The sequence below is a fragment of the Bradyrhizobium sp. 153 genome, from assembly GCF_023073835.1.
GTDB lineage: Bacteria > Pseudomonadota > Alphaproteobacteria > Rhizobiales > Xanthobacteraceae > Bradyrhizobium.
This window is the reverse complement of sequence record NZ_JADPKH010000074.1, coordinates 341,795-427,218: the sequence shown is the minus strand read 5'-3', so window position 1 is coordinate 427,218 and position 85,424 is coordinate 341,795. Positions and strand designations below refer to the sequence as shown.

Annotated in this window: 69 protein-coding genes and 2 pseudogenes (1 of these 71 cut by a window edge); 43 read left to right on the top strand and 28 right to left on the bottom strand. The window is 64.5% G+C overall.

Annotated elements, in window-relative coordinates; all coding sequences use genetic code 11:
- The first annotated feature begins 943 nt into the window (after positions 1-943).
- From IVA91_RS18630 to IVA91_RS18605, 6 genes and pseudogenes are all read left to right on the top strand, one after another.
- Entirely contained in the window at positions 944-2,482 is a 1,539-nt protein-coding gene (locus IVA91_RS18630; RefSeq protein WP_247278280.1) for a porin, read from the top strand.
- 87 nt (positions 2,483-2,569) lie between these two features.
- Positions 2,570-3,061, top strand: coding sequence for a MarR family transcriptional regulator (locus IVA91_RS18625; RefSeq protein ID WP_247278281.1), 492 nt, complete (start codon positions 2,570-2,572; stop codon positions 3,059-3,061).
- A 197-nt stretch (positions 3,062-3,258) separates the two neighbouring features.
- Positions 3,259-3,471, top strand: a pseudogene (locus tag IVA91_RS18620) (porin); the annotation flags it as partial.
- 543 nt (positions 3,472-4,014) lie between these two features.
- Positions 4,015-4,176 (top strand): DUF2934 domain-containing protein, encoded by a 162-nt coding sequence (locus tag IVA91_RS18615; RefSeq protein ID WP_247278282.1) that lies wholly within the window; start codon positions 4,015-4,017, stop codon positions 4,174-4,176.
- 312 nt (positions 4,177-4,488) lie between these two features.
- The gene (locus IVA91_RS37160) at positions 4,489-4,776 is read left to right on the top strand and encodes a DUF2934 domain-containing protein (RefSeq protein ID WP_247278283.1); all 288 of its coding nucleotides are present in this window, start codon (positions 4,489-4,491) and stop codon (positions 4,774-4,776) included.
- Positions 4,777-5,422: 646 nt separating this feature from the next.
- On the top strand, positions 5,423-6,280 hold the full coding sequence (locus IVA91_RS18605) for an SDR family oxidoreductase (RefSeq protein ID WP_247278598.1): 858 nt from the start codon (positions 5,423-5,425) through the stop codon (positions 6,278-6,280).
- Between the two features lie 235 nt (positions 6,281-6,515).
- On the opposite strand, the gene IVA91_RS18600 is transcribed toward IVA91_RS18605, so the two are convergent.
- Entirely contained in the window at positions 6,516-8,303 is a 1,788-nt protein-coding gene (locus IVA91_RS18600) for a peptide ABC transporter substrate-binding protein (protein ID WP_247278284.1), read from the bottom strand.
- Positions 8,304-8,456: 153 nt separating this feature from the next.
- Positions 8,457-8,971, bottom strand: a pseudogene (locus IVA91_RS18595) (ferritin-like domain-containing protein).
- 235 nt (positions 8,972-9,206) lie between these two features.
- On the opposite strand from IVA91_RS18595, the gene IVA91_RS18590 reads away from it, so the two are divergent.
- The 9 genes from IVA91_RS18590 to IVA91_RS18550 all read left to right on the top strand — a co-directional run bounded on the left by IVA91_RS18590 (position 9,207) and on the right by IVA91_RS18550 (position 18,414).
- Positions 9,207-10,001: a MetQ/NlpA family ABC transporter substrate-binding protein gene (locus IVA91_RS18590; protein ID WP_247278286.1), complete on the top strand. Its 795-nt coding sequence runs from the start codon at positions 9,207-9,209 to the stop codon at positions 9,999-10,001.
- A gap of 128 nt (positions 10,002-10,129) precedes the next feature.
- Positions 10,130-11,164 carry a putative FMN-dependent luciferase-like monooxygenase gene (locus IVA91_RS18585; RefSeq protein ID WP_247449786.1) on the top strand — a complete coding sequence of 345 codons (1,035 nt, stop codon included), beginning with the start codon at positions 10,130-10,132 and terminating at the stop codon, positions 11,162-11,164.
- A 36-nt stretch (positions 11,165-11,200) separates the two neighbouring features.
- Positions 11,201-11,818: a CMD domain protein gene (locus IVA91_RS18580; RefSeq protein WP_247278599.1), complete on the top strand. Its 618-nt coding sequence runs from the start codon at positions 11,201-11,203 to the stop codon at positions 11,816-11,818.
- An 11-nt stretch (positions 11,819-11,829) separates the two neighbouring features.
- Positions 11,830-12,414 carry an alkylhydroperoxidase domain protein gene (locus tag IVA91_RS18575; RefSeq protein WP_247278288.1) on the top strand — a complete coding sequence of 195 codons (585 nt, stop codon included), beginning with the start codon at positions 11,830-11,832 and terminating at the stop codon, positions 12,412-12,414.
- A 61-nt stretch (positions 12,415-12,475) separates the two neighbouring features.
- Positions 12,476-13,633, top strand: coding sequence for an ABC transporter substrate-binding protein (locus IVA91_RS18570; protein WP_247278289.1), 1,158 nt, complete (start codon positions 12,476-12,478; stop codon positions 13,631-13,633).
- Between the two features lie 54 nt (positions 13,634-13,687).
- Complete coding sequence (locus IVA91_RS18565; protein WP_247278290.1) at positions 13,688-15,511, top strand: ABC transporter permease; 1,824 nt, start codon at positions 13,688-13,690, stop codon at positions 15,509-15,511.
- On the top strand, positions 15,511-16,359 hold the full coding sequence (locus tag IVA91_RS18560) for an ABC transporter ATP-binding protein (protein ID WP_247278291.1): 849 nt from the start codon (positions 15,511-15,513) through the stop codon (positions 16,357-16,359). Before IVA91_RS18565 ends, IVA91_RS18560 begins: the two co-directional genes overlap by 1 nt.
- On the top strand, positions 16,356-17,096 hold the full coding sequence (locus IVA91_RS18555; protein ID WP_247278292.1) for an ABC transporter ATP-binding protein: 741 nt from the start codon (positions 16,356-16,358) through the stop codon (positions 17,094-17,096). Before IVA91_RS18560 ends, IVA91_RS18555 begins: the two co-directional genes overlap by 4 nt.
- A gap of 235 nt (positions 17,097-17,331) precedes the next feature.
- Entirely contained in the window at positions 17,332-18,414 is a 1,083-nt protein-coding gene (locus IVA91_RS18550) for a HoxN/HupN/NixA family nickel/cobalt transporter (RefSeq protein ID WP_247278293.1), read from the top strand.
- 7 nt (positions 18,415-18,421) lie between these two features.
- Here IVA91_RS18550 and IVA91_RS18545 read toward each other — a convergent pair whose 3' ends face one another.
- A complete protein-coding gene (locus IVA91_RS18545) occupies positions 18,422-19,936 on the bottom strand; it encodes an ATP-binding protein (protein ID WP_247278294.1) in 1,515 nt (504 codons plus the stop codon).
- A 104-nt stretch (positions 19,937-20,040) separates the two neighbouring features.
- Positions 20,041-20,859: a YkgJ family cysteine cluster protein gene (locus tag IVA91_RS18540; RefSeq protein ID WP_247278295.1), complete on the bottom strand. Its 819-nt coding sequence runs from the start codon at positions 20,857-20,859 to the stop codon at positions 20,041-20,043.
- Between the two features lie 424 nt (positions 20,860-21,283).
- Between IVA91_RS18540 and IVA91_RS36835 the strand changes: the two genes are divergently transcribed.
- Entirely contained in the window at positions 21,284-21,415 is a 132-nt protein-coding gene (locus IVA91_RS36835; RefSeq protein ID WP_256464591.1) for a hypothetical protein, read from the top strand.
- Between the two features lie 27 nt (positions 21,416-21,442).
- Here the strand turns inward: IVA91_RS36835 and IVA91_RS18535 are convergent, their stop codons facing one another.
- The 3 genes from IVA91_RS18535 to IVA91_RS18525 form a co-directional block, all read right to left on the bottom strand.
- Positions 21,443-22,507 carry a 2-dehydropantoate 2-reductase gene (locus IVA91_RS18535; RefSeq protein WP_247278296.1) on the bottom strand — a complete coding sequence of 355 codons (1,065 nt, stop codon included), beginning with the start codon at positions 22,505-22,507 and terminating at the stop codon, positions 21,443-21,445.
- Positions 22,508-22,820: 313 nt separating this feature from the next.
- Positions 22,821-24,089 (bottom strand): serine hydrolase domain-containing protein, encoded by a 1,269-nt coding sequence (locus IVA91_RS18530; protein WP_247278297.1) that lies wholly within the window; start codon positions 24,087-24,089, stop codon positions 22,821-22,823.
- 124 nt (positions 24,090-24,213) lie between these two features.
- Entirely contained in the window at positions 24,214-25,062 is an 849-nt protein-coding gene (locus tag IVA91_RS18525; protein ID WP_247278298.1) for an SDR family oxidoreductase, read from the bottom strand.
- Between the two features lie 150 nt (positions 25,063-25,212).
- Here IVA91_RS18525 and IVA91_RS18520 point away from each other — a divergent pair, with 150 nt between their 5' ends.
- A complete protein-coding gene (locus tag IVA91_RS18520) occupies positions 25,213-25,932 on the top strand; it encodes an HAD family hydrolase (RefSeq protein WP_247278299.1) in 720 nt (239 codons plus the stop codon).
- Between the two features lie 67 nt (positions 25,933-25,999).
- Here the strand turns inward: IVA91_RS18520 and IVA91_RS18515 are convergent, their stop codons facing one another.
- Both IVA91_RS18515 and IVA91_RS18510 read right to left on the bottom strand, forming a co-directional pair.
- Positions 26,000-26,407, bottom strand: a complete 408-nt coding sequence (locus tag IVA91_RS18515; RefSeq protein WP_247278300.1) for a nuclear transport factor 2 family protein — start codon at positions 26,405-26,407, stop codon at positions 26,000-26,002.
- Positions 26,408-26,499: 92 nt separating this feature from the next.
- Positions 26,500-27,984: a mannitol dehydrogenase family protein gene (locus IVA91_RS18510; RefSeq protein WP_247278301.1), complete on the bottom strand. Its 1,485-nt coding sequence runs from the start codon at positions 27,982-27,984 to the stop codon at positions 26,500-26,502.
- Between the two features lie 142 nt (positions 27,985-28,126).
- Between IVA91_RS18510 and IVA91_RS18505 the strand changes: the two genes are divergently transcribed.
- From IVA91_RS18505 to uxuA, 6 genes are all read left to right on the top strand, one after another.
- Positions 28,127-28,939 (top strand): FadR/GntR family transcriptional regulator, encoded by an 813-nt coding sequence (locus IVA91_RS18505; RefSeq protein ID WP_247449792.1) that lies wholly within the window; start codon positions 28,127-28,129, stop codon positions 28,937-28,939.
- Between the two features lie 70 nt (positions 28,940-29,009).
- Complete coding sequence (locus IVA91_RS18500; RefSeq protein ID WP_247449794.1) at positions 29,010-29,987, top strand: sialic acid TRAP transporter substrate-binding protein SiaP; 978 nt, start codon at positions 29,010-29,012, stop codon at positions 29,985-29,987.
- A gap of 112 nt (positions 29,988-30,099) precedes the next feature.
- A complete protein-coding gene (locus tag IVA91_RS18495) occupies positions 30,100-30,678 on the top strand; it encodes a TRAP transporter small permease (protein ID WP_247278304.1) in 579 nt (192 codons plus the stop codon).
- 4 nt (positions 30,679-30,682) lie between these two features.
- Positions 30,683-32,089: a TRAP transporter large permease gene (locus tag IVA91_RS18490; RefSeq protein WP_247278305.1), complete on the top strand. Its 1,407-nt coding sequence runs from the start codon at positions 30,683-30,685 to the stop codon at positions 32,087-32,089.
- The gene (locus IVA91_RS18485) at positions 32,086-33,135 is read left to right on the top strand and encodes an L-idonate 5-dehydrogenase (protein WP_247278306.1); all 1,050 of its coding nucleotides are present in this window, start codon (positions 32,086-32,088) and stop codon (positions 33,133-33,135) included. Before IVA91_RS18490 ends, IVA91_RS18485 begins: the two co-directional genes overlap by 4 nt.
- Before the next feature lie 13 nt (positions 33,136-33,148).
- A complete protein-coding gene (gene uxuA / locus IVA91_RS18480) occupies positions 33,149-34,339 on the top strand; it encodes a mannonate dehydratase (protein ID WP_247278307.1) in 1,191 nt (396 codons plus the stop codon).
- 167 nt (positions 34,340-34,506) lie between these two features.
- On the opposite strand, the gene IVA91_RS18475 is transcribed toward uxuA, so the two are convergent.
- Positions 34,507-35,196 carry an aspartate/glutamate racemase family protein gene (locus tag IVA91_RS18475; RefSeq protein WP_247278308.1) on the bottom strand — a complete coding sequence of 230 codons (690 nt, stop codon included), beginning with the start codon at positions 35,194-35,196 and terminating at the stop codon, positions 34,507-34,509.
- 259 nt (positions 35,197-35,455) lie between these two features.
- Between IVA91_RS18475 and IVA91_RS18470 the strand changes: the two genes are divergently transcribed.
- From IVA91_RS18470 to IVA91_RS18455, 4 genes are read left to right on the top strand one after another with little or no spacing between them, the layout of a single operon-like run.
- Positions 35,456-37,117 carry a thiamine pyrophosphate-binding protein gene (locus tag IVA91_RS18470; protein WP_247278309.1) on the top strand — a complete coding sequence of 554 codons (1,662 nt, stop codon included), beginning with the start codon at positions 35,456-35,458 and terminating at the stop codon, positions 37,115-37,117.
- Between the two features lie 3 nt (positions 37,118-37,120).
- Positions 37,121-38,386 (top strand): FAD-dependent oxidoreductase, encoded by a 1,266-nt coding sequence (locus tag IVA91_RS18465; protein ID WP_247278310.1) that lies wholly within the window; start codon positions 37,121-37,123, stop codon positions 38,384-38,386.
- A gap of 9 nt (positions 38,387-38,395) precedes the next feature.
- On the top strand, positions 38,396-39,139 hold the full coding sequence (locus IVA91_RS18460) for an aspartate/glutamate racemase family protein (protein ID WP_247278311.1): 744 nt from the start codon (positions 38,396-38,398) through the stop codon (positions 39,137-39,139).
- 39 nt (positions 39,140-39,178) lie between these two features.
- Positions 39,179-39,958, top strand: a complete 780-nt coding sequence (locus IVA91_RS18455; protein WP_247278312.1) for an SDR family oxidoreductase — start codon at positions 39,179-39,181, stop codon at positions 39,956-39,958.
- A 222-nt stretch (positions 39,959-40,180) separates the two neighbouring features.
- Here the strand turns inward: IVA91_RS18455 and IVA91_RS18450 are convergent, their stop codons facing one another.
- The 4 genes from IVA91_RS18450 to IVA91_RS18435 all read right to left on the bottom strand — a co-directional run bounded on the left by IVA91_RS18450 (position 40,181) and on the right by IVA91_RS18435 (position 45,848).
- Positions 40,181-40,975, bottom strand: a complete 795-nt coding sequence (locus IVA91_RS18450) for an IclR family transcriptional regulator (protein ID WP_247278313.1) — start codon at positions 40,973-40,975, stop codon at positions 40,181-40,183.
- 22 nt (positions 40,976-40,997) lie between these two features.
- The gene (locus IVA91_RS18445; RefSeq protein WP_247278314.1) at positions 40,998-42,731 is read right to left on the bottom strand and encodes an FAD-dependent oxidoreductase; all 1,734 of its coding nucleotides are present in this window, start codon (positions 42,729-42,731) and stop codon (positions 40,998-41,000) included.
- 7 nt (positions 42,732-42,738) lie between these two features.
- Complete coding sequence (locus tag IVA91_RS18440; RefSeq protein WP_247278315.1) at positions 42,739-43,938, bottom strand: ABC transporter substrate-binding protein; 1,200 nt, start codon at positions 43,936-43,938, stop codon at positions 42,739-42,741.
- Between the two features lie 347 nt (positions 43,939-44,285).
- On the bottom strand, positions 44,286-45,848 hold the full coding sequence (locus IVA91_RS18435; protein ID WP_247278316.1) for a hypothetical protein: 1,563 nt from the start codon (positions 45,846-45,848) through the stop codon (positions 44,286-44,288).
- A 355-nt stretch (positions 45,849-46,203) separates the two neighbouring features.
- Here IVA91_RS18435 and IVA91_RS18430 point away from each other — a divergent pair, with 355 nt between their 5' ends.
- The 6 genes from IVA91_RS18430 (at position 46,204) to IVA91_RS18405 (ending at position 50,359) form a co-directional block, all read left to right on the top strand.
- Positions 46,204-46,665, top strand: coding sequence for an Hsp20 family protein (locus tag IVA91_RS18430; RefSeq protein ID WP_247278317.1), 462 nt, complete (start codon positions 46,204-46,206; stop codon positions 46,663-46,665).
- 75 nt (positions 46,666-46,740) lie between these two features.
- Positions 46,741-47,232 carry an Hsp20/alpha crystallin family protein gene (locus tag IVA91_RS18425; protein WP_247278318.1) on the top strand — a complete coding sequence of 164 codons (492 nt, stop codon included), beginning with the start codon at positions 46,741-46,743 and terminating at the stop codon, positions 47,230-47,232.
- A gap of 84 nt (positions 47,233-47,316) precedes the next feature.
- Positions 47,317-47,652 (top strand): hypothetical protein, encoded by a 336-nt coding sequence (locus IVA91_RS18420; protein WP_247449799.1) that lies wholly within the window; start codon positions 47,317-47,319, stop codon positions 47,650-47,652.
- 152 nt (positions 47,653-47,804) lie between these two features.
- Positions 47,805-48,908 (top strand): trypsin-like peptidase domain-containing protein, encoded by a 1,104-nt coding sequence (locus tag IVA91_RS18415; RefSeq protein WP_247278320.1) that lies wholly within the window; start codon positions 47,805-47,807, stop codon positions 48,906-48,908.
- 125 nt (positions 48,909-49,033) lie between these two features.
- On the top strand, positions 49,034-49,825 hold the full coding sequence (locus tag IVA91_RS18410) for a fumarylacetoacetate hydrolase family protein (RefSeq protein ID WP_247278321.1): 792 nt from the start codon (positions 49,034-49,036) through the stop codon (positions 49,823-49,825).
- 150 nt (positions 49,826-49,975) lie between these two features.
- Positions 49,976-50,359, top strand: a complete 384-nt coding sequence (locus IVA91_RS18405) for a hypothetical protein (protein WP_247278322.1) — start codon at positions 49,976-49,978, stop codon at positions 50,357-50,359.
- A 72-nt stretch (positions 50,360-50,431) separates the two neighbouring features.
- On the opposite strand, the gene IVA91_RS18400 is transcribed toward IVA91_RS18405, so the two are convergent.
- Together IVA91_RS18400 and IVA91_RS18395 are read right to left on the bottom strand one after the other, a co-directional pair.
- On the bottom strand, positions 50,432-51,283 hold the full coding sequence (locus tag IVA91_RS18400; protein ID WP_247420958.1) for a CoA ester lyase: 852 nt from the start codon (positions 51,281-51,283) through the stop codon (positions 50,432-50,434).
- Positions 51,283-51,735 (bottom strand): MaoC family dehydratase, encoded by a 453-nt coding sequence (locus IVA91_RS18395; protein ID WP_126255091.1) that lies wholly within the window; start codon positions 51,733-51,735, stop codon positions 51,283-51,285. Before IVA91_RS18395 ends, IVA91_RS18400 begins: the two co-directional genes overlap by 1 nt.
- A 228-nt stretch (positions 51,736-51,963) precedes the next feature.
- On the opposite strand from IVA91_RS18395, the gene IVA91_RS18390 reads away from it, so the two are divergent.
- Positions 51,964-53,130: an acyl-CoA dehydrogenase family protein gene (locus tag IVA91_RS18390; RefSeq protein ID WP_247278324.1), complete on the top strand. Its 1,167-nt coding sequence runs from the start codon at positions 51,964-51,966 to the stop codon at positions 53,128-53,130.
- Positions 53,131-53,163: 33 nt separating this feature from the next.
- On the opposite strand, the gene IVA91_RS18385 is transcribed toward IVA91_RS18390, so the two are convergent.
- The 4 genes from IVA91_RS18385 to IVA91_RS18375 all read right to left on the bottom strand — a co-directional run bounded on the left by IVA91_RS18385 (position 53,164) and on the right by IVA91_RS18375 (position 56,416).
- Entirely contained in the window at positions 53,164-54,735 is a 1,572-nt protein-coding gene (locus IVA91_RS18385) for an AMP-binding protein (RefSeq protein WP_247278325.1), read from the bottom strand.
- 32 nt (positions 54,736-54,767) lie between these two features.
- On the bottom strand, positions 54,768-55,403 hold the full coding sequence (gene upp / locus IVA91_RS18380) for a uracil phosphoribosyltransferase (protein WP_130216606.1): 636 nt from the start codon (positions 55,401-55,403) through the stop codon (positions 54,768-54,770).
- Between the two features lie 170 nt (positions 55,404-55,573).
- Entirely contained in the window at positions 55,574-55,702 is a 129-nt protein-coding gene (locus IVA91_RS36830) for a hypothetical protein (protein WP_256464592.1), read from the bottom strand.
- Between the two features lie 246 nt (positions 55,703-55,948).
- The gene (locus IVA91_RS18375) at positions 55,949-56,416 is read right to left on the bottom strand and encodes a hypothetical protein (RefSeq protein WP_247278326.1); all 468 of its coding nucleotides are present in this window, start codon (positions 56,414-56,416) and stop codon (positions 55,949-55,951) included.
- 592 nt (positions 56,417-57,008) lie between these two features.
- Here IVA91_RS18375 and IVA91_RS18370 point away from each other — a divergent pair.
- The 6 genes from IVA91_RS18370 (at position 57,009) to IVA91_RS18345 (ending at position 65,203) form a co-directional block, all read left to right on the top strand.
- On the top strand, positions 57,009-57,098 hold the full coding sequence (locus IVA91_RS18370) for a K(+)-transporting ATPase subunit F (protein ID WP_049823729.1): 90 nt from the start codon (positions 57,009-57,011) through the stop codon (positions 57,096-57,098).
- A gap of 111 nt (positions 57,099-57,209) precedes the next feature.
- Positions 57,210-58,913 carry a potassium-transporting ATPase subunit KdpA gene (gene kdpA, locus IVA91_RS18365; protein ID WP_247459044.1) on the top strand — a complete coding sequence of 568 codons (1,704 nt, stop codon included), beginning with the start codon at positions 57,210-57,212 and terminating at the stop codon, positions 58,911-58,913.
- A gap of 17 nt (positions 58,914-58,930) precedes the next feature.
- Positions 58,931-61,045, top strand: a complete 2,115-nt coding sequence (gene kdpB, locus IVA91_RS18360) for a potassium-transporting ATPase subunit KdpB (RefSeq protein WP_247278328.1) — start codon at positions 58,931-58,933, stop codon at positions 61,043-61,045.
- A gap of 108 nt (positions 61,046-61,153) precedes the next feature.
- Complete coding sequence (locus IVA91_RS18355; protein WP_247278329.1) at positions 61,154-61,756, top strand: K(+)-transporting ATPase subunit C; 603 nt, start codon at positions 61,154-61,156, stop codon at positions 61,754-61,756.
- Between the two features lie 37 nt (positions 61,757-61,793).
- On the top strand, positions 61,794-64,517 hold the full coding sequence (locus IVA91_RS18350; protein WP_247278330.1) for a sensor histidine kinase KdpD: 2,724 nt from the start codon (positions 61,794-61,796) through the stop codon (positions 64,515-64,517).
- Positions 64,514-65,203: a response regulator transcription factor gene (locus IVA91_RS18345; protein ID WP_247278331.1), complete on the top strand. Its 690-nt coding sequence runs from the start codon at positions 64,514-64,516 to the stop codon at positions 65,201-65,203. The genes IVA91_RS18350 and IVA91_RS18345 overlap by 4 nt, the downstream gene beginning before the upstream one ends.
- Before the next feature lie 49 nt (positions 65,204-65,252).
- Here IVA91_RS18345 and IVA91_RS18340 read toward each other — a convergent pair whose 3' ends face one another.
- On the bottom strand, positions 65,253-66,137 hold the full coding sequence (locus IVA91_RS18340; protein WP_247459043.1) for a Ku protein: 885 nt from the start codon (positions 66,135-66,137) through the stop codon (positions 65,253-65,255).
- Between the two features lie 116 nt (positions 66,138-66,253).
- Here IVA91_RS18340 and ligD point away from each other — a divergent pair, with 116 nt between their 5' ends.
- The gene (gene ligD / locus IVA91_RS18335) at positions 66,254-68,938 is read left to right on the top strand and encodes a DNA ligase D (RefSeq protein ID WP_247278333.1); all 2,685 of its coding nucleotides are present in this window, start codon (positions 66,254-66,256) and stop codon (positions 68,936-68,938) included.
- Positions 68,939-69,061: 123 nt separating this feature from the next.
- Here ligD and IVA91_RS18330 read toward each other — a convergent pair whose 3' ends face one another.
- Positions 69,062-69,226: a DUF3309 family protein gene (locus IVA91_RS18330; RefSeq protein WP_018318514.1), complete on the bottom strand. Its 165-nt coding sequence runs from the start codon at positions 69,224-69,226 to the stop codon at positions 69,062-69,064.
- Between the two features lie 178 nt (positions 69,227-69,404).
- Here IVA91_RS18330 and IVA91_RS18325 point away from each other — a divergent pair, with 178 nt between their 5' ends.
- Positions 69,405-69,719 carry a polyhydroxyalkanoic acid system family protein gene (locus IVA91_RS18325; protein WP_247278334.1) on the top strand — a complete coding sequence of 105 codons (315 nt, stop codon included), beginning with the start codon at positions 69,405-69,407 and terminating at the stop codon, positions 69,717-69,719.
- 2 nt (positions 69,720-69,721) lie between these two features.
- Here the strand turns inward: IVA91_RS18325 and treY are convergent, their stop codons facing one another.
- The 6 genes from treY to IVA91_RS18295 are packed head-to-tail and all read right to left on the bottom strand — an operon-like array spanning position 69,722 to position 83,725.
- Complete coding sequence (gene treY, locus IVA91_RS18320; RefSeq protein ID WP_247278335.1) at positions 69,722-72,508, bottom strand: malto-oligosyltrehalose synthase; 2,787 nt, start codon at positions 72,506-72,508, stop codon at positions 69,722-69,724.
- Between the two features lies 1 nt (position 72,509).
- Complete coding sequence (treZ, locus tag IVA91_RS18315) at positions 72,510-74,264, bottom strand: malto-oligosyltrehalose trehalohydrolase (protein ID WP_247278336.1); 1,755 nt, start codon at positions 74,262-74,264, stop codon at positions 72,510-72,512.
- A complete protein-coding gene (gene glgX, locus IVA91_RS18310; protein WP_247278337.1) occupies positions 74,261-76,339 on the bottom strand; it encodes a glycogen debranching protein GlgX in 2,079 nt (692 codons plus the stop codon). The genes treZ and glgX overlap by 4 nt, the downstream gene beginning before the upstream one ends.
- A 3-nt stretch (positions 76,340-76,342) precedes the next feature.
- Positions 76,343-78,481 (bottom strand): 1,4-alpha-glucan branching protein GlgB, encoded by a 2,139-nt coding sequence (glgB, locus tag IVA91_RS18305; protein WP_247278338.1) that lies wholly within the window; start codon positions 78,479-78,481, stop codon positions 76,343-76,345.
- Entirely contained in the window at positions 78,474-81,767 is a 3,294-nt protein-coding gene (gene treS, locus IVA91_RS18300; protein ID WP_247278339.1) for a maltose alpha-D-glucosyltransferase, read from the bottom strand. Before treS ends, glgB begins: the two co-directional genes overlap by 8 nt.
- Before the next feature lie 11 nt (positions 81,768-81,778).
- Positions 81,779-83,725 carry a maltotransferase domain-containing protein gene (locus tag IVA91_RS18295; RefSeq protein ID WP_247459042.1) on the bottom strand — a complete coding sequence of 649 codons (1,947 nt, stop codon included), beginning with the start codon at positions 83,723-83,725 and terminating at the stop codon, positions 81,779-81,781.
- 205 nt (positions 83,726-83,930) lie between these two features.
- Between IVA91_RS18295 and malQ the strand changes: the two genes are divergently transcribed.
- Positions 83,931-85,424: the 5' portion of a 4-alpha-glucanotransferase gene (gene malQ, locus IVA91_RS18290; protein WP_247278341.1), read on the top strand. 468 nt of this gene lie beyond the right edge of the window; 1,494 of the gene's 1,962 nt are visible here — the first part of the coding sequence; its start codon is at positions 83,931-83,933; the stop codon falls past the right edge of the window.

The following is an 85,424-nucleotide window of genomic DNA, read 5'->3' as shown; positions in this document are numbered from 1 at the left end:
GCTCCGCAAAGCTGCCGCCCGAACCGTCGATGCGGTCTGCGCCGCAATCGGCCACGCACTCGATGCCTTCACCGCCGACGAATGCGCCAATTACCTCAAAAATTCAGGCTATCGAACTTAATGCCATCACGCTTTAGCGCAAACCTAGCGCTCAGATCCGGGTCGCACACGCCCGGTTTGTCGCTGCGAGGCACTACATCTGGCAAATGGGGATCGTCGGAGCTTGCTGATCCTTTGGTGTTGGCAGACGGTGCGTGGCGATTCAGCGATCTAAGCAATATCACCGGTGTCGCCAGCGCATCCTGGCGCAAACTGTGCCGAAACATCGGCGTAGCCCCTCTTCGACCTGCCTTGAGGCAAGTGAGCGAGCCGCATCTCGATCCGCTCGGCGCCTTCATTGTGCGACCGAGCTGAGGGACGCAGCGGTTCCGTCCAAAGGGGGCGCCGCGGACGGCCTGCTCAAACGAGAATCGGGGCGGCGCAATGCATGAACAACGAACGAGAATCTCCGTAATACCCACGTCGTTTGAAGCGAGGGCCTGTGCACAGATGCCGACGCACCGCCTCAATCGACCCGTTGTGGCGTCACAACAGCCCCTTGGAGCTGCCGCGCAAACGTGCTCAGCCAAAGTCGGAATTTATAATCAAAATCAATAAGTTGCTTAGATACCATCGCCTCACGGTCGCGTGATATTTGTGCAACATCGGCGCGAAAACGCTCCACTTGAGGGCAAAACGGTGACGTCTTCCGTTGATTGATCAAGCCTCTTAGGCTCTTATCCAACCCGCGACGGAGGGGGGCATCCCGAGGTCGTCCCGTTTTAGGTGGTTCGCTTAAGTAGACCATCGTTACGAGGATGCGTTGATTTTCAACGTCTTTTCGCGGGTAGCTCAAATGGCTTTGTACGAAGATTTGTACGGGGCTTCAACTTGGAGGGTTAACATGAAGTTCAAGGGCCTTTTGCTCGGTTCCGCGGCAGCTCTGCTCGCCGTTGGGGGAGCACAAGCGGCTGATCTTCCCGTAAAGGCCAAGGCGGTCGAATACGTGAAGATCTGCTCGCTCTACGGTGCGGGTTTCTACTACATCCCCGGCACTGACACCTGCATCAAGCTGGGTGGTTATCTGCGCGCTGAAGTCGCGCTGGGCACCAATAGCGTCTTCGGGATTGCGAACGGCGCTCCCGGTGGTGCGCACAATCGCCTGAGCAACTACTACACGATGCGTGCTCGTGAGGACCTCAACATCGACACGCGCACCGCGACCGAGTACGGCGTCGTCCGCACCTTCTTCGATGGCGTCTTCTCGTGGACGACGGGTGGTTATGTCGGCACCGGCTCGGCCTTCGGCACGACGGGCTACACCGCCACCACCGCGGGTACGACCACGATCAACCCGACCGATGGCGGCACCTCGGGCGGTTCGCTCGGCGTGTACTACGCCTTCATCCAGTTCGCCGGCTTCACCATGGGTAAGGCCGTGTCGCAGTTCGACGCGCCCTGGACCAACTACCCGGGTAACAACATCGACAGCCTCGTCGGCGGCAGCGGAACGGTTACTGGTGTCAACCAGTTCACCTACACCGCTGACTTCGGTCAGGGCATCACGGCATCGTTCTCGGCGGAAGACGCGACTGCGTACTATCAGGCCGGCAACCTTAATCTGTTTGGCATCACTTCTGCCGGCGTCCTCGGTGGTTCCTATGGCGCTAACGCCATTGGCGGCTCGCGTTCGCCGAACCTCGTTGCTATGGTCCGTGTCGACCAGGCTTGGGGTCTCTTCCAGGCGTCGGTCGCTGCGCATGACAACCACGTTGCTTACTACGGCGCGGACGAAGCGACTGGCCATCCCGACGATAAGTGGGGTTGGGCGGTTCAGCTCGCTCTGTCGATCAAGAACATCCCGACCGGTGCGGGTGACGTGATCAACGTTTCGGGCGTCTACACCGACGGCGCAACCCGCTACAACTTCCAGAACCTCGCGGGTAGCTCGTACTCCATGTTCGGCGGTTCGGGCGTTGCGTACCAGAGCATCGGCTTTGCCAATGCGCCTGACACGGTGTTCGTCCCCGGTTCGAGCCAGGAGAGCGTCAAGACTTGGGGCTTCCGTGGTGCGTACACCCATAACTGGGACCCGTACTGGAACACCGCAATCTACGGTGCCTATGCACATGCATCGTTTGGATCGCTTGCCAAGAACTTCCTCTGCGGTGGTGGCGGCTTTGCCGGCTTCTTCGCGGTGCCAGGCGTTACCTCGTGTAACCCTGACTTCAACGTTGGCCAGGTGGGTGTGATCACTCGCTGGACCCCGGTGAAGAACCTGACGTTCTCAGCCGACTTCAACTGGACGCGTGTGGATCAGAAGTATGCCGGTGTGGTTGGTCCTGTTACGCCGACCGCTACCTTTGGCAAGCCCTTGGCTACCTACGAGCTGAAGGATCAGGACAGCTTCACGCTGCTGCTCCGCGCTCAGCGCAACTGGTAAGTTCGATCTATCGACCTGACCTCCAAAGGCCCTCGGCGGGAAACTGCCGGGGGTTCTTTCGTTGATGGTGACACGGCAAAGAAGCCAATGGCGCGCGTACTGACGAGCGAGGCACTAAGACCCGCTGCTTCCGAACAGATAAGCAGATTGGTCAGGTCTATCAGCGCTTCACTTGGCGAGGTTCAGGCCACGTGGGCTGGCAAGCTCCAACTGAGCGTCCCGCAATTGAACATGCTCCTCATCATCTCCGACGCGGATGACAAAGCTGGGATGTCCGTCAAAACGGTCGCGGAGTTGCTTGGGGTCGAAAGCACGTTTGTCACCGCCCAATCGAAAACCTTGGTCGCGCGAGGATTGCTAGAGAAGCGAAGCTCCCGCACTGACAAGCGGATGATCTATCTCTCACTTACACCCAAGGCCCGGAAGCAGCTCGATGACCTGACGGAGACGAGGAACGCATTTGACGCCTCCATCAAACGAGCATTCGGTGAGATCGGCACGTTGCGAACCATCGAATTACTCAAGGACCTCGACAACTGCATTTTGCGCTGCCGGTTGAGGCTGCAGCTTGAAGAGTAGGGACCGCTCCGAATGAGGGAAGGGCACATGGTTATCTTTCCATTTGGCTTCTATATTCTGGAAGGCGGACCATCTATGTGGGCAACCACCTAGACTAGAAGAGCAGAGGACCGGGCGCGCCTACGATGCCTACCGCGGGGGCAGTACGGCTCGCGGGCCGACCGCGCTCTGCGGACCGCTCGGAACGATATCGACACTTCGCCATCGGCCAGGTCGGCTTGATCACCCGCTGGACCCCGGTTAAGAACCTGACGTTCTCGGCTGACTTCAACTGGACCCACTTGGACCAGAAGATGGCGGGTACGTTCGCTTACGGGGGCGCTGGTGCAATCGCGAAGCCGGCCGCTGTGTACGAGCTGAAGGATCAGGACTCGCTGACCCTGCTGCTCCGCGCTCAGCGCAACTGGTAAGTTCGGTCTAACGACCTGACAGAGAGCCCCGGCGGGAAACCGCCGGTTTTTTTTGGTTTGCTTGCCGCGGAGCCTGCCTGCAATCAGACGCCGTGGGTGTTTGCTGGCCTCGGGACGTCCGACATTGAGCCGGCTGACGCAACAACGCGCAAACTCCGGAAGGTTCAGGGGAGCAATGATGTCCTTGTCCTCGCATGCGTCGCGGCCAAGGCTTTGGGCATCTTCCCCAAAGATGCACTCGAATTTGGGTCGCCCCGCGTAATGCTGACGCAATTCAGGCAAGTTTCTCGAATTACTGCTGATTTTCCGGTTTTGGAATGGGGCAGCGGATCCCGCTGCCGCGACCAATGACCTTCAAAGCGCATCGATCTCCGGCAGCGGCCGCATCGCGCAGCGAAGCTCGCGCGAGGAAAGGAACTCTTGCGCATGATCGCGGCTTGAATCCGCGGACCAGCGTCGCCGCCGATTGCTGGTCTGCACGGCCCCGCCTCCAAGCCCCCATACCCCCCAAGGATGGGGCCGTGCTTCATAGCAGGAGATCCCATGCCTGAGCCGACCGAGCAGGAGATCAGAGAGCGCGCGCACCGACTCTGGGAGCAAGCTGGCAAGCCCGAAGGCCGTGAGGACGAGTTTTGGCACGCGGCCGAGCAGGAGCTGCGCAACGAGGACAAGTCGAACACCACGCGGACGCCGGATACGCTGTGACCCGCAAGAAATGCCCATTCTGCTTCGGTCTGGGGTGGGTTTGCACAAACCATCCGCTCCGGGCCTGGAGTGACAAGCTGGGCGGCTGCCGGTGCGGTGAGGGGATGCCGTGCACCTGCAACACGGCCGAAGATCCCGAGATAAGAGTGGTGATCGTGGAAGCGGACACGACGTGGCACTAAAACAGCGACAGTCTCCTCAGCTCGAAGTGCTGGTCCTAGCTGCGTCTGAGCTGCGCGGAACGGAGCTCTCAAAAATGAATTGAGGCTCTGAGCAGCACGGGCTGCGCCGCAGACCGGTTCGCAGGGCGTGGTGGCCACCGTGGACGAGCAGCAAAAGATAGAGCACCAGATTGAGCTCGCAACGCGAGCCGCGGCGCTTGCCAAAGACGAAACCACTGTCGGGCGATTCCGGAGCTTTGCCGACGAGCTGACGCAAAAGCTCCTGCGCATGATGCGGCGCGGCAAGGTCCGGGCACGCGCCTACGAGCTCTGGGAGCAGGCCGGCCGTCCGGCCAACCGCGAACTGGACTTCTGGCTCGAAGCGGAGCGGCAGATCGAAGAAGAACGCGAACAGAGGAAGGGCTCGGGACCGTCATAGCGACGATCGCCGCTGGCGCTGGATGCCGATATTGCCAGCAAGGCGCTTGGCTCCGGCCGCTCGTCTCCTTGCGACAGAAAAAAGCCGCCGGGTTCTTCACCCTGGCGGCTTCAGAAGTCCGCAGCTGTTGATCGCCTCCCAGCTCGTGCGTACCGCCGTTACCTTGTTTGCGGCCATGCCTGGTCTTTGTAGGCGGACGCGGGTGATTCTGCTGTGACTTGAAGCACACAGTGGAAGGACGATGTCGGGGTTTCGCGAAGATGCGCGAGAGCTCGGGGCGGGTCGGATGGGGTGGAGCCCTTACAAATCCATCACGGCTCGTATCCAATGCAAGGCGGCAACGATGATCGTGAAGCCGAATTGCTGGGGGGCTGCTTCTCTGCCGTCGGGCAAAACACCCGCCCACCCGTCGAACCCCTTCCTACATAGATACTTCGCTTTATCGAAATTCGGGATCGGCGTATGTGTCGCCCCGCCTTGGGCCCTCTTGGCTTTGAGAGCGTGGAGCGACGAAGCAAAAGCTCGGCCTGAAAGGCGCCGCGAGATCGGCAAAAACGTGTCGGCGAACCGGGAGACGAGATCCCCGAGCGGCGAGGAACGCTTCCCACCGCTCTCCGTTAGCGGAGCAAACTTCCGGAGCCGTCGCATGACCGATTATCCAAAGCCGCCTTTTCCTGCGCAGCAGCAACCCATGCCCGGTTCGACCCGAGCGATGAATCCCAGGCCGGATCACGGCGAGGAGAGTTACAGGGGCGCCGGGCGCCTGGCTGGAAAGAAGGCGATCATCACCGGGGGTGACAGCGGCATCGGCCGCGCGGTCGCGATCGCCTATGCGAGGGAAGGCGCCGACATCGTCATCTCCTATCTGAATGAGGACGAGGATGCCGCCGAGGTCAAGGCGCTGGTGGAGCGGGAGGGACGCAAAGCCGTTCTGATCCCTGGTGACATCCGCAATCCCGAGCATTGTCGCACGATCGTTCGGCGGACCGTCGAGGAACTCGGCGGCCTGGACATCCTCGTCAACAATGCCGCTCATCAGGCCACGTTCAAGGACATCGCCGACATCAGCGACGAGGAATGGCAGCGGACCTTCGAGACCAACATCCACGCGATGTTCTATCTGACCAAGGCCGCTGTCCCGCATATGCGCCCGGGCGCCGCGATCGTGAACACGGCCTCGGTGAACTCCGACATGCCGAACCCCAGCCTGCTCGCCTATGCCACCACCAAGGGAGCCATCCAGAATTTCACCGGCGGACTTGCCCAGATGCTGGCGGAGAAGGGCATTCGGGTCAACGCCGTCGCCCCGGGTCCGATCTGGACGCCGCTCATTCCCTCGACGATGCCGGAGGATAGGGTCAAGAACTTCGGCAAGCAGGTTCCGATGCAGCGCGCCGGCCAGCCGGCCGAGCTCGCCACCGCCTACGTCATGCTCGCCGATCCGCTCTCGAGCTACACATCAGGGGCGACCCTGGCCGTCACGGGCGGCAAGCCGTTTATCTGACCGGCGACGTCAATGATCGCAATGACGAGGTTGAGAGAGCATGGCTGCTCTCCTCTCGTGCCCCGGACGCAGCCCCATTTCAGCGATGCGCTGCAGAGCCGGGGCCATCTTGCCGCATCGTATTGTCCGCCTTCTGGGTCCCGGCTCTGCGCTACAACGCTCAAAGCGTTGCAGCTTGTCCGGGACACGCGAGTGAGCGGCGACGATGTTGCTTTCGCGCTCACCCGTGCCCCCGTTAGCTGCGATACCACGCCCCCAGATTCCACGTTATGGTGTCCCACCCCGAGATGTCGACCATGAGGTTGTTGACGCCGGCGTTGACGATGTTGCGCGAGAGCAGCGGCAGGAACACGTTGGCTTCACAGAAGATCTCGTCGACCTTGATCAGCAGTGCGGCGCGCTTGACCGGATCGAGCTCGTTCTGCGCGGCCTTATAGGCCTTGTCGGCCTCGGGATCGGAGTAGCGCGAGTTGTTGCGGCCGAGCCATTTGTTGTCCTTGCTGGCGATCTCCCAGGAGACGCACTGGTTCAAGAACCGCTCCGGATCGGGCTGCGGCTGCGTCGTGTTGTACATCTCCATGTCGGCATAGAATTTCGAGTAGGTGTCGGGGTTGCCGACGTCGGAGGAAAAGAACACCGATGCGGTGACCGATTTGAGCTCGATCTCGATGCCGGCCTTCTGGCAGGCCTGCTTGATGATGGCCTGGGTCTTCTGGCGCGGGGCGTTGGTCGAGGTCTGGAAGACGTATTTGAGCTTCTTGCCGTCCTTCTCGCGGATGCCGTCCGCGCCCTTCTTCCAGCCGGCCTCGTCCAAGATCTTGTTCGCCTTGTCGACATCGAACTCGTATTTGAGCTTGCTGGACTTGAACTGCGGAGGCTGGTTGACGAAGCTCGCGGTCGCGATGCCGCCGCGGCCGTAGATGAATTTCTGGATCGACTCGCGGTCAATCAGCAAGTTGATCGCGCGGCGCACGGCCGGATCGGACAGCGTCGGGTGCTTGGTCTTGACGCTGGAGCGCTCGCCGTCGACCTCGGTCCACGGGTCGGTCGTGTTGAGGATGATGAACTCGACATTGCCCGACACGGTGACGTCGACCTTGCCTTTGCCGCTCGCCTCCATGCGCTTGAGCACCTCCTCCTCCACCTGCATGTTCCAGGCATAGTCGTATTCGCCGGTCTGCAGCACCGCGCGTGCCGCGGACACCGCGTCGCCGCCGCCCTTGACCTCGAGCGTGTCGAAATGCGGCTGGTTCTTGACGTGATAGTCGGGATTGCGTTCGGCGCGGATCATGTCGCCCGGCTTGAACTCCACGAATTTGTAGGGGCCGGTGCCGACCGGCTTCAGATTGCCGGGCGCTTCGCGCGACTTGGCGCCGGCATAGTCGCCGAAGTGATGCTTTGGCAGGATCTGACCGACCGAGCCGACGAACGGGTCGGCCCAGAACGGCGTCGGCGCCTTGAAGGTCACCTTGACCGCATGGTCGTCGATCTTCTCGACCTTGATGTCCTTGTAGGAGCCCGTGGTGTAGGCGGCGGTTGCGAGATCCGCGGCGTACTGCCAGGTGAAGACGACGTCGTCGGCGGTGAAGGGCTTGCCGTCATGCCATTTGACGCCCTGCTTGAGCTTCCAAATCACGCTCATGCCATCCGCCGCGAGGCCGCCGTTCGCCTTGGTCGGAACCTCGGCGGCAAGGCAGGGGATGAGATTGCCGTCCTTGTCCCAGCCGGCGAGCGGCTCAAAGAAGACGCGTGAGGCGATCTGGTCCTTGGTGCCGCTCGCGAAATGCGGATTGAGCAAAGTGGGAGCCTGCCAGAGCAGGAGCTTGAGCGGGCCGCCGCCGCCCGCCTTCGTTGGCTTGTACGGCAGCGTGGCATCCGCCATCGCCACATCGTGCCAGACCAGGATTTGGCTCGCGATCGGCGCTGTGATTCCGATCGCGGCTACCCTTTGGATGAACGAGCGTCGCGACAGCGTGCCTTGCTTCACCTCCGCGATCAGATTGCGGATTTCATTCTCGTTCATCGGATGCTCCCCACTCGTCCCAAGAAAAAAGTCGTCACCAGAAGTGACGCAGTCTAGCTCAGGAGGTGAGCGTGCGGGAGTCGAAGATGTCGCATTGGTTTGGTCCGAGCAACGCGACCTTGGCGGCTCCGAGGCGGAGCCGCCAACGCGTCGTCAAGCGGCGTTGGAGGCCTTGGCATTGACGCCCTTGCGCAGCGCCACCGTGTTGAGCTTGGTGTTCGCGGCCTTTTCCTCGTTCAGATTGGTGGTGAGGAAGCGCACGATCTCGTCGTGGCCGAGCTCTTCGGCCCATGCGATCAACGTGCCGTAGCGGCACATCTCGTAGTGCTCGACAGCTTGCGCGTTCGCGACGATGGCGGCGTCCAGCACGGCCTTGTCCTCGATCTCCCCGGCGGTCTCGTCGGCCTCCTTGATGAGACCGTCGATCCCCGGGCAGTGGGTTCCGCTCGGCTCCTTGCCGAGCTTCGCGAAGACCTTGTCGAGCCGCTCGACCTGCTTGCGCGTCTCTTCCAGATGGGCCTTCAGGCCGGCGACGAGGTCCCTGTTGGTGGCCTTCTCGATCATCGTCGGCAGCGATTTCAGGATCTGCTGCTCGGCCAATAGATATCCTGGAGACCATGGATCAGCAGGTCCTCCATCGATTTGATGTCCTTGGTGAAGAAACCCATAAAAGACTCCTCTTTCACAATGATGGCAGGGGAACGCCGCAGCGGGCCGGCTGTTCCCGCCTGGCTCACCAAGACGAGAGTCGGGATGAGCGGCGAAAGAGCGCGGGCGCATTCGTTCCCCACATCGGATGGAAAGGAGAAACCTTCTCCGCATCAGCCGGCCAAAAAGGATTTCAATTTCATTGATTTCGCGCGGCGGAGAAGCGAATACGGTTCCAATCGTTGCCGCAAGACCATGGAGACCAAGATGTCGTTTCGCCTGCCCCTGATTCTCTCGACCGTGCTCGCCGCCTGGTCGGCGGCGGCTGCCGCCGAGACCATCAAGATCGGCGTGACGCCGGGACCGCACGCGCAGATCTTGGAAGCGGTAAAGCCGATCGCCGCCAAGCAGGGCCTCGACATCCAATTGATCGAGTTCTCCGACTATGTCGTGCCGAACGCGGCGCTCGATGCCGGCGAGATCCAGGCCAATTCATTCCAGAACCAGCCTTACCTCGACAACCAGAAGGCCGACCGCGGCTACAAGATCGAGGCCGTCGCGCTCACCGTGAACTTCCCGATCGGCGTGTACTCGAAGAAGCACAAGGCCTTCTCCGATATTCCCGACAGCGGCAAGATCTCGATTCCGAACGATCCAACCAATGGTGGTCGCGTGCTGCTGCTGCTGCGCGACAAGGGCGTCATCAAGCTGAAAGAGGGCACCGGCTTCAAGCCGACCGTGCTCGATATCACCGAGAATCCCAAGAAGCTGAAATTCATCGAGGTCGATGCAGCGCAGGCGCCGCGCGCACTCGACGACGTCGACGCTGCCGCGATCAACACCAATTATGCAACTCAGGCGGGCCTCGATCCCGTCAAGGATCCGATCCTGCGCGAGGACCCGAAGGGGCCCTATGTCAACCTGATCGCCGTCCGCAGCGCGGACAAGGCCAAGCCTTGGGTCAAGACCCTCGTCGACAGCTACCACACGCCGGAGGTCAAGGAGTTCGTCCTGACCAAGTTCAAGGGCGCGGTGCTGCCGAGTTGGTAGGCAACCTGCTCAGCCATAGTCCGGCGCAGCGGTGATCCCGGCGGGCAGCCCTGCGCAATGCCCGCTTGTCTGGAGCTGCGGCAACCGACATCATCGGCTCGTGGCCATCCTCGCCCGACAGGGGTCGTATGAAACGCTTTGCAAACCTGAAACGACTGGGATTTTTCACGCGGCTGCTCGATGAGGCTCCGCCGGCCGAGCGATATCGCCATGCGGCCGAGCAGATCGTGCGCGCGGAAAAGGCGGGGCTCGATTCCGCCTGGATTGCCCAGCATCATTTTCACGAGCGCGAAGGCGGCCTGCCGTCGCCCTTCGCCTTCCTCGGCTACGTCGCCGCGCAGACCTCGCGCATCCGTCTCGGCACCGGGATCGTGACGCTGCCGCTGGAGAATGCGGTGCGGGTGGCGGAGGATGCCGCGGTGCTCGATCTCCTCTGCAATGGCCGTTTCGAGCTCGGCGTCGGCACCGGCGGCAACCCGTCGGCCTTCGCCGCCTTCGGTCTCGACAGTGCGCAGCGCAACGAGATCTTTGCCCGCAATCTGGAGGTCGTCCGCGCGGCGTTGGTCGGCAAACCTCTTGATGGCGGGGACACGCTCTATCCGCAACGGCCGGAATTGGACAAGCGCATCTGGCAGGCCACATTCTCGGTCGCGGGCGGCGCCCGGGCAGGCAAGGCGGGCGATGGCCTATTGCTGTCGCGCACCCAGCCGCGGACCAAGGAGGCGCCGAAGGCCACGCTGGCCGAGATCCAGAATCCGATCATTGATGCCTATCTCGAAGCGCTGCCGCCAGGATGCGAGCCGCGCATCATGGCCTCGCGCAGCGTCTTCGTCGCCGACGACCGGGCTGAGGCGATGCGCCTTGCCGATATCGGGCTGCGGCGCGCGCTGCCGCAATTTCTCAAGGGCGGCCACGCCAGGCCCGGCGAAACTCTGGAGGAGATGATCACCGCGTTCGACACTCATATCGGCGCAGCCGACGACGTCATCGCCTCGCTGCGCAGCGATGCCACGCTGGAACGAGTGACCGATCTGGTGTTCCAGGCGCATTCGGTCGATGCGCCGCATCCCTATATCCTGCGCTCGATCGAGCTGGTCGCGGAAAAGGTCGCGCCGGCACTGGGCTGGACCCGGGCGGCGCCCGCTGTGGCCATGGCGGGCTGATCGGAATCAACGGAAATCACGTCGCAAGGCTGAATGATGGGAACGCAAGATATCATCGACACGCTCGCCGGCATCGAACCGGAATCAGCTCTGGATGCCATCCGCGCACGCCGCCTTCAGGCCCGCGAGAACGCGCAGAAGAGCTATCTCGCCCTGTTCGAGCCGATCGATGCGAGCGCGTTCTCGCTTGCCGAGCGTGCCGCGGTCGCGGCCTTCGTGACCGGACTTCATGGCGAGTCCCCCGTCGCAGCGTTCTATCGCGAGAAGCTTGCGGCGAATGCGGATGGCGCGCCTTTGCTCGACGCGATCAAGGCCGAGATCGAACGCGGCAAGACCTCAGGCCCGTATGGGGCGTATCCAGCCGGACCATTGTCAGTCGAGAACACGGCCGGGTTGATCTACCGCGTGAGCGCCGAGGGCAAGCCCGTCCTTGGCGCCCGGCTCGTTGCGGCGCTCGAGCATGCGCATCTGTTGGTGTTCCGTCCGCGCGATGCCGCCTCGGCCGACATGAAGGCGCTGCTCGTCGCCGGCTGGTCGAACACCGGCATCGTCACCTTCTCTCAGCTTGTTGCGTTCCTGTCGTTCCAGGTGCGCGTCGTCACCGGCCTGCGCGTGCTCGGCGCTTCGCTCGGGCCTACCGCGGCCGGAGCGTAAGGAGACTGCATATGAGCGCTGCAAACAACGTCAATCCGCCCGTCGTCTTCACCCAGGACGAGCTCGGCTGGGTGTCGTGGATCGATCCGCTGCCCGAGGGCGAGCTGACCGAGCGGCATTTCGCTGGCCTCGTCGATCGCGCCCGCGCCAAGTCGGAATATTTTCGCCTGCTGGTGCGCGACCCTGAGGTGCTCGAAGCCCGCACCAAGACCGACAAGGACATTTTCTACAACGTCGCCGACGGCCTGCCGCGCGCCGAGCGCGAGCTCGCGGCGGCCGCGACGTCGCGCTACAACGGCTGCATCTATTGCGCCTCCGTGCATGCGCGGTTTGCCAGCACCTATTCCAAGCGCCGCGACGACGTGCAGCGCCTGCTTGAGGAAGGGGTTAAGGCCGACCTCGGCGAGCGCTGGAATGCCGTGGTCAAGGCGTCGGTGGCGCTGAGCGCAACGCCGATCGCGTTCGGCCCCGACAACGTTGAGGAGCTGCGCCGCGCCGGTCTCGACGATGCCGAGATCGTCGATGTCATCAACGGCGCGTCGTTCTTCAACTGGGCGAACCGGCTGATGCTGTCGCTCGGCGAGCCCACTAAATAAGCAGTGTCACTGGCACATAAATTGCCGCTTATTCGTAACACCTGAATGGATGGAGCCGTGCATGAGCAACATCGATCGTCGGTCCCTGGTCAAGGGCTCGCTTGCCGTCATGATGGCGGGAGCCGCCATCTCGCGCAGCGCATTCGCCCAGTCGTCCGAGCCGATCCTGCTCGGCGTCAGCGGTCCCCTGACTGGGCCTAACGCCCAATACGGCGCGCAGTGGAGGCAGGGCTTTGATCTCGCGCTCGACGAGATCCACGCCGCCGGCGGCATCAACGGCCGTAAGCTCGCCTACCAGTTCGAGGACAGCCAGAGCGATCCGCGCCAGTCGGTGGCGATCGCGCAGAAGTTCGTCTCCGATCCCCGCATCGTCATGGAGCTCGGCGATTTCTCGAGCCCGGCCTCGATGGCGGCCTCGCCGATCTATCAGCGCGGCGGCCTGGTGCAGTTCGGCTTCACCAACTCGCATCCCGATTTCACCAAGGGCGGCGACTTCATGTGGAGCACGTCCGTAAGCCAGGCCGACGAGCAGCCGCTGCTGGCATCCTATGCCGTGAAGCGGCTCGGCTTGAAGAAGCTGGCGGTGCTGCACCTCAACACCGATTGGGGCCGCACCAGCCGCGATCATTTCGTCAAGGCGGCCAAGGAATACGGCGCCGAAATCGCGGTCACCGAAGGCTATATCGCGGAGGAGCGCGATTTTCGCTCCACCCTGGTGCGCGTGCGCGACGCCAATCCCGACGGGCTGATCCTGATCTCCTATTATTCCGACGGCGCGCTGATCGCGCGCCAGGCGCGCCAGGTCGGCCTGAAGCAGACCATCTGCGCGGCGAGCTCGGTCTACTCGCCGAAATTCCTGGAGCTCGGCGGCGAGGCGGTCGAGGACGTCCATCTCGGCACACGCTATTTCCCGGAAGACCCGCGGCCCGAGGTGAAGAAATTCATCGCGGGCTTCAAGGCCAAGTACAACGGGCAGGAGCCCGACGCCTTCAACGCCTATTCCTATGACGCGATGAACATGGCCGCTGCCGTCCTCAGGATCGGCGGCACCGATCGCCGCGCCATCCGCGACGCTTTCGCCAAGGTGAGAGACGTCTCCAGCGTCATCTTCGGCTCGGCGACGTTCGACGTCGAGAGCCGCCGCGTCAAGGGCGCCATGAATGCCGAGCTCGTCGTGCGCAACGGCAAGTTCGCACTCTGGGACGGCAAGCCAACCTGATAATGATGGCCGGAGCGATCGCTCCGGCCCCCTTCCTCTGATTGGAAATGCTGCGTGGCTTCCTGGCTCGACTACACGATCAACGGCCTGATCGTCGGCAATGTCTACGCCCTCGTTGCGGTCGGGCTCGCGCTGATCTTCGGCGTCAGCCGGCTGATCAACTTTGCGCAAGGCTCGATCTATCTCGTCGGCGCCTATATCGGCTGGGTCGCGGTGGTGCAGCTGCATACTCCGCTGCCGCTCACCATCATCGTGGTCGCGGTCGCGGCCGCGATCGTCGGGTTGATCATCGAGCGGTTCGGCCTCCGTCCGCTGCAGAACTCGGTGCGTATCGCGCCGCTGTTGGCGACGATCGGCATCAGCTTCGTGCTCGACCAGCTGGTGATGCTGACCTTCTCGCCCAATCCGCGTGCGCTCCCGAGCCAGCTGCCGGACGTCCGCTTCCAGGTCGGCAACGGCACGATCGGACCGCTGGACTTACTCATCGCCGGAGTTGGCATCACCAGCGCGCTGCTGCTGTTCGTCTTCCTGCGCTACACCAAGCTCGGCTGGGCGGTGCGCGCCACCGCGCAGGACCGTGACGCCGCCATGCAGATGGGCGTCGACGTCAACCGCGTCAATCAGGCCGTATTCGGCATTGCAGCGGCGCTCGGCGGGGTCTCCGGCATGCTGGTCGGCATGTACTACAATCAGATCGACACCGCGATGAGCCTTCAGGCCACGCTCAAGGGCGTGGTCGCGGAAGTCGTCGGCGGCGCCGGCAACGTGCCAGGCGCGGTGGTCGGTAGCCTGCTGCTGGGACTGGTCGAGAGCTACGGCGTCGCCGTGTTCGGTACCAGCTATCGCAATCTGTTCGCGTTCCTGTTGTTGGTCGTCGTGCTCGTGCTGCGGCCGAACGGGCTGTTCGCGAGTGCGCGGCAGGCGCCGCCGGAGCCGCTCACCGGCACCTTCATCGCGCCGAGCCGTCCTGTGCGCATTCCGCGCTGGGCCTCGGTGCTTGCAGTCGGTGGGTTCGCGATCCTGCCGCTGTTGCCGGTGTCGTTCTACGTGCTCCAGACGCTGATCAATGCCTGGCTGCTCGGCATGCTCGCGCTCAGCCTGACGCTGGTCGCGGGAACGGTGGGTCAGGTCTCGCTCGGCCATGCCGCGCTGCTGGCGATCGGCGCCTACACCGCCGCGCTGCTGTCGCTGACCTTCTCTGTGCCGGTCGGCCTCGCCATCATCGGGGGTGGCCTGATGAGCGCTGCGCTCGGTACGCTCCTGATCTCGCCGTCGTTCCGCCTGCGCGGGCACTACGTGTCGATCGCAACGCTCGCCATCGGCGAGATCGTGTCGCTGGTGATCCTGAACTGGGAGAGCGTCACGCGGGGCCCGATCGGCATCTCCGGCATTCCGCCGCTATCGCTGTTCGGCTACGACCTGATCAGCCCATCGTCGGTCTATTGGTTCAGCCTTGCGGTGATGGTCGTGCTGGCGCTGCTGCAGGGTCGTCTGCTGACCTCGCATCTCGGCCGCAGTTTTCGTGCCATCCGCGACGACGACATCGCCGCGCGCGCCTATGGCCTCAGCCTCAACCGCTACAAATCGCTCGCCTTCATCTTTGGCGGCTTCGCTGCCGGTGTCAGCGGCGGCATCGCCGCGCATCTCTATTCCTACATCAACCACGAGACCTTCAACACGCAGCAATCTATTCTGGCGCTGACCGTCGTGATCCTCGGCGGCCTCGGCAATGTCGTCGGCGCAGTTCTCGGATCGGTGGCGCTGGTCGGGCTGCCCGAGGTCTTCCGGATCGCGGCGGAGTATCGAATCCTGATCTACGGCATCGTGCTGCTGCTGCTCGTGCGGTTCAGGCCGCAGGGCCTGCTGGGGACGATCTGATGGCGGAGCAGCACCTGCCCATGTTGTCCCTGCGCGGGCTGACGCGTCGCTTCGGAGGTCTCACCGCAGTCGATGCCATCGATCTCGATCTCGCCAGAGGCGAGCTGATCAGCATCATCGGCCCGAACGGCGCCGGCAAGACGACGCTGTTCAATCTCGTGACCGGTCTCGATCGGCCCGACGCCGGTACTGTCAGCTTCGCAGGGCAGGACATCACCGGCCTGTCGCCGGAGCGGCTCGCAGGCCACGGCATCGCGCGCACGTTCCAGCTCGGTCGCGTCTTCGGCAATCTCAGCGTGATGGACAACGTCCTGATCGGCGCGCATACGCGGCTGCGGGCGGTGAAGCCGGCCGTGCCGGCGATCGGCCCGCTGCTGGAGCTGGGCCTTGCGCTGCTGCGGCCCGCCAGCGTCAAAGCGGAGGAGGAGCGGCTGCGCGAAGAGGTGAAGACCATTCTCGCCCGCTTCGGCGAACGGCTGCTGCCGCGGATCGAACAGCCGGCCTATAGCCTCTCTTACGCCAACCGCCGCCGCATCGAGATCGCGCGTGCGCTGGCGCTGAAGCCGCGGCTGCTGCTGCTGGACGAGCCGACCGCCGGCATGAACCCAACTGAAACTGCGGAGATGCAGGCCCTCGTCGCCGAGCTCAAGGCGGAGGGGCTGACCATCCTCCTGATCGAGCACAAGCTGGAAATGGTGATGCGCCTGTCGGACCGCGTCATTGTCATGGACGAGGGCAAGAAGATCGCGGAAGGTCCGGGCGAACAGGTGCGGAGCGATCCCAAGGTGATCGAGGCCTATCTCGGCCATGGTCTCTCCGGAAAGGCGGAGCAGGAGAGCGCGGCATGACGAACTCCTCGATGGAACCGTTGCTGGCATTGTCCGATGTCAACACCTTCTACGGCCAGGCCCAGGTGCATTTCGACCTCTCGATATCGGTCCCGCGCGGTCACATCGTCTGCCTGCTCGGCGGCAATGCCAGCGGCAAGTCCACGACGATGAAGATCATTCTGGGCTTGGTGAAGCCGCGCTCCGGTGATGTGACGTTCGACGGTGCCTCGCTCATCGGGCTGACCACGCCGCAGATCGTCCGTCGCGGCATCGCCTCGGTGCCGGAGGCGCGGCGGCTGTTCGCGGACATGAGCGTGCGCGAGAACATCCTGATGGGCGCCTTCGTGCGCAACGACCGCGATGTCGTGGCCCAGGATCTCGACAGGATGCTCACGCTGTTCCCGAAGCTCGGCCAGCGGCTGTCGCAGCGCGCCGGCTCGCTCTCCGGCGGCGAGCAGCAGATGGTGGCGATGGCGCGGGCGCTGATGAGCCGTCCCCGCATGATCGTGATGGACGAGCCGACCATGGGTCTGTCGCCGCTCTATGTCGATCGCGTGCTCGAGCTGATCCGTACCATCAACCAGGACGGCGTCTCAGTGTTCATGGTCGAACAGAATGCCAGCCTTGCGCTCGAGATCGCACATGAAGCCTACGTGCTCCAGACCGGCAAGATCGTGCTCTCCGGCCCGGCGCGGACACTGAAAGACGATGCTCGCATCCGCGACGCCTATCTGGGCGGTTCCGAGGCGGCGTAGAGCGAGCCGATCTCATGGTTCGAGACGGCCGCTATGGCGGGCTCCTCACCATGAGGACCCAGGGCTTGGTCGCAAAACAAGGACCTCATCCTGAGGGCCGCGCGAGCGGGCGTCTCGGAGGATGGCTGCAAGCACTGCTGCAGAACCGTGTCGCCCCTCGGGGATTGCACTGGTCAGTGTGATCATCTTGTGAAAATATCATACCGGTGGCGCGACGGGGCGTGCAACGGACGGAATGGTTGTCGTGACGAAATGGTCTTTGCGGGCGGTCGAGCCCGGAGCTGCGCTGCTGTTCGGCGGGCTCATCGCCGCCAACATCGCCGCGTGGACCTGGGCCTTCGCGCGGTTCGGCGACCGACCAACGGTGATGGCGACCGCGCTGCTGGCCTGGGTCTTCGGGCTCCGCCACGCCGTCGATGCCGACCACATCGCCGCCATTGATAACGTCGTGCGCAAGCTGATGCAGGCGGGCGGCGCGCCGCGTAGCGTCGGCCTCTATTTCGCGCTGGGCCATTCCACCGTCGTGGTGGTCGCGACCATGCTGCTCGCGCTCGGCGTGGTGAGCCTTGGCGGCGACAGCCTGCTCAAGGAAATCGGCGGCCTGATCGGCACGTCGATCTCGGCGCTGTTCCTGCTCGTGATCGCGGCCATCAATCTCGCGATCTTCGCAGGCTTGTGGCGGACGTTTCGCATGGCGCGCGAGCAGGGCGTTCACGACGCCGCGGGCCTCGATGCGCTGCTCGCCAATCGCGGCATCCTGGCGCGGCTGCTTGGCCCGATGTTCCGCCTGGTGACGAAACCCTGGCACATGTATCCGCTCGGCTTTCTGTTCGGCCTCGGCTTCGATACCGCGACCGAGATCGGCCTGCTCAGCATTTCCGCCAGCGAAGCCGCGCGTGGTACCTCGCTCGCCGATGTCCTGGTCTTCCCGGCGCTGTTCGCCGCCGGCATGGCGTTGGTCGACACTGCCGACTCCACGCTGATGGTGAGTGCCTATCGCTGGGCCTTCGTCGATCCCTTGCGCAAGCTCTGGTACAATCTCACGATCACGGGGGCTTCGGTCGCGATCGCACTGTTGATCGGCGGCATCGAAGCGCTTGGCCTGATCAGCGATCGTCTCGGCTTGTCCGGCCGCGTGTGGGCGGTGGTCGATGGTCTCAACGAGTCGCTGGCGAATGTCGGCTTCGTCGTGATCGCGCTGTTCGCGGTCGCCTGGCTCGTCTCCGCTTTGCTCTATCGCCGCATGTTCGCGGAGGACGGGCGCAATGCGGCGCGCGGCTTCGATGCGGCCGAGGCAGCGTCGGTGATGAGACGCTAATCCGGGCTTAGAGCGCGGCCGCGGTTTGCGCCGGCGCCGCCGGCAAATCATCGCCGTTGGGATTGCCCGGCGCCGTCGCCCAGGCGAGCTCCACCAGCGTCACGATCCGGCGTCCGGCGCCGTCGAGCTGGCAGACGATCAGGCCTTGTTCCTCCATATAGCTGAGCAGGCGCTGCGCGCGGCGCAGTGAATGCGAGCCATAGGCGCGCGCGATCGCGGCATCGCCGGGACACGGCCAGCCTTCCTTCGCCGCCCTCGCGATCATCATGAACACGCCCTGCATGTCGTCGGGCAGGATCGAGGCGCGCAGCGACACGTCCTGCCAGGCGTCGTCCTCAGCCAAATCGGTGCCGAGCCCGGCGCGCGCGTGCGTCAGCATGCGGCGGAATTCGTTGAGATCAGGCACCGCCGCGCCGAGCCCCTCGATGCGGCAGCGGACCACGAATTCCTGATAGAGCACGCCGATGGCGCGGAAGCCGGCATCGGGCCCGGCGAGCACGGCACGAAGGGTACGATCCACGCGCTCGCGCCGTTCAGCGAGCTCTTCAGCGCTGACCGGCAGCTCGATCGGCTCCGTGCGCGATTCCGGCGTAGCTGCCGCTTTCGCGGCGCGGAGCTGCTCGAGCAGATCCGGCGCCGGCCGGCGCTGCGGCCGGCTGGCGTCGGGCGGCGGCGCGGCCAGGATCACGGCGCGCGCGTCTTCCAGCATCGCTTCCGGCAGCGGCATCAGCCGCGGCGTGGAATTGCGCGGGCAGGTAGCGGTCGGGCCGATGTTCAAACGCAGGGGACGGCGCGATAGCGCAGGTCCCAGCGCCATGAACTGGCCACGCTCGAGATCGCGAAAAGCTTCGGCCTGCCGCCGCTCCATGCCGAGCAGGTCGGCGGCGCGCGCCATGTCGATGTCGAGGAAGGTCCGGCCCATCAGGAAGTTGGAGGCTTCCGCCGCGACGTTCTTGGCAAGCTTCGCCAGCCGCTGGGTCGCGATGATGCCGGCGAGCCCGCGCTTGCGGCCGCGGCACATCAGATTGGTCATCGCGCCGAGCGACAGTTTGCGCGCTTCGTCCGAGACCTCGCCCGCAACCGCCGGCGCAAACAGCTGTGCCTCGTCGACAACCACCAGCATCGGGTACCAATGGTCACGATTGACGTCGAACAGCCCGCCGAGGAACGCCGCGGCGCGCCGCATCTGGTTCTCGGCATCGAGCCCCTCGAGATTGAGCACGGTGGAGACACGATGCAACCGCGCGCGCTCGCCGGCGACCTGAAGGCCGCGCTCGGTGTGATCTTCGGCCTCGATCACCAGATGGCCGAAGCGATCGGCCAGCGTGACGAAGTCGCCCTCGGGATCGATAATGGCCTGCTGCACCCAGGGCGCGCTCTGTTCCAAGAGCCGCCGCAACAGATGTGATTTGCCGGAGCCCGAATTGCCTTGAACCAGGAGGCGGGTCGCCAGCAGCTCCTCGAGGTCCATGGCCGCCGCGGCGCCTGCCGTGGTCTGCCCCATCTCGATCGCAACCGTCATGTCCCCGACTCAAGTCCCCTCATTCGCGGACAGGGGCTTATCAACCCCGCCGGGGCGCGTCGAGCGCTACCGCGCGAATCAGGCCGCGTTGCCCACGGCGGAGTTCAGGCGTGATGCGACAACCGTAAAAGTGCGGGCCGATAGGGCGGATGCGGATCGTCGTCCTCGTTCTCGGGAATGGCGCAGGAGCCGAATTCCTGCCTGATCCGGTCGATCTCGGCGATGCGCTCATGCAGCCGCTGCAAATGCTCGGGCGACGTCGCCCGCCAGAATCGGAAGGTGTCGGCGGTGAGCGGAAGGAACGCGGTGCCGAACAGCGTCGGATCCGGAACAATGGTGCGTCCGAGCAGCAGGAACCGCTCGGTGCCGGACACGACGAGGGTCGCATAGCCGCGGTTTCCGATCCGCCTGACGCCGTTCAGCGACCATTCGGCAAGCTTGCTGAAATACGGCTCCTCGCGCCAGCGGTCGGGACAATCGTCGTCCACCGTGACGTTGACGGCGTCCTGGCTGAAATGCACCACGATGCCCGACTTCGCCGGAAACCAGTCGTCGTCGAGATGGCCCTGCAGCCAGGCACAGACGAACGACCGGCACATTTGCGGGCGGCGATCGTAGATGGTGCATCCGGTGCCGGCCTGCCAATGTTTGCAGAGCTGGTTCACCGGCTTGTCGACGCCGGCGACTTCGAGGATATCGCAGCAGGCGTTGCACGATCCGCATTGCCGGGCAGGGCGCGCCGCCCTCGGTAGGCCGGTCGCGCGAAAGCCCTGGCCGTCGCGCACCAGCAGCTTCTGCTTCTCCAGTGCGGTCAACGCCCGCTCGATCTTGAGACGGGACAGTCCGGTTGCGTCGATCACGCCCTTCATCGTCGTCGCGCCTGCCTCGACCGCGCGGACGACGCTCAGCATCGCCTGATCCATTGTTGTTCTTGTTCTGGTTCTCTCAGCCGCGCTTGCGATTGCGCCGGACAACAGACCGGCAAACAGGTCAACACTTGACCTAAAAAGATATGTTGCTCATCTCTCTGTCGGCTGGGCAATAAGCCGAGCCTGTCCCGCGTGCATGCAACGTCTGCGCGAATGACGGGCCAGCACGTAAAGGAGAGCTCATTCGCGTCGAATCGGCTCGCTTTGCTCGCGAAGTGCCGGGATATGACGGGCGGCATGCTGTCGTCTCACGCAGTCGTGATGTCAGCGGCCTGCGCGTCGGCGCGATGTGAAGGCGACCGGATCGCGTGACAATCGAGATGCGACGACTGTCGTTGAGTTTGCGCCACACCGGAACAGTGCCGTACGCCGAACCTGTAGTGATGCTGGTTCAGATTCCACGGCGGGCGCGGCGTGGGTGACGTTTGGTGCAACGCTCGGCCGTGGCGCCCGTCGTCTTGGGCATCCCGACCTGGTCACGCGCACCGGCGCGATCACGCTGGTCGCGGTGACCGGCCTGATCTGGATTCGATTCGCTCGCAGCGCGTGAGGGCCGGTGTCGCTGGAAGCGGCGCTCCTACTGCGCGCCGGATCCGCCCTGCACGATCTTCTCGTTGAGCTTCTGGTCCACGGTGTCGACCGTGCGGTCGATCTCGGCATTGGGCACACCGAGCTGATGCGAGATCAGCTTCACCAGCAAGTCGACGCGCTCGATGAACGGCGCGCCGCTCGCGACCGCGCGGGCGGCCGACGATGGCTTGAGCAGGCTTTCGGCGGCCTTGGCATATTTCGCGAACGGCACCTGGTCCTGCGGGTCGGCGCCGAGGCGGCGGGCGATGGCATCGACATGATCGTAGATCGTCTGCGCCCGCGCGAGATCGCCATGCACTGCGTCGCGGATCGACTGCGGCTCATTCGGCGTGATGCAGCGGTAATTGCCAGTCAGCAGCATCGACCATTTCGCCAGCGGCACGAACAACGAGTCGAACACCTTCAGCTTCACCGGCACGTCGTGGCCCTCGAGGGTCACCGCGTCGATGTCGCCTTCGAGCTCGCGCAGCAGCTTGTTGTGCTTCTCGTCTGCGAATACCGATGCCTTGAAATTCGTGGGCAGGCCGACATGGAGCACGTTCGCCGCCTCTTCCGGCGGACGGAACGCCTGCGGGTCGGGCGAGCACAGCGTCACCAGCCCCGGCTCGAAGCGCTCCCACACCTGCGCATTGGTGTAGGCCTCCTCGAGATCCATGTCTGCGAGCGCCGGAATCCGCTTCAGATAGGGCAGCGGCGGCATGTTCATGATCGACAGGCACGGCAGCTTCGCCGCGGCGATCTTGACCATGAGAACGCGCACCGTGTGGTTGGTGTATTGCGGCTCCTGCATCGCGAGGCCGACCAGGTCGTAGCGGGAGAGGTCGACATTGGCCGGCGTCACCGCGTCGAGCTTGCCGGGCAAGTCACGCGAGAAGATCGCCCGGTGCACCGCCTCGTCGCGCAACTTGATGCGCACCTCGGTACCGTCCCGGTTGATCAGCTCCGCGGTCTTGGCGCGACACACCAGGGTCACGTTATGCCCAGCCATCAAGAGCTTCGTGCCCAGCAGGGAGCCGTAAGAAGCTCCGAGAATCAGGATGTTACGCGCCATATTTCGTCCCTTGGCAATCGTGCAGTTTTGTCCCCTCCGCCGTCCGGAGGGCGAATTGCGGGCATGTAAAGCGAAGTGCGTGGGGATGGCAACTGGGATAATGCATACAAGAAGGCACCGATAGACCGGATGGCGCGAAAGCGAATCCGGAGGCGCTCGCCCGGGCGGGCACCTTCTATCGCCCCATATCCCGGCTCAACCGAGAGGGTCAATCATGTGTCGCGATGAGCGCAAGAAGTACGGCGTCCCGTGCTGACGTTAGATGCTAAAGGGCGGCCCGTTCGGCCGCCATTTAGATTTCGGCGCGCCGATCTCACTTCACCATCGCGCCGTAAACGATGTCCTGGACCTGTTCGCGATAATATTTCCTGAGTTCGCCCGGCGCCGCCGTTCCCACGACGACGACGAGACGCTCCTTGGGATCGCAGAAGAACTGCGTCCCGAAGGCGCCATTCCAGGTGAACTCGCCGGGATTGCCGGGGACCGACGACAGGCCTTCGCTGGTGCGGACCGCAACCGAAAGGCCAAAGCCGAAGCCGCCGCGATGCGGCTCGATGTTCGCCACGTTGTTCTTGATCTCGGGACCGAGATGGTTGGCCGTCATGTGATGCATGGTCTTGGGGGAGAGAATGCGCTGGCCGTCGAGCTCGCCACCATTGAGCAGCATCTGCCCGAAACGGGCATAGTCACCGATCGTTGCGAACGCGCAGGCACCGCCACAGTCGAATTTAGTCGGCGTGTCCAATAGCTTGATCGCCTGGGGCTTGCCGGTCAGCGGATCATTGGCGAACGGGCGGGCGAGGCGAGCGCGCTGTGCGTCCGTCGGGTGGAAGGTCGCGTCCTTCATTGCGAGCGGCTGCCAGACGTTGGCAGCGAGATAGTCGCCGAGCTTCTGCTCGCTCACCTTCTCGACCACAGCACCAAGCACATCGATCGAAAAACCGTATTCGAACTCAGTCGAGGGCTGATGCGCCAGCGGCAGTTTTGTGATGCGATCGATGAAGGCCTGGGTGTCGCCTTCGATCGCAGGCGCTATGCCATCGGGATATTGCCGCGCCACCGGACTGGAGCTGTCGGGGCGGCCGCCATACATCAGCCCGGACGTATGCCGGTAGAGATCATGGATGAAGATCGGCGAGGCCTGCGGCTCGAGCTTGAGCGATCCGTCTGCCTGATGCACGCCGACCTTCATGTCGGCAAAGGCCGGATAGTAGTCGGACAGCTTGGCCTGAAGCGGCAACTGGCCTTTTTCCATCAGCGTCAGGCCCGCGACCGCTGCCATCGGCTTGGTCATCGAGGCCAGCGCGAAGATCGCGTCGACAGGCATCGGCGTGCTCTTGTCTGGATCAAGCATGCCGTAAGCTTTGTAGTGCACGAGCTTGCCGTCCCGCGCCACCGCGACGACCGCGCCGGGTACGCGCTTGGCGGCGATCTCGCGCGCGAAGAAACTGTCGAGGCGTGCAAGGCCCTGTTTGGAGAAGCCGACATCGTCGGGATTGGCTTCGGGTAGCGGCGCGGCATTGGCCGTACCGAACGCGATGGCGGTAGCCGCCGCCGCGATCATGGTGATCGTCTTGTTCATTGCGTCCTCCCAAAGGCGCGAGCTCGTTATGCAGTGGCTCGCGAATGCCGAGATCACACGTCTGCGACTGAGCGGAGTCAAGCGCGGGCAGAACATGTCTGGGACGCGCCGGAGATGCCGGAACCTATCGTCCTTCGCCGGCGCGCCACAGCGCATCGAGGCCGTGCCGATAGGTCGGGTAACCAAGCGTGACGCCGAGCTCGCGCTTAAGTTTCGCGTTGGAGACCCGGGCGCTGCTGGCATAGAAGCTGCGGGCCATCGCCGACATCTCGGCTGTCGCGAACGCTTCTTCGGGCGGCGGTGCAACGCCCATCAGCTGCGCGGCGTAGGCGATCACGTCCTGCGGCGGCGCGGGCTCGTCGTCGCACACGTTCCAGGTGCCGCCGTTCGGGTGACGGACAGCGGCCATGATCGCGCTCGCGATGTCGTCGACGTGGATGCGGTTGAAGACCTGTCCCGGCTTGATGATGCGCCGGGCCTTCCCCGCACGCAAGGTCACGAGCGCATTGCGGCCGGGGCCATAGATGCCCGCAAGCCTGAGGATCGCGGCAGCGCCGCCTGTTGCATCCGTCCAGGCTTGCTCCGCCGCGAGCCGCATCCGCGTGCGTTCGAACATCGCCTGTGGCGGCGTGCTCTCGTCGAGCCATCCGCCGCCGTGATCGCCATACACGCCGATGGTCGAGAGATAGACGACCTTGCGGCGACCTGCCGCCACTACGTCCGCAAGGCCGGTGACTGCGGGATCGCCGGAGCTGCCGGGCGGGATCGATATGAGAAGGACGTCGGCGTCGCTGATGCGTTCGACCGTGGTGCGATCCAGATCACTCCCGGAAAAGGCTTGCACCTCGATGCCGGTGAGATCATCCCGCTGGCCGGGATCGCGCACGGTACCGGCGACGTGCGAGAAGGCGCCGCCGAACCTGCGGACGAAGTGCCTGGCGCTATAGCCGATACCAAGGATGAAGAGCCGCATGCCTCTGCCGTGCTGGTCGGGGTTCCCGTCGCGCTACCTGCGCGCCTCTCCGCTCATAAGAGATTTTTGGGGCCGGCAAAAGATATTGCAATTTGTCTCACCTGCGGCCGCGGGCGATGGTCACCCGGGCATTAGGAGAGATCATCGATCATGCAGGCAGAAGCATCCGCCACGCCGGTAGCATGCAATGCTGCCGACCTGATCCGGCGCGCCGCCGCGCTCATCTTCGATGTCGACGGCACGCTTGCCGAAACGGAGGAGCTGCATCGGCAGGCATTCAATCATGCCTTCTCGCGCCACGGGCTTGGCTGGGAATGGGATCGCGCCGTCTACAAGGACCTGTTGCGGGTGACCGGGGGCAAGGAACGCATGCGCGCCTACCACGCAAGGCTGCGGATCGCCCAACCATTGACGGGCGAGGACATCGCCGAGCTTCATCGCATCAAGACCGCCCATTATGCCGAGCTGGTCGAGACCGGCTGCTGTCCGTTGCGGCCAGGCGTGGCGGAGCTGCTCGCCGCGGCAAGGGCGCGCGGCCAGCGGCTCGCGATCGCGACCACCACTTCTCACGGCAATATCGACGCACTGCTCTCGCAGGCGCTGGGGCCGGGCTGGGCCAGGGTTTTCGACGCGATCGTTGCCGGCGACGACGTGCGGCACAAGAAGCCTGCACCGGACGTCTATCTCGAGGTCCTGGCACGGCTGAGGCTGACGGCGCACGATTGTGTGGCGATCGAAGACTCCGCTAACGGCATGATCGCGGCCTCACGAGCCGGCATACCGGTTCTGATCACGCGCAGCATGTTCTTCCGGGACGATGATTTCAGTGCTGCGCGGGTCGTGCTGGACGATCTGTCGAGGCTTGGATGAGGTGCTAAACAAAAAACTCGCAAAACAACCCCATGCACAGTAGATCACGCCGGTGTGATCGCCATCTTCAGTGGACGCGGTGGCTCGGGCTATCCTCTTCGGCCTGCTCGACAATCTGCGCGATCGGGCTCGATTGGTGATGCACCAGGCGCCAGCCGTCGCCGACGCGGCGGAAATGGTTCGCTGCCGCCAAAGCGGTGCCGTCGACGATCTCGATGCAGAGCACGCGCGCGCTGTCGCCGTCGACGATGGCCTGCGGTTCGGCGCACACGATCTGCGGCCGCTCCGGGTTCTGCAGGATGTCGCGCCAGCTTCCGATCACGGTGGCCCGCCCGATAATGGCCGGCCAGCCGGGATGGATGCAGGAAATGGCGTCATCATCCGCCCACATTCGCTCCATTTCGTTGAAATTGCCGGTCGAAAAGGCGGCGTAGAAGGCCGCGTTCGCGGCGATGACCTTGCTGTCCTTTGCCATGCCTCCCGGGTGCGGCAATGGCAAGCAAAAATCAAGCGCGACTTCCGTCGGCTTTGACCGCGATGCAGCATTCAAGATGCTGCGCTTTGTGGTCACGCCGAAACGTGCGCCGCCACCGCTCGCCGTGCGCCATCCTGATAGAGACGGCCGAGCGCCGCAGTCACGGCCTCGCGCAGGCGCGGCTCTGCGCCAAGAGGTCCGAACACCTTTGCGACCCCGAGCATTGCGGGCGCGAGCCGCTCGGCGATGGGACCTGCCTCGCGCGCCAGTGCGGCGAATTCGCCGGCGAGCGGATCGCGCACGTCAATCGCGCGGCCCTGCTCGTCGAGCCCGGTGACGTAGCGCATCCAGCCGGCCACCGCGAGCGCATGGGTTGCGATCGGCAAATCCTTGCGCAGGCGATCCTGCATCGCGCCGAGCAGGCGCTGTGGGAGCTTTTGCGAGCCGTCCATCGCGATCTGCCAGGTGCGGTGGTGAAGTGCAGGATTTGCGAAGCGCTTGAGCAGCGAGGCGCGATAGGCGGCGAGGTCCGTGCCTGAAGGCATTGTCAGCGTCACCGCGGCCTCTTCCATCACCTGCGCGGCGAGACGGGCGAAATGCGGGTCCTGCATGGTGTCGGCGATGGTCTCGTAGCCTGAGAGATAGCCGAGATAGGCCAGCGCCGAATGGCTGGCGTTGAGCAGCCGCAGCTTCATCAGCTCGAACGGCTTGACGTCGCTGACGAGCTCGACCCCTGCGGCGGCGAGATCGGGCTGGCCCGCGGGGAAGCGGTCCTCGACCACCCATTGCGTGAACGGCTCGGTCATCACGGGCCATGCGTCGTGAAGGCCCAGCGCGGATGAAACCGAGTCCCGGTCGGCGTCCGTGGTTTCCGGCACGATGCGGTCGACCATCGTGCAGGGGAAAGCGACTGCATCCGCGATCCACTTGCCGAGCTCATTCGACCGCAGCGCGGCGAACTGCGTCACGATCCGCTGCACGGTGTGGCCGTTGGCGGCGAGGTTGTCGCAGCACAGCACGGTGAACGGTGGAAGACCCTGCGCCCGCCGGCGCGCCAGCGCGGCCGCAATGAAGCCCGGAGCCGAGCGCGGTGCGTCGACATTGTTGAGATCGTGCACGATGTCGGGATGCCGCTCGTCGAGATCGCCGGTTTGCGGCGTGTGGCAATAGCCCTTCTCGGTGACGGTCAGGGACACGATGCGAATGGCGGGATCGACCATCCGCCCGACCAGCCGTGCCGGATCCTCGCGAGCGACGACGCTGTCGAGCAGCGCGCCGATGACGCGGTGCTCGGTGCCTTCGGCCGATCGTATGGCAACGGTGTACAGGTGGTCCTGTGGGGCGAGGGCGTCGCGCGTGTCCGGGCTGCGCAGGCTCGCGCCGACGATCCCCCAGGACGCGCTGCCGGCGGCAAGGCAGTCGTCGATGACGACGGCCTGGTGTGCACGGTGAAACGCTCCCAAGCCCAGATGCACGACGCCCGGCGTGACGCGCGAACGGTCATAGGCCGGGCGGCGGATGCCGGGAGACAGCCGCTCGAGATTGGTGCGGCCAAGGCGCGTTGAACGAAGGCGCATGGACGTCTCCCCTTTGCTTTGCCGCTGCTTGACATGGCGCCTGTCTTCGGTCAATGCTCCGGTCAATTGGTAAGACCAATTTTCCAAAATTGGCCGGTCGCGGGTGCACGAGGTGCCTCGCGACCCGTTCGGGAGGACCAGCGTGCCGCTGGAAGCTGTGGAGGCGAGACGACTCTATCGCCAGGTCGCCGATCAATTGCGAAGCCTGATCGACAGCGGCGAGTACGCCGTCGGTAGCCGCTTGCCGACCGAGCGCGAGCTCGCCGAGCAGCTCAAGGTATCGCGGCCGACGGTGCGCGAAGCTTTGATCGCGCTCGAGGTCGAAGGCCGCCTCCGCATCCGGGTCGGGTCCGGCATCTACGTGATCGAGCCCGCCGCCGTTGCGGCACCAGCACCCGCATCCGTCATCGAGGGCCCGTTTGAGCTGCTGCGCGCCCGCGAATTCCTGGAAAGCGCCGTCGCCGAAGAGGCCGCGCGCGTGGCGACCAAGGACGACATCGCCCGCATCGATGCGTCCCTTGTCGCGATGGAGAATGTCGAGCATCCCGGCGAAGCCTCGATGGTCCATGATCGCGCGTTTCACATCGCGATCGCCGGGAGCCTCGGCAATGCCGTTCTGGTGCGCGTGGTCGGCGAGCTGTTCGACCAGCGCCTCAATCCCTATTTCGCTCAGCTTGCGCATTATTTCGAGAGTCCGGGCACGTGGCGCACGGCGCTCGACGAACATCGCGCGGTGCGCGATGCAATCGCGGCGCATGATCCGCAGGCCGCGCGCGATGCCATGCGCAATCATCTGGCGCGCTCCCAGGAACGCTTCGCGCAGAATTTTGGTGCCGAGAACGCGGTGGGATCCTCGTCCGGACCCAGCCGCACGGAGCGAGCCGGGGCAAAACCGTCAAAACCGAAACATGCGCCGAAGAAGCGGGCTGCGAGCAGCAGCGCACGGCGGCGATGAGATTGGGCGGCTCGCTTCCGCTTTGGGGCGGGCGAACAAGAAGCAGACTTGAACGATGGAGGAAAAGTCGATGTTGAAGAAGATGACGATTGCCGCGGCGCTCTCCGCCGCCGCGCTGCTGGCTGCGACCAATGCAGGCATGGCGCAGACCAAGCTCAAATGGGCCCATGTCTACGAGACCTCGGAGCCGTTCCACACCGCATCGGTCTGGGCCGCGCAGGAGATCGGCAAGCGCACCAATGGCCGCTATCAGATCGAGGTCTATCCGGCCTCCCAGCTCGGCAAGGAAGCCGACATCAACCAGGGGCTCGCGCTCGGTTCGGTCGACATCATCATCTCCGGCTCCAGCTTCGCGGCCAAGAGCTTCCCGCCGATCGGCGTGACCTACTATCCCTATACTTTCCGCAACGCCGACCATCTTCTCGCCTATACCAAGAGCGACATCTTCAAGGAGCTCGCCAAGGGCTACGAGGACAAGAGCGGCCACCACATCGTCGCGGTGACCTATTACGGCGTGCGCCAGACCTCGTCGAACAAGCCGATCAGGACCTGCGCCGACATGAAAGGCCTGAAGATGCGCGTGCCCGACGTGCCGGCCTATCTCGCAATGCCGCGCGCCTGCGGCGCCAACACCGCGCCGATCGCGTTCGCAGAAGTCTATCTCGCGCTCCAGAACGGCACCGTCGAGGCGCAGGAGAATCCGCTGACCACAATCGAGGCCAAGAAGTTCTACGAGGTGCAGAAGCACATCGTGCTGACCGGCCACATCGTCGACCACCTCAACACCGTGATTGCGGGCGCGCTGTGGAAGAAGCTCAGCGACGACGACAAGAAGATCTTCACCGATGTCGCGCAGGAAGCGGCCGCCAGGGCCACCGAGGAGATCAAGCAGAACGAGGCCAAGCTGGTCGCCTTCTTCAAGGAGAAAGGCTTGAGCGTGACCGAAGTCGACAAGAACGAGTTCCGCGACACCGTGCTGAAGAACGTTGCGTTCGAGACTTTTGGTTACCGCAAGGCCGACTGGGAAAAGATCCAGCAAGTCAAATAGCAGTGGCTGTCATTCCGGGGCTCGCGAAGCGAGAACCCGGAATCTCGAGGTTCCGGGTTCGACGCTGACGCGTCGCCCCGGAACGACGTTGAGGTCCATTGAGGAGCAACCCATGTCGACCGCCGAAATCCACCGGCAGATCACCGCGGACGAGATCGCCCATACCTTCGAGGAAGAGGCGACGCCGAAGGTCGATCTCGGCATCTACGCGCTCGAGGACTGGCTGGCGCTCGCGATCTTCTGGGTGATGGCGCTTGCCGTCTTCCTCCAGTTCTTCACCCGTTACGTGCTCAACGACAGCTACGCCTGGACCGAAGAGATCGCGACCTACTGCCTGATCGGCGTGGTCTTCATCGGCTCCTCGATGTGCGTGCGGCTGTCGCGCCACATCCAGGTCGATCTCGTCTACCGCTATCTGCCGCAACCCGTGGCGCGCGCGCTGTCGACGGTGATCGACCTGATCCGGATCGTCTTCTTCGGCTACGCCATCAAGCTGGTCTGGGTCTATATCCAGATCATCGGCGACGAGCAGATGACCACGATCAATCTTCCCAAGGACTACGTATATTATGCCGTGCTGCTCGGCTTCGTGCTGATGTTCGCACGCTCGGTGCAGGTGGCAATGCAGAACTGGCGGCAAGGCTACTCGGTCCTCGAACGTCCCGGTGCCTACGACGGATCGGAAGGATAGGACCATGCTGCTGTTGCTCGGAGGCTTTCTCATCCTGATGCTGCTCGGCGTTCCCGTGGCGATTGCCATGGCCGCGTCGTCGCTGCTCTACATCCTGGTCAGCGGCGTGACGCCCGACGTCACGCTGGCGCAGCGCATGATCGCCGGCGTCGAGAGCTTTCCGCTGCTCGCCGTGCCGTTCTTCATTCTGGCCGGCAACCTCATGAACATCGCCGGCGTTACGGGGCGCATCTACAAATTCGCCGTTGCGCTCGTTGGCTGGATGCGCGGCGGCCTCGGCCACGTCAACATCATCGGCTCGGTGATCTTCTCCGGGATGTCAGGCACCGCGATAGCCGATGCCGCCGGTCTCGGCACCATCGAGATCAAGGCGATGAAGGACCACGGCTACTCCACCGAGTTTTCGGTCGGCGTCACCGCGGCCTCGGCGACGCTCGGACCCATCATCCCGCCGTCGCTGCCCTTCGTGATCTACGGCATGATGGCGAACGTCTCGATCGGCGCGCTGTTCCTCGGCGGCGTCATTCCCGGCGTCGTCCTGACCCTGTTCATGATGGCCACCGTCACCTACTTCGCGCACAAGAACAAATGGGGCAGCGATACGCCGTTCTCCTGGCCGCAGCTCGGCTCGGCCGGGCTTGAGATCGTCATCGTGCTGTCGTTCCCGCTTGCGATCTGGCTGATGACGCTCGCCGGCATGTCGACCAACATGGCGGTAGTGATCGGTCTCGGCACGCTGCTGGTGATCGACTGGTATTTCGACTTCTCCGCGGTGATGGCGCTGATGGCGCCGGTGATCCTGATCGGCGGCATGACCCTCGGCTGGTTCACGCCCACGGAAGCCGCCGTCGCCGCGGTGATCTGGTCGCTGTTCCTCGGCCTCGTGCGCTATCGCACGATGACGTTCCAGACCGTCGCCAAGGCGACCTTCGACACTATCGAGACCACGGCCTCGGTGCTGTTCATCGTCACGGCAGCCTCGATCTTCGCCTGGCTGCTGACGGTGTCGCAGGCGGCGCAGATGTTGTCGGACTGGATGCTCAGCATCACCCACAACAAATGGGTGTTCCTGGCGCTCGCCAACGTCCTGATCCTGTTCGTCGGTTGCTTCATCGACACCACGGCGGCGATCACCATTTTGGTGCCGATCCTGCTGCCGATCGTGCTCAAGCTCGGCATCGATCCCATCCATTTCGGCTTGATCATGACGCTGAACCTGATGATCGGACTGCTGCACCCGCCGCTCGGCATGGTGCTGTTCGTGCTCGCCCGCGTGGCAAAACTCTCGGTCGAGCGTACGACGGTGGCGATCCTGCCGTGGCTGGTGCCGCTGATGCTCGCGCTGATCGCGATCACCTACATTCCCGAACTGACCCTCTGGCTGCCAAAATACATGGGACTTTCCAAATGACTTCCACTGCTCTTGCCGCAACCCTATTCGGGCCCGAAGACCTGCGCATGATCGAGCATCCGCTCGACAAGCTCAGCGACGGCATGGTGCGCGTCCGGTTCGGCGCCGGCGGCATCTGCGGCTCGGACATGCACTATTTCCGCCACGCACGCACCGGCGATTTCGTCGTGAAGTCGCCGCTGGTGCTCGGTCACGAGATCTCCGGCGAGGTCGTGGAGATCGCCGGCGCCGCGGCGAACCTGAAGATCGGCGACCGCATCGCCGTCAACCCGTCGCGCTGGTGCGGCCATTGCGTCGCCTGCCGCGAGGGGCGGCCGAATCTCTGCGAGAACATCTACTTCATGGGCTCGGCCTCGAAGACGCCGCACATGCAGGGCGGCTTCGCCAATTATTTCGACGCGATTCCCGCGCAGTGCGTGAAGATACCGGACCACGTCTCCTATCAGGCCGCGGCGCTGGCCGAACCGCTCGCGGTCTGCCTGCACGCGGTCGCGCGCGCTGGCAACATCGAGGGCAAGCGCGGCATCATCTTCGGCGCCGGCCCGATCGGGCTGCTGACCATGCTGGCCGCGCGTCGCGCCGGTATGACTGATGTCACGGTGGCCGACATTGCGCCGGCGCCGCTGGCCTTCGCGACCCGGCTCGGCGCCTCGCATGTCGAGAACGTTTCGGGCGGCGAAGAGGGTCTGAAGGCGCACGCCGCATCGCGTCCCTATGATGTCGCCTTCGAGGTCTCGGGCACGGCCGCCGGCCTTTCCAGCGCGATCGGCATCGTCAGGCGCGGCGGTGTCGTGGTGCAGATCGGTAATCTGCCGGGCGGGCAGATCCTGACGCCGTCGAACGCAGTGATGGCGAAGGAGATCGACCTGCGCGGCTCGTTCCGCTTTGGCTTGGAGTTCATGACGGCGGTGGAACTGATCGCGGACGGCAGCGTCGACGTGCTGTCGCTGGTCACCGCGGAGCGGCCGCTGTCGACCGCGCCCGATGCGCTCAGGCTGGCGCTCGACCGCTCGCAGAGCGTCAAGGTCGTGCTGACCGCGAATTGATCGGAGACAACGCATGATGCTGGAAGGATGGCGCTGGTACGGGCCGGACGATCCAGTCTCGCTCGACGATGTCAGGCAGGCCGGCGCGACGGACATTGTCTCGGCGCTGCATCAGGTGCCGATCGGCGAGGCCTGGACGCGCAAGGCGGTCGAGGAGCGCAAGAATTTCGTTGAGAACGGGCAGCCCGGCCGCTCGCAACTGACCTGGTCGGTGGTGGAATCAATTCCGATCCCCGACGACGTCAAGCGACTCGGGGCTAAGGCGACGAAGTCGATCGAGGCGTGGATCGCGAGTCTCGAAGCGGTGGCCGCTTCGGGCATCAAGATCATCTGCTACAATTTCATGCCTGTCGTCGACTGGTGCCGCACCGATCTGGAATGGGAGCTGCCGAACGGCGCCCGCGCCATGCGCTTCGACCAGGACCGCTTTGCCGCCTTCGAGCTGCATATCCTCAAGCGTCCTGCTGCGCTTCAGGAGTATTCGCCGGAGCAGCAGGCCCGCGCGAAACAGCTGTTGGACAAGATGAGCCAGGCCGACATCGACTATCTCGTGATGGTCATTGCCAGCGCGCTGCCGGGCTCGACCACCGAGCCGATGACCATCCCGCAATTCCGCGATCGGCTCGAGACGTATCGCGACATCACGCCGAAGATCCTGCGGCGGCATCTTGCCGAATTCCTGGGCCGTGTCGCGCCGGTCGCCGAGCAACTCGGTGTATCGCTGACGCTGCATCCGGATGATCCGCCGCGCCCGCTGTTCGGCCTGCCGCGCGTTGCCTCGACGGCCGAGGACTACCAGGCGCTGTTCGACGCCGTGCCGTCCAAGGCCAACGGCATCTGCCTGTGCACTGGATCGCTCGGCGTGCGCGCCGAGAACGATCTGCCTGCGATGGCGGAGCGCTTTGGCCCTCGCATCGCCTTTGCCCATCTGCGCGCAACAAAGCGCGAGGCTGATGGTCTCTCCTTCTACGAATCCGATCACCTCGACGGCGACGTCGACATGATCGCAGTGCTCAAGGCGCTGCTCAAGGAGAATGCGCGGCGCTCGCCGGACAAGAGGATTGTTTTCCGTCCCGACCATGGCCACCGCATGCTCGACGATCTCGCCGCCACCAAGCGCACCAATCCCGGCTACACCGCCATCGGCCGCCTGCGCGGCCTCGCCGAGCTCCGGGGCGCGATCAGGGCGATCCAGCATCGGTAGAGGCTCGCTTCTCATCCGTTAGCGAGGCGTTTATCCACACCGTCATTGCGAGCCAACGGGTCCGCGCGAAGCGCGGCCCGATGGCTCGCAATGACGTGGAGAGAGGGGCTTCACCCCAGCACCGCCTGCCTGGTGGCGTGCTGCCGTCGCCGGGACTTGATACAGATTCACCCGATCGCGAAGTCGGCGGCCGTCTCGGCGTGAATGGCGGTCGTGTCGAACGTCTCGACCGAGGTATCGTCAGGGCCGACCAGCATCGTGATCTCGGTGCAGCCGAGGATGATGCACTCCGCGCCGCGCTCGACGAGCGCCGCCATTGCCCCTTGATAGCAACGGCGCGAGGGTGCAGCGACAGTCCCGAGGCACAGCTCGTCGTAGATGATGCGGTTCACCTCGGCGCGCTCGTCCGCGGGAGGAATCATGGCATCGAGATCGTGCGCGCGCAATCGGTCGATGTAGAAGTCTTCCTCCATCGTGAACCTGGTGCCGAGCAGTCCGACCCGCCGGTATCCCTTCGCCCGGATCCGCTCCGCCGTCGCATCGCCGATGTGAATGAACGGCACGGTGACGCTCGCCATGATCTCGGGCGCCAGTTTGTGCATCGTGTTCGTGCACAGCACGATCGCCCGGGCGCCGGCGCTTTCGAGGCGCCGCGCGATCTCGGACAGGCTCGTCGCCGCCTCCCGCCAGCGGCCGGCATACTGCATCTCCTTGATCTCCTGAAAATCGTAGGAATACAGCAGCAGCGGCGCCGAATGCAGCTTGCCCACGCGGTCGCGGACCCGCTCGTTGATGAGCCTGTAATAGAACGCAGTGCTCTCCCAGCTCATGCCCCCGATCAGGCCGATGGTTTGCATTCCGGTGCTCCAGGCGAGTCAATTTGACCGGATCGTAGTGGAAGACCTCTAAGCTCGCCATCACGACGATCGCGAAGCCCTTGATCATCTGCGGGTCCACTCCAGGGGTGGCCGTCGCACGGGGCTGAAGTGCAAACGGCAGGGACCGGCATGACGGCTGCGCAGGCGGCGAGAAGCCTTTCGATCTTGCGCGCTTTCGCGGCCTGTCCTACCCCAGTTCCCGAATAGAGTGCATCGCCGAAGCCTTGAGGGAGCCGTCATGACCATTCGCAACACCCGCACCGGGGGCCAGATCCTGATCGATCAGCTCGTCGCCCAGGGCGTCGAGCGCGTCACCTGCGTGCCGGGTGAGAGCTATCTGGCGGCCCTCGATGCGCTGCACGACAGCCCGATCGATGTCGTGATCTGCCGCGCCGAAGGCGGCGCTGCGATGATGGCGGAGGCCTACGGTAAGCTCACCGGCCGCCCCGGAATCTGCTTCGTCACGCGCGGGCCCGGCGCGACCAATGCCAGCCACGGCGTCCACATCGCGATGCAGGATTCGACGCCGATGATCCTGTTCGTCGGCCAGGTCGATACCGGCATGCGCGAGCGCGAGGCGTTCCAGGAGCTGGACTACAAGGCCGTGTTCGGCACCATAGCGAAATGGGCCGTCGAGATCGATCGCCCCGACCGCATTCCGGAGCTGGTCGCGCGCGCCTTCCGTGTCGCCATGCAGGGCCGCCCTGGTCCCGTCGTGATCGCGCTCCCGGAGAACATGCTGACCGAGACCGCGGCGGTTGCCGACGCCATGCGCATCGAGCCGGCGGTGAGCTGGCCGGCCCCTGCCGATATCGAGAAGCTCGGCGACATGCTCGCCGGCGCCAAGGCGCCGATGGTCATTCTCGGCGGCTCGCGCTGGACGGATGAGGCGACCAAGAGCGTCGCCCGCTTTGCCGAGCGCTTCGACCTGCCGGTGGCGACCTCGTTCCGCCGGGCTTCGCTGATCGATGCCGACCATTCGCATTACGCCGGCGATCTCGGCATCGGGCCGAGCCCGGGCCTGAAGGCGCGCATCGAGGGCGCCGACGTCATTCTGCTCATCGGCGGCCGCATGTCGGAGATGCCGTCCTCGTCCTACACGCTGCTCGGCATTCCGACCCCGCAGCAGAAGCTGATCCACGTGCATCCGGGCTCCGAAGAGCTCGGCCGCGTCTATCAGCCGGCGCTGGCGATCCAGGCGACACCCGCTGCGTTCGCGGCGGCCGTCGAGACGCTGAAGCCCGCCGGGACGTTGGCCTGGAAGGGCGAAGCGGCGAAGGCGCATGCCGATTATCTCGCCTGGACCGAGGAGGCGCGCGAGCTGCCGGGCACGTTCCAGTACGGCCAGATCATGACCTGGCTGCGCGACCGCCTGCCCAAGGACGCGATCATCTGCAACGGCGCCGGCAATTATGCCGGCTGGATTCATCGCCATCACCGCTTCCACAGCTTTGCCGCGCAGCTCGCGCCGACCTCGGGCTCGATGGGCTATGGTGTGCCGGCGGGCGTGCTGGCAAAACGGCAATATCCCGACCGCGTCGTCGTCGCCTTTGCCGGCGACGGCTGCTTCCTGATGAACGGCCAGGAGTTCGCCACCGCCGTGCAGTATGACGCACCGCTGATCGTCATCATCGTCGACAATTCGCAATACGGCACCATCCGCATGCACCAGGAGCGGGATTATCCCGGCCGCGTCGTCGGCACCCAGCTCAAGAACCCTGATTTCGCGATGTACGCGAAAGCGTTCGGCGGCCATGGCGAGCGCGTCGAGCGCACGGAGCAGTTCGCACCGGCGTTCGAGCGCGCGCTCGCCTCGGGCAAGCCGTCGATCCTCCACTGCATCATCGATCCGCGCGCGATCTCGGTCGGCAAGGACTTTGTGCCGGCGGCGAAGGCTTAGGCGATGGCGACCGGCCGCCACGTCGCCATCATCGGTGCCGGCGCGATCGGCGTGATCAGCGCCATCGAGGCGCTGCGCGAGGGCCATCGCGTCACGCTGATCGATCCGGGCCAGCCCGGTGGCGAGCAGGCGGCAAGCTATGGCAATGCCGGCTGGCTGTCCTCGCATTCGGTGATCCCGCCGGCCGAGCCGGGCGTCTGGAAGAAGGTACCGGGTTATCTGATGGATCCGCTCGGCCCGCTCGCGATCCGCTGGTCTTATCTGCCGAAAGCGCTGCCCTGGCTGATCAAGTATCTGCTCTCGGGCTGGACCGAGACGCGGGTCGAGAAGACCGCCTTTGCGCTGCGCGACCTGCTGAAGGACGCACCGCTGCTGCACAAAAAGCTCGCGGAGGAGGCGGGCGTGCCTGAACTGATCGAGCGCAACGGCGTGATGCACGTGTTCCCGTCGCGCGGCAACTTCGATAGCGATCTCGGCTGGCGCCTGCGCAAGCGCGTCGGTGTCGAATGGCTCGAGCTTAACGCGGACGAGATGCGCCAGCGCGAGCCGGACCTGCATCCGCGCTATACCTTTGGCGTGGTGGTGGAGGAGGCCGGCCGCTGCCGCAATCCCGGCGCCTATGTCGCAGCGCTCGCCAATCACGCGCTCGCCAGCGGTGCGAAGCACGTGCGCGCCAAGGCGACAGGGCTAAAACTCTCCGGCGACAAGCTCGTCGCCGTCGTCACCGAGACCGGCGAGATCGCGTGCGATGCCGCAGTGGTGGCGGCGGGCGCCCGCTCGAAGCAACTTACTGCGTCCCTCGGCGATCCGCTGCCGCTCGAGACCGAACGCGGCTATCACGTCATGATCGAGAACCCGGAATCGGGGCCGCGCAGCTCGATGATGGCGTCCGATGCCAAGATGGTGGTGAACTGGACCGACAGGGGCCTGCGCGCTGCCGGCACGGTCGAGATCGCCGGCCTCGAAGCCGCGCCAAACTGGAAGCGAGCCGAAATCCTGCGCAACCACCTCATCAGCATGTTCCCCAAGCTGCCGAAGGACATGCCAGCCTCGCGCATCAAGACCTGGCTCGGTCATCGTCCGAGCATGCCGGATGGACGGCCCTGCATCGGCCATGCGCGGGCCTCACGCGATATCGTCTATGCCTTCGGCCATGGCCACATCGGCCTGGTCGGCTCGGCGCGTACCGGCCGTCTGGTCGCGCAGCTCCTCAGCGGCAAGCAGCCTGAGATTCCGCTGGCGCCGTTCGCACCCGATCGTTTCCTCTGAGATCGCACCATGACTCCTCCAGCCAATTCGTCCTCCCGCATTGCCCGTGGCGGCAAGGCCATCTATGGCGCGCCGCTCGGTATTTTGATGCTGGAAGCGCGCTTTCCGCGCATCCCCGGCGACATGGGCAACGGCACGACCTGGCCGTTCCCCGTGCTTTATCGCGTGGTGAGTGGCGCTTCGCCGGAGAAGGTGGTGCTGAAGGGCGCAGCCGGCCTGCTGCCCGATTTCATCGATGCCGCGAAAGACCTGGTGCGGCTCGGGGCCGAAGCCATCACCACCAATTGCGGCTTCCTCTCGTTGTTCCAGAAGGAAATCGCGGCCGCCGTCGGCGTGCCGGTTGCGACCTCGTCGCTGATGCAGGTGCCGTGGGTGCAGGCGACCTTGCCGCCCGGCAAGCGCGTCGGCCTCGTCACGGTGTCGGGCTCGACGCTCTCGCCCGCCCATCTCGAAGGTGCCGGCGTGCCGCTCGATACGCCGCTGGTCGGCACCGAAAACGGCAAGGAGTTTTTTCGCGTCCTGATCAAGGCCGAGAAGGACGACATGGACGTGGCGCAAGCCGAGCGCGACGTGGTCGAAGCTGGCAAGCAGCTCATCGCGGAGAATCCGGACGTCGGCGCCATCGTGCTCGAATGCACCAACATGCCGCCTTACGCCGCAGCGCTCCAGGCCGAGGTCGGGTTGCCGGTCTATGACATCTATTCCATGATCACCTGGTTTCATGCCGGACTGCGCCCGCGCATCTTTGCGTGAACGCGTCCGTGAGATCGTCACAAGTCCTGGAGTGAACCCATGAAGCTATCCGGCAAGGTCGCCGCCATCACCGGCGCGGCGCGCGGCATCGGCAAGGCTTGCGCGAAGAGATTCCTGGACGACGGCGTCAAGGTCGTCATCTCGGATGTCGATGCCGAGGCCTTGGCCGCCACGGCGGCCGAGCTCGGACGGCCGGATGCCTTGCGCACCGTGGCCGCCAATGTCGCCGCGCGCGCGGACGTGAATCATCTTGTCGCAATTGCTGCCAAGGAATTCGGCCGGCTCGACATCATGGTCAACAATGCCGGCGTGGCCCGCAATCAGGACATTCTCGATATCTCCGAGCAGGATTTCGACGACGTCATCGCCATCAATCTGAAAGGCGCGTTCTTCGGCGTGCAGGCGGCGGCGAAGCAGATGATCGCGCAGGGCGGCGGCGGGGTCATCATCAACATGTCCTCGGTGAACGCGCTGCTGGCGATTCCGACGCTCGCGACCTACGCCATCTCCAAGGGCGGCATGAAGCAGCTGACCTCGGTCGCCGCCGTCGCGCTCGCCCCGCACAACATCCGCGTCGTCGCGGTCGGGCCCGGCACGATCCTGACCGACATGGTGGCTTCGGCGATTTATACGTCCGAGGATGCGCGCAAGACCGTGCTATCGCGCACGCCGGCCGGGCGCGGCGGCGAGCCGAGCGAGGTCGCCTCGGTCGTGGCGTTCCTGGCCAGTGACGATGCCTCCTACATCACCGGGCAGACGATCTATCCGGATGGCGGCCGGCTGATCCTGAATTACACGGTGCCGGTGAAGGAGAAGTAGGGCTGGAAAGGTCGTCCCACACGCGCTGTATCGCTGGGCTTGCCGTCTTCGCTGACGCTTCGCCGGCCCAATACTGAGGTGCCCGGCGAAGCCCTTGGCGGAGACGGGGCCGGGCGATCCAGTACTCCGTGACTCCTGCGATTGAACCGAGAGGCCGCAGCGTACTGGATGCCTCTTCGGTTCGCGGGGCATGACAGCAGTTGTCAGGCGGCGGTTTGCCTCTTACTCCGCCGCAACCGTCATCCCGTAACCCAGCCGCTTCGAGATGGCGCCGGCGCAGTCGCGCAGCGCATGCGCGATCGGGCTGTCCCAGCGCGCGTCGAACGTGCCTTCCGGGCCCATCGCGGTGATGACGAGCGCGACATGGCCGGAATGATCGAAGACCGGTGCTGCGAACGCATTGACGCCGGGCAGAGGATCGCCGAGCGCGCGGGCGAGGCCATGCTTGCGGACCTCCGTGAGCATCTCGGCGATCTTCGCGCCTTTCACCGCGCGCTTGGGATTGTAGCCGACGCCGTGGCGATCGAGGCCGCTCTCCAGCGCGGCACTGATCGTCTTCTCCGGCAGGAATGCCGCGAAGGCCCGGCCGGTCGCGGTCTCCAGCAACGCCATCACCGAGCCGGCCCGCATCACGATGTGGACGGGCTGGGCCGGCTCTTCCAGTTGCACCACGGTGGGACCGTGCGTGCCCCAGACCGCGAGCGAGACCGCGTGGCCGATCTGGCTTGCGAGGCTAGCGATCCTGGGACGTGCGATGCGCACACCGGAGAGGCGGCGCAGGCTGATCAGGCCGAGCTCCAGCGCCAGCGCGCCGATCTCGTAGCGGCCGGTGGTCTCGTCCTGCTCGATCAATCCGATGCGTGAGAAGCTGGCGAGATAGGGATGCGCCTTGGCCGGCGTCATGCCGGCTTCGCGGGCGAGATCGCGCAGCATCATCGGCTCGCCGCTCCTTGCGAGCGCGCGGAGCAGTTCTCCGCCGACCTCGATCGACTGGATGCCGCGGCTTGCTCTCTTCATGCGCCTCCTGACGTGCGTCCGCTTACGCCGCCTCGCACTTGGCGGCGCTGTCGGCAAGGTGTCGTCCGGCAATGTAGCCGAAGGTCAGCGCCGGCCCAAGCGTGATGCCGGCGCCGGGATAGTTGCCGCCCATGATGCTCGCCATGTCGTTGCCGGCGGCATAGAGCCCCGGAATCACCCGGCCTTCGGCGTCGAGCGCGCGCGCGTTCTCGTCGGTGACGACGCCGGCATAAGTGCCGAGATCGCCGATCACCATCTTGATGGCGTAAAACGGGCCGTTCTCGATCGGCGCGACGCAGGGATTCGGGCCGTGCAGCGCATCGCCCTGGTAGCGATTATAGGCCTTCGAGCCCTTGCCGAAGGCGGCATCCTGGCCCTGTGGTGCGGTCGCATTGAATTGCTTGACGGTCTCGGTGAACGCCTTGGCATCGATCCCGGCCTTCGCCGCGAGCGCTTCCAGCGTGTCGCCACGCATGAGGTAGCCGGTCTTGAGGTGATGCCCGAGCGGCATCGGGAAGGGCGGCACGCAGCCGAGACCGTATTTGCGCAGCGTCTTGTGATCGCAGACCAGAAACGCCGCGATCTCTTCTCCGGGCTTGGCCGCCTTCACCATGGCCTGGACGAAGTCGTGATAGGAATTGCCCTCATTGGTAAAGCGCTTGCCGTCGCGCATCACCGCGATCACGCCGGGCTTGGCGCGGTCGATGAAATGCGGCATCACGCCCTTCGAGCCGTCCTTGCGCGTGGTCAGCGACACCGGCACCCAGGCGGCAGCGTTCGGCAGGCGATCCTCGACATGGCCGCCGGCACTTTCCGCAAGGCGCAGGCCGTCACCAATGTTGCCGGTCGGGCCCGGCGAATAGTGCTCCTTGCCCGTCGGCGCATGTGGAAACATCTTTCTGCGCCGCTCGACATCGTGCGGAAAGCCACCGCAGGCAAGCACGACGCCCTGGCGCGCGCGGACGCGCACATCGCGTCCCTCGCGCGCAACGATTGCGCCGGTCACGGTACCGTTCTCGACCGAGAGCTCGCGCACCGGCGAGGACAGCCACATCGGAATCTTCAGGTCGAGCGCGGATTTCGCCAGCCGTCCTGCGAGCGCATTGCCGTTGGTGAGCGTCATGCCGCGGCCGTAGCGCAGCACGTCCATGAGATGACGTGACAGGCGCTTGGCGACATAGGCCGCGGAGGTCAGCGACTTCGTCACGCGCATGAAGTGGATGATCTCTTTGCCGGAGCCGAGCATCATCCCGAACACGGTCAGTTCGGGCAGGGGCATGCCGAGGGTCTTGATGAGGTCGCCGAGCTCGCGGCCGTCGAATGGGCGCGTGACCATGGAGCGGCCGCCCTGCACACCGCCGGGCGCCTCGGCATGGTAGTCGGGAAACACTAGCGGCATGTCGAAGCGCAGCGCGGTCTTGGTAGTGAAGAAATCGACCGCTTCGGGGCCGGCGCTGAGGAATGCATCGACCCGCGCGGCGTCGTAATTGTTGCCGGCTTCGTGGCGGAGATAGGTGCGGGCCTGCTCCGGCGTCTCCTCGATGCCGTAAGCCCTGGCAAGCGAGGTGCCGGGAATCCAGAGCCAGCCGCCGGAGCGGGCGGTGGTGCCGCCGAAGCGCGGCTCCTTCTCGACAATGAGTACGTCGAGGCCGCGATAACGCGCGGTGATTGCCGCCGACATGCCGGAGGCGCCCGATCCGGCCACGAGCACATCGCACTCGTAAGTCTCAATTGTGCTTTGGTCGCTGCCGGTCATCTGGATCTCACTTCTTCAAGAGCGGACATTTGGACTCGGAGACCGGGCGGAAGGCGTCCTCGCCCTTCACGGTCTTGACGATGTCCAGATAGTCCCACGGCTCCTTGGACTGCTCGGGCGACTTCACCTTGGCGAGATACATGTCGCGGATGACGCGACCGTCCTCGCGCAAGCGTCCGCCATGGACGAATGTATCCTCGACCGGCAGCTCGCGCATCTTGGCCATGACCTTGGCCGAATCGTCGGTTCCGGCGGCCTTGATGGCCTTGAGATAATGCAGCACCGAGCCGTAGACGCCGGTCTGGATCATGGTCGGCATCACCTTGGTGCGCTCGTAGAACTTCTTCGACCAGGCCCGGGTCGCCTCGTCCATGGCCCAGTATGAGGCCGTGGTCATATAGGTGCCCTGCGCGGCCTTGAGGCCGATCGCGTGCACGTCGGTGTCGAACATCAACAGGCCGACCAGCTTCTGGCCGCCCTGCACCAGGCCGAATTCGCCCGACTGCTTGATGGCGTTATCGGTGTCCTGGCCGGCATTGGCGAACGCGACCACGTCGGACTTCGAGCTCTGCGCCTGGAGCGCGAAGGAGGAGAAATCGGCGGTATTGGTCGGGTGCTTGACGCCGCCGAGCACCTTGCCGCCCATCTCGTTGATGAAGCGGGTTGCGTCCTTCTCGAGCTGCTGGCCGAAGGCGTAGTCGGCGGTGATGAAATACCAGGACTTGCCGCCTTCCTTGATCACGGCGGAGGCCGTCACCTTCGACAGCGCGTAGGTGTCGTAGGTGAAATGCACGGTGTTGGGGCTGCACAGCTCGTCGGTCAGCGAGCTCGCGCCGGGGCCGGAGAGCAGAGCGATCTTGTTGCGTTCGCGCACCATGTTGTGAACGGCGATGGCGATGCCGGAATTGGGGATGTCGACGACAGCGTCGACCTTGCCGTTGTCGAACCAGCCGCGCACGATCTGCACGCCGACGTCGGTCTTCATCTGGTGGTCGGCGCTGATGATCTCGATCGGCTTGCCGAGCACGGTCGGCCCGAATTCCTCCACCGCCATCTTGGCGGCTTCGACCGAGCCAGGCCCGCTGTTGTCGCGGCCCCAGCTCGACAGGTCCGTCAGCACGCCGATCCGGACCGCGTCGTCCGAGACTTGTGCAGTAGCAGCAGACGTCATGGCCGCGAGCATGGCGCAGGCCAAAAGCCCTCTCATCGTCGTTCCCTCGCTTATTGGCCGCTTGGCACGGCTGGTCGTTGTGGCTGCAGGTTAGATAATAGCAAATGAGTTTGTCAATGGCGAATGAGAGGTCGGATTCGGCAGTCAGGGTCCGTGCAGGACATGAGTTTGGAGCATCGGTGCTCATTCCAGCGCGATTTGGCCATGATGCGCACCGGAATCGACGGCAGGGCACGGCAGCGACAGGGTCTCTGCGCCAGCGGAGAACTCGACGACCGCGCATGTTGGCACGCTCGCGGCGTTCTCGAGCTATGCGGTCGGCTTCACGGCGCGGCTGATCGGCGGCGCGATCATCGGGCACTATGGCGGCCGGCTCGGCCGCCTCATCGTCGCGGCAAGCAGGCGGGATTTGCCGCGTTCGGAAACACCAGGAAGGTGATGGTCGCGGGCGCGAGCCGGATTGCTCCTGCCGGTGCTGCGTGCGCGTCAAGCCGGGGCAATCTGCCATCGGCAGTCAGCGCGAGCGTCTTGTCGTTCAGCTGCACAACCGTGCCTTGCAAACGCGCCGCATGCAGTGCGTACCGCTCGGCTGAGTCCGAGAGCGTCAGCGGGCGCGAGGCGCGGCGCGACGTGTTGATCGCGAGCAGCGACACCGCACCTGCCATGGTCGGATGGCAATGGGCGTAGAGATGAAGATCTGGCGAAGCGGCCCTGTCTGCATCGAGCACGGTCGGTCCCATCAGCCTCCGCCAGAGCAGCGCAGCCCAGTAACTCGGCCGCGGCCGGAACGTGGCTTCGTCGAGCAGACCGTAGTCGCTGGCAGCGAGGGTGTTGTGCATCACTACCTGGACGCCGGCCTTCGCCAGGCGTCCGAGCTGGTCGAGATAGCGGAACGTGTCGAGAAACGTCCCGTCCCATCGGTTGCCGCCGCAGGCCGCATCAGCCGTCTCAGTCAGCCAGATCGGCTTACCCGGCTCGAATGTGTCGCGCAGCGCCTGGTAGGTCGCGCGTGTCGCATCCGTGCGTGCCAGCCATCCTTCCGAGAGCGCCTGCGCCGGATCATCGTGCCCGCCGCAGCGCGGCGAGATCGTGTTGTAGTGGTGATAGGAGAAGCGGTCGACCCCCGAACCGGATGCAGCGAGCAGATCGCGCGTGGTGATGCCCGCCCCGGATGGCGATGGCGCGTCGCCAACGGAGCCTGGACCGAGGATCAAGGTCTCAGGCGCCTCGCGCCGCACCCAGTCGCGGAAGATCTTGAAGTCGCGGCCATAGGCGGTCGCGTCATAGCCGGCGGGTGCGCCGTTGGTCGCTGCGAGCGTCGGCTCGTTCATGAATTCGGCGGCGGCGATGCGGCCGCCCAGCGCGCGCGTGGTGTCGATGAGCTGCTGCGCCTGATCCGGTTTCCACACGCCATCGGCATCGCGGCTGCCAGGACTGATCGCAAACGAGGTGACGATCTCGGCATCGACCGCGCGCGCGAACTCGACGACGCCGCGCCACTGGTCGTGGCTGAGGACGGAGTTGAACCCCGGCGGCGGCTTTCCCGGCGGGTCGGCCAAGAACGTCGCATTGGCCCAGGTGCCGCTCACGCGCAGATAGGCCGGCGACAAGGCGGCGGCGAGCAGGCGCAGGCGTGCATTGGTCAGATCGATCGGCGGTCTTGCGCTGTAACGATCCCGCTGGTCGAAGGTCCGTGCCGTTCGCGGATAGGGCTTCCAGAACCGTCCGCCGGTCACCTCCACCATTTCGATGTTGTAGGACTGAAAGCGCGTATCGACCGTTCCGATCGCCTTCAATTCCGCCGCCACGACGGGCCCGTCGCCGGCGCGCGCCGCGCACATCGTTGCGGCTGCGAGCAGCGCAATCGTCAGCGCGCATGCCGCTGCGCGACCGGTTGGGTGCGTTCCGTATCCCCCGCTGTCGTATGCGGCCCGGTGCTTCGTCATGCGTTGCCGGTCCGGATGCATAAGAGGCAACCCTGGTCTTTGCCAAGCTCGCCAATTTATCTCTATTTTACCCCGCGATCGATCCCGGGGGCTTCCGGGCCACCCGCCGCCGGTGGTCGCGGGCAGGGAGGGGGCGGGCCGTCAGCCGAGCATCAACCAGGGTGGGGCACAAAAAATTTGTGGCAGCCCCCTTGAAACTGATATCGCTTTTTCTAAGTCGTTTTTCGCCGCGAGAGCGGTGTGCCGGATGCCAGAATCGGGTCCGGCACGGGCGCCGGGCTGGTCTTTTCGGACCCGTCTGAAATCCCCGCCTTGCGCTCCTTCGTATCCATCTTGCTCTTTGGAGGACTTGGTTATGAGGACCAGTTTCGACTTCGCGCCCCTGTGGCGCTCCACCATCGGCTTCGACCACCTGGCCGACCTCGTCGACAGCACGCTGCGCCAGGCGACCGAGGACAATTATCCCCCCTACAACATCGAGCGTTCCGGCGAAGATCATTACCGGATCAGCCTTGCCGTGGCGGGCTTCGGCGCCAACGACATCACGGTGACGGCCGAACAGAACGCGCTCACGATCGAAGGCAGAAAGCCCGAGGGCGCCCCGCGCGAGTACCTCTATCAGGGCATCGCCGCGCGTCCTTTCCGGCGCGTGTTCAACCTCGCCGATTATGTCCAGGTGAAGCAGGCCTCCTTCCAGGACGGGCTCCTGATCATCGACCTCGTCCGCGAGGTTCCGGAAGCCATGAAGCCGCGCCGGATCGCGATCAACGGCGGCACACCTGCGGCATCGCAGATCGAGCAGAAGAAAGCAGCCTAAGCATTCGATCGGGCGAACGGCGGAACGCGGCGCTAGGATGCGCGCCGCGTTCCCCGATGCATGGAGGAGAGAACCATGGCTTTTCGTGATCTCATTCCCTGGTCGAGGAACCAGGAGCTCGCGCCTGCGCGCGATAACTTCGATCCGTTCCTGACGCTTCATCGCGAGATGAACCGTCTGTTCGACGATGTCTTCCGCGGCTTCGGCGGGACCAGCCTGTCGCCGCTGATGGAGGGCCGTTTCGGCTGGCCAAAGGTCGAGCTCAGCGAGACCGACAAGACGCTGACCGTTTCGGCCGAACTTCCCGGACTGGAGGAGAAGGACGTCCAGGTCGAGATCGCCAATGGCGTCCTGACGCTCCGCGGCGAGAAAAAAGCCGAGCGCAACGGCGAAGGCAGGTACTTTACCGAGCGCTATTATGGTGCTTTCGAGCGGCAGATCCCGCTGGAGGGCGTCGAGGAGGACAAGGCCGAGGCGTCGTTCAAGAATGGCGTCCTGACCGTGTCGCTGCCGAAGTCGGAAAAAGCACGCGAAGGCGTCAAGCGCATCGCGATCAACACTCATTAGCATCAATCGCGGACGGCGGCGGTCGGCGCCGCCGTCCATCGTCAACAAACCCGTCCCTTGGAAAGGAGCATGAGGGGAGGACCGATGACCAACGTGAACACCAATGCCGGCACTCTCAGCCCGCTGTTTCATCCCGCTGCCCATTACGACTCGCCTGCCGACGTCCTGAATGCAGAGGAGCTCTCCACGCCGGAGAAGCGGATCATCCTGTCATCCTGGGCCTCGGACATGTACGCGGTCGAATCCTGTCCCGCGCTGCGCGAGATACCAGGCATGAGCCACACCGTGCGGCTCGCCGATATTCTGACGGCGTTGCGCCGGCTCGACGGCGACAATGACAATGACGACCCGCCGCGCGGGGGCGGCGTCCCGATGCGGTTGCGGCGGCCCTGGGCCGCCGCCGAGAGGCGAGCCGCATGATGCTCACGCACACTGTTCTGACGCTCGTGCTGATCGGTCAGGCCTCGGCGGCCTTCGCCGTTCCTTATCTGGCCATGCACGGTCTCACCGCCGCGCCGCGTGACTGAGGCCACAAAGTTCTTCCATTCTGGGCTAGGCGGCAGGTGACGAAGATGAATGCTGTGCGTTTGCTTTCGCTGGCGTTGCTGTTGCTGACGCTCACGGCATCGCAGCCCGCCGCTGGCCAAATTCCGGACCTGAAGACGGGCGGCTCTGTGCCGACCCTGGCGCCGCTGGTGCGTCAGGTGACGCCGGCCGTGGTCAACATCTCCGTGCATGGCCGTGTGCGCGAGGACAATCCGCTCTATCGCGACCCGCTCTTCCGCGAGTTCTTCGACGTCCCCCGGCAGATCGAGAAGGAGGTCAACGCGACCGGCTCGGGGGTCATCGTCGATGCACAGCGCGGCTACGTACTCACCAACAATCACGTGGTCGATGGCACCTCCGCCGTTCAGATCACCACCAAGGACGGCCGGCAGTTCTCGGCGAAGGTCATCGGCCGCGATCCGCCGACGGACGTTGCGGTGCTCCAGATCCAGAGCCCGGCCGGGCTCAAGGCGCTTTCCTTCGGCGACAGCGACGCGCTCGAAGTCGGCGATTTCGTGCTTGCGATCGGCAACCCATTCGGCCTCGGCCAGACCGTGACGTCCGGCCTCGTCAGCGCGCTGGGCCGGACCGGACTCGGCAAGCAGGGTTATGAGGACTTCATCCAGACCGATGCTGCGATCAATCCCGGCAATTCCGGCGGGGCGCTGGTCAGCTTGCGCGGAGAACTGGTGGGCATCAACTCGGCCATCATCTCGCCTGCCGGCGGCAATGTCGGCATCGGATTTGCAATTCCCGTCAACATGGCGCGGAAGGTGATGGAGCAGATCGTCGCCAAGGGCCGCGTCGAGCGCGGCCGGATCGGCATTTCGCTGAAGGACTTGCATCCATCAGTCAACAAGGGATTCAACGAAGGTGCCGTCATCGCGGACATTGCGGCGGATTCGCCGGCGCAACAGGCAGGCCTGCGCAAGGGCGATATCATCATCAGGGCCGACGACCGCCCGATCCGCACCGCCGCCCAGCTCCGCAACACGATCGGCCTTGCGCGCATCGGCGAGGAAGTCAAACTCGTCCTGCTGCGCAATGGCGCCCCGCTAACGGCGGTCGTGAGAGTCGCTCCCGCGCCCGAACCAAGCAGTGCCGCCGCTGGCAACCGTTTCGTCCGTTAGCGGGTTCGCACCGCGCGGTATCCAGCAAGCCGCGCCGATCCATGTTGCTGGCACACCAAATATCGACTATCAGCCGGATCGGCGCGCATGACGCTGCCCAAGCAAAGGCAAAGGGAGCATCCGAGATGACCTCACCCACGCGACGTGATTTGCTCGCAACCGCTGCGGCGGCTACCGCCGTTTCGATGACCGGGGTCGCACCGGCCGCCGCGCAGGCCGGACCCAAGCCGATCTTTCCGGTGCCGATGGTGACGATCCCGATCGTCGGTGAGACCCAGGTGTTTCAGGTGCGCCGCATCTACTGCATCGGGCGCAATTACGCGGCGCACGCGATCGAGCGCGGCTCGGATCCGAACCGCGAGCCGCCGTTCTTCTTCCAGAAGCCGACCGACGCGATTCAGAACGTCGCGATCGGCGAGGTCGCCGATCATCCCTATCCGTCGCTGACCAAGAACTATCATCACGAGGTCGAGCTGGTTGCGGCGCTGAAATCGGGCGGCACCAACATTCCGGTCGAGAAGGCGCTCGACCATGTCTATGGCTATGCGCTCGGGCTCGACATGACCCGGCGCGATCTTCAGAACGGCATGGCCGCGGAGAAGAAGCCCTGGGAGATCGGCAAGAGCTTTGATCATGCGGCCGTGCTCGGTCCGATTCACCCGGCAAGCAAGACCGGCCATTTCGAGAAGGGTGCGATTTCGCTGGCAGTCAACGGCGCCGTCCGGCAGAACTCCGATCTCAGCAAGATGATCTGGAGCGTCGCCGAGCAGATCGCAAAGCTGTCGGAAGCGTTCGAGCTGAAGGCGGGCGACATCATCTATTCCGGCACGCCGGAGAATGTCGGCCCGGTGGTGAAGGGCGACGTGCTGTTGTGCAAGCTCGAGGGCCTGCCGGACGTGTCGATCAGGATCGTCTAGCAGTTGCTCTGAGTGGCCCGCGTGGAGCCCCGGTTGAGGGCGCAAGAGCTGCGAACGCCGAGTTCCATCGATTGCCCTTGGTTGGCCGGCAAGCGAACTTGGTACGGCCATATTTGAGCAGGAGTGATCTGCCGCGAGGGAGGCGCTCCGATGAACAAGGCTGTGATCACCGCTATTGCAATGCTGGCTTGTGTGCCGGCGAGCGCAGTTGCGCAGGAGCGCGCGGGCGATGCAGCGCTCGGCGCCTTATCCGGTGCGGTCGTACTTGGCCCGGTCGGAGCCGTCGCCGGAGCGTTGGTTGGTTACACCGCCGGACCTTCGATCGCCCGGTCCTGGGGCCTGAGTGGTTCGCAGTCGGCAAGACACCCGCAGCCGCCACGTCGCGCTGCCGCGACCCGCGTCCCACCGCGCACGCGCGAGGCGATGGCTGCCAATGGCCAGACGAGCGCTGCCGGCAACCCGACCCCGCCGGTTCAAGCCGAGCCTGCCGTGCCGGCGCAGACCTCGGCTCCGCCCGTTCAGGGGTTCGACTGACGGCGCGGCTTCAACCGACACACCTTCGGCAGGTTGAAGGTCGCCCGCGCGGTCAGCCGAAGTGACGGCGATCTAGGGTTGGCCCAGGATCTTCTTCGCGGCGCGAAGATGCGGCTTGTCGATCATCTGGCCGTCGAGCCGCAGCGTGCCGGCATTCGGATTGCTCGCGAATGCCGCGATTACCTTCTCCGCCCATGTGCGTTCGGCCTCCGTCGGCTCGAAGGCCGCGTTGACGACATCGACATGCTTGGGATGGATCAGCGCCTTGGCTGCAAAACCGTCGCGCCGTGCCGCGCGCGTCTCGGCGTCGAGGCCGGCGAGATTGTCAATGTCGGTATAGACGGTGTCGATCGGCGCAACCTCGGCCGCGGCCGCCGCCATCAGGCAGAGATCGCGCGCGAGCCGATAGGGGCTGTGGAACACGCCGCCCGAGGCTTTCTCGGTGGCGCCGAGCGAAGCCGAGAGATCTTCGGCACCCCACATCAGTCCAGCGAGGCGAGGGGAGCAGCCTTTGTAGCTGCCAAGCCCGAAGATGGAGCCGGCGGTCTCCGTCGCGACGCAGACGATGCGCGTCGCGCCGACCGCGATGCCGGCCGCCGCCTCGAACGCTTCGAGCCAGGTCGCCACCTGCCGCACATCGTCGCCGCCTTGCGATTTCGGCAGCACGATGCCGTCGGGCTTGCCCGGCATCACCGTGGCGAGATCGACAAGCGTCATGCCGGTGTCGAGCGCGTTGACACGGACATAGAGCTGGTGCGGGCCGCGAGAGCCCTTCAGCATCGCCAGCGTCAACCCGCGCGCCTGCTCCTTCTTCTCGGCGACGACGGAATCCTCGAGGTCTATGATCAGCGCGTCGGCCTTGCCTTCGCTCGCTTTCTCGAATTTGCGCGGGGAATCACCCGGCACGAACAGCATCGAACGCATCAGACCGGCCTCTTGTGCATCATCGCCATGCGCCGGCATTTGCCGACGATCTCGTCGTTCTGGTTGAGGGCGTGGTGCTCGAACTCGACGATGCCTGCCCTCGGGCGCGATTTCGATTCCCGCAACGAAAGCACCTTCGTCGTCGCCCGCAACGTGTCGCCGTGGAAGACCGGCTTTGGAAAAGTGACGTCGGTCATGCCGAGATTGGCAACAGTGGTCCCGAGGGTCGTATCATAGACCGTCATGCCGATCATGATACCGAGGGTGTAAAGACTGTTGAAAATGCGCTGGCCGAACTCGGTCTTCTCGGCGAAATGCGCATCGATGTGCAGCGGCTGCGGATTGAGCGTCAGCAGGCTGAACATGGTGTTGTCCATCTCCGTGACGGTCCGGGTCAGCGGATGCCTGAACTCCTGGCCTACGGAGAAGTCCTCGAAATAAAGTCCGGCCATCGCGGTTTCCCTCCTTGCGAAATAACGACGCGCTCGCACCGTCGCGCCGCATGACCCTATGCATGGTACACGCACTTGGCAGGCAAATTCACGTATCTGTACTGAGTTTTTCGAGCTAAAGAACGCAAGCGAGGGAAGGTCCGGCGCGGCAATCTTCCATCGCCGGTTGGGTGGGCTCAAAGATCGGGCACGTGAGTCGCCGCGGCTCCTAGCACGGAGATCAAGAACATGGATTTCGCGCTCACCGATCAGCAGGAAGCCATTCGCGACGCCATCGCCAAGATCTGCGAAGGCTTTCCCGATGCCTATTGGCTGAAGAAGGATCACGACGGCGGCTTCCCGCACGACTTTCACAAGGCGCTGGCAGATGCCGGCTGGCTCGGCATCTGCGTGCCGGAGGAGTATGGCGGCTCCGGGCTAGGCATTACCGAAGCCGCGATCATGATGCGCACCATCGCGGAATCAGGTGCCGGCATGTCCGGCGCGTCCGCGGTGCATATCAACGTGTTCGGACTCAACCCCGTCGTCGTGTTCGGCACCGAGGAGCAGCGCAAGCGCATGCTGCCGCCGATGGTCGAGGGTCGCGAGAAAGCCTGTTTCGCGGTTACCGAGCCCAACACCGGTCTCAACACCACCCAGCTCAAGACCCGCGCGGTCGCCAAGAACGATCGCTACATCGTCAACGGCCAGAAGGTGTGGATATCGACCGCGCAGGTCGCGCACAAGATCCTGCTGCTGGCGCGCACCACCCCGCTGGAACAGGTGCGCTCGCCGACCCACGGCCTCAGCCTGTTCTACACCGATTTCGACCGCAACAAGATTAAGGTCCACGAGATCGAGAAGATGGGCCGCAAGATCGTCGATTCCAACGAGCTGTTCTTCGAGGATTTTGAAATCCCGATGGAGGATCGGATCGGCGAGGAAGGCAAAGGCTTCGAGTACATCCTCGAAGGCATGAACCCGGAGCGTATCCTGATCGCGGCGGAAGCGGTCGGTCTCGGCAAGCTCGCGCTATCGCGTGCGACCGAATACGCCAAGACGCGTGTGGTGTTCAACCGGCCCATCGGCAAGAATCAGGGCATCCAGCATCCGCTGGCGGTGAACTGGGTCGAGCTCGAGGCGGCCTGGCTGATGGTGATGTCGGCGGCCTGGCAATACGACAAGCGCATGCCCTGCGGCGCCGCCGCCAATGCGGCAAAGTATCTCGCTGGCGAGGCAGGCTTCTCGGCTTGCGAGCAGGCGGTGATGACCCATGGCGGCTTCGGCTATGCCAAGGAATTCCATGTCGAGCGCTATTTGCGCGAGATCCTGATTCCGCGCATCGCGCCGGTCAGTCCGCAGCTCGCGCTCAGCTTCATCGCGGAAAAGGTGCTTGGCCTCGCCAAGTCTTACTGAGCGACCTTCGGGCGCAAGCTCAAAAGGCTGTTCCTATTCAGCGGCGATCCGGTCCATGGCCATGGCACGAAGCCGGGCGCGCTGAATCTTGACGCCATTGGCGCTGTCGGTGACGGGGAAGGCATCCACGACATAGACCCGCGCCGGCACCTTGTAGCCGGCGAGCCGCTCGCGCACATGGGCGATTAGCGCTTCCTGTCGTGGTGGCTCTCCAGCTGGAATTACGAAGGCGACGCAGCGGGCCTGTCCCTTCAGGTCGATCGCGACCACCTGGGCGTCGGCGACACCCGCGCACGATTTGAGCTCGTCTTCGATCTCGCCGGGCGCGACCAGGAAGCCGCCGAGCCGCATCGCATCGCCGGCACGGGTCTCGTAGACGAACGAACCATCCCCGCGCAGCCGGCCGATGTCGCCGGTGCGGAAGAAGCCATCGGCGGTGATCGCTTCCCGCGTCGCCTCGGGATTGTTGAAGTAGCCGAGGAAGCATGACGGCGCGCTGATCTCGATCTCGCCGGAGCCGCCCCGGGCCGCAAGCTCGCCGGTCTCGACATCGCGGATGCGGATTTTCGCGTCCGGCGACATCGGCCAGCCGCCGCCTTCGATGCGATCGGCGAAGGCATCGCTGCCGCGGCCGATCGAGAACAGCGCCTGCACCTCGCTCGAACCGTACAAGCCGAACAGCGGCATACCGCGCACTTCGGCCTCCGCGGCCAACTCGCGCCAGCCGGGCTGGAATGCGGCGAAGCCGCAGATTTCGAGATGCGGAAACGGTCGTGGTGCATCGGTGAGCGCGAGGATGCGGCGGAACATCTCGTCCGAGCCGAACGAATGCGTGATCCTGCACTCGCCGAGGATCCTCACGGCCGGCGCCGCCTCGAAAGCATCGAGTACATGGATGGTCGCGCCCGCTGCGATGAAACCGAGCATGCTTGTCATGCCAAAAGTGCCGCATAACGGCAGCATCGCCAGCAGCGAATGGCGCTGCGGATCAAGCTGCAGCGCCTTGGCGACGGACGCGGCATGCGTCGCCAGCGTCCGCTGCGAATGGGCGACGAGCTTCGGGCCCTTCGTCGTGCCCGATGTCGTGTACAGCAGGACGGGCAGATCGACGTCCTCCTGAGCCGGCGGGGCAGGCGGATAAGACCTGTCGAAGGCATCGAACCGCACACTCGGCCATTGCGCGGGGATCGCGGTCTTGCCCACCACGGCAAGCTGTTGCAGCGCGGGCACCTCGTCCTTGGCGACACCGGCGAGAATGGCGGCAAAATCGATCGAGCGGAACGCGGCCTCGACCACCATCAGCTTGGCACCGGACAGGCGGAGCAGATGCGCGACCTCCGCACTGCGATAGCGCGTATTGACGGCGGCGACGACCGCGCCCAGGCGGCCGGCGGCGAACAGCAGTGCGAGCCATTCGATCCGGTTGACCAGCCAGACGGCGACGACGTCGCCCCTCCCGATGCCCTGCGCGGCCAGCCAGGCGGCGGTCTGCTCGATCCTTCCTGAGAGCTCCGCACGCGAGATCGGCGTGCCATCGAACATGAGGACGCGACTGGCGGTCTCGGTCGGGAGCAGCGATTGCAGCGAACATCTGTCGATCAGCATGCAATCGGAGTAACCCGATCGTGCAAAGCTGTCTACTTGGTGCCGAACATCCGATCGCCGGCATCGCCCAGGCCCGGCACGATATAGCCGTGGTCGTTGAGCCGCTCGTCGATGGCGGCGGTCCAGACCGGCACGTCGGGATGCTCGCTCTGGAACTGCGCGATGCCCTCGGGCGCGGCCAAGAGGCAGACGAAGCGGATGTCGCGGGCACCGCGCGCCTTGAGCAGGGACGCGCCGGCGCAGGCCGAATTGCCGGTGGCCAGCATCGGATCCATCAGGATCACGGTGCGATCGGACAGGTCCTGCGGTGCCTTGAAGTAATATTCCACGGCTTGCAACGTCTCGGGGTCGCGGTAGAGCCCGATATGAGCGATGCGCGCCGAGGGCATCAGCGCCAGCATGCCGTCGAGGAAGCCGACGCCCGCGCGCAGGATCGGCGCCAGGGTGAGCTTCTTGCCGGCGATCTTCGGCGCCTGCATCGGGGCGATCGGCGTCTCGATGTCCACCAGCTCCAGCGGCAGGTCGCGCGTCACCTCGTAGCCGAGCAGCATCCCGATCTCGTTCAGGATCTCGCGAAAGCTCTTGGTCGAGCGGTCCTTCTCGCGCATCAAGGAGAGCTTGTGCTGGACCAGGGGGTGGGCGACCACGTTGACGCTGCTTGTGCTCATAAAACCGCTCTACACGGTTCCGTGAAATTGCGCCAGATCGGCCGAGTCTTTTCCGCGGGATATGCCGCCTCAACTGGGCATCGCGTACTGCGCTGCGTGCCCGGTTGCTCGCCTCATAGGCAGACGTGGTCTATTCGCGGTCGATCGCCATGCGCATGGCCCGTGAGCAGCTAGGCGCCGAGCCTGCGTGCCAGAAGCGTGATCACGAGCGTCAGGATCGCGCCCCAGATCAGGCTCAACGCTTTGGTCAGGACGGTCGTGGTGATCACGTGCTCCAGGTGTCCCTTGAAGGGATGCATGCTACTTGTCCGGGGCGGGCGCCGCGCCGATGCGCATGCCGAGCAGCAGTGCAGCCATCAATGCCAGGATGATGATCTTGAGTCCGATCATGCGTTATCTCGCGAGGCACAGAATTGCTGTCCTCAGCGCGATCAGCGCTGTGAGCACGCTGCCCATCGAGAGGACGGCGAGCCCATGCCGGACGATACGTTTGAGCCGGGCTCTGCGCAGCGTCGACATTTCTGGTGTCCTTCCATTAGGAGCGTCTAGCCGAAATTGTCGCACGTGATCGGCTGGTAGAGTGGCTCTCGCAGCGGACGGACAGAAGAAACGCTCGGTCGCGGTGTCTCCGCACGCTCGGTCCGGACTTCAGCGAAGGCCGACAACAGGGCAAGCGAAAGGTCGACATGGCGCGCCTCGACCGCGGTGTCGAGCCAGTCCGGCAACTCGCGTTCGCGCGACAGCGCGCAATGCCACTCGCCCTCGTCATAGGCGATACGGCGGACCTGCCACCTCGGCAGCTCGAGCTCCACCAGCGCCAGCGCCGCATCGGCCCAGGCCTCGACGTCGATCAGGCGCACGATCCGTGTGGTGCGTTCGCTTTGCCCGAGCGAGGGAACGCGCCGGCAGGCGTGCTCGATGATGTCGAGCATCAGCGCCCGTGTCATCGCCGGTGCCGCGCGAAGCCGCTCGCTCAGGGAAGGCGGGTCAAGGCGTCGGAGTGAGGCGGTCATATCAGGCCTCCTGGAATTTGCGTCGGTCAGTCGGCCGGCATTGCCAAGATGGCCGGGAGGGTATTTGAAAGCGAGATGAGGATCGGGCGAGAGATATATGGATTTCATAAGTGCATGGAGTCTTCCGGGTAGGAGCGACAGATGCGACTGTCGGCTGCGCCGCAGGTGGAGACTTATAGAAGCAGGGCTTTTTGGAAACCCCGGAGTCCGCCTGACGTAACGATCGGCAGCGCAAGCGATGATCGGATTGCATCGCCGCGTGCCTGTCCGGAACGATCGCCCGGAATGATATGTCGGTGTGGCGGCTACGGCCTTTATGAGATTCCTATAACGTCGCCATGGGCCTCATCTCGAAAACCTATGCCCGTGGTGTCACTTCAGCGCGGTCAAAAGTCCCGGCCGGAGCCCCGCGGAAATGCGCCTGCGTTTCCTTCGAGCTCGTCGGATCCCCGAGAAGCGGTTGCGCCTGACATCAGGGCGCAACGAGGAGTATCTCCATGATGGACATTGTGATGCTGGCCCTGGCCTTCGGCCTGTTCGCGCTCGCGATCGGCTACACCTATACCTGCGAACGGCTGTGACGGAGCGGATCATGATCTTCGATTATGCCCTCGCCGGTGCCGTTTCGTTCGGCCTCCTGGCCTATCTCACCTACGCGCTGCTGCGGCCCGAGCGGTTCTGAGCCGTGCTGCTGATTCTCGAATTGTTGCTGGCGGACGCCATGCTCGTCGCCGGCCTGCTGACGGTGCTTCTGCCTCTGCTACGCCGGAACCATGCCTGAAGGGTTGATTCCATGACTATGATCGGTTGGCTCCAGATCATTCTGTTTTGCGCCATTATCGTTGCGCTCGCAAAACCGCTCGGCGGGTACATGACGCGCGTGTTCAACGGCGAGCGCACCTTCCTCTCGCCGGTACTGCGTCCGATCGAGGCCGGCATTTACAGGATTTCCGGCGTCGACGAGAAGCGCGAGCAGCATTGGCTGACCTACACGGTCGCCATGTTGCTGTTCCATGTCGGCGGCTTCCTCATCATCTACGGCGTGATGCGCCTTCAGGCCGTGCTGCCGTTCAATCCGGCCGGGCAGGGCGCGGTCGCCGAGGATCTCTCCTTCAACACCGCGGTCTCCTTTATCACCAACACCAACTGGCAGAACTACGGCGGCGAGAGCACGCTGTCCTATCTCGTGCAGATGCTCGGCCTGACGCACCAGAACTTCCTGTCGGCCGCGACCGGCATCGCGCTGGCGATGGCCTGGATCCGCGGCTTCTCGCGCGCCTCGATGCGCACGGTCGGCAATTTCTGGATCGACGTCACCCGGTGTACGCTCTACGTGCTGCTGCCGATCTGCGTCGTCTATGCGCTGTTCCTGGTCTGGCAGGGCATGCCGCAGACGCTCGGGCCGTATATCGAGGCGACGACGCTCGAAGGCGCCAAGCAAACCATCGCGGTCGGGCCGGTCGCTTCCCAGGTCGCGATCAAGATGCTCGGCACCAACGGTGGCGGCTTCTTCAACGCCAACGCCGCTCATCCCTTCGAGAACCCGACCGCGCTGTCGAATTTCGTGCAGATGCTCTCGATCTTTGCACTCGGCGCCGCACTCACCAACGTATTCGGCCGCATGGTCGGCAACCAGCGCCAGGGCTGGGCAATCCTCTCCGTGATGGGCGTGCTGTTCCTGGCTGGCGTCGCCATCACCTGTTGGGCGGAAGCAAACGGCACCGCGACGCTCCATGCGCTGGGCCTGACCGGCGGCAACATGGAAGGCAAGGAGGTCCGGTTCGGCATCATCGCATCCTCGCTGTTTGCCGTCGTCACCACCGCCGCCTCGTGCGGCGCTGTCAACGCGATGCATGACAGTTTTACCGCACTCGGCGGCATGATCCCGCTGATCAACATGGAGCTCGGCGAAATCATCGTCGGCGGCGTTGGCGCCGGCATGTACGGCATGCTGCTGTTCGTCATCCTCGCGATCTTCGTCGCGGGCCTTATGGTTGGCCGCACCCCGGAATATGTCGGCAAGAAAATCGAGGCGCGTGAGGTCAAGATGGCTATGCTGGCGATCCTGGTGCTGCCGCTGATGATCCTCGGCTGGACCGCCGTCGGCGTGGTCTATCCGACGGCAGTCGCCTCCATGGCGAATGCCGGCCCGCACGGCTTCACCGAAGTGCTCTACGCCTTCACATCGGCGGCCGGCAACAACGGCTCGGCCTTCGCCGGGCTCACCGGCAACACCTTCTTCTACAACCTGACGCTGGCAAGCGCGATGTTCGTCGGCCGCTTCTTCATGATCGTCCCGGCCATGGCGATCGCGGGCTCGCTTGCGGAGAAGAAATCGATCCCGGCGTCCGTGGGCACGTTCCCGACCACCGGAGGCCTGTTCGTCGGCCTCGTGGTCGGCGTCATCCTGATTATGGGCGGCCTGACCTTCTTCCCGGCGCTCGCGCTCGGCCCGATCGTCGAACATCTGGCGATGAACGCCGGCAACCTGTTCTGATTGTTGGAGTGACCTCCATGGATACGATGAAACTGCAAAAACGTGCGCCGATGTCGGCAATGCTCGATCCCAGAATCGTGATGCCCGCGATCCGCGCCTCCTTCGCCAAGCTCGATCCGCGTCTGATGGTGAAGAATCCCGTCATGTTCGTTGTCGAGGTCGTTGCAGTGCTCACGACTGTGATCTCCCTGCGCGACCTCGTCATTGGCGGCGCGAACCTCGGCTTCACCTTCCAGATCATCGTCTGGCTCTGGTTCACGGTGCTGTTCGCCAATTTCGCCGAAGCCGTGGCCGAAGGCCGCGGCAAGGCGCAGGCCGAATCGCTGCGCAAGACCCGCACGGAAAGCCAGGCCAAGCTCCTCACTGGTGCTGGCGAGAATTTCAAGCTCGTGCCGGGCACGAGCCTGAAAGTAGGCGACATCGTGCTGGTCGAGGCCGGCGACACCATCCCTTCCGACGGCGAGGTGATCGAGGGCGTCGCCTCCGTCAACGAGGCCGCCATCACCGGCGAGTCCGCGCCCGTGATCCGCGAATCCGGCGGTGACCGCTCTGCGGTCACGGGTGGCACGCAGGTGCTGTCGGACTGGATCCGCGTCCGTATCACGGCAGCCCAGGGCTCGACCTTCATCGATCGCATGATCAAGCTGGTCGAGGGCGCCGAGCGGCAGAAGACCCCGAACGAGATCGCGCTCAACATCTTGCTCGCCGGTCTCACTGTCATCTTCGTGTTCGCCACCGTCACCATCCCCAGCTATGCGGCCTATGCCGGCGGCTCGATCTCGGTGATCGTGCTGGTCGCGCTGTTCGTGACGCTGATCCCGACCACCATCGGCGCGCTGTTGTCGGCGATCGGCATCGCCGGCATGGACCGTCTGGTACGCTTCAACGTGCTGGCGATGTCCGGCCGCGCGGTCGAGGCGGCCGGCGACGTCGACACACTGCTGCTGGACAAGACCGGCACCATCACGCTCGGCAACCGGCAGGCGACCGCCTTCCGTCCCGTGCGCGGAGTGACCGAGCAGGAGCTGGCGGATGCAGCTCAGTTGGCCTCGCTCGCGGACGAGACTCCGGAAGGCCGTTCCATCGTGGTGCTGGCGAAGGAGAAATACGGCATTCGCGGCCGGGACATGGCCGAGCTTGGCGCGACCTTCATCCCATTCACGGCGCAGACCCGCATGAGCGGCGTTGATGCCGGTGGCGCGTCGGTGCGCAAGGGCGCTGTCGACGCCATGCTGAACTATGTTGACGGCGGCGCGCCGCTGGCGATTGCCTCCGGCAACGTGCCGCGGGCGACCCAGCCGGCCGCCCTGTCGGATCTCGGTCGCGAGATCCAGACTATTGCCGATGATATCTCGAAGGCCGGCGGCACGCCGCTCGCGGTCGCCAGGGACGGCAAGCTGCTCGGCGTCATCCAGCTCAAGGACATCGTCAAGGGCGGCATCCGCGAACGCTTCGCCGAGCTGCGCCGCATGGGTATCCGCACCATCATGATTACAGGCGACAACCCGATGACGGCGGCCGCGATCGCGGCGGAAGCGGGCGTCGACGACTTCCTGGCGCAGGCCACCCCCGAGGACAAGCTCCGGCTGATTCGCGATGAGCAGGCCAAGGGCAAGCTGGTCGCCATGTGCGGCGACGGTACCAACGATGCGCCGGCGCTCGCGCAGGCCGATGTCGGTGTCGCCATGAACACCGGCACCCAGGCCGCCCGTGAGGCCGGCAACATGGTCGATCTCGACTCCAACCCGACCAAGCTGATCGAGGTGGTCGAGATCGGCAAGCAGCTCTTGATGACGCGCGGTGCGCTGACCACGTTCTCCATCGCCAACGATGTCGCCAAGTATTTTGCGATCATCCCGGCGATGTTCCTGGCGTTTTACCCCCAACTCAACGTGCTCAACGTCATGAGCCTGTCGAGCCCGCAGAGCGCCATCCTGTCGGCGATCATCTTCAATGCCCTCATCATCGTGGCGTTGATTCCACTGGCGCTGAAGGGCGTCGCCTACCGCGCTGTCGGTGCCGGCGCGCTGCTCCGCCGCAACCTCTTGATCTACGGCCTCGGCGGCATCGTTATTCCCTTCATCGGCATCAAGGCGATCGACCTCGTCGTCACCGCCTTGCATTTGGCTTAGTCCCCTCATTGCGAGGAGCGAAGCGACGATGCAATCCTGGCTGCCGCCGCGGAGAAACTCTGGATTGCTTCGCTTCGCTTGTAATGATGAAATAACTGGAGACCCATCATGCTCAGAGAAATTCGCCCCGGCATCGTGCTCTTGCTGGTGCTCACCGCCATTACGGGCCTTGCCTATCCGCTCGCAATGACTGCCATCGCCGGCACGTTGTTTCCGGTGCAGGCGCAGGGCAGCCTAATCGAAAGGGACGGCAGGGTGGTCGGATCCGCTCTGATCGGGCAGGAGTTCAAGGACGACAAATATTTCCGCGGTCGTCCCTCGGCGACGCTGGCGCCCGATCCCAATGATTCGACCAAAACTGTGCCGGCGCCCTACAACGCTGCCAATTCGGGCGGCTCCAATCTCGGCCCCACCAGCAAGGCGCTGGCCGACCGGCTGAAGGAAGATGTGGACAAGCTGAAGGTAGAAAATCCATCCGCGCCGATACCGGTCGATCTGGTGACGACGTCAGCTAGCGGTCTTGATCCCGACATCTCGCCGGAAGCGGCGCAATTCCAGGTGCCGCGCGTGGCGAAGGCACGGAATGTGCCGGAGGACCAGGTCAGGCAGCTCGTGACTGCCAATACCGAAGGCCGTTTGCTGGGCCTGATCGGCGAGCCCCGCGTCAACGTGCTGGCGCTGAATCTCGCGCTCGACCGCGCCGCGAAGTAGTCTAGGCTCAGCACGCCGGGATGATTATATTGGCCTGATGGTTCAACCGCGCCGCGATCCCGAACAACGTCCGTCGCCCGATGCGTTGCTGGAAACCGCGCGTCGGGCAGAAAGCGCGAGCGGCAAGCTGAAGATCTTCGTGGGCGCCGCCCCGGGCGTCGGCAAGACCTACGAGATGCTGCAAAGCGCCCACGCCAAGCGCAAAGCCGGCATCGACGTCGTGGTCGGCTTCGTCGAGACCCACGGCCGGGCTGAGACCGAGGCGCTGGTGCGCGGGCTCGAAATGGTCCCCCGCAAGAGGATCGACTACCGCGGCCAGATCGTCGAGGAGATGGACCTCGATGCCGTGATCGCGCGGCGGCCGCAAATTGCGCTGGTCGACGAACTCGCCCACACCAACGCGGTCGGCAGCCGCCACCCCAAGCGCTATCTCGATGTCGAGGAACTGCTCTCCCGCGGCATCGACGTCTATACCGCCGTCAACATCCAGCACATCGAGAGCCTGAACGACGTCGTCGCCCAGATTACCCATGTGCGGGTGCGCGAGACGGTGCCGGATTCGGTGTTCGATCGCGCCGATGCGATCGAGCTGATCGACCTCACGCCCGACGACCTGATTCAGCGGCTGAAGGAGGGCAAGGTCTATGTGCCGAGGCAAGCCGAGCGGGCGCTGGAGCATTATTTCTCGCCGGGCAATCTGACCGCGTTGCGCGAGCTCGCCTTGCGGCGCACGGCCGAGCGGGTCGACGAGCAGCTCCTCACCCACATGCAGGCGAACGCCATCGCCGGTCCCTGGGCTGCGGGCGAACGTATCCTCGTCTGCGTCAGCGAGGATCCGCGCGCGGCCGGGCTGGTGCGCTATACCAAGCGGCTGGCCGATCGGCTGCATGCCCCGTTCACCGCGCTCTCGATCGAGACGCGCCGCTCGCTCCAGCTTTCCGACGAGGAGCGCGACCGGCTGGCCGATACGCTGCGGCTTGCCGAATCGCTCGGCGGCGAGGCGCTGACGATTCCCGCTGTGGGCCGCCGCATCGCCGACGACGTCGTGAACTTCGCACAAGGCAACAACGTCACCCAGATCGTGATCGGCAAGTCGACCCGCTCGCGCTGGTTCGAGATAGCGCGCGGCTCAGTCGTGCATGACCTGGTGCGCCGCGCCGGCAACATCACCGTCCACGTCATCGCCGGTGACGAGCTGCCCGGCGAGGCCGTGCCCAAGACCGCGGTACAGACCGCTGCGCGCGCGGAGCCGTTCAACCCGCTGCCCTATCTGAAGGCGCTCGGGATCGTGCTGATCGGGCTCGGCGCCGCGGAGCTGGTCCAGCCCCGGTTCGGCATCGAGAACGTCGACCTCGTGCTGCTGACGGCGGTGGTCGCGGTTGCGGTCCGCTACGGCCTGTGGCCGTCGCTGCTCGCGACCGTCGCGGCCTCGCTGTGCTACAATTTCTTCTTCCTGCCGCCGATCTATACCTTCACGATCACCGACCCGACCAACGTTGCCGCCTTCGTGCTGTTCGTGGTGGTGGCGATGATCGTCTCCAATGTCGCGGCACGTGTGCGCATCCAGGCCGACACCGCGATCGGCCGGATCCGGATGACCGAGCAGCTCCATGCCTTCAGCCGCAAGCTCGCCGGCACCGGCACGCTCGACGATGTGTTGTGGGCAACCGCCTATCAGATCGCGCTGATGCTGAAGGTCCGCGTCGTGTTGCTGCTGCCGGAAGAGGGCCTGCTCACGGTGAAATCCGGCTATCCGCCGGAGGATGAGCTCGATCAGGCCGACCTCGCCGCCGCCAATTGGGCCTGGAGCAACGACCGCACCGCAGGCCGCGGCTCGGACACCCTGCCGGGTGCGAAACGGCTGTTCCTGCCGATGCGCACCGGCCGTGGTCCGATCGGCGTCATCGGCATCGACAACGACCGCACCGGCCCGCTATTGACCCCGGACCAGCGCCGGCTGCTCGATGCGCTGGTCGACCAGGGCGCGCTCGCAATCGAACGCGTGCTGCTGGTCGAGGACATGGATCGCGTCAAGCGCACTGTCGAATCCGAACGGCTGCGTTCGGCGCTCCTGACCTCGATCTCGCACGATTTGAAGACGCCGCTCGCCTCGGTCCTTGGGGCGGCCTCCACCATGCGCGACCTCGACGGCGCGCTCTCTGACACCGAGAAGCGCGACCTGCTCGCGACCGTGATCGACGAGTCCGAACGGCTCAACCGCTTCATTGCCAATCTGCTCGACATGACCAAGCTCGAATCCGGCGCCATCGTGCCCAATACGGCGCTGCACGATCTCGGCGAGATCGTCGGTAGCGCGCTGCGGCGAGCGGCCAAGATCCTCGCTGCTCACAAGGTCGAGCTTGCGCTGGCGGCCGATGTGCCGATGCTCGAGCTCGATGCCGTGCTGTTCGAGCAAGTGCTGTTCAACCTGCTCGACAACGCCGCGAAATACTCGGCGCCCGACACCACGATCGCGATCCGCAGTCAGCGCGAGCGGGATGAGATCGTTCTCCAGATCGCCGATGAGGGCGGCGGCATCCCACCCGACGAGCTCGAGAGCGTGTTCGACAAGTTCTATCGCGTGCAGAAGGGTGATCATATCCGGCCCGGTACCGGCCTCGGCCTCGCTATCTCCCGTGGTTTCGTCGAGGCGATGCGGGGCACGATCTCGGCCGCCAACCGCAGCGACCGGAGCGGCGCGATCCTCACCATCCGTCTGCCCGTCCCAGTGCAGACCCACGCATTGGATACCGCCGCGTGAGTGCTGCCCCGATCAAGGTCCTGGTCATCGATGACGAGCCGCCGATCCGTAAACTGCTGCGGATGGGGCTGACGACGCAGGGCTATGAGATTCTGGAGGCGTCGAACGGCAAGACCGCGCTGGACAGGCTTGCCGAGGAGCCGGCGCTGATCATCCTCGATCTCGGCCTGCCCGACGTGCAGGGACACGAGCTGCTGCGCACCATCCGCGCCCGCAACGAGGAGGTGCCGATCGTGGTGCTGTCGAGCCGCGGCGACGAGGCCGGCAAAGTGCAGGCGCTCGATCTCGGCGCCGACGATTACCTGACCAAGCCGTTCGGCATGGAAGAGCTTCTGGCCCGCTTGCGTGCCGCGCTGCGCCACCAGCTTCAAGTCAAAGGCGAGCGCCCTGTGTTTCGCACCGGCGATCTCTCCGTCGATCTCGTCCGCCGCATCGTCAAGGTCGGCGAGCGCGAGGTGAAGCTGTCACCGAAGGAATACGATCTCCTTCGCGTCCTGGTGCAGCACGCCGGCAAGGTGCTCACCCATCGCTTCCTGCTCAAGGAGCTCTGGGACGAGCTGACCGACGCGCAATATCTGCGCGTCTATGTCCGCCAGCTCCGCCAGAAGATCGAAGCCGACCCGGAACGGCCGCACTATGTGCTGACCGAGACGGGAATCGGATACAGGCTGAAGGCGGGTGATTAGACCAGCCGTCATTCCGGGGGCGATGCCTTGCGTCGCGCCGGAATGACAGTCAGCCTGCCTTGCGATGCCTTGCCGTCGACCGGTGCGCCTTCTTCGCGCTGCGATGCCGCCCGGTCGACCGGCGCGCGTGGGGCTTCGCCGATGTCTTCCCGCCTCCGCGCCCCTTCAGGCTCTGCTTCAGCGCGTCCATGAGGCTGACGACGTTGCTCGGCCGCTCCTCGGGCTGCGGCAGCTCGATCTTCTTGCCGCTGGCCTTGCGCTTCACCAGCGCCTTCAGCGCGTTCTCGTACTCGTCCTTGAATTCGCTAGGGTCGAAATGCGCGGCCTTGCTGTGCAGGATGTGACCGGCGAGCTCGACCATGTCCTTGGTGATCTTCGGGCTCTTGATGTCATCGAAGAACTGGTCCTCGTCGCGCAGCTCGTACGGATAGCGCAGCGTGGTGCCGAGCAGGCCCTTGCCGAGAGGCTCGATCGCCATCACGTGCTCGCGATTGGTGAGCACGATTTTCGCGAGGGCCACGCGGTCCTGATCCTTCATCGCATCGCGGATCACGGCAAAGGCGTCGGCCGCGGCCTTGCCGTCGGGCGCGATGTAATAGGGGTGGTTAAGGTAACGCTTGTCGATCTCCTCGCGCGGCACGAAGCTCTCGATGTCGATGGTGTGGTTGCTCTCGATCTGCACCGCTTCGAGCTCCTCCGGCTCGATCTCGACATACTTGCCCTTGCGCAGCTCGTAGCCGCGGCCCTTCTGGTCGCTCTCGACGACGTCGCCGGTCTCGGAATCGATCATCTGCTGCTTGAGCCGGTTCCCGGTCTCGCGGTTGATGAGATGAAACCGCGTCTTCTCGGCGGCGGTTGCAGCGGGGTAGAGCACGACGAGGCAGCTGACCAGCGAGAGCTTCAACGTTCCCTTCCAATAGGCACGCGGGGCCATTCCATTCTCCAGCGTTTTCAAGGCGTTTTGGAACCCCAACCCGGCCATGGGGTTTTGGTTCCGGGTGGGACTTTGGCCGTGATAGGCTTGAATGCCGAAAGAGAGCGGGACCGGTCGTGCTGCAAAAACTCTCCACTTACCGACAGAAGCGTGATTTCGAGAAAACGCCCGAGCCATCGGGCAAGACCGCCGTGGCGCCGTCGAAGCAGCGGCGCTTCGTGATCCAGAAGCACGATGCGAGCCGGCTGCACTACGACCTCCGACTCGAGTTCGACGGTGTCTTCAAATCCTGGGCCGTGACGAAGGGGCCCTCGCTCGATCCGCATGACAAGCGGCTGGCGGTCGAGGTCGAGGACCATCCGCTCGACTATGGTGATTTCGAAGGCACGATCCCCGAAGGCCAGTATGGTGGCGGCACCGTGATGCTGTGGGATCGAGGCTATTGGGAATCGGAAGATCCGGAAGCCGGCTTCAAGAAGGGCGATCTCAAGTTCACCCTCCATGGCGAGAAGCTACAGGGAAGCTGGGTGCTGGTGCGCATGCGCAACGACCGCACCGGCGGTAAGCGGACAAACTGGCTGCTCATCAAGCATCGTGACGAATATGCGCGCGAGGGCAACGACAACGACATCCTCGAGCAAGACAAGTCCGTTGCTTCTGGTCGCGCGATGGAGCAAATCGCTGAAGGAAAGGGCCGCGCGCCCAAGCCCTTCATGCTGGCCAAGGGGCCGAAGGGCAAGGCCGACGCAGTCTGGCAATCCAACCGCGCCGAGGAGACGAAAGGGCGCACAGTGACTCCCGCGCCGCGCACGGCGTTGAAGGCTAGACCGACGGCGAAGAAGACAGCCACGACAGCAGCGAGCGCCAAGAAGGTCTCGGAGATGCCGGACTTCGTGGCGCCGCAGCTCTGCACGCTGGTCGAGCGGCCGCCGGCCGATGGTGGCTGGTGCCATGAGATCAAGTTCGACGGCTATCGCGTCCAGCTCCGGGTCGAGGACGGCGAGGCGACGCTCAAGACGCGGAAGGGTCTCGACTGGACCGGCAAATTCGTCTCCATTGCCAAGGAAGCGGGGGCGCTGCCGGATGTGCTGATCGACGGCGAGATCGTCGCGCTCGACCACAACGGCGCGCCGAACTTCTCCTCGCTTCAGGCTGCGTTGTCGGACGGCAAGACCGACGAGCTCATCTTCTTTGCCTTCGACCTCCTCTTCGCCGAGGGCGAGGATTACCGTCGGCTGCCGCTTGGCGAGCGCAAGGCGCGGCTGAAGGAGCTTCTGGAATCACGCAAGCGGAAAACGAGCCAGATCCGGTATGTCGAGCATTTCGAGAGCGGGGGCGATGCCGTGCTGCAATCGGCCTGCAAGCTCGAGCTCGAGGGTGTGGTGTCGAAGAAGCTGGATGCGCCGTATCGCTCCGGCCGCACCGAGAGCTGGGTCAAGTCGAAATGTCGCGCCGGCCATGAGGTGGTGATCGGCGGCTACAAGACCACGAACGGCAAGTTCCGCTCGCTGATGGCGGGCGTGCAGCGCGGCGATCATCTCGCCTTCGTCGGCATGGTCGGCACAGGCTTTGGCGCCGACAAGGTCAAGCGCCTCATGCCTTCACTGAAGGCCATGGAGGCCAAGCAAAGCCCCTTCGGCGGCAAGAACGCGCCGAAGAAGACCCGCGAGGTGCACTGGCTGAAGCCGGAGCTCGTCGCCGAGATCGAGTTCGCCGGCTTCACCGCCGACGGCAATATCCGTCAGGCCGCGTTCAAGGGACTGCGGCAGGACAAGCCGGCCAAGGAGGTTGAGGCGGAGACGCCGGTCGATACCGAGCTCGCCGAACCCTCGGCCAAAGGAGCGAAGCGCGCAAAAGCGCGGCCAGGTGCGCAGTCGGCCCTGGGCGGCAGCAACGCCGAGGTCATGGGCGTCGTCATCTCCAAGCCGGACAAGGAGCTGTGGCCCGATGACGGACATGGCGATGCCGTGACCAAGTTGGACCTCGCGCGCTATCTCGAAGCCGTCGGCGAATGGATGATCGTGCACCTCAAGGGCCGGCCGTGCTCGCTGATCCGCGCCCCTGACGGCATCAAGGGCGAGTGCTTCTTCCAGCGCCATGCCATGCAGGGGACGTCGAACCTCCTGGAGCTCGCAAGAGTCTCCGGCGACCGCAAGCCGTATTTGCAGATCGATCGGATCGAAGGGCTCGCGGCGGTGGCGCAGATCGGCGGCGTCGAGCTGCATCCCTGGAATTGCGCGCCCTATGCCTATGACACGCCGGGCCGGCTGGTATTCGATCTCGATCCGGCGCCCGACGTCGAATTCGCCGACGTCGTCGAGGCGGCCAAGGAGATGCGGCAGCGGCTGAGCGATATCGGCATGGACAGCTTCTGCAAGACCACAGGCGGCAAGGGCCTCCACGTGGTGGTGCCGCTGCTCCACGGCGCGCGCGACAAGGTGAGCTGGAAGGAGGCCAAGGCGTTTGCGCAAGGCGTCTGCCAGTGGATGGCCGATGACGATCCCGAACGCTATCTGCTCAACATGTCGAAGAAGCTGCGCAAGGGAAAGATCTTCCTGGACTATTTGCGCAACGACCGCATGTCGACCGCGGTTGCCCCACTGTCGCCGCGCGCGCGCACCGGTGCCACGGTGTCGATGCCCGTGACTTGGGCGCAGGTGAAGAGCGACCTCGATCCGAAGCGATATACGATGCGCACGGTGCCGGGCCTGCTGGCGCGATCGAAAGCGTGGGAGGGCTATGAGGATGCCGCCGCATCGATCAAGGCGGCGATCAAGAAGCTGGCGGGAAAGGTGAAGTAGGTTTGTGCTACCGCGCGTCGCGCGTAGGGTGGGCAAAGCGGCGCGTGCCCACCATTTTCTTTCTCGTCGCGGAACGGTGGTGGGCACGCTTTCGCCTTGCCCACCCTACGCGATCCGCCTCGGCTATATGCGTCCCATCAGGAGCAGGATCAGCAGGATGACGATGACGAGACCGAGGCCGCCGCCGCCGTAATAACCGGTGCCGTAGAACGGCCCGCCGCCGATGCCGCTGAAGCCGCCGAGCAGGGCGATGACCAAGATGATCAGAATGATCGTGCCGATAGACATGCGAGTCTCCTCCAGCCCTTTCTTGAAAGGGTCGTCTGACCTGTCCCGTTATCCGGGGGCAACTTGCCGCAGGTTTTAAAGTTCCGGCTTCGCAATGCGGGTTCCTGCTTCAGCAGTTTGGAACTTTTGCCTTTCCATGCGGCATGATGAGGTGAGGATCAGCAGCAGGGTCACGGCCATGGCAGAACCGCTCGTCGTCTCAATTCCGCATCGTCTCGGCCGCGACGAGGCGGTACGCCGGCTCAAGACGGGGCTTGGCCGCGCCGCAGCAAGCATTCCCGTGATGCAGGTCGAAGAGGAGCGTTGGAGCGGCGACTGCATGAATTTTCGCATCCGCGCGCTCGGGCAGATCGCGACCGGCAAGGTCGACGTTGCCGAAGATCACGTCCGGGTCGAGGTGGTGCTGCCCCGGCTGTTGCAACGCTTTGCCGAGATGGCCCAGGGCGCGATCAGGAAGCGCGGACAGTTGCTGCTGACCAAGGACGGAAAGTAGCCTCAGGCGCGCACGCGCTGCCGCATCGGCTTTGCTGCACTGGCGGTGCGCGCCTCGATGACGGTCCCGGGAAGATCGCGCAGGGCCCGCGCGAGCGGCAGTTCATCGCCTGCAAAGCCTGCCGCGGTGTAGCCGGTGATATCGACGGTTGCATCGAAGCCTTCCAGCGCCGGCCATTCCCGACCTCCTTGCGTGAACGGCGCAAAGTGACGCCCGACCGCGACGATCGCGGCCGCCCGGCCATGGCGGCGGGCGAACGCGATGACGTGCTCAGCATGCCCGCCGTGAACCTCGAGTGGCTGATAGTCACCCTGGACGAAGATGTCGGGGAGCCGATTGCGGAGCTTAAGGAGGTGACGCGTCCAGGCCAGCTTGAGCCGGCCGTCCGGCCAGGCCTTGATCAGGTCGCTCCAGTCCGGAGCTTCCAAGGACGTCAGCGCCCTGCGGCGCGCGGCAAAGTCCACCGGCCGCCGGTTGTCGGGGTCGACCAGCGAGAGGTCCCAGAATTCGGTGCCTTGGTAGAAGTCTGGCACGCCTGGCAGCGTCGCCTTGAGCGTGAGCTGGCTCAGCGAGTTCAACATGCCGAGCAGTGCGACGCGGCGGGCCAGGGTCTGCAGAGCCTCCAGGAATTCTGCGGACTGGGCGGGGTCGAGGATCTTGTCGATGAAGCTCTTGACCCCGTTTTCATACGCTTCATGCGGATTGAGCCAGCTCGTCTCCTCCTTGCCTTCACGCGCGGCCTTGAGGGCATAGGCCTGGATGCGCTCGACAAAATCAGGACCGACCGGCCCCTGGAGCGGCCAGGCTCCGAGCAGGGTCTGGTAGAGCATGTACTCGAATGTCGCCGACGGCGCGCGGAAACTATCTCGGTGGGTGAGATGTGGCGCGTTCAACACCTTCCAGCGCGCCACCGCGCTGGTCCATTCGCCGGGAATCTCGCTGAGCGCCGCGATCCGCGCGCGGGCGTCCTCGCCGCGCTTGGTGTCGTGGGTGGCCGTGGCGGTCATGCCGTGCGGCCATTCCCTGGCACGGGCCTGCATGGCCTGATGGAAAGCGGGAATAGTGAGGCCGATGCTCGCGGGATCACCGCCGACCTCGTTCAGCGCGAGCAGCCGGTGGAACTGGTAGAACGCGGTGTCCTCCAGCGACTTCGCCATCATCGGTCCGGTGAATTGCTGCACCTTCAGCGCGAAGCGGCGTACGCGCGGCGCGCTGTGTGGGGGACGCCCAGGTTTGAGCAGGTCCATGGTCAGAGCGTCGCGGAGGAAGTCGAAAATGCCATCATCCGCGGCGAACCATTCTCCGCGGGCGCGTTCGATGGTCTCATCGATCAGCTTGCGATCGTGTGCGGTCGGCGCGCTCGTCGTGAGGTAAGTGCGGTAGACCGGGAAATGCAGCACATAGAGCTCGAGGGCCTGGCGCAAGCTGTCGGCCGAGAAGTCGCGCGTCGAGTAATGCCCGTTGGCGATGCGCGCCAAAAGGCGCGTCAGCACGGTGAACTCGCTGGTGAGCAGCGTCTCCAGCACCCGCCGCTTGGCGTCCTTGACGTAAGGCGCAAGCCGGGGCGGCCGGTTGCTGATCTGCCGCCAGGTCTCGTCCAACGCCGTCAGCCCCTTGGCGTCGACCAGCACCTGGGTGATGACGTTCATCCATTCATAGCCGGTGGTGCCCTGGACCCCGGCGAAATGCGGCAGGCGCTCGTGCTCGCACAGGATCTTCTCGACCACTGTATAGAATGGCTTTGTGTTGCCTTGGGCGTCGCGGACCAGCCGGCGCAGCCGCTGGCAATATTGTGCGGGATCGCGCAGGCCGTCGATGTGATCGAGACGGATGCCTTGCAGTCTGCCGTCGGCGATGAGCTGCTTGACCAGCCGGTGCGTGGCGGCAAACGTGCCGGGATCCTCGACGCGCAAGCCGGCGAGGCCGTTGACGTCGAAGAAGCGGCGATAGTTGATGTCGCTGGAGGCGAGGCGCCAATGCCCGAGCTTGTAGTGCTGGCGCTCGAGCAGATGATGCAGCGCCAGCGTCTGGGCGGGACGGTCCTTGGCAGCGCGATAGGCGGCAAGTCCGCGCGCGATGATGTCGGCAGCGCCCGCAATGTCCTTGAGTTCTGCCTTGAACGCGGGAGCTTCCTTGCGGTTGGGACGGCGCAGTCCGGTGTAGCGCGCCGCGAGCGCAAGCAGGCGCTTGCCGGGCTCCGTTTCCCCCGCATCCGCCTCCTTGACGATCATCCGCAGCACTTCGCCATAGCGCTCCGGCGCGACGGGTAAGCGGTGCTCGAAATACCAGGCGGAAAGACTGCCCTGGTCCGGATCATAACGCAGCTCGATCTCGCCGCGCTCGAGCGCATCGCCATAGGGCGCGCCGAGAATCGGCAGCAGCACGCCGCCGCGGGCGCGGAAGGCCAGTTGATCCCAGTCGATGTCGAATGAGACCGCATGCGGTGAAGCCTGGCCCCACTCCAGCACGTCGAGCCACCAGGGATTGTCGGCAAAATGCACGCCGACGTGATTGGGCACGAAGTCGATGATGAGTCCGAGGTCGTGATGGATCAATGTTTCGCTCAGCCGCGCGAAACCGGTCTCGCCGCCGAGTTCGGGGCTGAGCTGGCTGTGATCGACCGTGTCATAGCCGTGGGTCGAGCCCTTGCGAGCCTTCATCACCGGGGAGGCGTAGAGATGCGTGATCCCGAGCGCCTTCAGATAGGGCACAACCGCGGCGGCCTTGTCGAAGCCGAAATCCGCGGTGAGCTGGAGCCGGTAAGTCGCGAGCGGAATGGCCGGAGGCATGCTAGCCTCCGAGACGCCAGACCACCGACCAGGGCGGAAGCCGCTCGCCGGCCTCGCCGCCCCAGATCGGCGTGCCCGAATTGAGGTTGGAATACGCGATATCCTTGTCCGAGAGATTGGCGGCCAAGCGCAGAGTCGTGCCGTCGCCCATTCGCCAATGCGCGGTGAGCAAGCCCGTATCCGCTGCCTCGGCATCGCCGAAACTCGCTCCTTTCAGGCGGGGCATGACCTCCTGGCGGCGGACGGCGAGCAGCTCGCGCACCAGCGCGAGTCGTGCCTTCTGTTCGGAGGTGCGGCCGGTCCAGTCGAGCACGGCCGATTGCAGCGTGGCCGGATCGAGCGGATCCGGTACCTCGTCGCCATATTTCTCGTAAGCCCAGGCATATTCCTGCTTGCGCCCCTTGCGGACGGCATCGGCAAGGCCGCCCTGAAAATCGCAGAAGAACGGGAAGGGCGCTGTCGAGCCCCATTCCTCGCCCATGAACAGCATCGGGATCATCGGTGCGAGAAGCGTCACCGCGAGCGCGGCTTCGATCTGCTTTGATCCTGCCAGGCTCTCGAGCCGGTCGCCGAGTGGGCGGTTGCCGATCTGGTCGTGGTTCTGGAGAAAATTGACGAAGGTCGCCGGCGGCAGCTCGCCGCTCGGCTCGCCGCGCGGCTTCTTGCCCCAGAATTCCGAGATCTCGCCCTGGTAGACGAAGCCCGATGCGAGCGCGCGCGCAAGATCCATGCGCGGGGTCTGGTAGTCGGCATAGTAACCGGCGAGCTCGCCGGTCAGCATCACGTGCCAGACGTGGTGATAGTCGTCGTTCCACTGACCGCGATATTTGCCGTTCGGCGGCTCCTGGGCGGCATCGAGCAGGCTCGCACGGTTGTCGCCGTTCTCCAACACGAGATGGATGTGCCGTCCCGTGGCCTTGGCGAGCTCGCCGGCGGCGACGCTGAGGTCTTGCAGCATCGACTGCTCGCCGGGCACTGCCATGATGTGGTTGGCGGCATCCAGCCGCAGGCCATCGAAGCGGTAGTCGCTGAGCCAGGACAGCGCGTTCTCGACCGCGAATGCGCGCACCTGGGGCACGCGATAATCGATCGCGCTGCCCCAGGGCGTGTGTGCCTCGGTAAAGAAGGTCGGCGCATAGCGGCCCAGGTAATTCCCCTCGGGACCGAAATGATTGTAGACGACGTCGAGGAACACCATGAGCCCGCGCAGATGTGCCTCGTCGATCAGCGTCTTCAGGTCTTCGGGCCGGCCATAGGTGCTGTCGGGCGCATACCACAGCACCCCGTCATAGCCCCAGCCGCGGCGGCCGGCGAAATCGGCCAGCGGCATTAATTCCAGTGCAGTGATGCCGGTCGTTGTGAGATGATCGAGCTTGTCGATCATGGCGCGGTACGTGCCCTCCGGCGTGAAGGTGCCGACATGGGTCTCGATCAGCACCGTCTCTTCCCAAGGGCAGCCGCGCCAATCGCGCGCGCGCCAGGCGAAGACGTCGTGATCGATCACCTCGCTCGGGCCAAACACATCCGCCGGCTGGAATGCCGAGGCCGGATCGGGCACCTCGATCTCGTCGTCGATCCGGAATTTGTAATCGCTACCGGCGCGCAGCCCGGCAATATCGGCCACGTACCAGCCATCCTGCCGGCGCTGCATCGCGTGCCTTCTGTCGAGCAGGAGGTCGACACGGCGCGCGCCGGGCGCCCACAGCCGGAACGACACGCCGTCCTTGGTCGGCCTCGCCCCGAAGGATGGCCTCATAGCGCCCCCGCGAAGGCGAGCACGGATCGCGGCGGCGCTTTGCTGTCGCTTCCGGGCAGGAAGTCGATCGAGTTCAGCCTGGCCTCGGTCGTGTTGAGGATCTGCTGCCAGCTCTTGTATTCGGTCATTTTGGGCAATTTGAATGCGATCTCTTCAGGAGCGGCGTTCAGAACGATAAAGATCGCGGCGCTGCCCGGTTCCATCGGTCCCATCACATAGGAGAGAAACCGCCCTTCCGGGAATTTCCAATCGTTCTCCGTCATCTCGTCGCCGGCCGGCGTCAGCCACAGCGCACCGTAGGAGATGCCGTCTTTCGGGCGGCCATCGAGCCAGCGATGGCTGCGCAGTTGCGAGAACCGGCGGCGGATGTCGGCGAGATGGGCGACGAAATCGACCATGTCGTCGTCCTCTTTGCCGAGATTGTCCCAATTGATCCAGCCGACCTCGTTGTCCTGGCAATAGGCATTGTTGTTGCCGGTTTGCGAATTGCCGACCTCGTCGCCGGCGAGGATCAGCGGAACGCCTTGCGCCAGCATCAGGCAGGCCAGCACGTTCTTGCGAAGCTGCCGGCGCAGACCGAGGATCTGGAGGTCGTCAGTCGGGCCCTCGACGCCGCAATTGTTGCTGTGGTTGTCATTGGAGCCGTCGCGATTGTCCTCGCCGTTAGCCTCGTTGTGCTTCTCGTTGTAGCTGAAGAGGTCGGCGAGCGTGAAGCCGTCATGCACGGTGATGTGGTTGATGCTGGCGCGCGGCCGTCTTCCGTCATGGTTGAAGAGGTCGGATGACGCCGTCATACGGCTGGAGATGTCGCCAATCAGGCTGCCTTCGCCGCTCCAGTAGCGGCGCATGGCGCTGCGGTAGCGATCGTTCCATTCCGACCATTGCGAGGGGAAGGCGCCGACCTGGTAGCCGCCGAGCCCGAGATCCCACGGTTCGGCGACGAGCTTGACGGTCGCCAGCACGGGATCCTGCCGGACCGCGGTCAGGAACGAGCTACCGCGATCAAAACCGTTCGGGCCGCGCGCCAACGTGGTGGCGAGGTCGAAACGGAAGCCGTCGACATGGCAGACCTCGACCCAGTAGCGAAGCGAATCCATCACCATCTGGAGCACGCGCGGATGGGTGAGGTTCACCGACGAGCCGCAGCCGGTGAAGTCGTCGTAATAGCGCGGGTTCTCGCGGTTCAGCCAGTAATAGGAGGCGTTGTCGATGCCGCGGTAGCACAGTGTCGGCCCGAGGTGATTGCCCTCGGCGGTGTGGTTGTAGACGACGTCCAGCATAACCTCGATGCCGGCGTCGTGCAGCCGCGCGACCGTTGTGCGGAAGGAATCGAGCGCGTTGTCCTGCGCGTAGCGCGGCTCGGGCGCGAAGAAGGACAGCGTATTGTAGCCCCAGTAATTGGCAAGCTTCTTCTCCACCAGGATGCGGTCGTCGACGAAGCTGTGCACCGGCAGGAGCTCGATCGTGGTGACGCCGAGCCTCTTCAGATGCTCGATCATCGCCGGCGATGACAGACCGCCATAGGTGCCGCGCAGGTTCGGCGGCACGTCATCGCGCTTCTGCGTCAGGCCCTTGACGTGGGCCTCGTAGATGATGGTGTCTTCCCAGGGGATGTTGGGCCTGATCTCACGCCGGCCCCAGTTGAAGGTCTCGTCGACGACGACGGCCTTTGGCATGCCGCGCGCATTGTCGCGCCGGTCGAACGACAGGTCCTCGCGTGGTGACCCGGTGCGGTAGGCGAAATGCGCATCGCTCCAGACCAACCGTCCTGCAAGCCGCTTGGCATAGGGGTCGAGCAGCAGCTTGTTGGCGTTGAAGCGGTGGCCGTGCTCGGGCTCGTAGGGGCCGTGCACGCGGTAACCGTAGAGCTGGCCGGGCGAGACGTCGTTGAGATAGCAGTGCCAGACGTCTTCGGTCCTCTCAGGCAATTCGATGCGTTCGAGCTCGCGGCGGCCCTGTGTGTCGAACAGGCAGAGCTCGACCTTCTGCGCGTTGGCGGAGAACAGCGCGAAATTGGTGCCGCGTCCGTCCCAGCTTGCGCCGAGGCGTGCGGGCGATCCAGCAGTCAGGCGCATGTGTCAGCTTTCCGGAACGAGGAAGATTGCGGCAAGCGGCGGAATCGTGAGGCGGAGCTCGCCGCCCTCGGCGTGAACTTCGCCGATGTTGCCGACATTGCTGCCGCCATAATGGGCGGAATCCGAGTTGAGCACTTCCTTCCACTTGCCGCCAAAGGGCACGCGTACGCGGTAATTCTGATAGACGTTCGGCGAGAAGTTGACGATCACCAGGCATCGCGCCTGCTCGTCGAAACCCTTGCGCAGCCAGGCGAAGACGTTGCGGTTGGCATCGTCGGTGATCAACCATTCGAAGCCGGCCTGGTCGCAATCCATCTGATGCAGCGCCGGCACCGCGCGATAGAGCCGGTTGAGATCGCGGATCAGCGCCTGGATGCCGGAATGGTACTTGTATTCGAGCAGGTGCCAGTCGAGCGACTGGTCGTGGTTCCATTCGCGGCTCTGCGCGATCTCCGCGCCCATGAACAACAGCTTCTTGCCGGGATGGCCGAACATGAAGCTGTAATAGGCGCGCAAGTTCGCAAAGCGCTGCCACTCGTCGCCTGGCATGCGGCCGAGAATCGAGCGTTTGCCGTGCACGACCTCGTCATGAGACAGCGGCAGGATGAAGTTTTCCGAGAACGCATAATGAAGGCCGAACAGGATCTCGCCGTGATGGTGCTTGCGGTAGATCGGATCCTTGCTGATGTAGCTCAGCGTGTCGTGCATCCAGCCCATGTTCCATTTGTAGCCGAAGCCGAGCCCGCCGAATTCGACCGGGCGCGAGACCTGAGGCCAGGCGGTGGACTCCTCAGCCGCCGTGGTCGCCTGCGCGAAGCGGGCGAAGACTTCCGTGTTGAAGCGGCGCAAGAAGTTGATCGCCTCGATGTTCTCCCGCCCGCCGTACTGGTTCGGAATCCACGCTCCGGGCGGCCGGCTGTAATCGAGATAGAGCATGGATGCCACCGCATCGACGCGCAGCCCGTCGATCGCGTAGCGCTCCAGCCAGAACAGAGCGTTCGACACCAGGAAGTTCGTCACTTCGGTGCGGCCGTAATTGTAGATCAGCGTGCCCCAATCCAGATGGCGACCCTGGAGCGGGTTGGCGTGCTCGTAGAGCGCGGTGCCGTCGAAGCTGCCGAGGCCATGCGGATCGTCCGGGAAATGGCCGGGCACCCAGTCGAGCAGCACGCCGACGCCCTCGCGATGGCAGGCATCGACCAGCGCGGCAAAATCCTCCGGCGTGCCGAAGCGGCTGGTCGGCGCATAAAGGCCGGTCGGTTGGTAGCCCCACGAGCCGTCGAAGGGATGCTCGCTGACAGGCAGGAATTCGAGATGGGTGAAACCCATGTCGCGCGCGTAGGCCGGTAGCTGCTCGGCCAACTCGCGATAGGTGAGCCATTCATTGCCGTTCTTGCGCCGCCACGAGCCGAGATGGACCTCGTAGATCGACATCGGCGCCGACAGCGCGTTGATGCCGTCGGGCGCCGGCCGTGGCCGCGGCAGATGCGCCTCGTCGAACACGATGGAGGCGGTCTTCGGCCGCACCTCGCTCGCGAACGCCAGCGGATCGGACTTCAGCGGAAGCAGATGGCCGTGCGGGCCGATGATTTCGAACTTGTAGTGATCACCAACCTTCGCATGCGGGATGAATAGTTCCCAATAGCCGCTACCGCGTACGCGCATGGGATGGCGCCGGCCATCCCAGAAATTGAAATCGCCGACCACGGAGACGCGCCGCGCATTCGGCGCCAGCACCACGAAGCCGATGCCATCGACACCTTCGTGCCGCATCGGATGGGCGCCGAGCTTGTCGTAAAGGCGCTGGTGAGTGCCTTCGCCGAGCAGATAAAGGTCGAAATCGGTCAGGATCGGCGGAAAGCGGTAGGCATCCTCGAACTCGACGACGTTGCCTCCGAATTTTGCGCGCAGCTGATAACGTTTCGAGGCGTTAGGCAGCGCCCCGATGAACAGGCCGGAATCGTGCACGCGGTCGAGCGGGGCGACTTCGCCATGCTCGCCGACCACCTCGACATTGGAGGCTTCGGGCAGAAAGGCGCGCACCACGCTTCTACCGCCCTCGGGGTGCAGCCCGAGATAGTGGAACGGATCGGAGTGGCGGCCCTCGATGATCGCGTAGGCCTCGGCAGGCAGTTTAGGCATGGGCTTCGCCCTCGGCACTGGACAGAATGCGAAGCAGTCCGGTCAGCGGCGCATGGAGCCCCTCAGGCCGGTGGGACAGCTCGTACTCTACTTCGTCGAACGCTTGATCAAGCAGGAAGAACCTTAACAGGCCTTGCGCGGATTGCGGATTGTCCGGCCACAGCCGCCGATCGGTCATGGCTTCGCGATAGGCGGACAGGAAGGTTGCGGTGGCGCGCTCGCGCCATTCGTCGAGCGCGGCCGTGAGCCGGCCCTGCTCGTCGGAGGCGCCTGTGAGCGCGCGACCGAGAGCCGTGTTAACCGAAACATCAATCGAGTGGATCAGGCCCGCGACGTCGCGCGCGGCCGGCGCCTTGCGCCGCTTGTCGGCCAATGGAACACGCGGATCGCCGTCGAAGTCGATGATGAAGATATCGTCCTTCACGATCAGAGTTTGCCCGAGGCGGAAGTCGCCATGATGACGGATGTTCAACCCGCCGATCCCGGAAGGCAATAGCGCATTCAGTCGGTCGGGCAGGGTCGCGCGCGCCTCCGTGAGCTGATCGATCAGCGGCCGGTCCGCCTCCCGCAGGCCGTCGCGGCTCTCGGCCAGCCGTTCGAAAACCTGCTCGGCGCGCGCCTTGAGGTCGGATACGAGGTGCTTGACGTACGCGGAGCCGATCGGCTCCGGAGCGAGATCGTCCGGCGTTGCCGCGGCCAGAGCGACGTGCAGTTCGCCGAGCCGCCGGCCGATCTGCGCCACGAAGTGCAGATAAGGTGCCTGCTCCTGGGTCTCGCGCAGCGTTTCGCCCGCTGGCAATACGCGCTGCTCGTCGATATAGCGATCGAGATAGCCCGTTGTCATCGTCCAGCCGTCGCCCTGGTTCTCGACATAGGCATGCAGCACGCCGAGCGTGCTGCGCTGCTCGCCCTCGACCAGCTCGACGCTGCCCAGCAGCGGCGGCGTATTGGCAAAGCGTGCGACCTCCGTGAGGTAATGGCCGATCTCGATCTCGGGACTGACGCCGCTTTCGAGCCGCCGATAGATCTTGGCGACGTATTGGTTGTCGACCAGCGCCGTGCTGTTCGACTGTTCGATCGCGCGGATGCGTTCGGGCTCCTTGATGATGTAATCGGCAAACCGGCTGGTTGCCTTGAACTCCAGCCGCAGATTGTTCTCCTCCACCACTAGGTTCTGCGACAAATTGCGCAGGAACAGGCCGATGAAGATCTGGTCGGTCGCGACATCGAGCAGCGTGCCTTCGCGCGCGCCCTGTCGCACGGCGGCGAGCGCCTTCGGATTGAAGCGCTCGCGGTCGAAACGCACCCACTCGATCTGCAACGGCAGCACGTAGCGTGTCGCCACGTCTCCTTGGTTGGTCTCGAAGAACGCGATCCAGGGCCGGTTGTCGCCGATGTCGCAGAACGGCACCGCCGATGTCAACGCGGTCTTGATGTGCTTGGCATTGTGCTCGGGATACCACCGCGTCCGCGAGAGGAACCCCGGCAGCACATCGCGCTCGAACACGCCACGCTCGCGGGCGAGCGACACCCAATTCGAGTTCACCGGCACCACCAAGGTCTCGAACTCCGGCACCGCGCGCGGCGTCACCGGCTCGGACTTGTCGCGCTCCTGAAGCTGGAACCAGTAGAAGCCGTAGGGCCCCAGCGTGATCATGTAGGGCAGTTCACCGATCGGAGGAAAGCGCGTGCGGCCGAGCATTTCCTGTGGGATGCGGTCCTTCCAGGGCGACAGATCGAGCTCGGTTGCCTGCGCGGCGCGCGACAAATTGGCGACGCAGAGGATCACCTCGTCGCGATATTGCCGGACATAGGCCAGCACGGCGCGGTTGGCGGGGCGGATGAAGGTCATGGTGCCGCGGCCGAAGGCGAGCGTCGACTTGCGCACCGAGATCAGCCGCTTGGTGGCGCTGAGCAGTGAAGACAGGCTGCGCGACTGCGCCTCCACATTCACCGCCTCATAGCCGTAGACCGGGTCCATGATCAGCGGCGCATAGAGGCGGGCCGGATCGCAGCGCGAGAAGCCGCCGTTCCGGTCCGGGCTCCACTGCATCGGCGTGCGGACGCCGTTGCGGTCGCCGAGATAGATGTTGTCGCCCATCCCGATTTCGTCGCCGTAATAGATGATCGGCGTGCCGGGGAAGGACAGCAGCAGCGAGTTCATCAGCTCGATCTTGCGGCGGTCATTGTCCATCAGCGGCGCAAGACGTCGGCGAATGCCGACATTGATCCGCGCGCGTGGGTCGTTGGCGTAGGTGGTCCAGAGATAGTCGCGCTCGACGTCGGTGACCATCTCCAGCGTAAGTTCGTCATGATTGCGCAGGAACAGCGCCCATTGGCAGCTCGCCGGGATGTCCGGAGTCTGGCGCAGGATGTCTGTGATCGGGAAACGGTCCTCCTGCGCGATCGCCATGTAGATGCGCGGCATCAGCGGGAAGTGGTAGGCCATGTGGCACTCGTCGCCACGGCCGAAATATTCCTGCACGTCCTCCGGCCATTGATTGGCCTCGGCCAGCAGCAGCTTGCCCTTGGAGTAGGCGTCGAGCTCCTGGCGCAGGCGCTTGATGATCGCATGCGTCTCGGGCAGGTTCTCGTTCGAGGTGCCCTCGCGCTCGCACAGATAGGGAATGGCGTCCAATCGGAAGCCGTCGACACCGGCATCCAACCAGCGCTTCATCACCTGGATGATGGCGCTCACCACGCGCGGATTGTCGAAATTGAGGTCCGGCTGGTGCGAGAAGAAGCGGTGCCAGTAGAAGGCGCCAGCCTCGGGATCCCACGTCCAGTTCGACTTCTCCGTGTCGGTGAAGATGATGCGCGTGCCCTGGTATTTCTGATCGGTGTCGCTCCAGACGTACCAGTTGCGTGCGCTCGAGCCCGGATGGCTGCGGCGCGCGCGCTTGAACCATTTGTGCTGGTCCGAGGTGTGGTTGACGACGAGCTCGGTGATGACGCGCAGGCCCCGCTTCTGCGCCTCCTGGATGAAGCGCTTGAAATCCTTCATCGTCCCGAAATCGGGGTTGACCGCGCCGTAATCGGCGATGTCATAGCCGTCGTCGCGGCCGGGCGAGGGGTAGAACGGCAGCAGCCACAGCGCGGTGACGCCGAGCTCCTGGAGATAGGGCAGCTTCTCGGTCAGCCCGGCGAAGTCGCCGATACCGTCATTGTTGCTGTCGGCAAAGGCCTTGACGTGGAGCTGGTAGATGATGGCGTCCTTGTACCAGAGCTCATCCACGATCTCGGCAGCCTCGGCTTTCCTGGTGTCGACGGAAGACAGAACATTCATGGCGTGAACCCTTACGCCAGGCCGCGGAACAGGAGCGCCGGATCGCGATCGGGATCGATACGCAACCTGACCCCGCCCCATTCGATGCAGGACCGTTCGCCGGTGAGGAGGTTTTCGAGTGCCGCAACATGATGTCGCTGCCCGCTGGCGTCAACAGTGACGTCACCGAGCGGCAGCCAGAATTCGCGCGCATGGCGCGACAGCGCGATTACGACGACGACGGTGTGGGCAGGCTCGGCGGCCTCCTTCACGAAGGCAATGGTTTCGCCGTCCTCGATACCGAGGAAGCGCAAATTGGCCGTTTGCTGGAGCGCCGCATTCTCGTTGCGGACGCGATTGAGCGCGGTGATGTAGGGCTTGATGTTGCCGGGCGTGTCCCAGTCGCGCTGCTTGATCTGGTATTTCTCGGAATCCAGATATTCTTCACGGCCGGGGATCGCCGTGTGCTCAAGCAGCTCGAAGCCACTGTAGATGCCGTAACTGCCCGACAGCGTCGCGGCCAGCGCAAGGCGCGACTTGAATGTCCAGGCTTCGCCGCTCTGGAGGTGAAAGGGCAGCAGGTCGGCTGTGTTGACGAACAGGTTCGGGCGATAGAAGTCGCGTTCGGGATAACGGGTCAGTTCGCCGAGATATTGCTCCAGCTCCCACCGCGAGGTGCGCCAGGGGAAATAGGTGAAGGACTGCGCGAAGCCGAGCTTGGCGAGCCCCTTCATCAGCTTCGGTCGGGCGAAGGTCTTGGAGAACAGGATCACTTCGGGATGTCGGCGGCGGATGTCGCGGATCAGCCACTCCCAGAACGGAAATGGCGCGGTGTCGTGATTGTCGATGGCGAAAATGGTCACACCATGATCGATCCAGAACAGCATGGCATCGCGAAACGCGTTCCACAGCCCAGCCCTGTCGACGGAGTTGAAATCGGGGATGACGATATCCGAATAGGCGCCATCCACCGTCCGCACGGAGCGATCCGGCCGCCACCTGAACCATTCCGGATGCTGCGTCAGCCAGGGATGGTCCGGGGAGCATTGCACGGCGAAGTCGAGCGCGAGCTCGAGACCGTACTCCAGGCAGGTCGCAACCAGTGCGCGGAAATCCTCGATCGTGCCGAGCTCGGGATGCAGCGCATCGTGTCCGCCTTCCGTGGTGCCGATCGCATAGGGCGAGCCGGGATCGCCTTCACCCGCCACCGGCGCATTGTTGCGGCCCTTGCGGCGGGTGTGGCCGATCGGGTGGATCGGCGTGAAGTAGAGCACGTCGAACCCCATCGCGGCGATGTCGGGCACGCGGGCGATGCAGTCTCTCAGCGTGCCATGCCGGCCGGGGATCCGGCTCTGGCTGCGCGGCATCATCTGGTACCAGGCGCCAAAGCGTGCCCTATCGCGGTCGATGATCAGCGGAAAAGAAGCTGAGCGGGTGAGGTCGGGCCGCGACTGGCTCTCGGCCATGGCTTCGCCGAGCTCGGTTGCGAGCAGCGGGCCGACGTCGCCGCTCTGAAGAAAATCCTCGCACTGCCTGAGGATAACCAGTGCTGCGTCTTGTTGCGCGCCATGCGCCTTGGTCAACAGGCCGGCGCCCTCGATGGCGTCGAGGGTGACGTCCGCACCGGAGCGTTGCTTGCGCGCGATGCCGTGGGACCAGGTGGCGAACTCGTCGGTCCAGGCTTCGATAGCGTAGATGTATTGCCCGGCCTCGGTCGGGACGAAGGCGCCCGACCAGCGGTCATTACCGTGATGGGTCATCGGCTCACGCTGCCATTCGCGGTCCTGCTCACGGCGCCATAGCAGCGCGGCGCCGATCACGGCATCACCGTCACGATAGATGTCGGCCCAGACATCGACCCGGTCGCCCGCGATCCGCTTCACTGCAAAGCGGCCGCCCTCAATCGAGGGATAGACGTCTTCGATGAGGAAAGCGCTGCCGGCTGCGGCACTTTCGACAGTTTGAATTGTCTTGTTCACGGTGATGCCATTGACAAGAAAGCAGGGGCCCGTTTCCCTTGTCGGGAACCTACGCTTGAGACCTATATAGAAAGCCGCTTGTGTGTCATTAGTTCCCCCTGGGAACGGCAGGCGCAGTTTGTGAGTTAAGCCCGACTAACGTCTTCCGCTGCCTCGTTAAAATCGATGCCCCCGGCGAGTGGGTGGCTTGCAAGCTGCGTGCCGAATGGATCTTTTAGCTCAAGCCCGGATCAAGGGCGTTCAATCTGAATTCGTTGATGCCTTGGGAAAGCTGCGGGTCACCGACCCCGTGGCCCTCAAATCGATCCTCGACGCCCTGCCGGAAAAGCGGGTTTACCGCTTTGTCGGCGGGCCGGTCGTGGTGCGCGCCTTAGGGCATCCGCGAACGGAATTGGCGGCCATCGGTGCGCCACCCCTGCAATGGAAGTTGACGGCAAACGGCAAAATGATCGCGCAAGGCGAGACGCGCGAGCCCGTGATCGCCTGGCCTGCCGGCCTGCCGCTCGGCTATCATCGTTTGACTCTGACCGACGCGGAAGGCGTGACGGAAGAGGTGCCGATGATCGTGGCGCCCGAGCGCGCGTTCGGCGGCGATTTCGACCGCGGCTGGCTGCTTGCCGTGCAGCTCTATAGCGTCCGCTCCAGCCGCAATTGGGGCATCGGCGATTTTACCGACCTGGCCGATCTCGTCCGGCTCGCCAAGCAATTGGGAGCCGACGGTGTCGGGCTCAATCCGCTGCATGTGCTGTTCGACGACCACCCGGCCGATTGCAGTCCCTATTCGCCGAACAGCCGCCTGTTTCTCAATCCGCTCTATATCGACGTCGAGGCGATCCCGGAATTCTCGGCCGACCTCGTGCCGGATGCCGCCGCGACTGCAGCGCGGCTGCGCGAAGGCGACCGTGTGCCCTATACGGACATGGCGGCGTTGAAATGGCTGGGCCTGCGCGCTGCCTACAACAGTTTCGTGACGAGCGCGAGCGAAGCGCGCCGCAAGGAGTTCGACGCTTTCCGCGCCGCCCGCGCGCCGCTGTTGTCCCGCTTTGCCTGCTTCGAGGTGCTGCGTCATCGCTTCACCGCGCCATGGTGGGAATGGCCGGTGGAATGGCAAAAGCCTGACGATGCGCAATGCGCCGAGCTGCGCAATGGGGCCGACAAGCGCGACGTCGAGTTCGTCGAATTCGTGCAATGGACGGCTGACAGCCAGTTGCACGCGGCCAAGGAGCTGGCGAGCCAGCTCGGCATGCGCGTCGGACTCTATCTCGACGTTGCCGTCGGCGTGCAATCCAACGGCTTCGATGCCTGGAACGAGCAGATGGCGATTTCCCGCCATCTCGCCGTCGGTGCGCCGCCCGACGTGCTCAATACCGTCGGCCAGGACTGGGGTCTTGCCGGCTTCAACGCAGGCGGCCTGGAAGCTCAATCCTTCGTGCCGTTCGCCGACATGCTCGCCGCTTCGATGCGCCATGCTGGGGCCATCAGGCTCGATCACGTGCTCGGCTTGAAGCGGCTTTATCTGGTGCCGCGCGGCTTCAAGCCCGACAACGGCGCCTATGTGCAGATGCCGTTCGAGGCGCTGCTGGCGGCGGTGGCGTGCGAGAGCGCGGCCCATAAATGCATCGTGATCGGCGAGGACCTCGGCACCGTGCCGGAAGGCTTCCGCGAGATGATGCAGGATTTCGGCATCTGGTCCTACCTC

What these genes read in the sequence shown, in the direction of transcription:
- IVA91_RS18465 (WP_247278310.1), top strand. Translation starts at nt 37,121, where the DNA reads ATGGCGACCGGCCGCCACGTCGCCATCATCGGTGCCGGCGCGATCGGC.
- treZ (WP_247278336.1), bottom strand. Translation starts at nt 74,264, where the DNA reads ATGAGGCCATCCTTCGGGGCGAGGCCGACCAAGGACGGCGTGTCGTTC.
- IVA91_RS18410 (WP_247278321.1), top strand. Translation starts at nt 49,034, where the DNA reads ATGACCTCACCCACGCGACGTGATTTGCTCGCAACCGCTGCGGCGGCT.
- IVA91_RS18325 (WP_247278334.1), top strand. Translation starts at nt 69,405, where the DNA reads ATGGCAGAACCGCTCGTCGTCTCAATTCCGCATCGTCTCGGCCGCGAC.
- IVA91_RS18330 (WP_018318514.1), bottom strand. Translation starts at nt 69,226, where the DNA reads ATGTCTATCGGCACGATCATTCTGATCATCTTGGTCATCGCCCTGCTC.
- IVA91_RS18535 (WP_247278296.1), bottom strand. Translation starts at nt 22,507, where the DNA reads ATGGCGCGTAACATCCTGATTCTCGGAGCTTCTTACGGCTCCCTGCTG.
- IVA91_RS18475 (WP_247278308.1), bottom strand. Translation starts at nt 35,196, where the DNA reads ATGCAAACCATCGGCCTGATCGGGGGCATGAGCTGGGAGAGCACTGCG.
- IVA91_RS18580 (WP_247278599.1), top strand. Translation starts at nt 11,201, where the DNA reads ATGGGAACGCAAGATATCATCGACACGCTCGCCGGCATCGAACCGGAA.
- IVA91_RS18395 (WP_126255091.1), bottom strand. Translation starts at nt 51,735, where the DNA reads ATGGCCGGACTTTATTTCGAGGACTTCTCCGTAGGCCAGGAGTTCAGG.
- IVA91_RS18400 (WP_247420958.1), bottom strand. Translation starts at nt 51,283, where the DNA reads ATGCGTTCGATGCTGTTCGTGCCGGGTGATTCCCCGCGCAAATTCGAG.
- IVA91_RS18560 (WP_247278291.1), top strand. Translation starts at nt 15,511, where the DNA reads ATGGCGGAGCAGCACCTGCCCATGTTGTCCCTGCGCGGGCTGACGCGT.
- IVA91_RS18425 (WP_247278318.1), top strand. Translation starts at nt 46,741, where the DNA reads ATGGCTTTTCGTGATCTCATTCCCTGGTCGAGGAACCAGGAGCTCGCG.
- IVA91_RS18455 (WP_247278312.1), top strand. Translation starts at nt 39,179, where the DNA reads ATGAAGCTATCCGGCAAGGTCGCCGCCATCACCGGCGCGGCGCGCGGC.
- upp (WP_130216606.1), bottom strand. Translation starts at nt 55,403, where the DNA reads ATGAGCACAAGCAGCGTCAACGTGGTCGCCCACCCCCTGGTCCAGCAC.
- treY (WP_247278335.1), bottom strand. Translation starts at nt 72,508, where the DNA reads ATGCCTCCGGCCATTCCGCTCGCGACTTACCGGCTCCAGCTCACCGCG.
- IVA91_RS18405 (WP_247278322.1), top strand. Translation starts at nt 49,976, where the DNA reads ATGAACAAGGCTGTGATCACCGCTATTGCAATGCTGGCTTGTGTGCCG.
- IVA91_RS18615 (WP_247278282.1), top strand. Translation starts at nt 4,015, where the DNA reads ATGCCTGAGCCGACCGAGCAGGAGATCAGAGAGCGCGCGCACCGACTC.
- IVA91_RS18430 (WP_247278317.1), top strand. Translation starts at nt 46,204, where the DNA reads ATGAGGACCAGTTTCGACTTCGCGCCCCTGTGGCGCTCCACCATCGGC.
- IVA91_RS18515 (WP_247278300.1), bottom strand. Translation starts at nt 26,407, where the DNA reads ATGGCAAAGGACAGCAAGGTCATCGCCGCGAACGCGGCCTTCTACGCC.
- IVA91_RS18585 (WP_247449786.1), top strand. Translation starts at nt 10,130, where the DNA reads ATGAAACGCTTTGCAAACCTGAAACGACTGGGATTTTTCACGCGGCTG.
- IVA91_RS18350 (WP_247278330.1), top strand. Translation starts at nt 61,794, where the DNA reads ATGGTTCAACCGCGCCGCGATCCCGAACAACGTCCGTCGCCCGATGCG.
- IVA91_RS18550 (WP_247278293.1), top strand. Translation starts at nt 17,332, where the DNA reads ATGGTTGTCGTGACGAAATGGTCTTTGCGGGCGGTCGAGCCCGGAGCT.
- glgB (WP_247278338.1), bottom strand. Translation starts at nt 78,481, where the DNA reads ATGCCTAAACTGCCTGCCGAGGCCTACGCGATCATCGAGGGCCGCCAC.
- kdpB (WP_247278328.1), top strand. Translation starts at nt 58,931, where the DNA reads ATGGATACGATGAAACTGCAAAAACGTGCGCCGATGTCGGCAATGCTC.
- IVA91_RS18435 (WP_247278316.1), bottom strand. Translation starts at nt 45,848, where the DNA reads ATGACGAAGCACCGGGCCGCATACGACAGCGGGGGATACGGAACGCAC.
- IVA91_RS18590 (WP_247278286.1), top strand. Translation starts at nt 9,207, where the DNA reads ATGGAGACCAAGATGTCGTTTCGCCTGCCCCTGATTCTCTCGACCGTG.
- IVA91_RS18485 (WP_247278306.1), top strand. Translation starts at nt 32,086, where the DNA reads ATGACTTCCACTGCTCTTGCCGCAACCCTATTCGGGCCCGAAGACCTG.
- IVA91_RS18605 (WP_247278598.1), top strand. Translation starts at nt 5,423, where the DNA reads ATGACCGATTATCCAAAGCCGCCTTTTCCTGCGCAGCAGCAACCCATG.
- kdpA (WP_247459044.1), top strand. Translation starts at nt 57,210, where the DNA reads ATGACTATGATCGGTTGGCTCCAGATCATTCTGTTTTGCGCCATTATC.
- IVA91_RS18525 (WP_247278298.1), bottom strand. Translation starts at nt 25,062, where the DNA reads ATGCGGCTCTTCATCCTTGGTATCGGCTATAGCGCCAGGCACTTCGTC.
- IVA91_RS18440 (WP_247278315.1), bottom strand. Translation starts at nt 43,938, where the DNA reads ATGAGAGGGCTTTTGGCCTGCGCCATGCTCGCGGCCATGACGTCTGCT.
- IVA91_RS18575 (WP_247278288.1), top strand. Translation starts at nt 11,830, where the DNA reads ATGAGCGCTGCAAACAACGTCAATCCGCCCGTCGTCTTCACCCAGGAC.
- IVA91_RS18420 (WP_247449799.1), top strand. Translation starts at nt 47,317, where the DNA reads ATGACCAACGTGAACACCAATGCCGGCACTCTCAGCCCGCTGTTTCAT.
- glgX (WP_247278337.1), bottom strand. Translation starts at nt 76,339, where the DNA reads ATGCGCCTGACTGCTGGATCGCCCGCACGCCTCGGCGCAAGCTGGGAC.
- IVA91_RS18470 (WP_247278309.1), top strand. Translation starts at nt 35,456, where the DNA reads ATGACCATTCGCAACACCCGCACCGGGGGCCAGATCCTGATCGATCAG.
- IVA91_RS18450 (WP_247278313.1), bottom strand. Translation starts at nt 40,975, where the DNA reads ATGAAGAGAGCAAGCCGCGGCATCCAGTCGATCGAGGTCGGCGGAGAA.
- IVA91_RS18390 (WP_247278324.1), top strand. Translation starts at nt 51,964, where the DNA reads ATGGATTTCGCGCTCACCGATCAGCAGGAAGCCATTCGCGACGCCATC.
- IVA91_RS18415 (WP_247278320.1), top strand. Translation starts at nt 47,805, where the DNA reads ATGAATGCTGTGCGTTTGCTTTCGCTGGCGTTGCTGTTGCTGACGCTC.
- IVA91_RS18355 (WP_247278329.1), top strand. Translation starts at nt 61,154, where the DNA reads ATGCTCAGAGAAATTCGCCCCGGCATCGTGCTCTTGCTGGTGCTCACC.
- IVA91_RS18375 (WP_247278326.1), bottom strand. Translation starts at nt 56,416, where the DNA reads ATGACCGCCTCACTCCGACGCCTTGACCCGCCTTCCCTGAGCGAGCGG.
- IVA91_RS18385 (WP_247278325.1), bottom strand. Translation starts at nt 54,735, where the DNA reads ATGCTGATCGACAGATGTTCGCTGCAATCGCTGCTCCCGACCGAGACC.
- IVA91_RS18630 (WP_247278280.1), top strand. Translation starts at nt 944, where the DNA reads ATGAAGTTCAAGGGCCTTTTGCTCGGTTCCGCGGCAGCTCTGCTCGCC.
- IVA91_RS18520 (WP_247278299.1), top strand. Translation starts at nt 25,213, where the DNA reads ATGCAGGCAGAAGCATCCGCCACGCCGGTAGCATGCAATGCTGCCGAC.
- IVA91_RS18460 (WP_247278311.1), top strand. Translation starts at nt 38,396, where the DNA reads ATGACTCCTCCAGCCAATTCGTCCTCCCGCATTGCCCGTGGCGGCAAG.
- IVA91_RS18495 (WP_247278304.1), top strand. Translation starts at nt 30,100, where the DNA reads ATGTCGACCGCCGAAATCCACCGGCAGATCACCGCGGACGAGATCGCC.
- IVA91_RS18600 (WP_247278284.1), bottom strand. Translation starts at nt 8,303, where the DNA reads ATGAACGAGAATGAAATCCGCAATCTGATCGCGGAGGTGAAGCAAGGC.
- IVA91_RS18500 (WP_247449794.1), top strand. Translation starts at nt 29,010, where the DNA reads ATGTTGAAGAAGATGACGATTGCCGCGGCGCTCTCCGCCGCCGCGCTG.
- IVA91_RS18445 (WP_247278314.1), bottom strand. Translation starts at nt 42,731, where the DNA reads ATGACCGGCAGCGACCAAAGCACAATTGAGACTTACGAGTGCGATGTG.
- IVA91_RS18570 (WP_247278289.1), top strand. Translation starts at nt 12,476, where the DNA reads ATGAGCAACATCGATCGTCGGTCCCTGGTCAAGGGCTCGCTTGCCGTC.
- uxuA (WP_247278307.1), top strand. Translation starts at nt 33,149, where the DNA reads ATGATGCTGGAAGGATGGCGCTGGTACGGGCCGGACGATCCAGTCTCG.
- IVA91_RS18555 (WP_247278292.1), top strand. Translation starts at nt 16,356, where the DNA reads ATGACGAACTCCTCGATGGAACCGTTGCTGGCATTGTCCGATGTCAAC.
- IVA91_RS18545 (WP_247278294.1), bottom strand. Translation starts at nt 19,936, where the DNA reads ATGACGGTTGCGATCGAGATGGGGCAGACCACGGCAGGCGCCGCGGCG.
- IVA91_RS18530 (WP_247278297.1), bottom strand. Translation starts at nt 24,089, where the DNA reads ATGAACAAGACGATCACCATGATCGCGGCGGCGGCTACCGCCATCGCG.
- IVA91_RS18625 (WP_247278281.1), top strand. Translation starts at nt 2,570, where the DNA reads ATGGCGCGCGTACTGACGAGCGAGGCACTAAGACCCGCTGCTTCCGAA.
- IVA91_RS18340 (WP_247459043.1), bottom strand. Translation starts at nt 66,137, where the DNA reads ATGGCCCCGCGTGCCTATTGGAAGGGAACGTTGAAGCTCTCGCTGGTC.
- IVA91_RS18510 (WP_247278301.1), bottom strand. Translation starts at nt 27,984, where the DNA reads ATGCGCCTTCGTTCAACGCGCCTTGGCCGCACCAATCTCGAGCGGCTG.
- IVA91_RS18490 (WP_247278305.1), top strand. Translation starts at nt 30,683, where the DNA reads ATGCTGCTGTTGCTCGGAGGCTTTCTCATCCTGATGCTGCTCGGCGTT.
- treS (WP_247278339.1), bottom strand. Translation starts at nt 81,767, where the DNA reads ATGAATGTTCTGTCTTCCGTCGACACCAGGAAAGCCGAGGCTGCCGAG.
- IVA91_RS36830 (WP_256464592.1), bottom strand. Translation starts at nt 55,702, where the DNA reads ATGCATCCCTTCAAGGGACACCTGGAGCACGTGATCACCACGACCGTC.
- IVA91_RS18370 (WP_049823729.1), top strand. Translation starts at nt 57,009, where the DNA reads ATGATCTTCGATTATGCCCTCGCCGGTGCCGTTTCGTTCGGCCTCCTG.
- IVA91_RS18540 (WP_247278295.1), bottom strand. Translation starts at nt 20,859, where the DNA reads ATGGATCAGGCGATGCTGAGCGTCGTCCGCGCGGTCGAGGCAGGCGCG.